At 70.7% G+C, this 113,306-nt stretch carries 110 protein-coding genes and 1 tRNA gene (1 of these 111 running past the window's edge); 49 read left to right on the top strand and 62 right to left on the bottom strand.

The annotated features are described in order from the left end of the window. On the bottom strand, window positions 1-882 hold the 5' portion of the coding sequence (locus HJG52_RS02710) for an LLM class F420-dependent oxidoreductase (RefSeq protein WP_171242013.1). The gene continues 180 nt to the left of window position 1, outside the view; 882 of the gene's 1,062 nt are visible here — the first part of the coding sequence; its start codon is at window positions 880-882; its stop codon lies off the left edge, out of view. 64 nt (window positions 883-946) lie between these two features. Here HJG52_RS02710 and HJG52_RS02705 point away from each other — a divergent pair, with 64 nt between their 5' ends. Then, window positions 947-1,885 (top strand): aldo/keto reductase, encoded by a 939-nt coding sequence (locus tag HJG52_RS02705; RefSeq protein WP_171242012.1) that lies wholly within the window; start codon window positions 947-949, stop codon window positions 1,883-1,885. Window positions 1,886-1,903: 18 nt separating this feature from the next. Here the strand turns inward: HJG52_RS02705 and HJG52_RS02700 are convergent, their stop codons facing one another. Further along, the gene (locus tag HJG52_RS02700) at window positions 1,904-2,233 is read right to left on the bottom strand and encodes a primosomal protein (protein ID WP_171242011.1); all 330 of its coding nucleotides are present in this window, start codon (window positions 2,231-2,233) and stop codon (window positions 1,904-1,906) included. Window positions 2,234-2,272: 39 nt separating this feature from the next. On the opposite strand from HJG52_RS02700, the gene HJG52_RS02695 reads away from it, so the two are divergent. Beyond that, window positions 2,273-2,461, top strand: a complete 189-nt coding sequence (locus tag HJG52_RS02695) for a DUF5703 family protein (RefSeq protein ID WP_171243019.1) — start codon at window positions 2,273-2,275, stop codon at window positions 2,459-2,461. 69 nt (window positions 2,462-2,530) lie between these two features. On the opposite strand, the gene HJG52_RS02690 is transcribed toward HJG52_RS02695, so the two are convergent. Next, window positions 2,531-3,475, bottom strand: a complete 945-nt coding sequence (locus HJG52_RS02690) for a hypothetical protein (protein ID WP_171242010.1) — start codon at window positions 3,473-3,475, stop codon at window positions 2,531-2,533. A 101-nt stretch (window positions 3,476-3,576) separates the two neighbouring features. Next, a complete protein-coding gene (locus HJG52_RS02685; protein ID WP_171242009.1) occupies window positions 3,577-4,908 on the bottom strand; it encodes a M20/M25/M40 family metallo-hydrolase in 1,332 nt (443 codons plus the stop codon). Between the two features lie 97 nt (window positions 4,909-5,005). On the opposite strand from HJG52_RS02685, the gene HJG52_RS02680 reads away from it, so the two are divergent. From HJG52_RS02680 to HJG52_RS02625, 12 genes are all read left to right on the top strand, one after another. After that, window positions 5,006-5,090, top strand: a tRNA-Leu gene (locus HJG52_RS02680). 238 nt (window positions 5,091-5,328) lie between these two features. Further along, window positions 5,329-5,505 carry a hypothetical protein gene (locus tag HJG52_RS02675; RefSeq protein ID WP_171242008.1) on the top strand — a complete coding sequence of 59 codons (177 nt, stop codon included), beginning with the start codon at window positions 5,329-5,331 and terminating at the stop codon, window positions 5,503-5,505. Between the two features lie 45 nt (window positions 5,506-5,550). After that, a complete protein-coding gene (ald, locus tag HJG52_RS02670; protein ID WP_171242007.1) occupies window positions 5,551-6,672 on the top strand; it encodes an alanine dehydrogenase in 1,122 nt (373 codons plus the stop codon). Window positions 6,673-6,675: 3 nt separating this feature from the next. Further along, the gene (locus HJG52_RS02665) at window positions 6,676-8,220 is read left to right on the top strand and encodes an ATP-dependent DNA ligase (protein ID WP_171242006.1); all 1,545 of its coding nucleotides are present in this window, start codon (window positions 6,676-6,678) and stop codon (window positions 8,218-8,220) included. Between the two features lie 82 nt (window positions 8,221-8,302). Then, window positions 8,303-8,470: a hypothetical protein gene (locus tag HJG52_RS02660; protein WP_171242005.1), complete on the top strand. Its 168-nt coding sequence runs from the start codon at window positions 8,303-8,305 to the stop codon at window positions 8,468-8,470. Between the two features lie 70 nt (window positions 8,471-8,540). Then, window positions 8,541-9,020, top strand: coding sequence for a MarR family winged helix-turn-helix transcriptional regulator (locus HJG52_RS02655; protein WP_171242004.1), 480 nt, complete (start codon window positions 8,541-8,543; stop codon window positions 9,018-9,020). 7 nt (window positions 9,021-9,027) lie between these two features. After that, entirely contained in the window at window positions 9,028-10,245 is a 1,218-nt protein-coding gene (locus HJG52_RS02650) for an MFS transporter (protein WP_171242003.1), read from the top strand. A gap of 35 nt (window positions 10,246-10,280) precedes the next feature. Continuing rightward, on the top strand, window positions 10,281-11,048 hold the full coding sequence (locus HJG52_RS02645; protein ID WP_171242002.1) for a HipA family kinase: 768 nt from the start codon (window positions 10,281-10,283) through the stop codon (window positions 11,046-11,048). Beyond that, window positions 11,045-11,443 carry a DUF3037 domain-containing protein gene (locus HJG52_RS02640; protein ID WP_171242001.1) on the top strand — a complete coding sequence of 133 codons (399 nt, stop codon included), beginning with the start codon at window positions 11,045-11,047 and terminating at the stop codon, window positions 11,441-11,443. Before HJG52_RS02645 ends, HJG52_RS02640 begins: the two co-directional genes overlap by 4 nt. Before the next feature lie 62 nt (window positions 11,444-11,505). Then, window positions 11,506-12,417 carry a carbohydrate ABC transporter permease gene (locus tag HJG52_RS02635; protein ID WP_171242000.1) on the top strand — a complete coding sequence of 304 codons (912 nt, stop codon included), beginning with the start codon at window positions 11,506-11,508 and terminating at the stop codon, window positions 12,415-12,417. After that, window positions 12,414-13,241 carry a carbohydrate ABC transporter permease gene (locus HJG52_RS02630; RefSeq protein WP_346767529.1) on the top strand — a complete coding sequence of 276 codons (828 nt, stop codon included), beginning with the start codon at window positions 12,414-12,416 and terminating at the stop codon, window positions 13,239-13,241. Before HJG52_RS02635 ends, HJG52_RS02630 begins: the two co-directional genes overlap by 4 nt. A gap of 16 nt (window positions 13,242-13,257) precedes the next feature. Further along, complete coding sequence (locus HJG52_RS02625; RefSeq protein WP_346767528.1) at window positions 13,258-14,667, top strand: ABC transporter substrate-binding protein; 1,410 nt, start codon at window positions 13,258-13,260, stop codon at window positions 14,665-14,667. A 1-nt stretch (window position 14,668) separates the two neighbouring features. On the opposite strand, the gene HJG52_RS02620 is transcribed toward HJG52_RS02625, so the two are convergent. The 5 genes from HJG52_RS02620 to HJG52_RS02600 all read right to left on the bottom strand — a co-directional run bounded on the left by HJG52_RS02620 (window position 14,669) and on the right by HJG52_RS02600 (window position 18,896). Further along, complete coding sequence (locus HJG52_RS02620) at window positions 14,669-15,493, bottom strand: TrmH family RNA methyltransferase (RefSeq protein ID WP_171241999.1); 825 nt, start codon at window positions 15,491-15,493, stop codon at window positions 14,669-14,671. A gap of 1 nt (window position 15,494) precedes the next feature. Continuing rightward, window positions 15,495-16,280, bottom strand: a complete 786-nt coding sequence (locus HJG52_RS02615; RefSeq protein ID WP_171241998.1) for a TSUP family transporter — start codon at window positions 16,278-16,280, stop codon at window positions 15,495-15,497. 105 nt (window positions 16,281-16,385) lie between these two features. Further along, window positions 16,386-17,552, bottom strand: coding sequence for an SPFH domain-containing protein (locus HJG52_RS02610; RefSeq protein WP_171241997.1), 1,167 nt, complete (start codon window positions 17,550-17,552; stop codon window positions 16,386-16,388). 3 nt (window positions 17,553-17,555) lie between these two features. Then, window positions 17,556-18,023: an NfeD family protein gene (locus HJG52_RS02605; protein ID WP_171241996.1), complete on the bottom strand. Its 468-nt coding sequence runs from the start codon at window positions 18,021-18,023 to the stop codon at window positions 17,556-17,558. A 42-nt stretch (window positions 18,024-18,065) separates the two neighbouring features. Then, window positions 18,066-18,896, bottom strand: a complete 831-nt coding sequence (locus HJG52_RS02600; protein ID WP_171241995.1) for an ABC transporter ATP-binding protein — start codon at window positions 18,894-18,896, stop codon at window positions 18,066-18,068. A gap of 61 nt (window positions 18,897-18,957) precedes the next feature. Here HJG52_RS02600 and HJG52_RS02595 point away from each other — a divergent pair, with 61 nt between their 5' ends. Further along, window positions 18,958-19,713, top strand: coding sequence for a hypothetical protein (locus HJG52_RS02595; protein ID WP_171241994.1), 756 nt, complete (start codon window positions 18,958-18,960; stop codon window positions 19,711-19,713). On the opposite strand, the gene HJG52_RS02590 is transcribed toward HJG52_RS02595, so the two are convergent. Together HJG52_RS02590 and glgA are read right to left on the bottom strand one after the other, a co-directional pair. Next, window positions 19,688-20,113: a phosphotransferase gene (locus tag HJG52_RS02590; protein ID WP_171241993.1), complete on the bottom strand. Its 426-nt coding sequence runs from the start codon at window positions 20,111-20,113 to the stop codon at window positions 19,688-19,690. The genes HJG52_RS02595 and HJG52_RS02590 overlap by 26 nt on opposite strands. Before the next feature lie 114 nt (window positions 20,114-20,227). Further along, window positions 20,228-21,454, bottom strand: a complete 1,227-nt coding sequence (gene glgA / locus HJG52_RS02585) for a glycogen synthase (RefSeq protein WP_171241992.1) — start codon at window positions 21,452-21,454, stop codon at window positions 20,228-20,230. A 62-nt stretch (window positions 21,455-21,516) separates the two neighbouring features. Here glgA and glgC point away from each other — a divergent pair, with 62 nt between their 5' ends. The 5 genes from glgC to cphA are packed head-to-tail and all read left to right on the top strand — an operon-like array spanning window position 21,517 to window position 28,637. Beyond that, window positions 21,517-22,770 carry a glucose-1-phosphate adenylyltransferase gene (glgC, locus tag HJG52_RS02580; RefSeq protein ID WP_171241991.1) on the top strand — a complete coding sequence of 418 codons (1,254 nt, stop codon included), beginning with the start codon at window positions 21,517-21,519 and terminating at the stop codon, window positions 22,768-22,770. Further along, the gene (locus HJG52_RS02575) at window positions 22,767-23,582 is read left to right on the top strand and encodes an LLM class F420-dependent oxidoreductase (RefSeq protein WP_171241990.1); all 816 of its coding nucleotides are present in this window, start codon (window positions 22,767-22,769) and stop codon (window positions 23,580-23,582) included. The genes glgC and HJG52_RS02575 overlap by 4 nt, the downstream gene beginning before the upstream one ends. A gap of 22 nt (window positions 23,583-23,604) precedes the next feature. Beyond that, window positions 23,605-24,852 carry a phosphoserine phosphatase SerB gene (gene serB, locus HJG52_RS02570; RefSeq protein WP_171241989.1) on the top strand — a complete coding sequence of 416 codons (1,248 nt, stop codon included), beginning with the start codon at window positions 23,605-23,607 and terminating at the stop codon, window positions 24,850-24,852. A 16-nt stretch (window positions 24,853-24,868) separates the two neighbouring features. After that, the gene (locus HJG52_RS02565) at window positions 24,869-25,729 is read left to right on the top strand and encodes a cyanophycinase (protein ID WP_171241988.1); all 861 of its coding nucleotides are present in this window, start codon (window positions 24,869-24,871) and stop codon (window positions 25,727-25,729) included. Between the two features lie 43 nt (window positions 25,730-25,772). Continuing rightward, window positions 25,773-28,637: a cyanophycin synthetase gene (cphA, locus tag HJG52_RS02560; protein WP_171241987.1), complete on the top strand. Its 2,865-nt coding sequence runs from the start codon at window positions 25,773-25,775 to the stop codon at window positions 28,635-28,637. A 9-nt stretch (window positions 28,638-28,646) separates the two neighbouring features. Here the strand turns inward: cphA and HJG52_RS02555 are convergent, their stop codons facing one another. Genes HJG52_RS02555 through HJG52_RS02545 form a run of 3 tightly spaced genes read right to left on the bottom strand, consistent with a single transcriptional unit; the run spans window position 28,647 to window position 32,363 of the window. After that, window positions 28,647-30,833 (bottom strand): tetratricopeptide repeat protein, encoded by a 2,187-nt coding sequence (locus HJG52_RS02555; protein ID WP_171241986.1) that lies wholly within the window; start codon window positions 30,831-30,833, stop codon window positions 28,647-28,649. An 18-nt stretch (window positions 30,834-30,851) separates the two neighbouring features. Further along, window positions 30,852-31,610 (bottom strand): enoyl-ACP reductase FabI, encoded by a 759-nt coding sequence (fabI, locus tag HJG52_RS02550; protein ID WP_171241985.1) that lies wholly within the window; start codon window positions 31,608-31,610, stop codon window positions 30,852-30,854. 42 nt (window positions 31,611-31,652) lie between these two features. Beyond that, a complete protein-coding gene (locus HJG52_RS02545) occupies window positions 31,653-32,363 on the bottom strand; it encodes a beta-ketoacyl-ACP reductase (protein WP_171241984.1) in 711 nt (236 codons plus the stop codon). Between the two features lie 99 nt (window positions 32,364-32,462). On the opposite strand from HJG52_RS02545, the gene HJG52_RS02540 reads away from it, so the two are divergent. Both HJG52_RS02540 and HJG52_RS02535 read left to right on the top strand, forming a co-directional pair. After that, window positions 32,463-32,825: a DUF3099 domain-containing protein gene (locus tag HJG52_RS02540; RefSeq protein WP_171241983.1), complete on the top strand. Its 363-nt coding sequence runs from the start codon at window positions 32,463-32,465 to the stop codon at window positions 32,823-32,825. Then, complete coding sequence (locus HJG52_RS02535) at window positions 32,815-33,027, top strand: hypothetical protein (RefSeq protein WP_171241982.1); 213 nt, start codon at window positions 32,815-32,817, stop codon at window positions 33,025-33,027. The genes HJG52_RS02540 and HJG52_RS02535 overlap by 11 nt, the downstream gene beginning before the upstream one ends. A gap of 45 nt (window positions 33,028-33,072) precedes the next feature. Here the strand turns inward: HJG52_RS02535 and moaA are convergent, their stop codons facing one another. Continuing rightward, complete coding sequence (gene moaA, locus HJG52_RS02530; RefSeq protein WP_171241981.1) at window positions 33,073-34,119, bottom strand: GTP 3',8-cyclase MoaA; 1,047 nt, start codon at window positions 34,117-34,119, stop codon at window positions 33,073-33,075. 32 nt (window positions 34,120-34,151) lie between these two features. Here moaA and HJG52_RS02525 point away from each other — a divergent pair, with 32 nt between their 5' ends. From HJG52_RS02525 to HJG52_RS02515, 3 genes are all read left to right on the top strand, one after another. Then, window positions 34,152-34,940 carry an SURF1 family cytochrome oxidase biogenesis protein gene (locus HJG52_RS02525; RefSeq protein WP_171241980.1) on the top strand — a complete coding sequence of 263 codons (789 nt, stop codon included), beginning with the start codon at window positions 34,152-34,154 and terminating at the stop codon, window positions 34,938-34,940. A gap of 90 nt (window positions 34,941-35,030) precedes the next feature. After that, a complete protein-coding gene (locus tag HJG52_RS02520) occupies window positions 35,031-35,930 on the top strand; it encodes a DMT family transporter (RefSeq protein ID WP_171241979.1) in 900 nt (299 codons plus the stop codon). Further along, window positions 35,927-36,667, top strand: a complete 741-nt coding sequence (locus tag HJG52_RS02515) for an ArsR/SmtB family transcription factor (RefSeq protein WP_171241978.1) — start codon at window positions 35,927-35,929, stop codon at window positions 36,665-36,667. Before HJG52_RS02520 ends, HJG52_RS02515 begins: the two co-directional genes overlap by 4 nt. Here the strand turns inward: HJG52_RS02515 and HJG52_RS02510 are convergent. From HJG52_RS02510 to HJG52_RS02470, 9 genes are all read right to left on the bottom strand, one after another. Further along, on the bottom strand, window positions 36,622-38,499 hold the full coding sequence (locus tag HJG52_RS02510; protein WP_171241977.1) for an ABC transporter ATP-binding protein: 1,878 nt from the start codon (window positions 38,497-38,499) through the stop codon (window positions 36,622-36,624). The two genes, HJG52_RS02515 and HJG52_RS02510, sit on opposite strands and share 46 nt — an antisense overlap. A gap of 109 nt (window positions 38,500-38,608) precedes the next feature. Continuing rightward, window positions 38,609-39,415 (bottom strand): enoyl-CoA hydratase/isomerase family protein, encoded by an 807-nt coding sequence (locus tag HJG52_RS02505; RefSeq protein WP_346767527.1) that lies wholly within the window; start codon window positions 39,413-39,415, stop codon window positions 38,609-38,611. Then, the gene (locus HJG52_RS02500) at window positions 39,412-40,113 is read right to left on the bottom strand and encodes a CbiX/SirB N-terminal domain-containing protein (protein ID WP_171241976.1); all 702 of its coding nucleotides are present in this window, start codon (window positions 40,111-40,113) and stop codon (window positions 39,412-39,414) included. Before HJG52_RS02500 ends, HJG52_RS02505 begins: the two co-directional genes overlap by 4 nt. Beyond that, on the bottom strand, window positions 40,110-41,381 hold the full coding sequence (gene cobA, locus HJG52_RS02495) for a uroporphyrinogen-III C-methyltransferase (RefSeq protein WP_171241975.1): 1,272 nt from the start codon (window positions 41,379-41,381) through the stop codon (window positions 40,110-40,112). Before cobA ends, HJG52_RS02500 begins: the two co-directional genes overlap by 4 nt. Continuing rightward, window positions 41,381-42,709 carry a sulfate adenylyltransferase subunit 1 gene (locus HJG52_RS02490; protein WP_171241974.1) on the bottom strand — a complete coding sequence of 443 codons (1,329 nt, stop codon included), beginning with the start codon at window positions 42,707-42,709 and terminating at the stop codon, window positions 41,381-41,383. The genes cobA and HJG52_RS02490 overlap by 1 nt, the downstream gene beginning before the upstream one ends. 2 nt (window positions 42,710-42,711) lie before the next feature. Further along, entirely contained in the window at window positions 42,712-43,653 is a 942-nt protein-coding gene (gene cysD / locus HJG52_RS02485; protein ID WP_171241973.1) for a sulfate adenylyltransferase subunit CysD, read from the bottom strand. Continuing rightward, window positions 43,650-44,372: a phosphoadenylyl-sulfate reductase gene (locus tag HJG52_RS02480; protein ID WP_171241972.1), complete on the bottom strand. Its 723-nt coding sequence runs from the start codon at window positions 44,370-44,372 to the stop codon at window positions 43,650-43,652. The genes cysD and HJG52_RS02480 overlap by 4 nt, the downstream gene beginning before the upstream one ends. Continuing rightward, entirely contained in the window at window positions 44,369-44,575 is a 207-nt protein-coding gene (locus tag HJG52_RS02475) for a hypothetical protein (RefSeq protein ID WP_171241547.1), read from the bottom strand. The genes HJG52_RS02480 and HJG52_RS02475 overlap by 4 nt, the downstream gene beginning before the upstream one ends. Continuing rightward, window positions 44,572-46,260 (bottom strand): nitrite/sulfite reductase, encoded by a 1,689-nt coding sequence (locus HJG52_RS02470; protein WP_171241971.1) that lies wholly within the window; start codon window positions 46,258-46,260, stop codon window positions 44,572-44,574. The genes HJG52_RS02475 and HJG52_RS02470 overlap by 4 nt, the downstream gene beginning before the upstream one ends. Before the next feature lie 137 nt (window positions 46,261-46,397). Here HJG52_RS02470 and HJG52_RS02465 point away from each other — a divergent pair, with 137 nt between their 5' ends. Beyond that, window positions 46,398-47,462 carry an LLM class flavin-dependent oxidoreductase gene (locus HJG52_RS02465; protein WP_171241970.1) on the top strand — a complete coding sequence of 355 codons (1,065 nt, stop codon included), beginning with the start codon at window positions 46,398-46,400 and terminating at the stop codon, window positions 47,460-47,462. Between the two features lie 4 nt (window positions 47,463-47,466). Here HJG52_RS02465 and HJG52_RS02460 read toward each other — a convergent pair whose 3' ends face one another. After that, window positions 47,467-49,068 carry an ATP-binding cassette domain-containing protein gene (locus HJG52_RS02460; RefSeq protein ID WP_171241969.1) on the bottom strand — a complete coding sequence of 534 codons (1,602 nt, stop codon included), beginning with the start codon at window positions 49,066-49,068 and terminating at the stop codon, window positions 47,467-47,469. 139 nt (window positions 49,069-49,207) lie between these two features. Here HJG52_RS02460 and ypfJ point away from each other — a divergent pair, with 139 nt between their 5' ends. Beyond that, on the top strand, window positions 49,208-50,131 hold the full coding sequence (ypfJ, locus tag HJG52_RS02455) for a KPN_02809 family neutral zinc metallopeptidase (RefSeq protein ID WP_171241968.1): 924 nt from the start codon (window positions 49,208-49,210) through the stop codon (window positions 50,129-50,131). Window positions 50,132-50,134: 3 nt separating this feature from the next. Here ypfJ and HJG52_RS02450 read toward each other — a convergent pair whose 3' ends face one another. The 13 genes from HJG52_RS02450 to HJG52_RS02390 form a co-directional block, all read right to left on the bottom strand. Continuing rightward, window positions 50,135-50,497 (bottom strand): hypothetical protein, encoded by a 363-nt coding sequence (locus tag HJG52_RS02450; protein WP_171241967.1) that lies wholly within the window; start codon window positions 50,495-50,497, stop codon window positions 50,135-50,137. A gap of 10 nt (window positions 50,498-50,507) precedes the next feature. Beyond that, complete coding sequence (locus tag HJG52_RS02445; protein ID WP_171241966.1) at window positions 50,508-51,074, bottom strand: acVLRF1 family peptidyl-tRNA hydrolase; 567 nt, start codon at window positions 51,072-51,074, stop codon at window positions 50,508-50,510. A 16-nt stretch (window positions 51,075-51,090) separates the two neighbouring features. Further along, a complete protein-coding gene (locus tag HJG52_RS02440) occupies window positions 51,091-51,417 on the bottom strand; it encodes a metal-sulfur cluster assembly factor (RefSeq protein ID WP_171241965.1) in 327 nt (108 codons plus the stop codon). Continuing rightward, entirely contained in the window at window positions 51,414-51,881 is a 468-nt protein-coding gene (sufU, locus tag HJG52_RS02435) for a Fe-S cluster assembly sulfur transfer protein SufU (protein ID WP_171241964.1), read from the bottom strand. The genes HJG52_RS02440 and sufU overlap by 4 nt, the downstream gene beginning before the upstream one ends. Further along, complete coding sequence (locus tag HJG52_RS02430) at window positions 51,881-53,176, bottom strand: cysteine desulfurase (RefSeq protein ID WP_171241963.1); 1,296 nt, start codon at window positions 53,174-53,176, stop codon at window positions 51,881-51,883. Before HJG52_RS02430 ends, sufU begins: the two co-directional genes overlap by 1 nt. A gap of 10 nt (window positions 53,177-53,186) precedes the next feature. After that, entirely contained in the window at window positions 53,187-53,945 is a 759-nt protein-coding gene (gene sufC / locus HJG52_RS02425; RefSeq protein WP_171241962.1) for a Fe-S cluster assembly ATPase SufC, read from the bottom strand. Between the two features lie 27 nt (window positions 53,946-53,972). Further along, window positions 53,973-54,329, bottom strand: coding sequence for a non-heme iron oxygenase ferredoxin subunit (locus HJG52_RS02420; RefSeq protein ID WP_346767526.1), 357 nt, complete (start codon window positions 54,327-54,329; stop codon window positions 53,973-53,975). Next, the gene (sufD, locus tag HJG52_RS02415) at window positions 54,326-55,495 is read right to left on the bottom strand and encodes a Fe-S cluster assembly protein SufD (RefSeq protein ID WP_171241961.1); all 1,170 of its coding nucleotides are present in this window, start codon (window positions 55,493-55,495) and stop codon (window positions 54,326-54,328) included. Before sufD ends, HJG52_RS02420 begins: the two co-directional genes overlap by 4 nt. Further along, a complete protein-coding gene (sufB, locus tag HJG52_RS02410; RefSeq protein ID WP_171241960.1) occupies window positions 55,496-56,914 on the bottom strand; it encodes a Fe-S cluster assembly protein SufB in 1,419 nt (472 codons plus the stop codon). Next, the gene (locus tag HJG52_RS02405) at window positions 56,911-57,651 is read right to left on the bottom strand and encodes a helix-turn-helix domain-containing protein (protein ID WP_171241959.1); all 741 of its coding nucleotides are present in this window, start codon (window positions 57,649-57,651) and stop codon (window positions 56,911-56,913) included. Before HJG52_RS02405 ends, sufB begins: the two co-directional genes overlap by 4 nt. Before the next feature lie 61 nt (window positions 57,652-57,712). Continuing rightward, on the bottom strand, window positions 57,713-60,658 hold the full coding sequence (locus HJG52_RS02400; protein ID WP_171241958.1) for an AAA family ATPase: 2,946 nt from the start codon (window positions 60,656-60,658) through the stop codon (window positions 57,713-57,715). 128 nt (window positions 60,659-60,786) lie between these two features. Beyond that, the gene (locus HJG52_RS02395; RefSeq protein WP_171241957.1) at window positions 60,787-60,972 is read right to left on the bottom strand and encodes a hypothetical protein; all 186 of its coding nucleotides are present in this window, start codon (window positions 60,970-60,972) and stop codon (window positions 60,787-60,789) included. A gap of 136 nt (window positions 60,973-61,108) precedes the next feature. Further along, complete coding sequence (locus HJG52_RS02390) at window positions 61,109-61,300, bottom strand: hypothetical protein (protein ID WP_171241956.1); 192 nt, start codon at window positions 61,298-61,300, stop codon at window positions 61,109-61,111. Between the two features lie 109 nt (window positions 61,301-61,409). On the opposite strand from HJG52_RS02390, the gene HJG52_RS02385 reads away from it, so the two are divergent. From HJG52_RS02385 to HJG52_RS02365, 5 genes are all read left to right on the top strand, one after another. Beyond that, window positions 61,410-62,120, top strand: coding sequence for an ATP-binding cassette domain-containing protein (locus HJG52_RS02385; protein WP_171241955.1), 711 nt, complete (start codon window positions 61,410-61,412; stop codon window positions 62,118-62,120). After that, window positions 62,117-62,839 (top strand): ABC transporter permease, encoded by a 723-nt coding sequence (locus HJG52_RS02380; RefSeq protein ID WP_171241954.1) that lies wholly within the window; start codon window positions 62,117-62,119, stop codon window positions 62,837-62,839. Before HJG52_RS02385 ends, HJG52_RS02380 begins: the two co-directional genes overlap by 4 nt. 249 nt (window positions 62,840-63,088) lie before the next feature. Further along, a complete protein-coding gene (locus HJG52_RS02375; RefSeq protein ID WP_240977384.1) occupies window positions 63,089-63,991 on the top strand; it encodes a COX15/CtaA family protein in 903 nt (300 codons plus the stop codon). A 65-nt stretch (window positions 63,992-64,056) separates the two neighbouring features. Next, complete coding sequence (locus HJG52_RS02370; RefSeq protein WP_171241953.1) at window positions 64,057-64,644, top strand: ArsR/SmtB family transcription factor; 588 nt, start codon at window positions 64,057-64,059, stop codon at window positions 64,642-64,644. After that, window positions 64,641-65,927: an MFS transporter gene (locus tag HJG52_RS02365; protein ID WP_171241952.1), complete on the top strand. Its 1,287-nt coding sequence runs from the start codon at window positions 64,641-64,643 to the stop codon at window positions 65,925-65,927. Before HJG52_RS02370 ends, HJG52_RS02365 begins: the two co-directional genes overlap by 4 nt. Here HJG52_RS02365 and HJG52_RS02360 read toward each other — a convergent pair. After that, a complete protein-coding gene (locus tag HJG52_RS02360; protein WP_346767631.1) occupies window positions 65,909-66,844 on the bottom strand; it encodes a heme o synthase in 936 nt (311 codons plus the stop codon). The two genes, HJG52_RS02365 and HJG52_RS02360, sit on opposite strands and share 19 nt — an antisense overlap. Window positions 66,845-67,043: 199 nt before the next feature. On the opposite strand from HJG52_RS02360, the gene tkt reads away from it, so the two are divergent. The 6 genes from tkt to pgl all read left to right on the top strand — a co-directional run bounded on the left by tkt (window position 67,044) and on the right by pgl (window position 75,599). Continuing rightward, complete coding sequence (gene tkt / locus HJG52_RS02355) at window positions 67,044-69,326, top strand: transketolase (protein ID WP_346767525.1); 2,283 nt, start codon at window positions 67,044-67,046, stop codon at window positions 69,324-69,326. A gap of 5 nt (window positions 69,327-69,331) precedes the next feature. Further along, complete coding sequence (gene tal / locus HJG52_RS02350) at window positions 69,332-70,474, top strand: transaldolase (RefSeq protein WP_171243013.1); 1,143 nt, start codon at window positions 69,332-69,334, stop codon at window positions 70,472-70,474. Beyond that, on the top strand, window positions 70,471-72,126 hold the full coding sequence (locus tag HJG52_RS02345; protein ID WP_171241950.1) for a glucose-6-phosphate isomerase: 1,656 nt from the start codon (window positions 70,471-70,473) through the stop codon (window positions 72,124-72,126). The genes tal and HJG52_RS02345 overlap by 4 nt, the downstream gene beginning before the upstream one ends. Continuing rightward, complete coding sequence (zwf, locus tag HJG52_RS02340; protein WP_171241949.1) at window positions 72,123-73,667, top strand: glucose-6-phosphate dehydrogenase; 1,545 nt, start codon at window positions 72,123-72,125, stop codon at window positions 73,665-73,667. Before HJG52_RS02345 ends, zwf begins: the two co-directional genes overlap by 4 nt. A gap of 73 nt (window positions 73,668-73,740) precedes the next feature. Further along, window positions 73,741-74,877 carry a glucose-6-phosphate dehydrogenase assembly protein OpcA gene (opcA, locus tag HJG52_RS02335; protein WP_171241948.1) on the top strand — a complete coding sequence of 379 codons (1,137 nt, stop codon included), beginning with the start codon at window positions 73,741-73,743 and terminating at the stop codon, window positions 74,875-74,877. Further along, the gene (gene pgl / locus HJG52_RS02330; RefSeq protein ID WP_171241947.1) at window positions 74,874-75,599 is read left to right on the top strand and encodes a 6-phosphogluconolactonase; all 726 of its coding nucleotides are present in this window, start codon (window positions 74,874-74,876) and stop codon (window positions 75,597-75,599) included. The genes opcA and pgl overlap by 4 nt, the downstream gene beginning before the upstream one ends. 90 nt (window positions 75,600-75,689) lie before the next feature. On the opposite strand, the gene HJG52_RS02325 is transcribed toward pgl, so the two are convergent. From HJG52_RS02325 to HJG52_RS02275, 11 genes are all read right to left on the bottom strand, one after another. After that, the gene (locus tag HJG52_RS02325) at window positions 75,690-76,040 is read right to left on the bottom strand and encodes an RNA polymerase-binding protein RbpA (protein ID WP_091782702.1); all 351 of its coding nucleotides are present in this window, start codon (window positions 76,038-76,040) and stop codon (window positions 75,690-75,692) included. Window positions 76,041-76,062: 22 nt separating this feature from the next. Next, on the bottom strand, window positions 76,063-76,308 hold the full coding sequence (secG, locus tag HJG52_RS02320; RefSeq protein WP_171241946.1) for a preprotein translocase subunit SecG: 246 nt from the start codon (window positions 76,306-76,308) through the stop codon (window positions 76,063-76,065). Between the two features lie 76 nt (window positions 76,309-76,384). Beyond that, window positions 76,385-77,188: a triose-phosphate isomerase gene (tpiA, locus tag HJG52_RS02315; protein WP_171241945.1), complete on the bottom strand. Its 804-nt coding sequence runs from the start codon at window positions 77,186-77,188 to the stop codon at window positions 76,385-76,387. Then, window positions 77,189-78,394, bottom strand: a complete 1,206-nt coding sequence (locus HJG52_RS02310) for a phosphoglycerate kinase (protein ID WP_171241944.1) — start codon at window positions 78,392-78,394, stop codon at window positions 77,189-77,191. 16 nt (window positions 78,395-78,410) lie between these two features. After that, entirely contained in the window at window positions 78,411-79,415 is a 1,005-nt protein-coding gene (gene gap, locus HJG52_RS02305) for a type I glyceraldehyde-3-phosphate dehydrogenase (RefSeq protein WP_171241943.1), read from the bottom strand. Between the two features lie 209 nt (window positions 79,416-79,624). Then, window positions 79,625-80,800 carry a nucleotide sugar dehydrogenase gene (locus HJG52_RS02300; RefSeq protein ID WP_171241942.1) on the bottom strand — a complete coding sequence of 392 codons (1,176 nt, stop codon included), beginning with the start codon at window positions 80,798-80,800 and terminating at the stop codon, window positions 79,625-79,627. Next, entirely contained in the window at window positions 80,797-81,777 is a 981-nt protein-coding gene (whiA, locus tag HJG52_RS02295; RefSeq protein ID WP_171241941.1) for a DNA-binding protein WhiA, read from the bottom strand. The genes HJG52_RS02300 and whiA overlap by 4 nt, the downstream gene beginning before the upstream one ends. A gap of 21 nt (window positions 81,778-81,798) precedes the next feature. Continuing rightward, complete coding sequence (locus tag HJG52_RS02290; RefSeq protein ID WP_171241940.1) at window positions 81,799-82,764, bottom strand: gluconeogenesis factor YvcK family protein; 966 nt, start codon at window positions 82,762-82,764, stop codon at window positions 81,799-81,801. Then, window positions 82,761-83,648 carry an RNase adapter RapZ gene (gene rapZ, locus HJG52_RS02285; RefSeq protein ID WP_346767630.1) on the bottom strand — a complete coding sequence of 296 codons (888 nt, stop codon included), beginning with the start codon at window positions 83,646-83,648 and terminating at the stop codon, window positions 82,761-82,763. Before rapZ ends, HJG52_RS02290 begins: the two co-directional genes overlap by 4 nt. 41 nt (window positions 83,649-83,689) lie before the next feature. Continuing rightward, window positions 83,690-85,672: an excinuclease ABC subunit UvrC gene (gene uvrC / locus HJG52_RS02280; protein ID WP_171241938.1), complete on the bottom strand. Its 1,983-nt coding sequence runs from the start codon at window positions 85,670-85,672 to the stop codon at window positions 83,690-83,692. A gap of 105 nt (window positions 85,673-85,777) precedes the next feature. Continuing rightward, window positions 85,778-86,248, bottom strand: a complete 471-nt coding sequence (locus HJG52_RS02275) for a Rieske (2Fe-2S) protein (protein ID WP_171241937.1) — start codon at window positions 86,246-86,248, stop codon at window positions 85,778-85,780. Window positions 86,249-86,500: 252 nt separating this feature from the next. Here HJG52_RS02275 and HJG52_RS02270 point away from each other — a divergent pair, with 252 nt between their 5' ends. The 5 genes from HJG52_RS02270 to HJG52_RS02250 all read left to right on the top strand — a co-directional run bounded on the left by HJG52_RS02270 (window position 86,501) and on the right by HJG52_RS02250 (window position 91,544). Then, window positions 86,501-87,652 carry a branched-chain amino acid ABC transporter substrate-binding protein gene (locus tag HJG52_RS02270; RefSeq protein WP_240977155.1) on the top strand — a complete coding sequence of 384 codons (1,152 nt, stop codon included), beginning with the start codon at window positions 86,501-86,503 and terminating at the stop codon, window positions 87,650-87,652. A gap of 126 nt (window positions 87,653-87,778) precedes the next feature. After that, window positions 87,779-88,771 (top strand): branched-chain amino acid ABC transporter permease, encoded by a 993-nt coding sequence (locus tag HJG52_RS02265; protein WP_171241935.1) that lies wholly within the window; start codon window positions 87,779-87,781, stop codon window positions 88,769-88,771. Further along, window positions 88,768-89,904 (top strand): branched-chain amino acid ABC transporter permease, encoded by a 1,137-nt coding sequence (locus HJG52_RS02260; protein ID WP_171241934.1) that lies wholly within the window; start codon window positions 88,768-88,770, stop codon window positions 89,902-89,904. The genes HJG52_RS02265 and HJG52_RS02260 overlap by 4 nt, the downstream gene beginning before the upstream one ends. Further along, window positions 89,897-90,835, top strand: coding sequence for an ABC transporter ATP-binding protein (locus tag HJG52_RS02255; RefSeq protein ID WP_430413318.1), 939 nt, complete (start codon window positions 89,897-89,899; stop codon window positions 90,833-90,835). The genes HJG52_RS02260 and HJG52_RS02255 overlap by 8 nt, the downstream gene beginning before the upstream one ends. After that, complete coding sequence (locus HJG52_RS02250) at window positions 90,825-91,544, top strand: ABC transporter ATP-binding protein (protein ID WP_171243010.1); 720 nt, start codon at window positions 90,825-90,827, stop codon at window positions 91,542-91,544. Before HJG52_RS02255 ends, HJG52_RS02250 begins: the two co-directional genes overlap by 11 nt. Before the next feature lie 63 nt (window positions 91,545-91,607). Here HJG52_RS02250 and uvrA read toward each other — a convergent pair whose 3' ends face one another. After that, the gene (uvrA, locus tag HJG52_RS02245) at window positions 91,608-94,685 is read right to left on the bottom strand and encodes an excinuclease ABC subunit UvrA (RefSeq protein ID WP_240977154.1); all 3,078 of its coding nucleotides are present in this window, start codon (window positions 94,683-94,685) and stop codon (window positions 91,608-91,610) included. A gap of 86 nt (window positions 94,686-94,771) precedes the next feature. Between uvrA and HJG52_RS02240 the strand changes: the two genes are divergently transcribed. Beyond that, window positions 94,772-96,622, top strand: coding sequence for a glycoside hydrolase family 15 protein (locus HJG52_RS02240; RefSeq protein ID WP_171241933.1), 1,851 nt, complete (start codon window positions 94,772-94,774; stop codon window positions 96,620-96,622). Window positions 96,623-96,653: 31 nt separating this feature from the next. Here HJG52_RS02240 and HJG52_RS02235 read toward each other — a convergent pair whose 3' ends face one another. The 3 genes from HJG52_RS02235 to HJG52_RS02225 form a co-directional block, all read right to left on the bottom strand. Further along, window positions 96,654-97,340, bottom strand: coding sequence for a response regulator transcription factor (locus HJG52_RS02235; RefSeq protein WP_171241932.1), 687 nt, complete (start codon window positions 97,338-97,340; stop codon window positions 96,654-96,656). A gap of 89 nt (window positions 97,341-97,429) precedes the next feature. Next, window positions 97,430-98,083 (bottom strand): response regulator, encoded by a 654-nt coding sequence (locus HJG52_RS02230; protein WP_171241931.1) that lies wholly within the window; start codon window positions 98,081-98,083, stop codon window positions 97,430-97,432. After that, window positions 98,080-98,712: a sensor histidine kinase gene (locus tag HJG52_RS02225; RefSeq protein ID WP_171241930.1), complete on the bottom strand. Its 633-nt coding sequence runs from the start codon at window positions 98,710-98,712 to the stop codon at window positions 98,080-98,082. Before HJG52_RS02225 ends, HJG52_RS02230 begins: the two co-directional genes overlap by 4 nt. A 245-nt stretch (window positions 98,713-98,957) precedes the next feature. On the opposite strand from HJG52_RS02225, the gene HJG52_RS02220 reads away from it, so the two are divergent. Together HJG52_RS02220 and HJG52_RS02215 are read left to right on the top strand one after the other, a co-directional pair. Then, window positions 98,958-99,554, top strand: coding sequence for an MBL fold metallo-hydrolase (locus HJG52_RS02220; protein WP_346767629.1), 597 nt, complete (start codon window positions 98,958-98,960; stop codon window positions 99,552-99,554). 29 nt (window positions 99,555-99,583) lie between these two features. Beyond that, entirely contained in the window at window positions 99,584-100,456 is an 873-nt protein-coding gene (locus HJG52_RS02215; RefSeq protein WP_171241928.1) for an EamA family transporter, read from the top strand. Here HJG52_RS02215 and HJG52_RS02210 read toward each other — a convergent pair. Together HJG52_RS02210 and uvrB are read right to left on the bottom strand one after the other, a co-directional pair. Further along, window positions 100,445-101,449, bottom strand: a complete 1,005-nt coding sequence (locus HJG52_RS02210) for a TerC family protein (protein WP_171243008.1) — start codon at window positions 101,447-101,449, stop codon at window positions 100,445-100,447. The genes HJG52_RS02215 and HJG52_RS02210 overlap by 12 nt on opposite strands. A gap of 257 nt (window positions 101,450-101,706) precedes the next feature. Continuing rightward, on the bottom strand, window positions 101,707-103,815 hold the full coding sequence (gene uvrB / locus HJG52_RS02205; RefSeq protein WP_171241927.1) for an excinuclease ABC subunit UvrB: 2,109 nt from the start codon (window positions 103,813-103,815) through the stop codon (window positions 101,707-101,709). A 125-nt stretch (window positions 103,816-103,940) separates the two neighbouring features. Between uvrB and HJG52_RS02200 the strand changes: the two genes are divergently transcribed. Further along, entirely contained in the window at window positions 103,941-105,137 is a 1,197-nt protein-coding gene (locus HJG52_RS02200; RefSeq protein ID WP_346767524.1) for an MFS transporter, read from the top strand. Here the strand turns inward: HJG52_RS02200 and HJG52_RS02195 are convergent. From HJG52_RS02195 to rpsA, 6 genes are all read right to left on the bottom strand, one after another. Next, window positions 105,118-105,441 (bottom strand): DUF202 domain-containing protein, encoded by a 324-nt coding sequence (locus HJG52_RS02195; protein WP_171241926.1) that lies wholly within the window; start codon window positions 105,439-105,441, stop codon window positions 105,118-105,120. The two genes, HJG52_RS02200 and HJG52_RS02195, sit on opposite strands and share 20 nt — an antisense overlap. Next, complete coding sequence (locus HJG52_RS20540; RefSeq protein WP_346767523.1) at window positions 105,438-105,845, bottom strand: YidH family protein; 408 nt, start codon at window positions 105,843-105,845, stop codon at window positions 105,438-105,440. The genes HJG52_RS02195 and HJG52_RS20540 overlap by 4 nt, the downstream gene beginning before the upstream one ends. Next, window positions 105,838-107,028, bottom strand: coding sequence for a dephospho-CoA kinase (coaE, locus tag HJG52_RS02185; RefSeq protein ID WP_171241924.1), 1,191 nt, complete (start codon window positions 107,026-107,028; stop codon window positions 105,838-105,840). Before coaE ends, HJG52_RS20540 begins: the two co-directional genes overlap by 8 nt. 61 nt (window positions 107,029-107,089) lie before the next feature. Further along, entirely contained in the window at window positions 107,090-107,554 is a 465-nt protein-coding gene (locus tag HJG52_RS02180; protein WP_171241923.1) for a PPOX class F420-dependent oxidoreductase, read from the bottom strand. A gap of 10 nt (window positions 107,555-107,564) precedes the next feature. Beyond that, a complete protein-coding gene (locus tag HJG52_RS02175; protein ID WP_171241922.1) occupies window positions 107,565-108,344 on the bottom strand; it encodes a DUF4184 family protein in 780 nt (259 codons plus the stop codon). Between the two features lie 105 nt (window positions 108,345-108,449). Then, the gene (gene rpsA / locus HJG52_RS02170; protein WP_171241921.1) at window positions 108,450-109,946 is read right to left on the bottom strand and encodes a 30S ribosomal protein S1; all 1,497 of its coding nucleotides are present in this window, start codon (window positions 109,944-109,946) and stop codon (window positions 108,450-108,452) included. A 136-nt stretch (window positions 109,947-110,082) separates the two neighbouring features. Between rpsA and HJG52_RS02165 the strand changes: the two genes are divergently transcribed. Both HJG52_RS02165 and HJG52_RS02160 read left to right on the top strand, forming a co-directional pair. After that, the gene (locus HJG52_RS02165) at window positions 110,083-110,892 is read left to right on the top strand and encodes a class I SAM-dependent methyltransferase (RefSeq protein ID WP_346767522.1); all 810 of its coding nucleotides are present in this window, start codon (window positions 110,083-110,085) and stop codon (window positions 110,890-110,892) included. A 149-nt stretch (window positions 110,893-111,041) separates the two neighbouring features. Continuing rightward, the coding region (locus tag HJG52_RS02160) for an Ig-like domain-containing protein (RefSeq protein ID WP_240977153.1) at window positions 111,042-113,306 on the top strand (2,265 nt) is incomplete at its 3' end.

Here is a 113,306-nt window from a genome sequence, read left to right as displayed (position 1 = left end):
GAACGGCACCGCTGCGGCCGCATCCCGGTGTGCCTTGGCGAGGTAGAGGTCCTGGATCTGCGCGGCCTCCTTCTCGAACCCCATGCGCACGGCGAGCCGGTTGTAGAAGTTCTGCTCCCGTGACCCCATCCCGCCCACGTACAGCGCGGCGTACGGGCGGATCGCGTCGGCTGCCGCCTCGACGTCCTCGCTGATCACCACCGGCACCGACGGGGCGATGTCGAAGCCCTCCAACGGGTTTGCGGTCGTCCCCTTGCCGGCCCGGCGGCGACCGACCCGTACCGACTCGACGAGGTCGCCGGAGTGCTCGGGCGAGAAGAAGATCGCGTGCCAGCCGTCCGCGATCTCGCCAGCCAGCTCGAGGTTCTTCGGGCCGACGGCCGCGAGGTAGATCGGGATGTCGGGTCGTGGCGGGCGGATCGTCAGCTTGAGCGGCTTGCCGGGGCCGTCGGGCAGCGGCAGCGTGTAGTGACCCCCCTCGTAGGCGACCGTGTCGCGGCGCATCGCCATCCGCACGATGTCGACGTACTCACGCGTGCGACCGAGCGGCTTCCCGAACGGTACCCCGTGCCACCCCTCGCTGACCTGGGGCCCGCTGACACCGAGGCCGAGCCGAAAACGTCCGCCGGACAACGTGTCCAGCGTCGCAGCGGTCATCGCCGTCATCGCCGGCGACCGCCCGGGGATCTGCATGACCGCGGCCCCGAGTCCGATCTGCTCGGTCTGCGCCCCGATCCAGGCGAGCACCGTCGGCACGTCCGAGCCGTACGCCTCCGCCGCCCACGCCACGGCATACCCGAGCCGGTCCGCCTCCTTGGCCACCGCGACGTTGTCGCCGTCCACACCCATGCCGAAGTAGCCGAGGTTCACACCGAGTTCCATGGTCGTGAGGCTAGCGGCGGGGCGCTCCCTCGCGGCTGTGGCATCGACCACTAGCGTGGCCACCATGCGTCAGCGACGGATGGGCACCTCGGGACTGCGGGTGTCGCGTCTCGCCCTCGGCACCATGACCTGGGGCCGCACGACCGACGAGGAGGGCGCGCACGAGCAGCTGCGCACGTTCCTCGATGCCGGCGGCAACCTCGTCGACACCGCCCACGGGTATGCCGACGGCGCGTCCGAGGAGATCATCGGTCGCCTCATCGACGACGTCGTCGCCCGCGACGAGCTCGTCATCTGCACCAAGTCCGGCATCTCGAGGCGCTCCGGGCAGCGGGTGGTCGACACCTCGCGCCACAGCCTGCTCGACCAGCTCGACACGTCGCTGGAGCGGCTCGGCACCGACCACGTAGACCTCTGGCTCGTCCACACCTGGTCCGACGACGTGCCGTTGTCCGAGACGTTGTCCGCCCTCGAGTGGGCGGTCAGCACCGGGCGCGCCCGCTACGTCGGCGTCTCCAACTTCAGCGGCTGGCAGGTCGCCCGCGCGATGTCCCTGCTGGAGCAGGCGCGAGTTCCGTTGGTGGCCAACGAGATCGAGTACTCCCTCGTCAACCGCACGCCAGAACCCGACCTCCTGGCGGCGGCGCAGTCGCTCGGTTTCGGCCTCATGCCCTGGTCCCCGCTGGGACGTGGCGTGCTCACCGGGAAGTACCGACACGGCATACCGGCCGACTCACGCGCAGCCTCGCGCGACTTCCCCCGGTTCACCGCGCGCTACCTCGACGACCACGCCGCCCAGGTGGTCGAGGCACTGGCCATCGCGGCCAAGGGACTGGACGTCTCACTCGCGGAGGTCGCACTCGCGTGGGTGCGGGACCGACCGGGCGTCGCGAGCCCGGTCATCGGCGCGCGCACGACGGCGCAGCTGCGCACGTCCCTGGCGAGCGAGGAGCTCGAGCTGCCGGACGAGCTGGTCGTCGCGCTCGACGACGTCTCCGCCTAGCGCCCCGGACCACGCGGGTCAGACGCGCGCGCGGTCGTCCTCGTCCTCGTCGTCATCCTCGTCGTAGTCACCGTCGTCGAGGCCCGAGTAGACGCTCGCGTCGCCATCCTCGTCCGAGTGGTCGTCGAGCTCGTCGTCCTCGTCGTCACCGTCGTAGACCTCGAGCGGCGTCATCTCGCCGTAGGCCTGCAGCAGGGCGTCGTCGTACTCGGCAAACGCATCCGCCAGGTCGTCATAGGCCGCGATGACGGTGGGGTCCTCCTCGCCGCGCTTGGACGAGGACGCCTCCAGGTGGCGTTCGAACGCGGTCACGAGCGAGGCTAGCGCACCACGCGGGTCAGCGGTCATGACCCGACGGTATCGGTTTCTGGTGAACAATGGTGGGTGATGGTCGAGTACGAGTACCGCGTGCTGAGCTTCACGCGCAAGGACACCCGGGCGGAGATCCGGCGCACCCTTTCGGAGGCCGCCGAGTACGGGCACTGGGAGCTGCACCGCACGCGCATCTACCTTGGCGGCATCCAACGGACCTGGTTGCGCCGCAGGATCATCCGGGCTCCCCGCCGCGCCGGCTGAGTGCGCAGCGGGGAGTGCTGGGGAGACCGCGGGACCTGACGTCCCGTTCGGTATGCCGGGTCGCTCGGCTCAGTGCCGGCGCTGACCGCCGGTGACGCGGGCGACGACGCTGGAGGCTCGCATCGACATCCCGCCGAGGACGAGCAGGGCCAGACCGGCAGCGGTCATCGGGAGGATGTCGGCACCGGTGTAGGCCAGCCGCGGTGCTGCCGAGTTGGCCCGGACCGAGGCTGCTGCCGACACCGGACCGGCGGAGCCGGGCTGCTGCGGGGACCCGGCTCCCGGGGCCGCGGGAGCCGCTCCGGCCGGGCACGGGACGACCAGCTGCTGCAGCGGCAGACCGGCATCGGTCAGGGTCTTGATGAGCTCGGTGTCGAGGACGACGAGGCTGGTCTGCAGCGGCGCGACCTCCTTGGTGATGCGCACGCAGGCGCCCAGCAGTCCGTCGACGTTGACGTTGATCGCGCCGAGGTAGTCACCGACCGGGATGGCATCGGCCGGGCACGGCTGGGCCGCCTGCGGGAACTGTTCGATCAGTGGACCGGCAAGGTCCTGGCCCAGGAGGTCGCCGGCGACCTCGAAGGCGGGCGAGCCGGCCTTCGGGATGATGCAGAACGACCCGATGGGTGAGGACCCGGCTGCGGTGGCCCCTGGCGCGGAGGTGGGCGCCGCTCCCTGCCGGGGCGCCGACGCCGATGACCCCTTCGGGGCGCTCGAGGCGTTGGCCTTCGGCTGGTTGGCAGGGGCGGTGGCGGTGGACCCGGGGGTCTGGGTGCCAGACGTGCCCGGCAGCCCGGTGGGCAGACCGGTGGGGATACCCGTGGGGAGCCCGCCCGTGGGGAGGTCGGTGGGCACCGCTCCGGTGGGCACCGTGAGCACCGAGCCGACCTGGCCGACCAGGTCCCCCACGGGGTCGTCGGCGGCCTGGCCGCTACCGGCCCCCGCGACGACGAACGCTCCGGCGACCGCCACCACAGCGGCAGCACGGGTGGCAACGGACAGGCGACGGGTCATGACGGGCTCCTTTGCGCGCGCGCGTGTGACCTGTCAACGAGCGGCCGAGCCGTAAGTTACGCCCCGGTATCCCTGCCGTCCGGAGGCGTCGTCGCCTGCTGTCAGCAGGTGGCGACGAACCGCGCCAGCACTCGCGTCCCGAACTCGAGCGCGCTCACGGGGACGCGCTCGTCGATGCCGTGGAACATCGGCGCGAAGTCCAGGTCAGCGGGTAGCTGGAGCGGCGCGAAGCCGTAACCGGTGATGCCCAGGGTGGACAGCGCCTTGTTGTCGGTGCCTCCGGACAGGCAGTACGGCAGCACCTCGGCGCCGGGGTCCTCGGCCAGCAGCGCGGCCTTCATGGCGTCCACGAGCGGCCCCTCGAACGGCGCGTCGAGGGCGATGTCGCGGTGCACGACCTCCACGTCGACGAACTCGCCGGCCAGCTCACGGACCGTCGCGAGCAGGTCCTCGTCGTGGCCGGGCAGGAACCGGCAGTCCAGCGAGGCGGCGGCGCTCTGCGGGATGACGTTGTGCTTGTAGCCGGCGTCAGCCATCGTGAAGTTTGCGGTGTCCTGCAACGTTCCGCGCACAAAGCCCTGCGCGCCGCCGAGGTGGTCGAGCAGCTCGTCGAGGTCCTCGTCGGACCAGCCGGTGCCGGTCAGTTCAGAGAGCCCGTCGAGCAGTTCACGCACCGACGCGATGTACTCGCGCGGCCACTTGTGCGTCGCGATCCGGGTGATGGCCTCGGCCAGCCTGACGACGGCGTTCTCGGGGTTGGGCACGGAGCCGTGCCCGGCGCGGCCGCGAGCCACGAGCCGCAGCCAGAGGATGCCCTTCTCGGCAGTCTGCACGAGGTAGGCCCGGGTGTCCTCGCCGCCCTTCGTCGGCACGGTGACGCTGTAGCCACCCACCTCACTCACGGCCTCGCTGACGCCCTCGAACAGCTCCGGGTGGTGGTCGACGACGTAGTGGCTGCCCTTCGTGCCCCCGGCCTCCTCGTCGGCGAAGAACGCGATGACCAGGTCCCGAGGGGGCTTGACCCCACGCCGGGCGAGGTCACGGACGACGGCGAGGATCATCGCGTCCATGTCCTTCATGTCGACAGCGCCGCGACCCCAGATGCAGTCGTCGCGCAGCTCGGCCGAGAAGGGGTCGACCTGCCAGTCGGCGGCGTTGGCGGGCACGACGTCGAGGTGGCCGTGGATGCACAGTCCGGGTCGGCTGCGGTCCTCGCCCTCGAGCCGCACGACCACACTGGTGCGGCCGGGGTCGGACTCGACGACGATGGGCTCCAGACCCACCTCGCGCAGCTGCGCGACGACGTAGTCGGCCGCCTCCTTCTCCCCCGGGCCGCTGCCGTCGCCGAAGTTGGTCGAGTCGATGCGGATGAGGTCGCGGCAGATGCGCACCACCTCGTCCTCGGGCCGGGTCACGTCGGCGGCTGCAGTCATGCGTCCAGCCTAGGACCGGATTGGGTATGCCGCGGGGCTGGGTGCTATCGTTCCGGGTCGCGGCAGGCGCTCCCCAAAGTGCTTGCACGACACCCTTGTCCGGGTGGCGGAATGGCAGACGCGCTAGCTTGAGGTGCTAGTGCCCTTTATCGGGCGTGGGGGTTCAAGTCCCCCTCCGGACACTCACGCGAAGACGACCCCGACACGCTTTTCGTCGGGGTCGTCTTTCGCGTCGGCTCCTCCCTCGGGCTTGGGAGGAGCTCGTGAGGAACGAGCGAGCGACGGCTCCCCCTCCGGACCTCGCGGGTCCACAGCACGCCCGAGGTCAACTCGTCCGTTCGGGCCAACCTGCTCCTGCGGTCGGCCCACCTGCGGCGGGTCTCAGCACCTGCTCAGCGCACGCGGCATACCGTCGAAGACGTGAGCACGAGAGCCCTGCACCGCACCCACCACCCGCGCGTTCTGCGCGGCGCCAACGGCTGGCTGTGGGTGTGCGACTGCGGCAGCGCGTCGTGCCGCACGCCGAACCGGACTCCTCTCCCCTGGCGCAACGCGCTCATCGGCGCCTTGCTCCACTCGGGATCCGTCACCGCCTGAGAGGGCATATCGTTCGAGAACCACTCCCGAACATGGAGGTTCTCGATGAAGGTCGGCATCCCGCGCGAGGTCAAGAACAACGAGTTCCGGGTGGCCATCACGCCGTCCGGTGTGCACGAGCTGGTGGTGCACGGGCACGAGGTGTTCGTCGAGAAGGACGCGGGTGTGGGGTCATCGATCCTGGACGAGGACTTCAAGGCGGCGGGCGCGACGATCCTCGACTCGGCCGACGACGTGTGGGCGACGGGCGACCTCATCCTCAAGGTCAAGGAGCCGGTGGCCGAGGAGTACGACCGGATGCGCGAGGGCCAGACGCTCTTCACCTACCTGCACCTTGCCGCGGACCGGCCGCTCACCGAGGAGCTGACGAAGCGCAAGGTGACCGGTATCGCCTACGAGACGGTGGAGCTGCCCGACCGCACGTTGCCGTTGCTGGCCCCGATGTCGGAGGTCGCCGGTCGCCTCGCCCCGCAGGTGGGTGCGCACACCCTGATGCGGGCGCAGGGCGGGCGTGGGGTCCTCATGGGTGGCGTGAGCGGTGTGTATGCCGCGAAGGTCGTCGTCATCGGGGCGGGTGTGAGCGGCATGAACGCGGCGGCGATCGCCCTGGGCATGCAGGCTGAGGTGCTGCTGCTCGACCGTGACATCGCCAAGCTGCGGCACGCCGACTTCGTCTACCAGGGCCACTGCCAGACCGTGGCGTCCAACGCCTACGAGATCGACCGTGCCATCAGCGACGCGGACCTCGTCATCGGCGCGGTGCTGGTGCCGGGTGCGAAGGCGCCCAAGCTCGTCTCGAACGAGCAGGTGTCGCGGATGAAGCCGGGGTCGGTGCTCGTCGACATCGCGATCGACCAGGGCGGCTGCTTCGAGGACTCGCGACCGACGACCCACGCTGATCCGACCTACCAGGTCCACAACTCGATGTTCTACTGCGTCGCCAACATGCCGGGCGCCGTTCCCCACACCAGCACCTATGCGCTGACGAACGTGACCATCCCGTATGCCGTGGCGCTGGCCGACAAGGGCTGGCGCGCCGCGCTCGACGCCGACCCCGCACTTGCGTTGGGGCTCAACACCTTTGACGGTTCGGTGACCAACGGGCGGGTCGCGGAGGCGCACGGGATGGAGCACGCCGAGCTCGAGACGATCCTCGGGAAGGCCTGAGGATTGCTGTTCGCCGACGTCGTGGCCGCCTCGCGGGCGGCCACCGCCACCCGGTCGCGGCTGGCCAAGAGCGCAGCCGTGGCCGACGCGCTGAGGGCTGCCGGCGAAGGTGACGCCACCGAGGCAGGCACGGTCGCGGCATACCTGTCAGGGGCGCTCCCCCAGCGCCGCGTCGGGGTCAGCTGGCGCGGGCTTCGTTCTCTCCCAACACCTTCCGATGACGCAACGGTGACGGTTGGCGAGGTCGACGCCGCACTCACCGAGCTGGCCGGCATCTCCGGATCGGGTTCGACGGCAGCGCGCAAGGCCGTCGTCGACCGTCTCTTCGGGCGGCTGACGGCCGACGAGCAGGAGTACCTGCGCAACCTCATCACCGGACAGGTGCGCCAGGGCGCGCTCGACGGCGTGATGCAGGCAGCGATCGCCGCGGCGGCCGACGTCCCCGAGACGGCGGTGCGGCGCGCGACCATGCTCGCCGGGTATGCCGCGCCGGTCGCCGTCGCGGCGCTGTCCGGAGGCGTTCCCGCGCTGGAGGAGATCGGGCTCGAGGTCGGGCGACCCCTACGGCCGATGCTCGCGGCGTCGGCACCTGATGTGTCGGCGGCGTGGGAGCAGGTTGCGGGCGGGGCCGGCGAGGCGTTCGTCGACGGCAAGCTCGACGGCATACGCCTCCAGGCGCACAAGTCCGGTGACGAGGTGCGGCTGTTCACCCGCTCGCTCGACGACATCACGGACCGGCTGCCGGAGGTGGTCGAGGTCGTCCAGGCGCTGCCCGTGGAGCGAGCCGTGCTCGACGGTGAAGCCATCGCGTTGGACGCCTCCGGGCGGCCGAAACCGTTCCAGCAGACGGCTGCTCGCACGATGAGCCGCACCAGCACCGACGTGCTGCGCGAGCAGGTGCCGGTGAGCACCTACTTCTTCGACCTGCTCCACGTCGATGACGAGGACCTGCTGGACGAGCCGGCCGACCAGCGCTTCGAGCGACTGGCCGAGCTGGTGCCGGCCGAGACGATCGTTCCTCGCATCCGGGCGACCTCCATGACGCAGGCGCAGGAGTTCTTCGACCGGCTCGTCGCGGACGGCCACGAGGGTGTCGTGGTCAAGTCCACCGACACCCCGTATGCCGCCGGCCGCCGCGGCGCCGGCTGGGTCAAGGTGAAGCCCCGCCACACCCTGGACCTCGTGGTCCTCGCCGTCGAGTGGGGCAGCGGGCGACGACAGGGGCTCCTCTCGAACATCCACCTGGGTGCGCGCGACTCGGAGAACGGCGGCTTCGTGATGCTCGGCAAGACCTTCAAGGGCATGACCGACGAGATGCTCGCGTGGCAGACCCAGCGGTTCACCGAGCTCGCGACCGACGGCACCGACGGATGGGTCGTCGAGCTGCGCCCCGAGCAGGTCGTCGAGATCGCGTTCGACGGCATCCAGACGTCGTCGCGCTACCCCGGCGGCATGGCACTGCGGTTCGCCCGGGTGCTGCGCTACCGCGACGACAAGACCGCGGACGAGGCCGACACGATCGAGACCGTCCGCGCGCTCAAGGGCTGACGTCCTCCGGCAGGTATCACCGGCCCGGTGCCGGCCCTCATCTGGTGTGGGGACTGGAGGGGAAGCCATGAACGGTCATCGGGTGCATCGCGACATTGCGCACCACCACCCGCGGGTGCTGCGTCGCTGGGGCGAGTGGGTCTGGGTGTGCGAGTGCGGTGGCGCCTCGCACCGGGTGGGCACCACCCACGTCGGGTGGAGGGCTGCCGTCGTCGGAGCCCTCGCCCACTCCGCGAGCCTGGCCGCGTGACTCCGGCCACGCGGCATACCTGCTCGACCTTGGTTGCTTTGCATAGCCTCTCTATGTAATATTGGTTGCGATGAGCAACCAGACCCCGCGCCGCACCGACCCGGCCAACGACCTGCTGCGGGCCACCACCCGGCTCAACCGGTGGGCGTCGCGGCACGCGTCGTTCGACCTGCCGGTCGCCCAGGCACGGCTGCTCTCCCTCATCGACGACCTCGGGCCCACCCGGATCAGCACCCTGGCCGAGGCCGACCACAGCTCGCAGCCGACGATCACCGCCGGCGTGCAGCGACTCGAGGCGCAGGGCTGGGCCGGTCGCGAGCCCGACCCCACCGACGCCCGGGCGACGCTCGTCTCTCTCACCAAGGAGGGCCGGATCGCCCTCGCCGCCGCGCGCAAGGCCCGGGCCGCGGTCCTGGCCCCCGTCATCGACGCACTCGACGCCGGGGAACGGGCCCGTCTCGACGAGGCCATCACCGTCTTCGAGGAAGTTCTTGACCGGGCCAGCCTCGCCGTCCCCAATCTCCAAGCACAGCACCGAAAGGAAGCCTGACCCCAGTATGTGGCGCCAACCCAAGACCGTCTGGTCCGTCGCCTTTGCCTGCGTCATCGCGTTCATGGGCATCGGTCTCGTCGACCCCATCCTCAAGCCCATCGCCGATGACCTCGGCGCCAGTGCCTCGCAGGTGTCCCTGCTGTTCACCAGCTACATGGCCGTGATGGGCGTCGCCATGCTGGGCACCGGATGGGTCTCCAGCCGCGCCGGCGCCAAGCGCACCCTCCTGCTGGGCCTGTTCATCATCATCCTCGGCGCCGGGCTCGCCGGGACCCAGGACGGCGTCACCGGCATCGTCGCCTTCCGCGCCCTGTGGGGTCTGGGCAACGCCCTGTTCATCGCCACCGCCCTGGCCACCATCGTCAACGCGGCGCGTGGCTCGGTGGGACAGGCGATCATCCTCTACGAGGCCGCACTGGGAGTCGGCATCGCCACCGGTCCGCTGCTCGGCGGCTGGCTGGGCGCCCACTCATGGCGCTACCCGTTCTTCGGTGTCTCCGCCCTCATGGTCATCGCCTTCGTCGCGGTCATCGCCACCCTCCCTGCCACTCCCCCGACCGGCCAGCACACCAGCATCACAGCACCGTTCAAGGCGCTGTCCCACCGTGGCCTGCTCACGGTTGGGATCACCGCACTGCTCTACAACTTCGGCTTCTTCACGTTGCTCGCGTTCACGCCCTTCCCGCTGGCGCTCGGCGCCCACGAGGTGGGCCTGATCTTCTTCGGCTGGGGCCTGTTGCTCGCCTTCACCTCGGTCGTCGTCGCCCCGCGGCTGCAGCGCCGGTTCGGCACGCTGCCGGGCATGGTCGGCGCCCTGCTCGGCTTCGCGGTCATCCTGGCCGTCATGGCGGTCGGCACCGACAGCAAGGCCGTCCTCGCGACCTGCGTCATCCTCGCCGGTGGGTTCCTCGGCGTGAACAACACGCTCATCACCGAGACGGTCATGAAGGTGGCCCCGGTCGAACGGGGCGTGGCCTCCGCGGCCTACAGCTTCGTCCGGTTCGGCGGCGGTGCCATCGCACCGTGGCTCGCCGGAAAGCTCGGTGAGCGCTCCGTGCACCTCCCGTTCTGGGTCGGCGCCGGTGCCGTCGTCCTGTCGGTCGCCGTCCTGCTGACGGCCCGCAGCCTCATCGACGCCACCGACGAGACCCTCGCCGAGGCGCACTCCTCCGTCGAGGAGGAGGAGCTCGAGGCCGAGGCCATGACGGTCGGCGACGCCTGACGGCTGGCCGGCCGCCCGGCCAATAGGCTGGCGCCGTGCTCGAGTCCATCACGGCGACCCGCTACGTCACTCCCCTCAAGGAGGGCGGCTCGCTGCCGGGCATCGTCGAGGCGGACGACCTCGGCACCTACGTGCTGAAGTTCCGCGGCGCCGGCCAGGGTCTCAAGGTCCTCGTGGCCGAGGTCCTGGTCGGCGAGCTCGCGCGCGGCCTCAGGCTCGACGTCCCCCGCATGGCGGTGGTCGACCTCCAGGCACCCATCGCCAAGTACGAGGCCGACGAGGAGGTCCAGGACCTGCTCACGGCCAGCCTCGGGAGCAACCTCGGCATCGACTTCCTGCCGGGCTCGTTCGGCTACGACGGCAGCCGTCCGCCGGACCCGGACACCGCCGCCGACATCCTCTGGCTCGACGCCTTCACCGCCAACGTCGATCGCACGTGGAGCAACCCCAATCTCCTTGTGTGGCACGGGAAGCCGTGGCTGATCGACCACGGTGCCGCGCTCTACTTCCACCACTCGTGGCCGGGCAAGGGCCCCAACCCCCAGCGGTTCGCGGCCCAGCCGTTCGACGCGTCCACCCACGTGCTGCGCGACGTCGCCTCCGACCCTGCGGCCGCCCACGAGCGCCTCGCCCCGAAGATCACCCGCGAGCTGCTCACCACCGTCACCGATGCGGTCCCCGACGAGTGGCTCGAGCCGGCACCCGGGCTCGATGGCCCGGAAGCCAGCCGCGCGGCATACCGTGAGCACTTCCTCGCCCGTCTCGAGACGCCACAGATCTGGCTGCCGGGAGGTGCGCGGTGAGCACCGTCCCCTACCAGTACGTCGTCCTGCGCTGCGTCCCCCGCGTCGAGCGCGAGGAGTTCGTCAACGTCGGCGTCGTGCTCTACAGCCATTCGGCCGACTTCCTCGACGCCGACTGGCGGATCGACGAGCCGCGCCTGCGCGCATTCGCCCCCGGCCTCGACCTTGACGCCGTGGGCGCCGCGCTCGACACGGTCTGCCGGGTATGCCGCGGGGAGACCGGCGGGGGCCTGCCCACCCTGGGGAGCATGGGGCGCCGGTTCGGCTGGCTGAGCGCGCCCCGGAGCACCGTGGTGCAGCCCGGCCCCGTGCACGGCGGCCTCACGGCCGACCCTGCCACTGAGCTCGGCGCCCTGCTCGACCGGTTGGTCACCGGAGGGTCACAAACCGCCTGACCTGCCGCGACACGGAACTTTTCGTCGCACACGAGGGCGAAAGTGGGGTTATCGTCCACACCATGTCCGTCGCCCCCACGGCGGACGCGGGGAGGAGCCGCCGCACCGGCTCGCTGCTCGCGTTCGCCTACCTGCTCCCGGCGCTGGTCGTCTTCGGGATCTTCATCTTCTGGCCGCTGGTCAAGTCGGTGATGCTGTCGGTGCAGGGCACCGACATCCTGGGCAACCCCAGCGGCTTCGTCGGTTTCGTCAACTACAGCAAGCTGTTCACCGATGACGGGTTCCTCCAGGTGCTCTGGGTGACCTTCGCCTTCACGGTGCTGACGGTGCTGCCCAGCATCGCGATCGCGCTCTTCCTCGCGCTGCTGCTGCAGAGCCGCATCCGCGGGGTCAAGTTCTTCCGCACGGCGTTCGCGCTGCCGTTCGCGTTCTCGGTGGCGACGGCGTCGGTCATCTTCGGGGTGCTCTTCAACCCCGCCAGCGGTGTCCTCAACGGCCTGCTGTCCTACATCGGTGTCGGCAAGGTCAACTGGCTCACGAACCCTGACCTCGCGCTGTGGTCGGTGTCCGGGGCGACGGTGTGGATGCAGATCGGCTACAACCTGCTGGTCATCTCCGCCGGGCTCGGGGCCCTTCCGGACGACGTGCTCGAGGCCGCCCGGTTGGACGGCGCGTCCGGGTTCCGGCTCCAGCGCTCGATCGTCATGCCGCTCATCACGCCGCAGCTGTTCTTCCTCGTGGTGGTCGGCACCATCCACTCGCTGCAGAGCTTCGGCCAGATCAAGATCCTCACCGTCGGCGGCCCCGAGGGCCGCACCACGACCCTCGTCTACTCGATCTACGAGCAGGCGTTCGCCAACAACAACTCCAACTACGGCTACGCGTCGGCGCAGGCGATGGTGCTGCTGCTCATCGTCCTGGTCATCACGGCGCTGCAGTTCGGCGTCCTCGAGCGGAGGGTGTTCTACCGGTGAGGTCCTCATCCCGCGTCGGCACCGCGCTGACGTACGTCGCCCTCGCGGTGATGTTCGTCATCGTGCTGTTCCCCGTCTACTACGGCCTCGTCGGCTCGTTCATGGGTGAGCGCGACACCAACAGCTTCCCGCCCGCCCTGTGGCCGGTGCACGGCGTGTTCCCCGAGAACTACTCCAACGCCCTGGGCATCATCCCGCTCGGGAACCAGTACCTCACGAGCGTGCTGCAGACCCTGGTGATCACGATCGGCCAGCTCGTCACCAGCGTGCTCGCGGCCTACGCGTTCGTGTTCCTGCCGCTTCGCTGGCGTGGGTTCTGGTTCGCGGTGTTCCTGTCGACGATGATGATTCCCTACGAGTCGATCATCATCCCGAACTACCTGCTCATCTCCGAGCTGGGCCTCAAGGACACGATCGCCGGACTCACCCTGCCCTTCCTGGCAACGGGATTCGGCACCTTCCTCATGCGGCAGTCGTTCCTGTCGTTCCCGACGGAGCTGCGCGACGCGGCCCGCGTCGACGGTGCCGGACACCTGCGGTTCCTCGTCTCGATCCTCGTCCCGTTGAGCCGCCCGTCCCTTGCGGCACTGGGCATCTGGTCGGCGCTGTCCGCATGGAACATGTATTTCTGGCCGCTGCTCGCGACCGAGGACCCGAGGCACCAGACCATCCAGATCGGCATCAGCCAGCTGAAGACCTCCGACGGCGACAGCCCCGGCATGGTCCTCGCCGGCGTGATGCTCGCGCTCTTCCCCACGCTGTTGCTCGTCATCTTCGGGCAGCGCTTCATCGTCCGCGGGCTCACCGCGGGTGCCGTCAAGTGATCGAAGGAGACCCACCGTGTTGACCCGCACCAGCAGGACCGGCCGATCCCGGTTCCGGTATGCCGTGCCCGCAGCCGTCGCGGCCACGTCACTCGTCCTCGCCGCCTGCGGGGGCGGGGACGGTTCGTCCGACGGCTCCGGCGCCCCCAAGGCCGATGCGCTCAAGGACGCCAAGGGCGTCACCACCGTGTCGTTCTGGCACGCCATGGACGGCAAGAACGCCCAGGTGTTGACCCAGCTCGTGAACGAGTTCAACGCCGCGAACAAGGGCAAGATCGAGGTCAAGCCCACCTACGCCGGCAAGTATGACGACGCCATCACCAAGTACAAGGCCGCGATCCAGAGCAAGTCGACGCCCGACGTCATCCAGATCTACGACATCGGCACCCAGTTCATGATCGACGCCAAGCAGGCGGTGCCGATGCAGGAGTTCATCGACCGCGACAAGATGGACGTCTCGGACCTCCAGCCGAACATCACCGGCTACTACAGCGTCGACAAGAAGCTGTACTCGATGCCGTTCAACACCTCGATGCCGTTGCTGTACATCAACAAGACCCTCTTCAAGAAGGCCGGACTCGACCCCGAGAAGCCCCCGACCAACCTGGACGAGATTCGCACCGCGGCCGAGAAGCTGTCCAAGAAGAACGGCGGCCCGGCGGACTACGGCTTCGGCGCCGCGATCTACGGCTGGCTCCTCGAGCAGTTCATGGCCACGTCCGGGCAGGAGTACTGCAACCAGGGCAACGGCCGCACCGGTCGCGCGACCGAGGTCAACTTCGCCCAGGACACCAACGTCGCCGTCACGACGTGGTGGCAGAAGATGGTCAAGGACGGCCTCGCAGCCAACACCGGACGCGACACCAAGGCCGCGCAGGCGGCATTCAAGTCCGGTCAGCTCGCCATGAACCTCGAGTCCACCGGTCAGCTCGGTGGCTACAGCGAGGCGGCCAAGCAGGGCGGCTGGGAGCTCGGCGCGGTCAACTACCCGCACGTCAAGGCGGGTGAGACCGGTGGCCCGATCATCGGTGGTGCGTCGCTGTGGATCAACGGCGCCAACCACAAGGACGCCAACAAGGAAGCCGCCTGGCAGTTCGTGAAGTTCATGGTCGACCCCAAGAGCCAGGCCACCTGGCACACCGGGACCGGCTACTTCCCCAACTCCAAGGGCGCGCTCAACCAGCCGGTGGACGTCGAGTACCGCAAGAACAACCCGCTGTTCGACGTCGCCGTGAAGCAGCTCGAGGGCACCCAGCTCAACACGGCCACCCAGGGCTGCCTCCTCGGCGTCATGCCGCAGTCGCGCAAGGCCTCCGAGGACGCGCTGGAGAAGGCACTCAACGGGGCCGACCCGAAGCAGGCCATGACCGACGCGGCGACCTCGGTCGCCAGCCAGGCCAAGACCTACAACGACTCGGTCAAGTAGGTCAGGAACGATCCCGCTGCGGCGGGCGCAGGGCCCACGCGGCCACGGCGCCCGCCGCAGCCACGTTCAGGGAGTCCACTCCCCCGGCCATCGGGATCGTGACCGTGAGGTCGGCGGCGGCGACGGTGTGGCGGGACAGCCCGTCACCCTCGGTGCCGAGCACCAGCACGAGCCGGTCCGGCGGGTCGGCGGCCAGGTCGTCGAGCGACACGGCGTCGTCGGCCAGTGCCAGCGTGGCGACGGTGAACCCGGCCTGCTGGAGGTCCGCGATGCCACCCGGCCATGGGTCGATGCGCGTCCACGGCACCTGGAAGACGGTGCCCATGGAGACGCGGATCGATCTGCGGTACAACGGATCCGCACATCTGGGCGTCACGAGCACGGCATCGACACCAAGGGCCGCCGCCGACCGGAACACCGCCCCCACGTTGGTGTGGTCGACGATGTCCTCGAGCACGAGCACCCGTTGAGCGTCCGCGACCAGGTCGGTGACGTCCGGCAGCTCGGGCCGCTGCATCGACGCCAGGGCGCCCCGGTGCAGGTGGAAGCCGGTCAGCTGCTCGATCACGTCGTGCTCACCGACGAACACGGGAACGCCGTCCGCCTCGGCATTCGCGACGAGGTCGGCCAGGTCGTCGAGCCAGCGCCTGGCCATGAGGTAGCTGCGCGGCCGGTGCCCGGCGGCCAGCGCGCGCCGGATCACCTTCTCGGACTCGGCGATGTAGAGACCGCGCTCGGGCTCGGTGCGCCGGCGCAGCGCGACATCAGTGAGCCGCACGTAGTCGGCGAGCCGGTCGTCGTCGGCGGTGGTGATGGTGACGGGCACGTCAGCTGAACCAGACGATCTTGACGATGCCGATCACGCCGATGACGACGATGAGCCCCCGCAGCGCCAGGGGTGGCAGCCTGCGCCCGACGGTCGACCCGATCACACCGCCCAGCAGCGACCCGACCGCGATGAGTGCGACGACCCACCAGTCGATGAGGTCGTGCCCGATGATGACGAACACGATCGCGGCCACCGCGTTGACCACGAGCGCGAGGACGTTCTTGTAGCCGTTGAGCCGTTGCAGTGGCTCGCTGCTCAGGACGCTGAGGACCCCCATGAGGATCACGCCCTGGGCGGCGCCGAAGTAGCCGCCGTAGACACCGGCTAGGTAGACGGCAGCCATGAGCAGGAACGTCGTCGGGCCGCCGCGGTGGGCCGGGTGCACGTCGTCCTCGCCGTGCTTGGCGGCCGCGCGGCGCTGCAGCGCCGGCCCGAAGACGACGAGCAGCACGCCGATGGCGATGAGGACCGGGACGATGGCGGTGAAGGCGCCCTCGGGCAGGATCCGCAGCAGCAGCGCCCCGCTGATGCCGCCCAGGAGCGACATGGGTACCAGCTTGCGGATCGCGGGACCGGCGCCGACGAGCTCCTTGCGGTAGCCCCACGACCCGGTGACGCCGCCACCGACCAGGCCGATGTTGTTCGACATGTTCGCGGTCAGCGGCGGGAAGCCGAAGAACAGCAGGGTCGGGAAGGTGATCAGCGTGCCCGAGCCCACGACCGTGTTGATGGTGCCGGCCGCCGTGCCCGCGAGGAAGATCCCGAGGGCTTCGGTGACGGACACCCGGTCACCCTAGCGACCGTCTCGTTTCGCCCAGGGACCAGTCCAGACAGCGGTATGCCGCCCGCTCACGGCGAGCGGGCTGCATACCTCGTGCGTCTGCTGGGGTCAGGGGCGCGGCGGCTCGGTGCCCTCGGGGCCCTCGACCGGGGGCGCGGGCGGGACGATCGGCGTCTCCGGCTGGTACTCCGGAACCGCGTCGGCCGGCGGCTGCACGGGCGGCTGGACCCGCTGCACCGGCTGGGCGTGCTCGGTCGCCTCCTGGCTGGCGCGACCGGCCTGGCCGCGCGCCTCGGCCAGGGCCTGGGCCGGGTCCTCCAGCGCGGTCTCCTGGAAGACGTCGGCCGGGTCGCCCGGGTCGACCCACTGCTCGTCGTCGGAGCCGTCCGGACCGCCCGGCTCGGTCTTGCCCAGCGCACCACCGATCCCGCGCAGGGCGTCGGTCAGCTCACTCGGAATGATCCACATCTTGTTGGAGTCACCACGCGCGATCTGCGGCAGCACCTGGAGGTACTGGTAGGCCAGCAACTTCTGGGTCGGCTTGCCGCGGTGGATCGCGTCGAACACCTGCTGGATCGCACGGGCCTGGCCCTGAGCCTCGAGGATGCGGGCCTGCGCGGAACCCTCGGCGCGCAGGATCTGGCTCTGCTTCTCACCCTCGGCCGTCAGGATGTTGGACTGCTTGACACCCTCGGCGTTGAGGATGGCGGCGCGGCGGTCACGCTCAGCCTTCATCTGCTTCTCCATCGACTCCTGCACCGAGATCGGCGGGTCGATGGCCTTGAGCTCGACGCGGTTGACGCGGATGCCCCACTTGCCGGTGGCCTCGTCGAGGACCCCACGCAGCTGGGCGTTGATCTGGTCGCGGCTGGTCAGCGTCTGCTCGAGGTCGAGCGAGCCGATGACGTTGCGCAGCGTGGTGACGGTGAGCTGCTCGATGCCCTGGATGAAGTTGGCGATCTCGTAGACGGCCGACTTGGCGTCGATCACGGAGTAGTAGATGACGGTGTCGATGTTGACGACGAGGTTGTCGGAGGTGATCACCGGCTGCGGCGGGAACGACACCACCTGCTCGCGCAGGTCGATGTTCGCGCGCACCTTGTCGACGAACGGCACGAGGAAGTGGATGCCACCCTCGAGGGTGCGCGAGTAGCGCCCCAGCCGTTCGATGATCAGCGCGGTCTGCTGCGGCACGATGCGGACCGTGCGGAACAGCACGACCAGCGCAAACGCGACCAGCAGGATCAGGACGATGAAACCTGCACCGAAGTCCACGGTCTACTCAGCTTTCTGACCCGCCGTGACGCCAGAGACGATCACGGTGGCCCCCTCGATGGATACAACCCGGACCTCCTGGCCGGGTTGGCACACTGCGCCGTCCTCAGACGTGCGCGCCGACCAGGTCTCACCGGCGAGCTTGACCCGCCCGTCGTTGCTGGTCACGGTCTGGATCACCTTGGCGTTGCGGCCCACCAGGCTTCGGGCACCGATGCCGTGGCTGGACCCGGTGTCCATGAAGCGCCGCTTGACGATCGGCCGGACCACCAGCAGGAGCAGCACCGACACGACGACGGCCACCACGACCTGCACGGGGAACGACGCCCCCGCACCGGCCGCGACCGACGCGGCGGCAGCGCCACCGGCGATCATGATGAACACGAAGTCGACCGTCGCCGCCTCGATGGCGGCGAGGATCAGCGCGAGGCCCAGCCAGGCCAGCCACGGGTTGTCTGCCAACCAGTCCATAGCCCCTCCTTCTCCCGGGCACACCCGGTCGTAGCGGTAACTCTAGGACGTCGGCGACGGGTCGTGGGAAGGGGTTGGTGATGTCGTGTCGTGGCGCAGGCGCGCGGTCCACCGGTCGCCGCGCTGCTCGAGCTCGAGCGGCATACCGAACGTCTCGGAGAGGTTCTGCTCGGTGAGGGTGATCTCGACCGGGCCCTGCGCGACGATCCGGCCATCGCGCAGCAGCAGGACGTCGGTGAAGTTCGGTGGGATCTCCTCGACATGGTGGGTCACGAGGATGAGGGCCGGTGCCTCGACGTCGCCGGCCAGCTCGCCCAGACGGCGCACGAGGTCCTCCCGGCCGCCGAGGTCGAGCCCGGCTGCGGGCTCGTCGAGCAGCATGAGCTCGGGGTCGGTCATGAGCGCGCGGGCGATCTGCACCCGCTTGCGCTCCCCCTCCGAGAGCGTGCCGAAGGTGCGGTCGGCGAGGTGGTCGGCTCCCAGGGCCTGCAGCAGCTCGGCTGCGCGCACGTGGTCGAGGGTGTCGTAGTCCTCACGCCACCGGCCGACGACCCCGTAGGACGCGGTCACGACGACGTTGTGCACGGCCTCGTCGCGCGGGATGCGCTCGGCGAGCGAGGCCGACGCGAGTCCGATGCGGGGCCGGAGCTCGAAGACGTCGACGGCGCCCAGCACCTCACCGAGGACCCCGGCCACGCCGGTGCTCGGGTGCATGCGCCCGGCCGCGAGCTGCAAGAGGGTCGTCTTCCCTGCGCCGTTGGGGCCGAGGACCACCCAGCGCTGGCCCTCCTCGACCTCCCAGGTGATGTCGTCGAGCAAGGTCGTCTTGCCCCGCACGACGCTGACGCCGGCGAACTCGAGGACATCGCTCATGGCACCCGACCCTATCGGCCGGGCCCGCGTCGGGCAGAGCGGGCACGCCTAGCATTGCCGCGTGCCTGAACTACCTGCCTCCGTGCGTGTTTCGCTGTGGGTGACCCACGCGTGGGCGTCGGGGTCACCGCTCGAGGACGCCCTCGTCCGAGCCATGCCCGACGTCGACCACGTCGACGGCGACCTGGCCCGGCTGGCGACATGGCACGGGTTCGGTGAGCGGGCGTTGCTCGTCGCGCTGCCCGCCCCAGGCGACCTCCTGGGTATGCCGGGTGCTTCCGGAGAGGCGCGCGGCGCGGCTGCCGCGGCCGGCGAGTGTGTGTACGTGCCGGGCATCGGGGGCATGCTGGTGCCGACCATCTCGACGTACGGTTCGGGGACGCTCGTGGGCACCCGGGTGGACTGGACGGCATACGACGCCGACCCAGTGCCCCGGCACCGTGTCGAGGCGCTCGAGGCGTCCCAGCTCGAACGTCACCTGCGCGAGCAGCTCATGGTGGCGACCGAGGCGATCGACTCTGCCGGTGGGCAACCCTTCGGTGGCACGGCTGCCCGCGAGCTGGCGGACGCCGCGCTCGGCGGTCAGTGGGGCCTGCCGTCGGGCCTGCCCGGGCGCGCCGCGCGGGTGATCGCGCTCGCCGGGACGGTCGGGCGCATCGCCGACGTGGCCCTCACCGCCCCCGACGGGGCGCTGACCGCGAGCGAGTCCGGCCGCCGGACCGCCCTGCTGCGCGGCCTCCAGCGCAACGCTGACCACGCACTGGCCGACGCCACCAACGCCGCCTGTGCCGTCATCGCGGGCTGGCGCCCGGCGTAGCCGCATCCCGCAGGGCCTCGACGAGCCCGATGTCGGCGCGGTAGAGCTCGGCGTGGCCGTGCAAATCCGGGTTGGCGAGCTCGACGGCCTTCTCGTCGGAGAACTCGGCGAGGTGCTCGAGTCGCGCGACCACCATCGCGAGCACGTCCTCGCGTGCGTAGCTACCGCCATACGCTGCGACGACCCGGTCGAGCCGTGCCAGGCGTTCGTCGTCGCGGAACCCGTCCGCGCGGTCGGTCGTGAGGGGTGCGAGCCGGTAGACGAGGTAGGCGAGGTCCCACAGCCGCGACCCCGGCGAGGCGAAGTCGAAGTCGATCACCCCGAGGGCCAGACCATCTCGGTAGACCAGGTTGTAGGGCGCAAAGTCGTTGTGGCACAACACTTCCAGCGGTTCGCGCACCGGTGAACGCCACGGGCCGGTGCACTGCGGGTGTCCACTCCCCCGCCGAACGCAGCACCGTGTCCCCTCGCCGGTGGACCGGACCCATGTTCCCGCCGGCGAGCTCCTCCTCGATCACTGCGTGCCCGGCTCCATCGACGCGAGCTGCCGGCGGCGCAGGACGTCCAGGTAGACCTGGTTGGTCTGCTCCCCGATCGCGTTCCAGGAGAACGACTCCACGGCACGCTTGCGCCCGGCCAGGCCCATCCGGTCGGCGCGCGGCACATCGCTCACGGCGTCGTTGAGGGCCGCGGCGAGATCGGCCACGAACCGGTCGGGGTCGAGGGGGATGCCGCTGCCGTCCTGCTTCTGCTCGATCGGCACCAGCCAGCCGGTCTCGCCGTCGACCACGACCTCGGGGATGCCCCCGGTCGCCGTGGCCACCACGGGCAGCTCGCAGGCCATCGCCTCGAGGTTGACGATGCCGAGCGGCTCGTAGATCGAGGGGCAGGCGAACACGGTCGCCGCCGACAGCAGCGCAACCACGTCGGCCCGCGGCAGCATCTCGGGGATCCACACGACGCCCTCGCGCGTGGCCTTCAGCTCCTGCATCAGGCCCTCCACCTCGGCCATGATCTCCGGGGTGTCGGGCGAACCGGCACACAGCACCAGCTGCACGTCCGGCGGCAGCGACGCGGCAGCCCGCAGTAGGTAGGGCAGGCCCTTCTGCCGGGTGATGCGGCCGACGAAGATGACCGACTTCCCGTCGGGGTCGACGCCGAGTCGACGCACCGTGTCAGGGTCCCGATGCCGTTGCCACAGCTGGGAGTCGATGCCGTTGTGGACCACCTTCACCTTGTCCGGGTCGACCGTGGGGTAGGCGCGCAGGACGTCCTGGCGCATGCCCTCGCTCACCGCGACGACGGCGTCCGCGGCCTCGTATGCCGTCCGCTCGGCGAAGGACGAGACGCGATAGCCACCACCCAGCTGCTCGGCCTTCCACGGGCGCATCGGCTCGAGCGAGTGCGCGGTGACGACGTGCGGCATACCGCCGAGCAGTGAGGCCAGGTGCCCCGCGAAGTTCGCGTACCACGTGTGGGAGTGGACGATGTCCGCACCGACGCAGTCGCCGGCCATCGCCAGGTCCACGCCGAGGGTCTTGATGGCGGCGTTGGCGTCCGCGAGGTCCGGCAGGTCGGCATACCCGGTCGTGCCCTCCTCGGCCACGGGCTCGCCGAACGCATGCACCCGCACGTCGAGGTCGCCCCGGCTGCGCAGGGCTCGCACCAGCTCGCTCACGTGGACGCCCGCGCCCCCGTAGATGTTGGGCGGGTACTCCTTGGTCAGGATGTCCACTCTCACGCTGGTGAGATTAGTGCCGGACATGGGTCGCCGCGAGGGCGTGGAGTCCCTAGGGTCGAGCCATGGCGTACCGATCCGGTGGACCGAAGGTGCTGGCGATCGTCCTGGCGGGTGGTGAGGGCAAGCGCCTCATGCCCCTGACGGCGGACCGCGCGAAACCGGCCGTGCCGTTCGGCGGCATCTACCGGCTCATCGACTTCGCCCTGTCGAACGTCGTCAACTCCGGTTACCTCAAGGTCGTCGTGCTGACGCAGTACAAGTCGCACAGCCTCGACCGGCACGTCACGACGACCTGGCGCATGTCCACGATGCTCGGCAACTACGTTGCCCCCGTGCCGGCACAGCAGAGGGTCGACAAGAACTGGTACCTCGGCTCGGCCAACGCGATCTTCCAGTCCCTCAACCTGATCCAGGACGAGAAGCCCGACATCGTCGTGGTCGTCGGCGCCGACCACGTCTACCGGATGGACTTCTCGCAGATGGTCGCCCAGCACATCGAGACCGGGGCCGGTGTCACCGTCGCCGCGATCCGCCAGCCCATCGCCCTCGCCGACCAGTTCGGAGTCATCGAGGTCGACGACGCCGACCCGCGCCGCATCGGCGCCTTCCGGGAGAAGCCCAAGGACGCCAAGGGTCTGCCCGACAACCCCGAGGAGGTCCTCGCTTCCATGGGCAACTACGTGTTCAACGCCGACGTCCTCGTCGACGCCGTCACGCGCGACAACGAACGTGAGGGCAGCAAGCACGACATGGGCGGCGACATCGTGCCGGCCTTCGTCGACGAGGGCAGCGCCTACGTCTACGACTTCAAGGACAACGACATCCCCGGGTCGACCGACCGTGACCGGGCCTACTGGCGCGACGTGGGGACGCTCGACTCCTACTGGGAGGCGCACATGGACCTCGTGTCGGTCCACCCCATCTTCAACCTCTACAACTACGACTGGCCGATCTACACCGACTACGGCCCCGAGCCGCCGGCCAAGCTGGTCCACGGCGCCGCCGGCAAGTTCGGTGAGGCCCACAACTCGGCCGTCTCCCCCGGCGTCGTCATCTCCGGCGCCACCGTCACCAACTCGGTGCTGTCGCCGCGGTGCCACATCCACTCGGGCACGACCATCGACGACAGCGTGCTGCTCGACGGCGTCGAGGTCGGCCGTGGCTGCACGATCAGTCGAGCCATCATCGACAAGGGCGTCAAGGTGCCGGACAACACCGTCATCGGTGGCGACCCGGAGCGCGACATGGCACGCGGCTTCACCGTCACCGAGACCGGTCTGACCGTGGTCGCCAAGGGCCAGGAGGTGCCCGCGTGATCAGGATCGGCGTCCAGCTCCAGCCCCAGCACGCGGAGTATGCCGCGATCCGCCGGGCGGCGGCGCAGGCGGAGGAGATCGGCGCGGACATCATCTTCAACTGGGACCACTTCTTCCCACTCAACGGCGACCCCGACGGCAAGCACTTCGAGTGCTGGACCATGCTCGCGGCGTGGGCCGAGGCGACCGAGCGCGTCGAGATCGGCGCGCTGGTGACCTGCAACAGCTACCGCAACCCCAACCTGCTGGCCGACATGGCCCGTACCGTCGACCACATCAGCGCCCGGGACGGCAAACCCGGCCGGATCGTCCTCGGCATCGGCTCGGGATGGTTCGAGCGTGACTACGACGCGTACGGCTACGAGTTCGGCACCGCCGGTGGTCGCCTCGACGCCCTCGCGCGTGACCTCCCGCTCATCCGCGACCGCTGGGCCGAGCTGAACCCGCCGCCCACGCGCGACATCCCGGTCCTCATCGGTGGTGGCGGCGAACGCAAGACGCTGCGCATCGTGGCCGAGCAGGCCGACATCTGGCACGGCTTCGGTGATGCGGAGACGATCGCCCACAAGCACGAGGTGCTCGACCAGTGGTGCGCGCGGATCGGCCGCGACCCGCAGGAGATCGAACGGTCGGCCGGTGTCTCGCCGCGGCCCGGCCGGTTCCCCGAGGACGTGTCCGACTACGCGGCCGGGGCCGAGACCCTCTACGAGGTCGGCACCAGGCTGTTCACCGTGGGCATCAGCGGACCCGACTACGACCTCGGCCCGCTGCGCGACCTGGTCGCATGGCGAGACTCGCGGCAGGGGTCCTGACCCGCGCGGATATCGTGACGGCGTGAGCGAGCCCGGCACCACCGACCAACCGGCTGCCGAACGGCATACCCTCCTCGTCACCATCAGCGGCGAGGACCGGCCGGGCGTCACGAGCACCTTCTTCGACGCCATCGCCGACGTGGGCGCCGAGGTGCTCGACCTCGAGCAGGTCGTCGTCCGTGGGCAGCTGACGCTCGCGATGCTCCTCGACCCGGGCGACGCCCACGACCGGCTCAAGGACGTGCTCAGCGCCGTCGGACGTGACCTCGAGCTCAAGGTGAAGCTGCGTTCCGGCACCGGCGACAGCCGCCGTGACAGGCGTGGCCGCGCCGCCGTGGTCGTCCTCGGTACGCCGTTGCGGGCCAGCGGCGTCGCGGCCGTCACGGCGCGAATCGCCAGTCATGGAGCCAACATCGACCGCATCCGGCGGCTCGCGCGCTACCCCATCACCACGGTCGAGTTCGACGTCTCCGGCGCCGACGTGGAGCGATTGCGGGCCGAGCTCGCGCTCGAGTCGAGTGTGCACGGCATCGACATCGCTGTGGCTGCCGGTGGACTCGCTCGCCGCGGGCGCCGCCTCGTCGTCATGGACGTCGACTCAACCCTCATCCAGGACGAGGTCATCGAGCTCCTCGCCAGGTATGCCGGTCGGGAGGCCGAGGTGGCGGCCGTCACCGAGGCGGCCATGCGCGGTGAGCTCGACTTCGCCGAGAGCCTGCGGGAGCGGGTGGCCGCGCTCGAGGGGCTGCCGGTGAGCGTGCTCGACGACGCGCGCGGTGCCGTGCGGTTCACGCCGGGCGCACGCACGCTGGTGCGCACCATGAAGCGCCTCGGGTTCACCGTGGCCGTCGTCTCGGGTGGCTTCATCGAGATCGTCGAGGACCTGGCAGCCGAGCTCGGCATCGACCACGCCCACGCGAACCGGCTCGAGGTCAGGGACGGCAAGCTCACCGGCAAGGTCGTCGGCGAGATCGTCGACCGCGCCGGCAAGGCCAGGGCGCTGCGGCGCTTCGCCGACGAGGCGGGCCTGCCGTTGACGCGCACCGTCGCGATCGGGGACGGGGCCAACGACCTCGACATGCTCCAGACCGCCGGGCTCGGAATCGCCTTCAACGCCAAGCCCGTCGTGCGCGAACAGGCCGACACGGCGGTGACCGTCCCCTACCTGGACGCGGTCCTCTACCTCCTGGGGATCACGCGCGAGGAGATCGAGGAGGCCGACGCCGCCGACGGCACGCCGACCCCCGCTCCGCCGCTGCCGACCCCCTGACTCCTAGGCTGAACCAATGGCTGGTGCACGCGCGAAGGGCCGACCGACCCTCCTCATCATCGGCGGCGCCGAGGACCGCGTCGGCAAGGCGACCGTCCTGCGCCGCTTCGTGCGCCTCGCCGGTGGCCGCAAGGCACGCATCGTCGTGATCCCCACGGCGTCCTCGTTCCCGGACGAGGTCGCCGCGGCATACACCGACGTCTTCACCAGGCTCGGCGCGCCCGAGCCCACCATCGTCAACCCACGCGACCGGCAGGCGGCGGAGGACCCGGCGCTCGTCGCGCAGCTCGACGACGCCACCGGCATCTTCATGAGCGGCGGCAGCCAGCTCAAGCTCAGCCAGCGCTTCCCCGGCACGCCGCTCGGTGACGCCCTGCACCGCGCCCACGCCCGAGGTGCCGTCGTCGGCGGCACCTCGGCGGGCGCGTCGATCATGAGCCAGTTCATGATCTCGATGGGCGACGAGGGCATCACGCCGCGGCAGCGGCACAGCCAGCTCAGCGCCGGGCTGGGGCTGCTCGAGGGTGTGATCATCGACCAGCACTTCGCGCAGCGGTCGCGCTACGGGCGACTCATGTCGATGGTTGCGGCGTCCCCCAGCCTGATCGGCATCGGCATCGACGAGGACACCGCGATCGAGGTCCGCGACTCACGCTTCTTCACCGTCCACGGGGCGGGTGCGGTGTTCGTCCTCGACTGCCGGGCAGCCAGCTCCGACGCCCCCGACGCCCGCCGGGGTGCCCCGCTCATGGTGTCCGGAGCAGTGGTGCACTCCCTGCCCGCAGGCAGTACGTTCGACCTCGCCGAGGTGAAGCTCGTCGACTTCGTCGAGAAGCACCCGGACACCGCGGTGGCCCTGGCCACGGCCAAGGCCTGACGTCCCCGCATCCCTGTCCCCGCAGCCCCCTCCAGGAGACACCGTGGCAGAGCGCCCCACCCCGACCGGTCCCGCAGCGCCGGAGCTCACCATCGCCGAGGCACGCGTCTACCGCGGCGGCAACGTGTGGTCCTACAACCCTGCGATCCACCTCGTCGTCGACCTCGGCGTGCTGGAGGGCTACCCCACGGACACGCTGCCGGGCTTCACCGACCGGTTGGTCGAGCTGCTGCCGGGCCTGGAGAACCACACCTGCTCGCGCGGGGTGAAGGGCGGCTTCATCGAGCGGATGCGCGAGGGGACCTGGCTCGGCCACGTCGCCGAGCACGTTGCGCTCCAGCTGCAGCAGGAGGCGGGACACGACCTGCGCCGCGGCAAGACCCGGGCCGTCAAGGGGCAGCCGGGGCGCTACAACGTCATCTACGACTACAACGACGAGACCGTCGGGCTCGCGGCCGGGCGGCTCGCGGTGCGCCTCGTCAACCACCTGGTCCAGCCCGAGGACGGCTTCGACTTCGCCGAGGAGCTCGACGGCTTCCTGCGCAGGGCCCAGCGGACTGCGTTCGGGCCCTCCACCGGCGCCATCCTCGAAGAGGCGATCTCGCGCGACATCCCCTACATCCGACTCAACAGCGCCTCGCTGGTGCAGCTCGGGCAGGGCGTCCACGCGCAGCGCATCCGGGCCACCATGACATCCAAGACCGGTGCGCTGGCCGTGGACATCGCCTCCGACAAGGACATGACGACCCGGCTCCTCGGGTCGGCAGGCCTGCCCGTGCCCAAGCAGGAGACCGTGCGCAGCGCCGACGCGGCGGTCACGGCGGCCCGCCAGATCGGCTACCCCGTCGTCGTGAAACCGCTCGACGGCAACCACGGCCGGGGTGTGTGCCTGGACCTGCAGGACGAGGACGAGGTGCGGGCGGCGTTCGACGTGGCCGAGGCCGAGTCGCGACGCGGCTACGTCATCGTCGAGTCGTTCATCACCGGTCGCGACTACCGCTGCCTCATCGTCGGCGGTCGCATGCAGGCCATCGCCGAGCGCGTCCCGGCCCACGTCACCGGGGACGGGAAGCACACCGTCGCCGAGCTGGTCGAGATCACCAACGCCGACCCGCGCCGTGGTGTCGGCCACGAGAAGGTGCTGACCCGGATCAAGGTCGACGACGCCGCCGTCGAGCTGGTCCGCGAGCAGGGCTACGGCATGGACGACGTCCCGCCGGAGGGGCAGATGGTCAAGCTCGCCCTCACCGGCAACATGTCCACGGGCGGCATCTCGGTGGACCGCACGTTCGAGGCGCACCCCGACAACGTCGAGATCGCCGAGGAGGCGGCCCGCATGATCGGGCTCGACGTGGCGGGCATCGACTTCATCTGTCCCGACATCGCCTCACCCGTCCGCGAGACCGGCGGGGCCATCTGCGAGGTCAACGCGGCGCCCGGCTTCCGGATGCACACCCACCCGACCATCGGTGAGCCGCAGTACATCGCCAAGCCGGTCGTCGACCTGCTCTTCCCGCCCGGCTCCCCCTCGCGGGTGCCGATCGTCGCGGTCACCGGCACCAACGGCAAGACGACGACCTCGCGCATGATCGCCCACATCTTCAAGGGAATCGGGCGCAAGGTCGGCATGACCTCCACCGACGGCATCGTCATCGACGAGCGCCTCGTCTACAAGGCGGACGCCTCCGGGCCACGGTCGGCGCGGATGGTGCTGCAGAACCCGCGCGTCGACTTCGCCGTCATGGAGGTCGCCCGCGGCGGCATCCTGCGCGAAGGGCTGGGCTACGACCGCAACGACGTCGCCGTGGTCACCAACGTCGCCCCCGACCACCTCGGCATGAAGGGGATCGACACCCTCGAGCAGCTCGCCGACGTCAAGGCCGTCGTCGTGGAAGCCGTGCCCCGCAACGGTTTTGCCGTCCTCAACGCCGACGACGACCTGGTGCGCAAGATGCGCCGGCGCTGTTCGGGCAGCATCGTGTGGTTCTCGCTCCAGCCTCCGGGCAGCAGGGTGCGGGAGTTCATCGACGACCACTGCCGTCGTGGCGGTCGCGCCGTCGTCCTCGAGCCGACCGACCGTGGCGACATGATCGTCATCAAGCACGGCCGCCGCTCGATGCAGCTGGCGTGGACCCACCTGCTGCCGTCGACCTTCGGTGGCACGGCCAAGTTCAACGTCGCCAACGCGATGGCGGCCGCGGGAGCGGCGTTCGCCGCCGACGCCGGCCTCCACGAGATCCGGCAGGGCCTGCGCACCTTCACGACGAACTACTACCTCTCCCCCGGCCGCATGAACCTCGTCAACGTGCGCGGCATCGACGTGTTCGTCGACTACTGCCACAACGCGCCGGCCATGCGTGTGCTGGGCGAGTTCGTCGACGGGTATGCCGACCAGAAGGCCGCGCAGACCGACCTCGCCAGGGTCTCGCGCATCGGCATGGTGTCGACGGCCGGCGACCGGCGCGACGACGACATGCGCGAGCTGGGAGCCGTTGCGGCACACCACTTCGACGTCATGGTCATCCGCGAGGACGCACGGCTTCGTGGACGCAAGGCAGGCGTCACCGCCGAGCTCATTGCCGAGGGCGCGCGCGAGGAGATGGCCAAGGGTGACGTCCGCTGCCGTCAGGTCGAGGTCGTCCTCCAGGAGGTCGACGCGGTGCGGCACTGCATCGCCCGCGCCAACCCCGGTGACGTCGTCGTGCTCTGCGTCGACCAGCACGCCGAGGTGCTGCACGAGCTCGAGACCATGACGAAGTCGGCGCAGGCCGGTGCCCGCAGCAACGCCGACGGGGTCAGCGACCCGGACCTCGACCCGGTAGAGCTGCAGACCGAGGCTCAGAGCTCCGGCGACGAGGCTGCCGCCGAGAGCCAGGAGGCCGCAGACGCGGTGCCGGCCACGACGTGAGGTGGGGGGTCAGCGCTCCCGCAGCTGCGCGGCATACCGGCTGAGGGCCCCGCTGTAGGCCTGCGTGTCCTCGTCGCCTGCGTGCTGCAGCAGCAGGTCGACGAGGTCCGCGATGGCGCCGTCGGCACGGCCCGTGTCGGCGGCGGCGAGGGCCCGAAAGGCTTGCACCGCAACGTTTCCCGGTCGTTCGTCGGCGAGCTCACCCAGGAGGTCGTATGCCGTGTCGGCCTGGCCGGTGACACGCAGGCTCGAGGCGAGCTGGATGCGTGCGCGGTGCCGGTGCGGTTCGCGCAGGCCCGCCGCCAGGGCAGCCCGGTATGCCTCGATCGCTTCGCTCTCCTGCCCGGCCGCGTCGAGGGCCGAGGCGTGCTCGAACGCCAGGCGGGGGTCACGGGGCCGCTCGGCGAGCCAGCGCTGCGTGACGGCGATGCGTTCAGCGTCGTCGTCGAGGGCCCACACCTCGGCGATCTGCTGCTCGAGCTCGTGTTCACCGCGGGCGGCGACCACCTTGCGGCGGATGCCGTCCGGTCCGTCCGCCGTGGCACCCTGCTCGGCCAGCCAAGCGGCCACCTGGGCGCGCTCCGAGTGGCACATGAGGGCAACGACGTCACCGTCGGTCGCGCCCGGCACCAGCGCCTTGAGCCCGTCGAGCTCGGTCTCGTAGGACTCGATCTCGGCGACGCCGGCGCGCGCCAGACCAGCCCGCAGGTGGCTCTCGAGCTCCTCCATCGTCCGGCCGCGCAGGTAGTGCTCCTTGTGGGCGGCCACGACCCGGTCCGCGCGCAGGCCGGCGATCTCACCCATGGACTCGAGCAGGTCGTCGGTGCGGTCGCCGGCGAGGCCCAGACCGAGGTGCACTTGCGCGCCCGGCTGCTTGAGCCCGTGCGCCACGTCCATCAGCGCCTCGAGCCCGGCCTCGTTGTGGGCCAGGTCGACGATCACGGTGATGGCCGAGCCGTCCTCGCGGCGCAACGTGTACGTGTTCATGCGGCCCGGGTTGAGGCGGTCGTCGGGCACGAACGTGCGCAGTCCCTCGACGACGGCCTCGCGCGGCAGCCCGAGCCCGAGCGCGGCAGCCGCTCCGGCGAGCACGTTGGCGATGTTGTGCACCGACAGGCCGGACAGTGTGGCCGGGACGTCGAGGATGCTCACGAGCCGGTCCGGGTCGGCGCCGGGGCGCAGCACCGTCACGTCGCCGTCGAGGACGGTGATGGCACGGCCGCCGACATCGAGCGACTGCCGGATCGCGGGGGCATCGGGGTCGAGGGCGAACACCCACGGCCTGGCCTTGATGGTCGTGCGCATCGCCCAGACGCGCGGATCCTCGCCGTTGAGGACGACCCAGCCGGTGGCCTTGGTGACCTTGGTGATGATCGCCTTGACCTCGGCGAGCTGGTCGACGGTGTCGATGCCCTGCATGCCGAGGTGGTCGGCTGACACGTTGGTGACGACGCTGACGTCGTTGCGGCTGACCCCCATGCCGCGCAACAACATCCCGCCGCGCGCGGTCTCGAGGATGCCCAGCTCGATGCCCGGCGCCGACAGCACGCCCCGCGCGCCGGCGGGGCCCGAGTAGTCGCCGCCCTCGACGAGCTCGCCCTGCACCACGATGCCGTCGGTCGACGACCAGCCGGTGCGCAGCCCGGCGGTGATGCCGATGTGGCCCAGCAGGCGGGTCGTGGTGGTCTTGCCGTTGGTGCCGGTCACCGAGGCGACGGGCACCTGCGGCTTGAGCACGCTCGGCCGGTCGCCCGGCTCGGTGCGGCTGACCTCACGCCCCTGCTCGTCGACGACGTCACCGCCCTCGAGCCACGCCTGCAGCACCGGTCCCAGAGCGTGCCCGAGCGCGCGCCCACGGGTGCGGCGGCGCCAGACGAACGCGGCAACCACCTGCTCGGGACTGGAGCCGGGCCGCACGCGCACCCCCAGCCGGGTCGTGCCGCTCGCGGCCGCGGTCAGGCGCACTGCCCGCTCGACCAGCCGCATGGTGAACCGTTGGCGCGCCTGGGTGCCGGGGGCACCCGGGCGAGCACCCGGCATACCGAGCCGTCGCGTCAACGACAGCAGGTCGGCCTCGTCGGCGCCCAGGTAACCGGGCAGGTCGAGGGTGACCTTGATGGCTGGCTTGGTGAAGTACAGGTTGGGTCCCTCGAGGACCCGTACCTCCGTCACGGACACGGCGGAGTCGGACGTCATGGACCGAAACGCTACTGGCTACTGCCCCATCGCGTGGAAGCCGCCGTCGACGTGGACGATCTCGCCCGTCGTCGCCGGGAACCAGTCGGACAGCAGCGCCGCGCAGGCCTTGGCCGCCGGCACCGCGTCGTTGACGTCCCAGCCGAGCGGGGCCCGGGTGTCCCACGAGTTCTCGAACGCCTCGAAGCCGGGGATCGACTTCGCTGCGGTCGTGCGGATCGGCCCCGCAGACACGAGGTTGCAACGAATTCCCTTGGGGCCCAAGTCCCTTGCGAGGTAACGGTTGGTCGCCTCGAACGCCGCCTTGGCGACACCCATCCAGTCGTAGACCGGCCACGCGAACTGCGCGTCGAAGGTCAGGCCCACGATGCTGCCGCCCTCACCCATGAGCGGCAGGGCCGCTGCGCCGAGCGACTTCAGCGAGTAGGCCGACGCGTGCATCGCGGTCGACACGTCCTCGAAGGTGCCCTCCATGAAGTTGAAGGCCCCCTGCGGCGCGAACCCGATGGAGTGCAGCACGCCGTCGAGCCGGTCGACGTGCTCACCGAGGCGCTCCGCGAGGGAGTCGAGGTGCCCTTGGTCGGTGACGTCCAGCTCGATCACCGGCGGCGTCGTCGGCAGCCGCTTGGCGATGGTCTGGGTGATCTTGAAGGTGCGGCCGAACGACGTCAGCACGACCTCGGCGCCCTGTTCCTGCGCGATCTTGGCGACGTGGAAGGCGATCGAGGAGTCCATGAGGACGCCGGTCACCAGGAGCTTCTTGCCCTCGAGCAGCATGTGATGCCTTTCGTGTGGTCGGTGCAGGTCGTCGTGGTGCGGTCAGTGACCCATGCCGAGGCCGCCGTCGACCGGGATGACAGCGCCGGTGATGTATGCCGCGTCGTCGCCGGCGAGGAAGCGCACCGTCGCGGCGACCTCGTCGGCCTGCCCGAAGCGGCCCGCAGGGATGGTGGCCAGGTAGGTCTGCTTGCGGTCGTCCGGCAGGGCCGCCGTCATGTCGGTCTCGATGAACCCCGGGGCGACGACGTTGGCGGTGATCCCGCGGCCACCGAGCTCGCGGCTGATCGAGCGCGCCAGCCCGACGAGGCCGGACTTGCTGGAGGCGTAGTTGGTCTGGCCGGGCGAGCCGTAGAGGCCGACCACGCTGGAGATGAAGATGATCCGGCCGTGGCGGGCGCGGATCATGCCCTTGACGGCGCGCCGGGCGCAGCGGAACGCGCCAGCGAGGTTGGTGTCGAGGACGGAGTCGAAATCCTCGTCGCTCATCCGCATCAGGAGGGTGTCCTTGGTGATGCCGGCGTTGGCCACGAGCACCTCGACCGGGCCGCCGAGGATCTCCTCGGCGGCGGCGAACGCCTGGTCGACGCTCGCGGTGTCGGTGACCTCGCACTGCACGGCGCGCAGCCCCTCCGGGGCCTCACCTGAGCGGTTGGTCACGACCACGTCGTGGCCCGCCTCGACGAGGGCGCGGGCGATGCTCAGCCCGATCCCGCGGTTGCCCCCGGTGACGAGGATCTTGCGGCCAGCCATCGATGTCCCACCGTGCCTTTCGGTGCTCCCGTTCGGTCAGTGGGACCCTACCGACTACCTGTCGGTACGCCGCATCGGCGACCGGCCTATGGTTGAGGTGTGCTCAGGGTTCACCGCCACCACAAGGACGAGCAGACGCCCGTCCAGTCGGTGACGTCCGCCCCCGAGTCGCTCGAGCAGGAGCAGGCGCACCGCATCAAGCGCTACCTCGTCACGATGGCTATCCGCACCGCCTGCTTCCTCGGGGCCGTGTTCACCGGCACCAACGGGGCACCGTGGTGGGTGTGGGGCAGCCTGGCGGTTGCGGCCGTCCTGCTCCCCTACGTCGCGGTGGTGCTGGCCAACGCGGTCCGTCCACGCGCGCCGGGCAGCTCGATGCCGGTGATGCCCAGCACGGACGTCCCCCGCCAGATCGAGCGGGACCACCCGGACGCCGCGGACGACGACCGTCGTGAGCGCTGACCTCGTCTGCAGCGCCAAGGGCTGTCGGCAGGCAGCGACGTGGGCGCTGCTGTGGAACAACCCGGAGCTGCACACGCCCGACCGCCGCAAGGTGTGGCTCGCCTGCGACACCCACCGCGAGACCCTCGGCGACTTCCTGTCCGTGCGCGGATTCCTCAAGGACACCGTGCCCAGCGACGAAATCCCTCGCGATTCGAGGTAATAGCGCATCGGAATCCCCGGCGTTTTTACCTCGAATGCGCTGCTGCTAGCCGCCGATCGCGGACATCGGACGATCGGGCTGCACGAAGTCGGCGGTGCCGATGCCGTGACCCTTGGCCTTGCGCCACATCTCACCCCGGATGAGGTCGGCCAGCTCCTCGTCGCTGGCACCGGCCCGCAGGGGCTCACGCAGGTCGGTCTCGGCCTGCGAGAAGAGGCAGTTGCGCACCTGGCCATCAGCCGTCAGGCGGGTGCGGTCGCAGGCGGCGCAGAACGGCGCCGTGACGCTGGCGATGATGCCGACCGTCTGCGGACCCCCGTCGACGAGGAAGCGCTCCGCCGGGGCGCTGCCCCGGTCGGCGGCCGGCAGCGGCGTCAGGTGGAACCGGTCGCCGAGCCGCTCCTGGATCTCGCCGGCGCTGATCATCGTCGAGGCGTCCCAGCCGTGCTGGGCATCGAGCGGCATCTGCTCGATGAACCGCAGCTCGTACCCGCGGTCAAGGCACCACTGGAGCAGGTCGGCCACCGTGTCGTCGTTGATGCCGCGCATGGCCACGGCATTGACCTTCACGGGCGCGAGGCCCGCGGCCGCCGCCGCCTTGAGCCCCGCCTCGACGTCGTGCAGCCGGTCGCGGCGGGTCAGGCTCGCGAACTCCTTGGGGTCGATCGTGTCGAGGCTGACGTTGACTCGGTCGAGGCCTGCATCGGCCAGCGGCTGGGCCAGCCGGTCGAGCCCGATCCCGTTGGTGGTCATGGCGATCCGTGGCCGCGGCTCGAGCGCGGCAATGCGCCGCACCACGTCCACGAGCGAACGCCGCAGCAGCGGCTCACCACCCGTCAGCCGGATCTGCGTGACCCCCAGGCCGACGAACACCCCCACGACCCGGACCAGCTCGTCGTCGCTGAGCATCTCGGGCTTGGCCAGCCACGGAAGGCCCTCGGCCGGCATGCAGTACCGGCACCGCAGGTTGCACCGGTCGGTCACCGAGACGCGCAGGTCACGCGCGAACCGCCCGAAGCGGTCCGGCATACCCGGCGCGTCCGCAGGCGGGCGCGACAGATCGCGCACACGGGGGAACGGGAGGCCGGTCATGGCACCAAGCCTAAGCCGGGTACCGTGATCCGGTGCTGAGGACGCTCACATCGCGGCGATGGCTGGGCGCCCTCGCGGTCGCTGCGGCCTTCGCGGTGGCGGCGTACTTCCTCGGGCAGTGGCAGTGGGGACGCTACGAGGACAAGAAGGCCCGCGCCGACCGGGTCAACTCGCACTACACCGCCGCGCCGCGACCGTTGTCCGAGGTCCTCGACGCCTCTCCCCTGCCCCGCGCGGAGGAGTGGACGCGCGTCACCGCCCGGGGCACGTATGCCGCGGACGACACGCTGCTGGTGCGCAACCGGCCCAACGACGGGGTCTACGGCTACGAGGTGCTGGTCCCGTTCCGCACCGACGGCGGGCAGGTCGTGCTGGTCGACCGTGGCTGGGTGCGCAATGCCGAGGCCGCCGACGAGCTACCGAAGGTCGTGCCCCCGCCGGGTGGGACCGTCACGATGACCGGCTGGGTGCGCCCGTCGGAGAAGAACCTCGAGCGCCGTATGCCGGCCGGTCAGCTCGCGAGCATCAATCTCGCCCAGGCGTCGGCCCAGCTGGGTGAGCCGCTGGTGGGCGGCTACGTGATCATGGAGGTCGAGCGGACGGCCGACGGGCAGAGCCCGCCACGACCGGACCGGTTGGAGCCGCCGGACACCGACCTGGGGCCGCACCAGGCGTACGCCTTCCAGTGGTGGCTCGCGATGGTGGCCGGTTTCGTGCTCGTCGTGTGGGGTGCCCGCCGCGAGCACCTGGAGGGCCTCGACTCCCCCGAGACCGCCCCTCGACCGAAGAAGGTCCGCATCTGGGACGAGGAAGACGAGTAGGACGCAGTTGCCAGCACGCTGGCAGGTTTCCTGCGGACCTTGGCGATTGTTCGCTCTTCACCGAACAGTCCGGCTCCTACCCTCAAATGCATGGACTCACGCACCCGCTCCCTGACCCTCGGCGCCATCGCCGTGACGCTGCTGCTGTGGGCCTCGGCGTTCGTGGCGATCCGGCACCTGGGTGGCTCGGTCTCCCCCGGCGCCCTGTCCCTCGGTCGGCTCCTCGTGGCCAGCCTGGTCCTCGGCGTCATGGTGTGGCGGCGGCCGCGGCGCTGGCCCACCCGGCGCGACCTGCCCCTCCTGCTGGCCTGCGGCGTGCTGTGGTTCGGGGTCTACAACGTCGCCCTCAACGCCGCCGAACAGCGCATCGACGCCGGCACCGCGGCGATGCTCGTGCAGATCGGCCCGATCATCGTGGCGGTCCTCGCCGCGGTGTTCCTGGGTGAGCCGCTCACCCGTTGGCTGGTCGTCGGCGCGGTCGTGGGCTTCGCGGGAGTCGTGGTCATCGGGCTGGGCAGCTCCGGTCACGCGACCGGCGACCTGGGCGGGGTGGCCCTCGCAGTGCTCGCCGCGGTCACGTACGGCGCCGGGGTCGTCACACAAAAGCCCCTGCTGTCACGGCTCCCCACCCTCGAGGTCACCTTCCTCGCCTGCGTCATCGGTGCCGTCGTGTGCCTGCCGTGGACCGGCGACCTCGTGTCGACGGTCCGGACGGCGACGCCGCAGACGCTCCTGCTGGTCGCCTACCTGGGGGTGTTCCCCACGGCGATCGCGTTCTCCACGTGGGGCTGGGCCCTGGCCCGCAGCAACGCCGGAAGCCTCGCGCTCACGACGTTCCTCGTGCCGGTCATCGCCACGGTGATGGGCTGGCTCTTCCTCGGGGAGCTGCCACCGGCCGCGGCCTACCTCGGCGGTGTGCTGTGCGTGGTCGGCGTGCTGCTCACCCGGCGCAAGCCGCGGGTCAGGGATCGCGAGAAGGTGCCGGCATGAGCGCCGCCGTGACGCCGGAGTCCGCCGCGCTGGCCCGGTTCGGCCGCGCGCTGGGCGACCCCACACGGGCCACGATGGCGATCGCGCTGCTCGACGGTCGCCGGTGGAAGGTGGGCGAGCTCGCCGACCTGGCCGGAGTGGGTGCCCCGACGGCCAGCGACCACGTCTCCTGCCTGAGCGACGCCGGGGTCGTGGTCGTGACCCGCGAGGGCCGCTGCACCCACGTCGAGCTGGCCTGCGCCCGGGTCGCCGAGACGATCGAGCTGATGACCGCGGGGGCGACCGACGTCGTGGCACCCGCCAGCTCCTACCGCCAGGTGTCGGAGCGCCGACGACTGGCGCAGGCGCGCACCTGCTACGACCACCTCGCCGGCAGCCTCGGGGTGGCCCTGCACGACGCAGCCGCCTCGTCCGGGGCGATCACGACCAGCGGCTCCCCGGCCGTCCCCCGAGGCGGCCGGAGCTGGTGGGCTGACCTCGGGGTCGACCTCGACGGGGTGTATGCCGCCAAGCGCGTCGCCGTCCGCGAGTGCACCGACTGGACGGAGCGGCGTCCGCACGTGGCGGGCGCACTCGGAGCGGCCTTGTGCACCAAGGCTTTCGACGCCGGCTGGGTGCGCCGTGCCGACGCCACCCGACGGGTGATCGTCACCGCCGCAGGCCGCGACGTGTTCGCCGGCCTCGGGATCGGCTACGCCGGGACGTCGGACCGCTGGGTGGCGAACTGCGTCTCGTAGAGCGACCGGTAGAGGCCACCCCGGGCCATCAGCTCAGCATGCGTGCCGCGCTCGACGATCCGCCCGTCGTCGACGACGAGGATGAGGTCGGCCCCGCGGACGGTCGACAACCGGTGTGCGATGACGAGGGCGGACCGCTCACTCAGGGCGGTGTCAAGTGCCCGCTGGACGGCCGCCTCGGACTCGCTGTCGAGGTGGGCCGTCGCCTCGTCGAGGACGATGAGCCCGGGTGACTTGAGCAGCAGGCGGGCCAGCGCCAGCCGCTGCTTCTCGCCACCTGAAAGCCGGTGTCCACGGTCACCCACCACGGTGTCGAGGCCCGCGGGCAGGGCGTGCACGAGCGGGGCGACCTGGGCCGCCTCGAGCGCTGACCACATCTGCGCCTCGGTGGCGCCGGGCGCGGCATACGCCAGGTTGGCGCGGATCGTGTCGTGGAACAGGTGCGCCTCCTGGCTCACCACGCCCACCAGGCGGTGGACGGAGGACAAGGTGGCGTCGCGCAGGTCGACCCCGTTGAGGCGCACAGCTCCGCTGGTCGGGTCGTAGAGGCGGGCCACCAGGTTGGTGATCGTCGTCTTGCCGGCACCACTGGGTCCGACCAGGGCGACCAGCTGCCCCGGCTCGACCGTGAAGTCGATGTCGCGCAACACCACGCCGGAGCCCTTGCGGTCACCGGTCGCCGTGCTCTCCAGCGACGCCAGCGACACCTCGTCGGCCGAGGGGTAGGCGAACCCGACCGAGTCGAGCTCGACCCGCACCGGGCGGGTCGGCACGTCGACAGCATCGGGCTTCTCGGCCACCAACGGCGGCAGGTCGAGGACCTCGAAGACCCGCTCGAACGACACCAGCGCCGTCATGATGTCGACGCGGACGTTCGACAACGCGGTCAGGGGGCCGTAGAGCCGGGCCAGCAGCGCGGTGAGGGCGAGCAGCGTCCCGACGGTCAGCGAGCCCCCGACGGCCATCAGCCCACCGAACCCGTAGACCATCGCCGTCGCCAGCGACGCCACGAGGGTGAGGGCCACGAAGAACACGCTGCGGTTGAGGGCGATCTTGACTCCCATGTCGCGCACACCCGCGGCCCGCGCGGCATACTCCTCGTCCTCGCGGGCGGGGTCACCGAACAGCTTGACCAGCAACGCCCCGGCGACGTTGAAGCGCTCGGTCATCCGCGTGCCCATGTCGGCGTTGAGGCCCATCTGGGCGTGACTGAGCCCCGCGAGCCGGCGCCCCATCCAGCGGGCGGGCAGCAGGAAGAACGGCACCAGCGCGAGCGACGCCAGCGTCAGCTGCCACGACAGGGTCGCCATCGTGCCCACGATGAGCACGAGCGACACCGCGTTGCTCACGACGCTCGACAGCACCGACGTGAACGCCTGCTGGGCGCCGATGACGTCGGAGTTGAGCCGGGTGACCAGCGCACCGGTCTGCGCCCGCGTGAAGAACGCGATCGGCTGGCGCAGCACGTGGGCGAACACCTCGGTGCGCAGGTTGTAGATCAGCCCCTCACCGATCCGCGCGGAGTACCACCGCTGGACCAGCGTGAGCGCGCCGTCGGCGACGGCGAGGGCGGCCACCAGCAGCGCCAGCCGGATCACCAGCCCGCGGTCGCGCGGGATGATGCCGTGGTCGACGAGGTCCTTGAGCAGCAGCGGCGTCGCGACGACCAGTGCCGCGCTGACGACCACGAGCGCGAGGAAGAACACGATCTCGCGGCGGAATGGGCGCGCATACCGCAGCACCCGCCGCGCCGTCCCCGGTTTCAGTTTCGTGTCCTTGACCGAGTCGTCGCGGGTCAGCGAACGCATCGCCGTCCAGCCTGACATGCTCATCTACTCACCTCTGTGCCATTCACTGCCCGGGGAAACAGCACATGGGCCGTCGTCCATTCCCCACCCTGCCGCCAGGGTGTGACAGGCAGGGGTATGCCGCGTGGTCGCCTCAGCGGCCGACGGCCCGGGCGAGGCCGTTCAGCAGGCGCCCCTGGGCCTCCCGCTCGGCCCGCAGCTGGTCCCCGGGCGCGACGGTGGCCGCAGACGCCAGCAGTGGCTTCAGCTCGCGCAGCGCGGCGTCGGGCGCGTCCACCAGGGCACCCACGAGGTCCGCCGTCGTGGCGTCGAGCTCGGCCAACGGGACGGCGACGTTCGCCAGCCCCCGCGCCACCGCCTCCTGCGCCCCCATGAAGCGTCCGGTGGCGCACAGCTCGAGCGCGACGGCATACCCGACCGCCCGCACGAGCGGCCCGGTGCCGCCGAGGTCGGGCACCAGCCCGAGCGAGGTCTCGCGCATCGCGAACTGCACGTCGTCGGCGACCACGCGCAGGTCAGCCGCCAGGGCGAGCTGGAAGCCGGCCCCGATCGCGTGCCCCTGGACGGAGGCGACCACCACCGCGGGCACCGACGCCCACGCGGCGAACCCGCGCTGGAAGTCCTCGATCCGCTCGGCAGTGCGCTCCGGCCCGTCGACGGCGATCCCGAGCAGCTCCGGCTCGCCCTCCACGCCGCCGGGGGCGAGCATCCCGCGGTCCAGCCCGGCCGAGAACGACGGCCCGTTGCCCCGCAGCACCACCACACGCACGCCGGGGTCCAGCCCCTCGGCCAGGTCGGCGAGGGCCGCCCACAGGCTCGGCACCTGCGAGTTGCGGCGGCTCGGGTTGTCGAGCGTGATGGTCAGGACCGCACCGTCGCGGGTGACGACCAGGTGCGGGTGCGGTTGCTGGGGCTCGGTCTGCGCTTCGGTGTCGGTCACGCGGGAAGGCTATCGGCGCGCTCGAGCACCAGCTGCGCCACCGCGTCGGTCTGGGCCAGGGCCCCCGGCACCATCGTGACGCCCTGCCGTCCGCACTCCTGGGCCATCCGGTCGCGCAACACTCCTTCGGCCACCATGAACGACACGGCGTACGTGCGGTCGACCTCGTCGGGCAGCCGCCGGAGCACCTGCTCCAGCGTTGCCCCGCCGTCGAGGGCGGCGACGTCCCACTGGCCCCACCCAGGGCGCGGGTTCTCGTGGACGACGGTGGTCAGGGTGGCGACGGCCTCGGTGTCACTGGACCCGGCGGCATACAGCAGCACGGCGGTGCGCGGGTCGGGACGCACGCCGGCCGCCCGGAGCAGCTCCTCGGCCGCGTCGAGCAGCCGCGGGTGCGGGCCGAGCGGGGCGGCCAGCCCCACCTCGCCGGAGGAGGCGGCGGCCATGGTCGCCACGGCAGCGGGGACGTCGACCCGCGCGTGGTAGGCCGGTGTCAGCAGCACCGGCACCACCACCGCGTGGCCGTCGAGCGCGGCCGCGGCGTCCTGCGGGGTCGGCGCGTGGTGGTCGAGGTAGGCCGTGTGGATGCGACGCGTCGGTGCGAGCGACTGGACGTGCCCGGCGAGGGCCTCGACGCCGTGCGCGTGCCGCGGGTCCGGGGATCCGTGGGCGAGCAGCACGATGTCGGGGTCGGTCACGGGGTGAGGCTACCTCCGGCGAGGTCACCTAGCGCGTCGTGCAGCCGCACCACGTCGCCGACCACGACGATCGCGGGCGGGCGGACCCCGGCTGCCTCGGCGTCGCGGGCGGCGTGCTCGAGGGTAGTCACGGTGGTGCGCTGCCGCTCGGTCCAGCCGCTCTCGATGAGGGCGACAGGGGTGGTCGGCAAACGACCGGCCGCGATGAGCCCGGCGGCGGTCTGCGCGAGACGACTCACGCCCATGAGGAGCACGAGCGTGGCGTCGGGCGCCGCGTCCTGGGCGGCCTCCAGGACGTGCTCGGGGCCCTCGTGGGCGGACGCGACGACGAAGGACGCCGTGATGCCCCGGTGCGTCACCGGGATACCGGCCGCCGCGGGGACACTCACCGCGGACGTGACCCCGGGGACGACCTCGACGGGTATGCCGTGCGCGGCGCAGTGCAGCGCCTCCTCGCCTCCGCGGCCCAGGACGAACGGGTCGCCGCCCTTGAGCCGCACCACGCGCTTGCCGAGCTGGGCGTGGTGGACGAGCAGCTCGTTGATGCGGTCCTGGGTCACCGGGTGGTTGCCCGGCGTCTTGCCGACGTCGACGACCTCCACGTCGCTGCCGAGGGTGTGCAGCAGGCCGCGGGGTCCGAGACGGTCCGTGACGACGACGTCTGCGGCGGCGAGGAGGGCCCGGCCACGCACCGTGATGAGGTCGTCGGCGCCGGGTCCACCACCGACCAGTGCCACCGAGCCGACCCGCACCTCACGCTCGGTGTGCCTGGTGCGACGCACGGGGAGTATGCCGCTGTCGAGGGCGGCGAGGACCGCGTCGCGGACCGCGACCGCTCGCCGCGGGTCTCCCCCGGCGTTGACCGAGACGGTGACTCCTTCGGCGGGTGAGCCGGCCCGGCCGCGTGCCACCGCCGGGGTCCACGCACTCGACGCGGAGGCGTCGTCGGCGCGGACGCACCAAATGCGGGCGGCCTCGGCCTCGCGAGCCACCTGGTCGTCGGTGGATCGGTCGCCCGTGGCGGTGTGCACGAGCCAGGCCGGCTCGGGCGTCTGCAGGTCACCGCTCACGAAATCCCGCTCGTGCCAGGTGATCTCGCCGGCTGCCCACAGTTCGGTTATGTCCTCGGTGACCCATGGGGCGATGACCTCGACGGCCGCGCCGGACTCGCGCAGCCCGGTGACCCGACGCGTCGCGACCGGCCCGCCACCGACGACGACGACCCGGCGCCCGGTGACGTCCAGGGTCAGCGGGTAGTCAGCGCCCATCAGATGCCCTCTCCGACGGCGCGGTCCGGCGCATCCGCCATGCCCGCGGCCAAGGTCGAACCGTCGGCCTCGTCGATGAGCAGGAACGCCCCGGTGCGGCGCAGTCGCCGGTAGTCGTCAACGGGCACGTCCTCGGCGAGCCGGATCCGCACTCGCCCAATCGCGTTGAGCGACAAGCCATCCGGAGCAGCGCGATGCTCCATCGTCTCGATGTCGAGCTGGTCGACGACGTCGTCGACGAGGGCGCGCACGGTGCGGGTGCCGACCCGCAGGAGCACGCGGTCACGCTGGCGCACTGGGCGCTCGGAGAGGACGGCGACAGTGCCGGCGAGCGACCGGGTCAGCAGGCCGGTGTCGTCGGCGGCTGCGATGACGTCACCACGGGAAAGGTCGATGTCGTCCTCGAGCCGCAGGGTGACCGACTGCGGGGCGAAGGCGACTGCGAGCTCCTCGAGCGAACCGTCCGACCGCGCCCGGTCGATACCTGCCACGCGGGTCGTCCGACCCGACGGCAGCACGACGACGTCGTCCCCGGGGCGCACGACCCCTGAGGTGATGCGACCGGCATACCCCCGGTAGTCGCGGTGCTCCCCGCTCTGCGGACGGATGACGAACTGCACCGGCAGTCGCAGCGGCTGCGCGGCGGGGTCCTCGCCCACCGGCACCGCCTCGAGGTGCTCGAGGAGGGTCGGCCCGGCATACCACGGCGCGCGGTCGGAACGGTCGACGACGTTGTCCCCGAAGAGGGCCGACACGGGAACGGCGACCACGTCGGTGATGCCGAATCGCGTTGCGTGGCGCCGGAACTCGGCGACGATCTCGTCGAAGCGCTCCTGCGACCAGTCGACGAGGTCCATCTTGTTGACGGCGACCGCGACGTGCCGCACGCCGAGCAGCCCGGTCACGGCGAGGTGCCGCCGGGTCTGCTCCACGACACCGTGCCGGGCATCGATGAGGATGAGCGCGAGCTCGGCCGTCGAGGCGCCGGTGACCATGTTGCGGGTGTACTGCACGTGCCCGGGGGTGTCGGCCAGGACGTAGGAGCGAGTCGCCGTCGAGAAGTAGCGGTAGGCGACGTCTATGGTGATGCCCTGCTCGCGCTCGGCGCGCAGGCCGTCGGTGAGCAGCGCGAGGTCGGTGGCGTCGAGGCCGCGTTCACGACTCACCCGCTCGACCGCGTCGAGCTGGTCGGTCAGCACCGACTTGGTGTCGTAGAGCAGGCGGCCGACGAGGGTGGACTTGCCGTCGTCGACCGAGCCGGCGGTGGCGAGCCGCAGCAGGTCGTGCCGAGCGGGTGCCGCAGTCAGATCGGGAGTGGTCGTCGTCATGTCTAGAAGTACCCCTGCTTCTTGCGGTCCTCCATGGCGGCCTCGGAAAGCCGGTCGTCGGCGCGGGTCGCGCCGCGCTCGGTGAGCCGCGACGCGGCGACCTCGAGGATCACCGAGCCGACGTCGGTGGCGTCGGAGTCGACGGCTCCGGTGCAGCTCATGTCACCCACTGTCCGGTAGCGAACGAGCCTGCGCTGCAACGACTCCGACTCCTTCGGGCCACCCCACTCACCGGGGGTCAGCCACATGCCGTCGCGCTGGAACACCTCGCGCTCGTGGGCGTAGTAGATCTCCGGCAGGGCGATGCCCTCGCGCTCGATGTAGCGCCACACGTCGAGCTCGGTCCAGTTAGACAGGGGGAAGACCCGCACGTGCTCACCGGGCGCGTGCCGCCCGTTGTAGAGGTCCCAGAGCTCGGGCCGCTGGCGGCGTGGGTCCCACGCGCCGAAGGCGTCGCGCAGGCTGAAGACGCGCTCCTTGGCGCGGGCCTTCTCCTCGTCGCGTCGCCCGCCGCCGAAGACGGCGTCGAACTTCCCGGCCTCGATGGTGTCGAGGAGCGGGACGGTCTGCAGCGGGTTGCGGGTGCCGTCGGGACGCTCGCGCAGCCGACCGTCGTCGAGGTAGTCCTGCACCTTGGCGACGGTGAGCCGCACGCCGAGCCGTTCGACGGTGGCGTCGCGGTAGTCGAGCACCTCGGGGAAGTTGTGCCCGGTGTCGACGTGCAGCAGCCCGAACGGCAGCTTCGCCGGAGCGAACGCCTTGAGCGCCAGGTGCACCATGACGACGGAGTCCTTGCCGCCGGAGAAGAGGATCACCGGCCGCTCGAACTCCCCCGCGACCTCGCGGAAGATGTGGATCGCCTCGGACTCCAGGTGGTCGAGGTGGTCCAGGGTCAGGGGCCCCTGCGTCGCCGTGGCGGTGGGGCTCGGTGCCGTCGTCGTCATGTGTGCAACCCGCATTCGGTCTTGGTCTTCCCGGCCCACCGGCCGGCTCGTGGGTCCTCGCCCTCAGCCACTGGCCGCGTGCACGGCGCGCAGCCGATCGACGCGTAGCCCTCCTGCCGGAGCGGGTTGAGGAACACGCCGTTCTCCTCGACGTACCGGTCGATGTCCGAATCAGTCCATGCCGCAAGGGGATTCAGCTTCACCAGGCCGCGCTTCTCGTCCCAGCCGACCAGCTCGATGTCGGTCCGCGTCGGTGCGTCGACGCGCCGCATCCCGGTCACCCACGCGGCATACCCCTCGATCGCCCGGTTGAGGGGCTCCACCTTGCGCATCGCGCAGCAGGCGTCCGGGTCGCGGTCGTGCAGCTTGGCGCCGTGCTTCGCGTCCTGCTCGGCCACGGTGAGCAGCGGCAGGATGGTGCGGATCTTGAGCGGCAGCATTGCCTGGTACGCATCGCGGGTCCCCAGCGTCTCGACGAAGTGGTAGCCGGTGTCGAGGAAGAACACGTCGGCGTCGGTCAGGGTGGTGCCGACGAGGTGCACCAGCGCCTCGTCACCCATCGACGACGCGATGGTGAGTCGGTCGCCATAGGTGTCGTGCGCCCAGCGCAGCACCTCGCGGGTGAGCTGGACCTTGTCCCCGTATGCCGCGTGGCTGGCTTCCAGCGCAGCGAACCGTCGCGTCGCCTCGGCAACCGCGACGTCGGTGGTCGTGGTCATGACTGGGATCCCTTCTCCAGCAACGCTTCCTCGGCCACGCGGCCGGGGATCGACGCGGTGTCGACCCGGGCGAGCTGCACGGTGAAGACGCGGGCGCACGCGCGGCACTCCCAAGCGCTGCGGGGCTCCTCGACCGGCCAGAGGTCCTCCTCGGCGCAGAACGGGCAGTAGTAGGGCGTCGACGCGCGGGGGCTGTCGCTCATCGCAGGTCGTCCTCGTCGGCCCGGTGTGCCCAGGTGGCGAAAGCCTCGTCGCCGTCCCGCTGCTCGAGGAACCGGGTGGCGAGCCGCTCGATGTAGTCGGGCAGCTCTTCGGCCGGCACCTTCAGCGCGCGGGTCTTGCGGGCGAGCTGGGGGTGGGTGCCGAGGCCGCCGCCGAGGTGCACCTGGAAGACCTCGACGAGGTTGCCTTCGTCGTCCTTGCTGACCATGCCCTTGAGCCCGACGTCGGCGACCTGGGTGCGCGCGCAGGCGTTGGGGCACCCGTTGACGTGGATCGTGAAGGGGACGTCGAAGTCGGGCAGCCGCCGCTCCATCTCGGCGATGACGGTGCGGGCACGCGCCTTGGTCTCGACCAGTGCGAGCTTGCAGAACTCGATGCCCGTGCAGGCGAGCACCCCGCGACGCCACTCGCTCGGAGCGACGGGCAGGTCGATCGCGTCGAGCCCTGCGGTCAGCCCGGCGACCTCCTGCTGGGGCACGTCGAGCACCAGGATCTTCTGGTGAGGGGTGAGGCGCACCCGACCCGACCCGTGCCGGGCAGCCAGCTCCGCGACGGCATACAACGTCGTCCCGCTGACCCGCCCCGCCACGGGGGCGACACCGACCCAGAACCGGCCGTCCTGCTGCGGGTGGACGCCGACGTGGTCGCGGCGCTGGTCGCTCGGGGCGACCGGTGCGGGGCCGTCGACGAGGCGCCGGCCGAGGTAGTCCTGCTCGAGCACCTCGCGGAACCGCTCGGCGCCCCAGTCGGCCATGAGGAACTTCAGCCGCGCCCGGTTGCGCAGCCGCCGGTAGCCGTGGTCGCGGAAGATCGAGACGACGCCCTTCCAGACCTCCGGCACGTCCTCCAGCGGCACCCACCCGCCGAGCCGCTGGGCGAACATCGGGTTGGTCGACAGGCCACCGCCGACCCACACGTCGAACCCGGGCCCGTGCTCGGGGTGCACGACGCCGACGAACGACACGTCGTTGACCTCGTGGGCGACGTCGAGGCTGGGGCTGCCCGAGACCGCGGTCTTGAACTTGCGCGGCAGGTTGGAGAACTCGGGGCTGCCGATGTAGCGCTCGAGGATCTCGCGGACGGCCGGCGTCCCATCCAGCACCTCGTCGGCGGCGATCCCGGCGACCGGTGAGCCGAGGATGACGCGCGGGGTGTCGCCGCACGCCTCGGCCGTGGTGAGACCGACCGCCTCGAGCCGCGACCAGATCTCCGGGACGTCCTCGATGCGGATCCAGTGCAGCTGGATGTTCTGCCGGTCGGTGACGTCGGCCGTGTCGCGCGCGAACTCGGTGGAGATGCCGGCGATGGTGCGCAGCTGGTCGGCGGACAATGCGCCGCCGTCCGAGCGCACCCGCAGCATGAAGTACTCGTCGTCGAGCTCGGCGGGGTCGAGCGTGGCCGTCTGGCCGCCGTCGATGCCCGGCTTGCGCTGCGTGTAGAGCCCCCACCAGCGCATGCGGCCGCGCAGGTCGTCGCCGGGGATGCTCGCGAAGCCCTCCTTGGCGTAGACCTCCTCGATCCGGGCGCGCACGTTGAGGCCGTCGTCGGCCGCCTTGAACTCCTCGTTGTGGTTGAGGGGCGTCGCGTCACCGTCGGCCCAGGCGCCGGTGGCCTGGGTGCGTGTGGGGCGGGTATGCCGCGTGGTCCGCTCGGGGGCTTGGGTCACCCTCCCATTCTGCCGTGTCCCTTATGGATTGCATAACCGTCCATTATTCGACCGTAACTCCCCCCAAACCGCTGGGACTTGCAACCTGAGCGCCCCATGGGTGGTTCACAGCGCAGTGGATGCGGCAGGCTGCGCCCATGAAGGCTTTCGGCTTCCTCTCCTTCGGCCACTACGGCGCCGTGCGCGGCTCCCACACCCAGAACGCGCGCGACGCGCTCACCCAGGCCGTCGCCATCGGGGTCGGCGCGGACGAGCTCGGCGTCAACGGCGCCTACTTCCGCGTGCACCACTTCGCCCAGCAGGCCGCCGCCCCGATCCCGCTGCTGACCGCCATCGCGGCCAAGACCCAGCGGATCGAGGTCGGCACCGGCGTCATCGACCTGCGCTACGAGAACCCGCTCTACCTGGCCGAGGAGGCTGCGGCGCTGGACCTGCTGGCCGACGGCCGCGTCGCGCTCGGCGTGAGCCGCGGGTCACCCGAGTCGGTCATCCGTGGCTACGAGGAGTTCGGCTACACCGGCTCGACCGACCCGCGCGGCGCGGACATCGCGCGCGAGAAGATCACCAAGTTCCTCGCCGCGATCGAAGGCCAACCGATGGCCGACGCCGACCCGAACGGCTACATGTCGACGCACACCACGGCTCGCGTCCCCATCGAGCCGCAGTCCCCCACCCTGCGCCAGCACGTGTGGTGGGGGTCGGGCAACCGCGACAGCGCCGAGTGGGCCGGCACGGTCGGCCTCAACCTCATGTCCTCGACCCTGCTCACCGAGGCCAACGGTGAGGAGTTCCACCGGTTGCAGCGCGACCAGATCGACCGGTTCCGCGCCGCGTGGAAGGAAGCCGGCCACCCGGGAAACCCGCGGGTCTCGGTGTCGCGCAGCATCTTCCCGCTCATGACCGATGTCGACCGCGCCTACTTCGGCCCGCGTGGCGGTGAGGACGGCGACCAGATCGGCATCATCGACGGGATGCGTTCGACCTTCGGCAAGAGCTATGCCGCCGAGCCCGACGTGCTCATCGAGCAGCTCAAGGCCGACACGGCGATCGAGGCCGCCGACACGCTCATGCTGACGATCCCCAACCAGCTCGGCGTCGACTACAACCTGCACGTGCTGGAGTCGTTCGCCACGCACGTCGCCCCGGCGCTCGGGTGGCAGCCGAACACCGACGGACCCGTCACCGGTTACCCGATCGACTGAGCTGTCAGGCCAAGGCGATGAGGTCGCGGTAGTCGGCGTTCCAGAGGTCCTCGACCCCGTCGGGCAGCAGCAACACCCGCTCGGGCTCGAGCGCGTCGACCGCGCCCTCGTCGTGGGTGACGAGGACGACGGCGCCCTTGTAGGTGTGCAGCGCCCCGAGGATCTCCTCGCGCGAGGCCGGGTCGAGGTTGTTGGTGGGCTCGTCGAGCAGCAGCACGTTGGCGCTGGAGACCACGAGCATCGCCAGGGACAGCCGCGTCTTCTCACCACCGGAGAGCACCCCGGCGGGCTTGTCGACGTCGTCACCGCTGAAGAGGAACGAGCCGAGGACCTTGCGGACGTCGGTCTCACCGAAGCTGGCCGGCGCGGCCGACTTCATGTTCTCCAGCACCGAGCGTGAGACGTCGAGGTTCTCGTGCTCCTGCGCGTAGTAGCCGATCTTGAGCCCGTGGCCGGGCTCGACCTGCCCGGTGTCCGGCTCGTCCACGCCGGCGAGCATCCGCAGCAGCGTGGTCTTGCCGGCACCGTTGAGGCCGAGCACGACGACGCGAGAACCGCGGTCGATGGCCAGGTCGACGTCGGTGAAGACCTCCTGCGACCCGTAGGACCGGGACAACCCGCTGGCGCGCAACGGGGTCCGGCCCGACGGTGAGGGGTCGGGGAAGCGCAGCTTGGCGACCTTGTCGGTGACCCGCTCCCCCTCGACGCCGGCGAGCATCCGCTCCGCGCGCTTGATCATGTTCTGCGCCGCCACGGCCTTGGTCGCCTTGGCGCGCATCTTCTCGGCCTGCTCCATCAGCGCCGCGGCCTTCTTCGTCGCGTTGGCGTACTCGCGCTTGCGCCGCCGCTCGTCGGTCTCGCGCTGCTGGAGGTAGGCCTTCCAGCCCACGTTGTAGAGGTCGAGCTCGGACCGGTTCGCGTCGAGGTGGAACACCCGGTTGACCACGGCGTCGAGCAGCTCGACGTCGTGGCTGATCACCACCAGTCCGCCGCTGTAGCCCTTGAGGTAGTCGCGCAGCCATGCGATCGAGTCGGCATCGAGGTGGTTGGTGGGCTCGTCGAGCAGCAGGGTCTCCGCACCGGAGAACAGGATGCGGGACAGCTCGACCCGACGCCGCTGCCCACCGGACAGGGTCGCGAGCGGCTGCCCCAGCACCCGCTCGTCCAGGCCCAGCGCACTGGCGATCGACGCGGCCTCGGACTCCGCGGCATACCCACCGCGCGTGGTGAACTCACCCTCGAGGCGGGCGTAACGACGCATCGCCTTCTCCCGGGTCTCGTCGTCGGCCGAGGCCATGGCGCCCTCGGCCGCACGCATGTCGCGCACGATCCGGTCGAGCCCGCGTGCGGACAGGATGCGGTCGCGGGCGAGGACGTCGAGGTCGCCGGTGCGCGGGTCCTGCGGCAGGTAGCCCACCTCACCGCTGGAGGTGACCGACCCGGCGGCGGGCTGCCCCTGACCGGCCAGCACCTTGGTCAGCGTGGTCTTGCCGGCGCCGTTGCGCCCGACCAGCCCGACCCGGTCACCGGCCGCGATCCGGAACGTCGCGCCGTCGAGCAGCAGGCGCGACCCAGCACGCAGCTCGACTCCACTTGCGGCGATCACGAAAGGCTCCTTGGCTGGGTCTGGTGCAGGACACGGACGCACCGAGACGTTTGCGATGGCGCCGAAGCTGGACTGCTGTCACTAGTCTAACGAGCGTGTTCGACACCCCGACGCACAGCCCAGCGACCGTGGAGGCCCGATGAGCTTCAACGACAACGCCCGGATCGACACCAGCCAGGTCGGCTCCGGCGGCGGTGGCGGCGGCGCCCCCGGCGGCATGGTGGTCGGGGGTGGCATCGGCGGCATCATCCTGCTGGTCATCATGCTCATCTTCGGGATCAACCCCGGCCAGCTGCCCACGGACCCCGGGACTGGCGGCGGCTCGGTCGACCAGGGCCAGGTGGAGCCGGCGGGCACCGAGAACGGCAACGCCTTCTCCCAGTGCAAGACGGGCGCGGACGCCAACCGGGACGACACCTGCCGGGTCATCCTGACCGTGAACTCGGTCAACGACTACTGGAGCAAGGAGCTGCCCCGCTACGGGCGCAAGTACACGCCGGCCAAGACGATCCTCTACAACGGCTCCACCCAGTCGGCCTGCGGCACCGCCTCCAACCAGGTCGGACCCTTCTACTGCCCGCTCGACAAGCAGGTCTACATCGACGCGAGCTTCTTCCAGATCCTGACGACCCAGTTCGGCTCCAGCGGCGGCCCGCTTGCGCAGGAGTACGTCGTCGCGCACGAGTACGGCCACCACATCGAGGACACCCTCGGTCTCCTCGACCGCGCCCAGGACGGCGGCACCGGCCCGAACAGCGGCGGTGTCCGGATCGAGCTGATGGCCGACTGCCTCGCCGGCGTGTGGGCCAAGAACGCGACGGAGACCACCGACTCGGCCGGCACCAAGCTGCTCAAGCCGCTCACCGACAAGGACATCAAGGACGCCCTGTCCGCGGCGGCGTCCGTCGGTGACGACCGGATCCAGCAGAAGACCCAGGGCCGGGTCAGCCCGGAGAGCTGGACGCACGGGTCGGCCGAGGCGCGGCAGAAGTGGTTCACCACCGGCTACCAGTCCGGTGACCTCAACCAGTGCGACACGTTCACGCCAAGCACCGTCGAGTAGACCTCAGTCGTCGGTGATGCCGGCGGTCTCGTCGAGCAGCTGGAGCAGCTCGTGCGCCGCCAGCTCCACCTTCTTGTGCCGCCACTCCGCCGCCCGGTAGACGCTGGCGATCAGCCCCGACCGGTGCACCCGGCGGAAGTCGCCGACGACGAAGGCATAGCGCGCCTTGGTGTCGTCGTTGGCGCCGACGGTCAACCCGAGGTGCCAGCGGGCGTAGTCGGGCCACGAGTGGTTCTCGAGGTAGGCGTTCTGGGCCGCGGCGTCCGGTTGCACGTCGCCCCAGTCGCTGTCGAGGACGTACTGCTTGCGCTCGATGAGCCCGCGCAGGAACTCCACGGCCTCGTCGTTGACGGTGTACTTCGCCATGCGGCCATCGTCACCCCGCCGCCGGGCCACCGCCATCCGGATGGTCCTCGACGGTGACGCGGACGGCGCGACCGCGGCGGACGGCGTCGTCGAGGACGGCGCGCTTCGGGTCGGGCAGGTCGTAGAGCTCGCGCCGCGGCAGCTCGCCGAGGAAGGCCAGTCGAGGGTCGTCGAGGACCGCGCGCACCAGCGCCTTGTCGCCACCCACAACGAGACCGCGAGGTATGCCGCGTGGCAGCAGCCGGTGCGCGTGCTCGCCCACGGCCCGCACCAGCTCGTCGGCCTGGTTGCCGCGGCGCCGGGCGAACCGCTGCTGCGACCAGCCACCGGCGGCGGTGCGTGACTGCACATGACGCGTGCCGACCTTCGACGCGCTCAGGTGACCGGCGTCGTCGGCCAGCCCCACGGCATACCCGCCGCGACGCACGAGCACGACCGCCAGTGGCGCGAAGTCGAAGCGCTCGACCGACGAGATCCGTTGCGGCGCAGACGATCCCGCGCCCTCGGCATTGTTGGCCTCGAACCGCTCCAGCCACCCGTCGAGGCGCTCGGGCGCCACCTCGACGACGCGGCTCACGTGGTTGGTGGGCGGCTCAGATGTTGAAGCCGAGGGCGCGCAGCTGCTCGCGGCCGTCCTCGGTGATCTTGTCCGGCCCCCACGGCGGCATCCAGACCCAGTTGATGCGGTGGCTCGCGACCAGGCCCTCGAGCGCCTGCGACGTCTGGTCCTCGATGACGTCGGTCAGCGGGCAGGCCGCTGACGTGAGCGTCATGTCGAGCACCGCGTGGTTCTGCGGGTCGACCGTGATGCCGTAGACGAGGCCCAGGTCGACGACGTTGATGCCGAGCTCGGGGTCGACGACGTCGCGCATGGCCTCTTCGACATCGGCCACGTTGGGCTGGGTGGTGGTCTCGGTCATCGTGCTGCCTCTTCCTTCGAAACGCTGGTCACGCCTGCCTGGTGCAACGCGTCGGTGAACGCCATCCATCCCAGCAGAGCACACTTCACGCGGGCGGGGTACTTCGAGACGCCCGCGAAGGCCACACCGTCGCCGATGACGTCCTCGTCGCCGGGGTCCGCGCCCTTGGATGTCAGCATGGCGCGCATCGCCTCGTGCGTCGTCAGGGCCTCGGCCACCGTGTGCCCGATGACCTCGTCGGCGAGGACGCTGGCCGACGCCATCGAGATCGAGCAGCCGAGCGCGTCGTAGGACACGTCGCGGATCACCGCGTCGTCGCCTTCGCCGTCGACGTGGACCCGGAGGGTCACCTCGTCGCCGCAGGTCGGGTTGACGTGGTGCACCTCGGCGTCGAAGCCATCGCGCAGCCCGGCGTGGTGTGGGCGCTTGGAGTGCTCGAGGATCAGCTCCTGGTAGAGGTCCATCAGACCGCCACCCCGAAGATGTCGGGCACGCGGTCGAGCGCGCTCAGCATCGCGTCGACCTCCTGGGGCGTGTTGTATGCCGCGAGGCTGGCTCGCGTGGTCGCCGTCACGCCGAAACGGCGGTGCAGCGGCCACGCGCAGTGGTGGCCCACCCGCACGGCGACACCCTGGTCGTCGAGCACCTGGCCCACGTCGTGGGCGTGGACGCCCTCGACGTCGAAGGCCACCGCGCCGACGCGGTCGACGGCCTCCGCGGGTCCCACGACGCGCACCCACGGGCGCTCGGCGAGACCGGCGAGCAGCTGCTCGGTGAGCGCGTGCTCGTGCGCGGTCACGCGGTCGAGACCGAGCTCGCCCAGCCAGTCGACGGCGGCACCGAGACCGACGGCCTGGGCCGCATTCGGCGAGCCAGCCTCGAAACGCTGCGGCGGCGCGGCATACGTCGTGGCCTCCATCCGCACCGTCTCGATCATCGAGCCGCCGGTGATGAAGGGCGGCATCGCCGCGAGCAGCTCACCACGGCCCCAGAGGACGCCGACCCCGGTGGGGCCGTACATCTTGTGGCCGGAGAACGCGGCGAAGTCCACGCCGAGGTCGGCCACGTCGAGCGGAAGGTGCGGCGCCGACTGGCAGGCGTCGAGCACGGTGAGCGCGCCCACCGCACGCGCCGCCTCGGCGAGCTCCCGCACCGGGTTGACCGTGCCGAGGACGTTGCTGACGTGGGTGAACGCGAAGACCTTGGTGCGCTCGGTGAGCAGGTCGGCCAGGCCCGGGCCGTGCTGGCCGGCCAGGTCGAGGCGACCCTCGTCGGTGACGCCGATCCAGCGCAGGGTGGCACCGGTGCGACGTGCCAGCTCCTGCCACGGCACGAGGTTGGCGTGGTGCTCCATCTCGGTGATGAGGATCTCGTCGCCCTCACCGAGGGTCAGGCGCGGGTCCTTCGCCTGTCCCGCAACGGAGTTCGAGAAGGCGTAGGCGACCAGGTTGAGGGACTCGGTGGCGTTCTTGGTGAAGACGACCTCGTCCTCCGCGCCACCGACGAAACCCGCGACCTTGGCCCGGGCGCCCTCGTAGGCATCCGTGGCCTCCTCGCTCAGCTGGTGGGCGCCACGGTGCACCGCCGCGTTGACCTCCTCGTCGAACGCCCGCATCGTCGCCAGCGCACCGGCATGCCGCTGCGACGTCGCGCCAGAGTCGAGGTAGACGAGCGGCTTCCCGTCCCGCACGGTGCGGGACAGGATCGGGAAGCCGGCCCGGATGCGGGCCAGCTCCTGCGGCTCGAACGCGGTGGTCATGGCTGCTCGCTCAGGCCTTGGCGGTGACGAAGCGGTCGTAGCCCTCGGACTCGAGGCGGTCGGCCAGCTCGGGGCCGCCCTCCTCGACGACCTTGCCGTCGACGAAGACGTGCACGTAGTCGGGCTTGATGTAGCGCAGGATGCGCGTGTAGTGCGTGATGAGCAGGACGCCGAGGTCGGTGCCCTCCTTGGCCCGGTTGACGCCCTCGGAGACGATGCGCAGGGCGTCGACGTCGAGACCGGAGTCGGTCTCGTCGAGGACGGCGATGCGCGGCTTCAGGAGCTCGAGCTGGAGGATCTCGTGGCGCTTCTTCTCGCCACCGGAGAAGCCCTCGTTGACGTTGCGCTCGGCGAACGAGTCGTCCATGCGCAGGTCGGCCATGGCGCCCTTGACGTCCTTGACCCAGGTGCGCAGCTTGGGGGCCTCGCCGTCGACCGCGGTCTTGGCGGTGCGCAGGAAGTTGCTGACCGTCACTCCCGGCACCTCGACGGGGTACTGCATGGCCAGGAACAGGCCGGCCCGCGCGCGCTCGTCGACGCTCATGGCGAGGACGTCCTCGCCGTCGAGGGTGATCGTGCCCTCGGTGACGGTGTACTTGGGGTGACCGGCGATGGCGTAGGCGAGGGTCGACTTGCCCGAGCCGTTGGGGCCCATGATCGCGTGCGTCTCACCGGACTTCACGGTGAGGTCGACACCGCGCAGGATCTCCTTGGTGCCGTTCTCGGTCTCCACGGTGACGTGGAGGTTGCGGATCTCAAGCGTGGACATGGATGGGGTTCCTCGTTCTTTTGCGGATCAGTGGTTCAGGGGGGTCGTGCCGACGAAGACCTCGTCGCCTGCGACCTTGACCGGGTAGACGTTCACGGGCACCGTCGCCGGCGGGCCGGACGGGTCACCGGTGCGGATGTCGAAGCGCGACCCGTGGAGCCAGCACTCGAGGGTGTGGCCCTCGAGCTCGCCCTCGGACAGCGAGACGTTCGCGTGGCTGCAGGTGTCGTCGAGGGCGTAGATCTCGCCCTCCTGGGTGCGGACGATGGCCATGACCTGGCCGTAGACGTCGGCGGCAGCAGCCCCCACCGACGGCAGCTCGTCAACCCGGCAGACGCGCACGAAGTCGTCGTCGCCGTCCACGGGTGCGGCCTCGGCGGTCACCGGCTGCCCTCGAGCTCGGCATCGATGGCGGCCATGAGGTGCTCGCTCACCTCGGGCACCCCGATCCGGGCCACGATGGCGGCGAAGAAGCCGCGCACCACGAGGCGGCGGGCGACGTCCTCGGGGATGCCGCGGGCCTGGAGGTAGAACAGCTGCTCGTCGTCGAACCGGCCGGTCGCCGATGCGTGACCTGCGCCGACGATCTCGCCGGTCTCGATCTCGAGGTTCGGCACCGAGTCGGCGCGTGCGCCCTCGGTGAGGACGAGGTTGCGGTTGAGCTCGTAGGTGTCGGTGCCCTCGGCCGCGGCGCGGATGAGGACATCACCCACCCAGACGGTGTGGGCGGTCTCGCCCTGGAGCGCACCCTTGTACTCGACGTTGGAGTGGCAGTGCGGCGCCTCGTGGTCCACGAAGAGGCGGTGCTCCTGGTGCTGACCGGCGTCCGCGAAGTACACACCCAGGCCCTCGAACGAGCCTCCCGGCCCGGCATACCGGGCGTTGGTGGAGATGCGCACGAGCTCGCCGCCCAAGGTGACGACGATGTGGCGGACGCGGGCGTCTCGGCCGACGAGCACGTCGTTCTGGGCGACGTGGAGCGTGTCGTCGTCCCACTCCTGCACGGTGACGAAGGTGAGGTCGGCGCCGTCGCCGGCCTTGACCTCGACGACCGCGCCGCACTCGGCGGAGCCACGGTGTGTGAGCACCACGGTCGCCTTCGAGTGGTGACCCGCCTCGATCACGAGGTGGCCGTTGAGGCGCGCCTTGTCACGGGCCTCGACCGTGATGTGCACCGGCTCGGCCAGCTCGGCCTCGGCCGGGATGGCGATGCGGGTGGCCTTGGACTCCCCCGCCCACGCGACGGCGGCCGCGCGGTCGGCCGGGACGAGGACGCCCGCGGCGGTCGGGTCGACGCGCTCGGTCGTCACGCCCTCGGGGCCGTCCACCGTGAGGGTCAGCTTGTCGACCTCGGTGGCGCCGGGCTGGAACAACCCGGAGAGCCGGTCGACGGGCGTGAACCGCCAGTCCTCCTCCCGGCCACCGGGCACGGCGAAGTCGTCCACGGCATACGAGGTCTTGCGCTCGGCACGCGACTGGTCGGGGACGAACGCCGCCGCCGAGTCCTCGTGGGCGCCGGCGGCCGGGTTCTTCTGGGCCAAAAGGCTCACTTAGCCCACGGCTCCTTCCATCTGCAGCTCGATGAGGCGGTTCAGCTCGAGGGCGTACTCCATGGGCAGCTCGCGCGCGATGGGCTCGACGAACCCGCGCACGATCATGGCCATGGCCTCCTCCTCGGTGAGGCCTCGGGACATGAGGTAGAACAGCTGGTCCTCGGACACCTTGGAGACGGTGGCCTCGTGGCCCATCGTCACGTCGTCCTCGCGGATGTCGACGTAGGGGTAGGTGTCGGAGCGGCTGATGGTGTCGACGAGGAGCGCGTCGCAGACGACGGACGACTTCGAGCCGTGGGCGCCGTCCATGACCTGCACGAGGCCGCGGTAGGACGTGCGGCCACCGCCGCGGGCCACCGACTTCGACACGATGGTCGAGGAGGTGTGCGGGGCGGCGTGCACCATCTTGGCGCCGGCGTCCTGGTGCTGGCCCTCGCCCGCGAAGGCGATCGACAGGGTCTCGCCCTTGGCGTGCTCGCCGAGCAGGAAGACGGCGGGGTACTTCATCGTCACCTTGGAGCCGATGTTGCCGTCGATCCACTCCATCGTCGCGCCCTCGGCCGCGGTCGCCCGCTTGGTGACGAGGTTGTAGACGTTGTTGGACCAGTTCTGGATGGTCGTGTAGCGCACGCGGGCGTTCTTCTTCACGACGATCTCGACGACCGCGGAGTGCAGCGAGTCGGACTTGTAGATCGGCGCGGTGCAGCCCTCGACGTAGTGCACGTACGAGCCCTCGTCGGCGATGATCAGGGTGCGCTCGAACTGGCCCATGTTCTCGGTGTTGATCCGGAAGTAGGCCTGCAGCGGGATGTCGACGTGGACGCCCGGCGGGACGTAGATGAACGAGCCACCCGACCACACGGCGGTGTTGAGCGCGGCGAACTTGTTGTCACCGGCGGGGATCACGGACGCGAAGTACTCGCGGAACAGGTCCTCGTGCTCGCGCAGGCCGGTGTCGGTGTCGACGAAGATGACGCCCTTCTCCTCCAGGTCCTCACGGATCTGGTGGTAGACGACCTCCGACTCGTACTGCGCCGCGACACCGGCGATGAGGCGCTGCTTCTCCGCCTCCGGGATGCCGAGTTTGTCGTAGGTGTTCTTGATGTCCTCGGGCAGCTCGTCCCAGGTGGTCGCCTGCTTCTCCGTCGACTTCACGAAGTACTTGATGTTCTGGAAGTCGATGCCGGACAGGTCGCTGCCCCAGTTGGGCATGGGCTTCTTGTCGAAGAGCCGCAGCGACTTCAGCCGCAGGTCGGTCATCCACTGCGGCTCGTTCTTGCGCGCAGAGATGTCGCGCACGACCTCCTCGTTCAGGCCACGGCGCGCGGTCTCGCCGGCGGTGTCGCTGTCGGCCCAGCCGTACTCGTAACGCCCGAGGTCCTTCAGACCCGGGTTCAGCTCCTCGATGGTGCTCATCGTGAAGACCTTTCTGTTGCACCGTCAGGCTTGGTGGGGGTGGGAACGAACGTCGTGCAGACGTGGTCGCCGTGGGCGAGCGTCGCGAGCCGCTGGACGTGGACGCCGAGCAGCCGGGAGAACGCATCAGTTTCAGCGTCACAGAACGCGGGAAATTCCCGGGCGGCGTGCTGGACCGGGCAGTGACCCTGGCACAGCTGTATGCCGGCCAGCGGGCTTCCCGAGGCCGCGTCGCCCACGGGGCGGGCCGAAGCCGCGAACCCGTCGCGGCTGAGCGCCCCGACGAGCGCGTCGACCCGCGCACCGGTGTCGTCGCCCGCGTCGGCGAGCTCCGCGGCATACCGCTGCTCGAGCGAGGCGACCCGCGACTCGGCGAACCGGCGGACGGCGTCCTCCCCCGCCTCGGCTGCGAGGAAGCGCAGTGCCTCGGTCGACAGGTGGTCGTAGTCGGACTCGAGTGCCTGGTGACCGGCGTCGCTGACGACGTAGGACCGGGCGGGGCGGCCGCGGCCACGGACCGTGGCGGCGGGCTCGCGCTCGGTGATGAGCCCGGCGTCGGCGAGGTTCTCGAGGTGGCGGCGGACCGCCGGGGCGGTGAGCCCGAGGTCGTCGGCGAGGGTCGCGGCGGTGATGGGTCCACGCTCGCTGATGGCCTGGAGGACCCGCTCGCGGGTGCTCGACTCGAGCACCGCCGAACCCGCGACCACAGGGGCCTCGGGGCTCGCCGGGATATTCACAACATCGATGTTACGTAAATACCCACGGGCTCGAAAGCAAGGTGACCCTTACCTCGTCCCCCTAGTCTAGCAGCCCGCGATCCCGCGCCACCGCCACGGCCTCGCCCCGGCTGGTCACCCCGAGCTTGGCGATGATGTTGGAGACGTGGACGCTGGCGGTCTTGTTGCTGATGAACAGCTGCGTGCCGATCTGGCGGTTGCTGCGCCCGAGCGCCACGAGGGCGAGGATCTCCCGCTCGCGGGGGGTGAGGTCCTCGCCGGCCCGGTCGGCGGGGCGCTTCGGTGGGCGGGCTCCCCCGCTCGCCCGGACCTCGGCGAGCAGCGGCTCGGCCCGAAGGCGCCGCGCCGTCTCCAGGGCGGCCCGCACCTCGAGCGCGCCGGCGGGGTTGCCCATGGCCTGCAGGACCGTGCCCAGCCGGACCTGGGAGCGCGCCGTCTCGTAGGGGTGGCCGTACTCCTCGAACGATGCCACCGCCGCCCGCCAGCCCTCGACGAGCAGCTCCGGCGGGACCTCCTCGCCGGCCAGCCAGCGCAGCCGCAAGGACTCGGCCCGCATCCGCGCGAGCCAGGCCAGCGACTCCGGACCGGTGTGTCCCTCCTGGGACTGCAGCGCCCACACCGCCTCGGCCTCGTCGGCCACCGCCGCGCCCTTGGCCACGAGCGTGGCCCGCTGCGCGGTCGGCACCTTCTGGACGTGCGACGCGAGCTGGCCGAGCAGCAGGGCCGCAAACCTCAGCTGGGCCTGGAACCGCGGGTGCCACAGCCGCGCCAGCACCTCGACCACGTCGTCGTAGGCCGCGACCGCCGCCTCGATGTCACCGGCGTTGCCGTGCAGGTCGATCGCCGCTCCGCCGGCGAACACGGCCACGAGGCCGTCGACCTCCCACCAGGCCCGCGCCTGCGCGAGCGGCACCTCCCAGCCGGTCTCGCCGCGGGCCGCCGTGAGCAGCAGCCGGGCGCCGGCGAACATCGAGGCCGCCGGCTGGGGCGGGTGGTCGCGGCGCGTGTCGAGGAACCGTGCGCTGTCGTCCCAGAGGCCTGCCTCGTATGCCGCGAGGCCGGCGAGGAGCCGGTTCTCCAGGGCATAGGGGGCCCACATCTGCCCCGACTGGCGGGCCCGGGCCGCACCCTCGCCGTAGACGCGGACGGCCTCCTCGAGCCGGCCGGACCGGTGGTGCAGGGACGCCAGGTGGTGGCGCGCCCGCATCGCGGCAGGGTCACCGGGCGAGGTCTCCCGCGCGATGAGCTCCTCGAGCGTCTCGCGCGAGGCGTCGGGGTCGACGACGCGCTCGATGATGCGCGCGCGCACGACCCGGACCTCCGCGGCGACCTCCGGCAGGCCCGCGTCGATGGCCGCCTCGACGGCGAGGTCGGCCGTCGTGGTCGCCTGGTCGTCGCGCCCGCGGTCGGCCAACGCCTGCACGTGCGCGGCAAGGAGCCGGGCCCGGACCTGGGGGCGCCGGGACTCGCTGTCGTCCTCGCGCAGCCCCTCGAGCAGGACGAGTCCTTCCTTGGTGGCGGCGAGGGTGTCGGTGGGGCCGTCGATGACCCGGGCCGTCGTCGCCAGGGCGGCGAGCAGCTCGACGCGACCGAGCACGGGCGCGGTGTCGGGGCGCCGCGACAGGCGTTCATGCAGCAGGGCCACGGCGCGCACGGCCCCGCCCACCGCCGTCGACGCCGCAGCCGCCTTGAGCGTGATCGCATCGGTGCGCTCGTCGCCGGTCGACATGAGGCCCAGGGCGCGTTCGTAGTGGTCGAACGCCTCCCGCGGACCACCCACCGACATGGCGAGGTCGCCGGCCTTCACGTGGGCGTCGAGCGCGGTCTCGCGGTCACCGGCGGCGGCCGCGTGCCGGGCCAGGTCGGCCCACGGACCGAGCCCGCGACGCTCGGCCAGCACCGCGGCATACCGCTCGTGGGCGCGCACGCGCTCACCCGGCAGGAGGTCGTCGTAGACCGTCTCGGCCAGCAGTGCGTGGCGGAACGCGTAGCCGCCGGAGTCGGTGGCGACGAGGACGTTGCGCTCGACGGCCTCGCGGACGCCCTCGTCGAATGCCGCGGGCTCGAGATCGGCGACGGCCTCGAGGACGGCGTGCGAGACGGTGCCCCCGGCGGCCGAGGCGAGGCGGACGACGCGTTGGCCGTTCGGGCCCAGCTGGTCGAACCGCACCAGCAGGAGCCGGGAGAGGTCCTCCGCCACCCCGTGGTGGCCGAGCGCGCTGGCGGCGACGAGCTCCTCGGTGAAGAAGGCGTTGCCCTCGGCACGCTGGACGACCGCGTCGACCTGCTCCGCGCTGAGGGCGCCCGGTCGCAGCGCGTCGACGAGCTCACGCACGGCGTCGTCGGGCAGGGAGCCGAGGTCGACCCGGCGCAGGTCGGGCAGCCGCGACCAGTGCGCGAGGGTCGTGCGCAGGGGGTGGCGTCGGTGCAGGTCGTCGCTGCGGTAGGACGCGACGATCGAGACGGGGCCGCGGAACCCGCGGGTGAACAGCAGGGTGAGCAGGTCGCGGGACGACTCGTCGGCCCAGTGCACGTCCTCGATCACGAGGAGCACGGGTCCGAGCCGGGACAGGTCCTCGAGGGCGCCGTGGACGGCCTCGACGAGGTCGGAGCGGTCGATGGCGTCGGAGCCGTCGTCGTGCCCGGCGCGGATCTCCCCCACGCGGCGCCGGCCGGGCGTGAGGTTCTCCAGCTGGGGGTGGTCCTTGACCAACTGGGCCGCGATCTCGGGGTCGGACTGCTCGACCCGCGCGACGATCTCGCTGAACGGCAGGTAGGGCAGGGTGCGGCCGGCCTCCCCGAGGCAGTGCCCGACGAGGACCCGCCAGCCCTGCTCGCGGGCGTTCTCGACCAGGTCGGACAGGACCCTGGTCTTCCCGATGCCGGCATCACCCGACAGCAGGACCGAACCGTGGCCCCCACCCGTGAGACCGACCAGTCGGCGCAGACGCTCGGCCTCCTCGGCACGGCCCACGAACACTCCGCCAGCCGCCGCCTCCGTCGCCACGTCGCACAGTATGTCCGAGAGGCCGGACAGCTCCGGACCAATTTCCTGCGGCACGACAAAGGGCCCCGACCCCGGTGCGGGGATCGAAGCCCTGATGTCGTCGTCGGTGGCCTGCACCACCGTGCTCGTCAGGCCTGGCCGAACGAGTGGTGGCGGTGCAGGTGACGCTGGCCGGCGAAGGCGCGGGACACGGCGGCGCGGAGCCGGTGGTGCCGGGCCGGGAGGGCGGGCGTCTGGCCGATGCGGTGGCCGAGCATGGACTCGGTGCGCCACTCGACCTCTGCGGCGACGAAGAGCGGGTCGGCGATGATCATGGATGGTTCTCCTTCGGTGTCGGACTGCGCGGTGCGGTTCGTGGTGAAACCACGATGTGCGTCTAAGGCCCCCTCATGCATGGGGCTTATGCCTTATCTCTGGGTGTGGCCCCGCCACCCAGAGACCGGCGGGGCCTCAGACGGGCCGGGCCGTGTGCCGGGGCGCGTGGGCCGCGACCTTGCGCGAGTGGCGGGGTCGCCGGGCCCACGGCACCAGCCGGAACAGCTGGATGGGGCGACGGCTCCCGGCCAGGTTCGCTGCGCCGAGCGACTCGCGCCGCCAGGCGTTTTCGGCGGCAACGGTGTACGGGTCTGCGTGCACGCTCATGGTGATCTCCTTGGGTCCGCCCAACCCGGTGGCTGGGGCGATGACTCCACGGTTCGCGTCTGAGGCCCCCTGCCACATGCGGCATCCGCCCAGTTCCTAGACTCGGCCCGTGCCAGCCGCCGTGTCCGTCGAGTCCGTAGGAAAGACCTACGGCTCCGTGACGGCCCTTGACGGTGCGACCTTTGCCGCAGACGCCGGTCAGGTCACCGCGGTCCTCGGCCCGAACGGCGCCGGCAAGACGACCATGGTCGAGTGCTGCGAGGGCCTGCGGCGGCCGGACCGTGGGAGCGTCCGTGTCCTCGGCACCGACCCGTGGCGGGCCGGCCCCGACCACCGGGCCCGGGTGGGGGTGATGCTCCAGGACGGCGGGCTCCCCGCGTCGGTGAAACCCCTGCGCCTGCTCACCCACCTCGCCAGCATGTATGCCGCGCCGGTGCCGGTCGCAGACCTCGCCGGCCGCCTCGGCATCGACTCCTTCGCGGGGACGTCGGTGCGGCGTCTGTCGGGCGGGCAGCGCCAACGCGTGGCGCTGGCCGCGGCCCTGGTCGGTCGTCCCGAGGTCGTGTTCCTCGACGAGCCCAGCGCCGGGCTCGACCCGCACGCACGCCTCGACGTCTGGGAGCTGGTGCGCTCGGTCGCGACCGACGGTGCCGCCGTGGTCCTCACCACCCACTCCTTCGAGGAGGCCGAACGGCTGGCTGATCGGGTCGTGATCGTCGCCGCGGGACGGACCGTCGCCGACGGCACGCCCGCCGAGGTCGCGGCCGGCGGCACGCTGGAGGACCGCTACTTCGCACTCACTCGGGAGGCCCGGCTGTGAGCGCCGCGACACCCGCGCGGCAGCGGGTCCTCGCGCAGGCGCGCTACGAGACGGTCACCCTGCTGCGCAACGGCGAACAGCTGCTCGTCGCACTGGTCCTGCCGGTGGCGGTTCTCATCGGGGTCGTCCACGCGACGTTCCTCGACCTCGGTCCGGGCCGGCGCGTCGACGTGGCCGTGCCAGGGGTTCTCGCGCTGTGCGTGCTGTCGTCCGCGTTCACGGGGCAGGCCATCTCGACCGCGTTCGACCGGCGTTACGGGGTGTTGCGCCTGCTCGGTGCCACGCCGCTTGGTCGCGGAGGACTACTTGCCGCCAAGGCGGTGGCGGTGCTGGCCGTCGTGGCGCTGCAGGTGGTCGTCGTCGGCGCGGTCGGTCTGGCGATGGGCTGGGAGCCGAGCCTGCGCGGCATACCCGCCGCTCTGCTCTCCCTCGTCCTCGGGTCCGCGACCTTCGCCGCCCTGGCGCTCCTGCTCGGCGGCACGGTGCGCGCCGAGGGAGTCCTGGCGCTGGCCAACCTGCTCTGGGTCGCCATGCTCACCCTGGGCGGTGTCGTCATCGCGGCGACCGGGGTCTGGTTCCTCCCGTCGGCCGCCCTGGGCGACGCGCTGCGCGCATCCCTGGTCGACGGCGGCGTCGACTGGCGCGCGTGGGCGGTGCTCGCCGCGTGGGGGGCCGTCGCCGCCCTCCTCGCGCGCCGCTGGTTCCGCTGGGACGACTGACGCCCGACCGCCCGCCCGGTCACCGACGTGGCCACCGCCAGCCCGACGACCACCCACGCGGGACGACCCGTCACGACCGCCGCCGCCAGCAACACGGCATACCCCACGACCACACCCACCCGCCACACGCTCCCGGTCATGGGACCAGTCAGCCAGCGCCCCTGCCGCGCCACCATGAGGAACGTCCCCCATCGCTCCCCCACCGCCGTCGGGGAAACCCCTGACCCGTACCCTTCTGCGGTGACCTGGATGAGGCGACTGCTCCTGCTGAACGTCGTCGTCGAGGTCCTCATCGTCGTCACCGGCGGGCTCGTGCGGCTCACCGGCAGCGGACTCGGCTGCCCCACCTGGCCGCAGTGCGTGCCCGGGTCGTACACGCCGGTCGCGCACCAGGCCGAGGGCTACCACCGCTACATCGAGTTCGGTAACCGCACCCTGACCGGTCTCGTCGGGTGGGTCGCCCTGGCGGCGTTGTACGCCGTGTGGCGCTGGAGCGGGCCGCAGCGAGAGCAGTGGTATGCCGTGTGGCGCGGCTGGGGTTCGGCGCGTCGCGACCTCGTCGTGCCGGCCGTCGTGGTGCTTGCTGGCGTCGTCGCGCAGGCCGTCATCGGCGGGATCACGGTGCTGACCGGACTCAACCCGCTCATCGTGTCGGCCCATTTCCTCGTGTCGATGGTCCTCGTCGCCAGTGCGTCGCTCGCCTACTACCGGTCGCAGCTGCCGGCCGGCCCCGCGCCGCTGGCCGTGCACCCGCTCGTCCATCGGCTCGGGCTGGTGACCTGCGTCGTGGCGGGTGTGGTGCTGGCGCTCGGCACTGTCGTCACCGGGAGCGGCCCGCACTCCGGCGATGCCGAGACCCCCGCGCGCTACGGCTTCGACCCGCGCACCATCTCCTGGCTGCACGCCGACGCGGTCATGCTGTTCGTGGGCCTCGTCGTCGCGGTCTGGCTGGCTGCCCGGCTCACCGCTCCCACCTCGCTGCCCGCGCGGGGCTGGGCGGCCGTGTTCGGCGTGACCCTGCTGCAGGGTGCCGTCGGTTACACCCAGTACTTCACCGGGCTTCCCTGGGTCGTGGTGCTCGGACACATGCTGCTGGCGAGCCTGCTCGTGGTCGCGCTGGTACGGGCGATGGTGGCGTTGCGGCGGGTCTGATCCCGAGCGGCTCAGTTGTACAAGACCTCTTGTGCAACTATGGTTGTGCAACTACTCTTGTGCACATGCCAGCCAAGAAGCACGACCGCACGGGCATCCGCACGGTCACCGACGCCAAGGCCCTGTCGGCCATGGCCAACCCGTTCCGAGCCCGGATGATGGACGCCCTCAAGGTCGACGGCCCGTCGACCGCCTCGCACCTCGCGGGGCGGACCGGGCAGGCCGTCGGCAGCGCCTCCCACCACCTCAAGGTCCTCGCCGAGGCCGGGCTCGTGGAGGAGGCCCCCGACCTGGCCAAGGACAAGCGCGAGCGCTGGTGGAAGCTCGTCGACGCCGGCACCCGCTGGTCGCGCGCGGACTTCGCCGACGACACGGCGGCGGTCACGGCCGCGTATGCCGCGGAGTCGCTCGCGCTGCAGCGCCAGTTCGAGCGGGTCAAGGAGTGGAACGCCAACGCCGACAGCCTGCCCGACTGGGACGACGCGGCGTTCGCGACGCAGAACTGGCTGCGCCTCACCCCCGACGAGCTGCGCGAGGTGGCCGAGGAGGTCCTCGACGTGCTGCTCAGGTGGTCCCGGCGCGACCTGCCCGACGACGGCCAGGAACGCGAGGCCGTCTACGTCTTCGCCCGAGGGTTCCCGGCCCAGCCATGACGACCACGACCACACCGGTTGCCCAGCCCACTCCCCTGGCCCGCAACCGGAACTTCCGCCTGCTCTGGTTCGGGGAGGGCGTCAGCGTCCTGGGCTCGATGACGACGACCGTCGTCTTCCCGCTCATCGCGGTCACCCAGTTCCATGCCGGGCCGTTCCCGATGGGGTTGCTCGCCGGTGCCGTCTGGTTCCCGTGGCTGGTCCTCGGGCTGCCGGTCGGTGCCATCGTCGACCGCAGCGACCCGCGCCGGGTGATGATGACCGCCGACCTGGTCGGCGCCGTCGCCGTGGCGTCCGTGCCCGTCGCCTGGGCCGTGCACCTGCTGACCCTCCCCCACCTCATGGTGATCGCGCTGGCCCTCGGCAGCTGCACCGTCTTCTTCCGCACGGCATACACCGCGCTCGTCCCCCGGGTCGTGCACCGCGACGACCTCGAGGCGGCCAACTCGCGCATCTACGGCACCGAGTCGGCGATGCAGATCGCCGGCCCCGGGCTCGGCGGCCTGCTGGTGCAGGCGTTCTCCGCGGCCGGCGCCGTCGTGGTGGACACGCTCTCGTTCCTGGTGTCCTGGGTCTGCCTGTGGCGCATGCGTCCCGACCAGCTGGGACCCGCACCCGAGCGACCCGAGCGCGAACCCATGGGGCGCCAGGTGCGCGAGGGTGTCCGGGTCGTCGTGCACGACCGGTTCCTGCGGTTCTTCGCGATCCAGGGTGGGCTCGGCAACTTCGCGCTCACCGGCTATGGCGCGCTCATGGTGCTGTTCCTCGTGCGCGACCTGGGGCTCGAGCCGTCGTTCGTCGGCACCGTCATCGCGATCGGTGCCTGCGGGGGGCTGCTCGGCGCCACGGTCGCGACCCGCACCGTCCGCTGGCTCGGGGACGCGGGCGCCCTGCGCTGGCTCCAGGTGCTCGGCGGCCCCACGGCCATCCTCGTCGGCCTGGCGCAGCCCGGCGTGGGCGTCGCCCTCGTGCCGCTGGGCTCGTTCCTCGTCGGGGTCGGCGTCGTCGGCGCCAACGTCGTGCGCGCGTCGTTCCGCGTGCGTTACACCCCGGCCGCGCTCATCGGCCGCACCACGGCCACGATGGCGGTGCTGAACTTCGGCACCATGCCGCTCGCCGGGCTCGTCGCCGGCGCCCTCGGTGAGGCCATCGGTGTCCGGGAGACCATCCTGGCCATGGCCGGGCTCAACGCGGTCGGCTGCCTCTCGGTGTTCGTCGGGCCGTTCCGGAGGGGACGTGAGCTACCGCGCGAGCCGATGCCGGCTCAGCCGATCGGCAGGTAGAGCAGCGGGTCGAGCGCGACGCCGAGGAAGAGGATGCCGACGTAGGTGATCGAGAAGTGGAACAGGCGCATCGGCTTGAGCACCTTCGGCCCCGCACCGACCTTCGCGGCCCGCAGCAGCCGGTGCGCCTCGGCCACGAACATGCCGCCGCACAGCACGGCGGTCACGAGGTAGAGCCACCCCATCGGGTTGACCCACACCAGCGCGAGCGACGCCGCCACCATGAGCCAGGAGTAGACGACGACCTGCCGCGCCACGACGACGAAGTCGCGCACGACCGGCGCCATCGGCACCCCGGCGGCCGCGTAGTCGTCCTTGAACCGCATCGACAGCGGCCAGTAGTGCGGCGGTGTCCAGAAGAAGATGACGAGGAACAGCACGACCGCCGACCACGACACCGAGTTGGTGACGGCCGACCAGCCGATCAGCACGGGCATGCACCCGGCCGCCCCACCCCAGACGATGTTCTGCGACGTGCGGCGCTTGAGCAGCATCGTGTAGCCCACGGCATACATGACGATCGCGCCCAGGCTGAGGGCCGCGGACAGGACGTTGACGAACACCGCCAGCCACGCCGTCGACACCACGGTCAGCACGAGGCCGAAGACGACGCCCTCGCGCGGTGTGATCTCGCCCGTCACCATCGGCCGGTTGCTCGTGCGGTGCATCTCGGCGTCGATGTCGCGGTCGTAGACGCAGTTGAACGTGTTGGCCGCGCCGGCGCTGAGCGAGCCGCCGACGAGCGTGGCGACGATGAGCCACAGCGAAGGAATTCCCTTGTGGGCCAAGAACATCACTGGCACCGTCGTGACGAGCAGCAGCTCGATGATGCGGGGCTTGGTGAGGGCGAGGTATGCCGCGGCCTTGCTGCGCTTCGCCGGTGCCGGGGACGTGGAGGTCCGGGCGGTCGGGTCGATAGCGGTCACGGCGTCCTTCGAGGGAGTCACGAGGGTCTCTGGGCGAGCCCGAACGGGCGTCGCCAGTCTAGCCCCGGCGCGCGGGTGCCCGGCCCTCGGTCCTGGATGCGACGCGCATCACCCCCGGGACTAGTCTCGGTGGTGTCGTCGTTCCCATCCGTGCACGTCACCCGAGCACCCAGCGTGAGGAGACCTCTCAGTGCCCACGAAAGCCCGTCAGACCAAGGCCCAGCGCAGGACAGGGCTGAAGAAGCCGGTCGCGCGAAAGGCAGGCTGGAACGACCTGGACGTGCGGGCGGTCGACACCGTCCGGGTCCTCGCCGCCGACGCCGTGCAGAAGGTCGGCAACGGCCACCCGGGCACGGCCATGAGCCTCGCCCCCGCGGCATACCTCCTCTTCCAGCAGGTGATGGCGCACGACCCGAACGACCCGACCTGGCTGGGACGTGACCGGTTCGTCCTGTCGGCCGGCCACTCGAGCCTCACCCAGTACATCCAGCTCTACCTGTCCGGTTACGGACTCGAGCTGACCGACCTCAAGGCGCTGCGCACGTGGGGCTCGCTCACGCCGGGCCACCCCGAGGTCCACCACACCACCGGCGTCGAGATCACGACCGGGCCGCTGGGCTCCGGCTTCGCCTCCGCCGTGGGCATGGCGATGGCGCAGCGCCGCCAGCGCGGGCTGTTCGACCCCGACGCCAAGCCCGGCGAGAGCCCGTTCGACCACCACATCTGGGTGATCGCCTCCGACGGCGACCTCATGGAGGGCGTGTCGTCCGAGGCCAGCTCGCTCGCGGGCCACCAGGAGCTCGGCAACCTCACCGCGATCTACGACGCCAACCAGATCTCGATCGAGGACGACACCGACATCTCCTTCTCCGAGGACGTCGCCGCGCGCTACCGCGCCTACGGCTGGGACGTGGTCGAGGTCGACTGGCGCAAGAACGGCGACGGCTCCGAGTACGTCGAGGACGTCGACTCCCTCTACACCGCGCTCGAGAAGTCGAAGAAGTCCAAGAAGCCGACGCTCGTCGTGCTGCACACGATCATCGCGTGGCCCGCCCCCACCAAGCAGGACACCGGCAAGTCGCACGGCTCCGCACTCGGCGAGGAGGAGGTGGCCGCGACCAAGGAGGTCCTGGGCTTCGACCCGAAGAAGACCTTCCAGGTCGACCGCGACGTGCTCACCCACGCGCGCAAGGTCAAGGCGCGCGGCAAGGCCGCCCACAAGGCGTGGGACAAGCGGTATGCCGCGTGGCGCAAGGCCAACCCCGAAGGCGCCAAGCTCCTCGACCGTGTCGTCACCGGTGAGCCGCCGGCCGACCTCGACGCCGCGCTGCCGGTCTTCCCCACGGACACCGAGAAGGGCATGGCGACCCGCGCTGCATCCGGCAAGGTGCTGACCGCGCTGGCTCCCGTGATGCCCGAGCTGTGGGGTGGCTCTGCCGACCTCGCCGAGTCGAACAACACGACGATGGAGGGCGAGCCGTCCTTCATCCCCAGGAGCAAGCAGACCCGCGAGTGGAAGGGCGGCCCCTACGGCCGGACCCTGCACTTCGGCATCCGTGAGAACGGCATGGGCATGATCCTCAACGGGATCGCCCTCGAGGGGCTCACCCGCCCGTACGGCGGCACGTTCCTCGTGTTCTCCGACTACATGCGACCGGCCGTGCGGCTCGCCGCGATCCAGCAGCTGCCCGTCACCTACGTCTGGACGCACGACTCGATCGGCCTCGGCGAGGACGGCCCGACCCACCAGCCGGTCGAGCACCTCGCTGCGCTGCGCGCCATCCCCGGCCTCGACGTGGTCCGTCCCGCCGACGCCAACGAGACCTCCGCCGCGTGGGGCCACATCCTGCACAACGAGCGCACCGCGGCCCTTGCGCTGACTCGCCAGGCGCTGCCGGTCATCGACCGCAAGAAGTACGCCAGCACGGCGGGCGTCGCCAAGGGTGCCTACGTCCTCATCGACGGCGGCCCCACCGGCAAGGCCAAGCCCGATGTCATCCTCGTCGCCACCGGCTCCGAGGTCGCCATCGCGCTCGACGCCCGCGAGACCCTCGAGAAGCAGGGCATCAAGACCCGCGTGGTCTCGATGCCGTGCCGCGAGTGGTTCGAGGACCAGACGACGGCATACCAGAACCGCGTCCTGCCCCCGGACGTGCGCGCCCGCGTCAGCGTCGAGGCGGCCGTCTCCCTCGGCTGGCACGACATCGTCGGTGACGCCGGCCGCAGCATCAGCCTCGAGCACTACGGCGCGTCCGCCGACTACAAGACGCTCTACCGCGAGTTCGGCATCACCCCCGAGGCCGTCGTCAAGGCAGCCAAGGACTCGATCAAGGACGCCAAGGGCGGCACCCGGCGAGCAGCAACCGTCACCCAGACCCGGCCCCGCGCCGCCGAGGCACGACGCGGCGTGACCGACACGACCACCAAGAAGAGCGCCGCGACGAAGGCCGCGGCCAGCACGAAGAGGAAGTGACCCTCGTGGCCCAGAACAAGAACATCCAGGCCCTGTCCGACCAGGGCGTGTCCGTGTGGCTCGACGACCTGTCGCGCGAGCGCATCGAGACCGGCAACCTGCAGGAGCTCATCGACACGATGGGCGTCGTCGGCGTGACGACGAACCCGTCGATCTTCCAGGCCGCGCTGGCCAAGGGTGACCGCTACGACGAGGACCTGCGCCAGTGCGCCCGCGAGGGCAAGGACGTGTGGGAGACGGTCCGCAAGCTCACCACCGACGACGTCCGCGCGGCCTGCGACATCATGATGCCGGTCTTCGAGGCGACGAACGGCCTCGACGGACGGGTGTCGATCGAGGTCGACCCGCGCCTCGCCCACGACACCGCCGGCACCGTGCAGCAGGCCAAGGAGCTGGCCGAGGTCGTCGACCGGCCGAACGTGTTCATCAAGATCCCGGCGACCGTCGAGGGCCTCCCCGCGATCTCGCAGGTGCTGGCCGAGGGCATCAGCGTCAACGTCACGCTGATCTTCTCGCTCGACCGGTACCGCGGTGTCATGAACGCCTTCCTCACCGGCCTGGAGCAGGCCCGTGAGGCGGGCAAGGACCTGTCGAAGATCTACTCGGTCGCGTCCTTCTTCGTCTCCCGCGTCGACACCGAGATCGACAAGCGGCTCGACGCCATCGAGGGCGACAAGGCCCAGGAGGCCAAGGAGCTCAAGGGCAAGGCCGGTGTGGCCAACGCCCAGCTCGCCTACCAGGCCTACGAAGAGGTCTTCGGCACGCCCCGGTGGCAGAACCTCGCCGACGACGGCGCCAACGCCCAGCGTCCGCTGTGGGCCTCGACCGGCGTGAAGAACCCGGACTACAAGGACACCCTGTACGTCACCGAGCTGGTCGCGCCCAACACCGTCAACACCATGCCGGAAAAGACGCTCGACGCCGTGGCCGACCACGGCGAGGTCACCGGCGACACGGTCACCGGCAGCTACGCCGCAGCCGGCGAGGTGCTGGACCAGGTGGAGGCGCTCGGCATCTCCTACTCGGACGTCACCGACGTGCTCGAGAAGGAGGGTCTGGAGAAGTTCGACCAGGCCTGGGCGGAGCTCGCGGACGAGGTGCAGAAGGACCTCGACCTGGCCCGGTCCGACGTCGAGGGCGAGAAGTGAGCTCACTGGGGGTCGTCGCCTCAGGAGCCGCCGCCGACGCCATCGCGGCGAAGGTGCCCGAGCTGGTCGAGGCCGGTTTCGCCGGCAAGCTCTTCGCGCAGGACGCCACCCTGTGGGGTCCGGACGCGGAGTCCGAGTCCGCCATCCGGCTGTCCTGGGTGGGGCTGCCGCGCTCGTCGCGGCCCCTGATCGGTGAGATCGCCGCGCTGCGCGACCAGCTCAAGGCCGAGGGCGTCGACCGGGTCGTGCTCTGCGGCATGGGCGGGTCGTCCTTGGCGCCAGAGGTGATCTGTGCGACCGACGACGTGCCGCTCGTGGTGCTCGACTCCTCCCAGCCGGACATGGTGCGCGACGCCATCACCGACCTCGACCGCACCGTCGTGGTGGTGTCGAGCAAGTCGGGGTCGACCGTCGAGACCGACTCACAGCGGCGTGCCTTCCAGGCCGCCTTCAGCGAGGCCGGCATCGACCCCACCGCGCGCATCGTCGTCGTGACCGACCCGGGCAGCCCGCTGGACGAGCAGTCCCGCAAGGACGGCTACCGCGTCATCAACGCCGACCCCAACGTCGGTGGCCGCTACTCCGCGCTCACCGCGTTCGGTCTCGTGCCGTCCGGCCTCGCCGGTGCCGACATCGAGGCCCTGCTCGACGACGCCGAGGCGGTCTCCGACGTGCTCAGCGCCGACGACGACGCCAACCCCGGCCTGCGGCTGGGCGCGGCCATGGCGGGCACCGACCCGCTGCGCGACAAGCTCGTCATCGTCGACGACGGTTCCGGCATCGTCGGCTTCGCCGACTGGGCTGAGCAGCTCATCGCCGAGTCCACGGGCAAGCAGGGCACCGGCATCCTGCCGGTCGTCGTCGGCACCGACGACGACCCCGAGGTCGCCCAGCCCGCCGCAGATGTGACCGTGGTGCACCTCGTGGCCGACTCCGACGACGACGAGCCCGCGGACGAGCCCGTCCACGCGGACCAGTCGACGGTCGACGTGAGCGGGCCGCTCGGCGCGCAGCTGCTCCTGTGGGAGGTCGCGGTCGCTGCGGCCGGCCGCCTGCTCGGCATCAACCCCTTCGACCAGCCCGACGTCGAGAGTGCCAAGAAGGCCGCTCGGGCGTTGCTGGACAAGGGAATCGGCGCCACCGACGAGCCGGCCGCCACCGACGGTGCCGTGGAGATCCGCGCCCTGGGCGGTGACTGGCTCGGCGACGCCAAGACCGTCCCCGCAGCCATCGACGCGCTCCTGGCCCAGCTCGACCCCAAGACCGGCTACGTCGCGATCATGGCCTACCTCGACCGCCTCGCCGACGCCGACCTGGCGCAGACGCGCCCGGTCGTGGCACGGCATACCGGACGTCCCACGACGTTCGGCTGGGGGCCGCGCTTCCTGCACTCCACCGGGCAGTTCCACAAGGGCGGCCCGGCCACAGGTGTCTACCTCCAGGTGACGACCCAGCCGCGCGAGGACCTCGCCATCCCGGGCCGCGAGTTCACCTTCGGTGACTTCATCGCCTCGCAGGCCGCCGGTGACGCGCAGGTGCTGGCCGAGCACAACCGGCCGGTCCTCCAGCTGCACCTCACCGACCACGACGCCGGACTGGCGCAGGTGCGCGACGCCCTCGAGGCCCTCGCACCCGCGGAAGCAGCCACATGAGCCCGACCCGCGTGACGCAGGCGAGCAACCCGCTGCGCGACCCACGGGACAAGCGACTCCCCCGCATCGCCGGACCATGCTGCATGGTGCTGTTCGGCGTGACCGGCGACCTGGCGCGCAAGAAGCTGCTGCCCGCGATCTACGACCTCGCCAACCGGGGCCTGCTGCCGCCGGGCTTCTCGCTCGTCGGCTTCGCGCGCCGCGACTGGGCCGACCAGGACTTCGGCAAGATCGTCTACGACGCCGTGAAGCAGCACGCGCGGACTCCCTTTCGCGAGAGCGTCTGGCGCAACCTCGCCGAAGGGTTCCGGTTCGTCCCGGGCACGTTCGACGACCCCAACGCCTTCGACCTGCTCGCCGAGACGGTCAAGTCGCTGGAAACCGAGCGCGGCACCGGCGGCAACGTCGCGTTCTACCTGTCGATCCCACCCGGCTCGTTCTCGGTGGTCTGCGAGCAGCTCGAACGCTCCGGCCTCAGCCGCCCCGAAGGCGACTCGTGGCGCCGCGTCGTCATCGAGAAGCCGTTCGGGCATGACCTGAAGTCCGCACGCGAGCTCAACGAGATCGTCGAGAGCGTCTTCCCACCCGACTCGGTCTTCCGCATCGACCACTACCTCGGCAAGGAGACGGTGCAGAACCTGTTGGCGCTGCGCTTCGCCAACCAGATGTTCGAGCCGGTGTGGAATGCCAACTACGTCGACCACGTGCAGATCACCATGGCCGAGGACATCGGCATCGGTGGCCGCGCCGGCTACTACGACGGCATCGGCGCCGCCCGCGACGTCATCCAGAACCACCTGCTCCAGCTCCTCGCGCTCACCGCGATGGAGGAGCCGGTGTCGTTCGCGGCCGAGCACCTGCGCGCCGAGAAGGAGAAGGTCCTCTCCGCCGTGCGTCACCCGGGTGACCTCGGCAAGTCCACGGCGCGCGGTCAGTATGCCGCGGGGTGGCAGGGCGGCGAGCACGTCATCGGCTACCTCGAGGAGGACGGCGTCGCCAAGGGCTCCCACACGGAGACGTATGCCGCGATGAAGGTCGAGATCGACTCGCGCCGCTGGGCGGGCGTCCCGTTCTACCTGCGCACCGGCAAACGCCTCGGCAAGCGGGTCACCGAGATCGCCGTCGTCTTCAAGAAGGCGCCACATCTGCCGTTCGAGCACACCGCCACCGAGGAGCTCGGGCAGAACGCCATCGTCATCCGCGTCCAGCCCGACGAGGGCATCACCATGCGCTTCGGCGCCAAGGTGCCCGGTGCGCAGATGGAGGTCCGCGACGTCACCATGGACTTCGGATATGGCCGCTCGTTCACCGAGTCCAGCCCCGAGGCCTACGAACGGCTCATCCTCGACGTGCTGCTCGGCGACCCGCCGCTGTTCCCCCGGCACGAGGAGGTCGAGCTCTCCTGGGAGATCCTCGACCCCGTCGAGCGCTACTGGTCCAAGCAGAAGGGCCGGGTCGAGCCCTACAAGGCCGGCGGCTGGGGACCGGAGAGCGCCGACGAGATGATGCGTCGTGACGGCCGGGTTTGGAGGATGCCATGAACACCCCACGAAGTTCTCCACTCGTCCCACGCTCCGATACTTCGCGGGGACCCCGAAAAGCCAGGACAGCATCGTGATCATCGACCTGCCCAGCACCACCACGGTCGCCATCAGCAAGAAGCTCGTGGCCCTGCGCCAGGACACCGGCGCGATGGCCCTGGGGCGCGTCCTCACCCTGCTCATCGTGGTCGACGAGGCCGACGCCGAGCAGGCCATCGAGGACGCCAACGACGCCTCCCGCCAGCATCCGTGCCGCATCATCGCGGTGGTGCTCGGCAACAAGCGTGGCCAGTCACGCATCGACGCCCAGATCCGGGTCGGTGGGGACGCCGGCGCCAGCGAGGTCATCGTGCTGCGCCTCTACGGAGAGCTGGTGAACCACGGTGCCGCCGTGGTGATCCCGCTCCTGCTCCCCGACTCCCCCGTCGTCGCCTGGTGGCCCACGGACGCACCGACCGACGTGGCCCGAGACGCGATCGGCTCGATGGCCCAGCGGCGCATCACCGACGCCGCCACCGCCAAGTCGCCGCGCACGGCGCTCAAGACCCGCGCGCGCACCTACGCCTCGGGTGACACCGACCTCGCGTGGACGCGGATCACGTTGTGGCGTGGGCTCCTCGCGGCCGCCCTCGACCAGCCACCGTACGAGCCGGTGCTCGAGGCGACCGTCACTGGCGCCTCGGACTCGCCGTCGACCGACCTGCTGGCTGCCTGGCTCGCCGAGACGCTGCGCTGCCCCGTCCGGCGTGCGCGCACCCGCGCGGGCACGGGCATGGTGAGCGTGCGGCTCGAGCGGGCGAGCGGACCGATCGACCTGGTTCGCCCCGACGGCAGCATCGCCACGCTGACCCAGCCGGGCCAGCCCGTGCGCCGCATCTCCCTGGCCCGCCGCGGCACCGCCGAGTGCCTCGCCGACGAGCTGCGCCGCCTCGACCCGGACGACATCTACGAGGAGACGATCCGCAAGGGCCTCGCCCGCGTCGGCCCTCGCTCGGTCACCGCGACCGAGGCCGTCCGCGAGGGCGAGGCACCCTCGGTCAAGGAGGCCGAGCGGGAGTCCCGCCGGATCGCCCGCGCCAACTCCAAGACCGGCAGCGCCCAGATGGTCGAGGCCCCCGAGCCGCCGAAGGCCTCCGACACCAAGGCCGTCAAGAAGGCCGCTGCGCGCAAGCTCGCCAAGGCCAAGGACGAGAAGGCAGGCAGGTCATGACCGATCCGCAGATCGACGTCAGCGCCGACAAGGACGGCGTGGCGCATGCCGCGGCCGAGCGGCTGCTCGCCACCCTCGCCGAGGTGCTGGCCACCAAGGACGAGGCCCACCTCGGTCTGACCGGGGGTTCGCTCGGCTCCGCGATCTGGGCGGCCGTGGCCGCTTCACCGGCGAAGGACTCGGTCGACTGGTCGAAGGTGCGCGTCTGGTGGGGTGACGAGCGCTATCTGCCCGCCGGCGATGCCGACCGCAACGACGTGCAGAACGACGAGGCCGGGCTCGCCTCGCTGCGCCTCGACCCGGAGAAGGTCCACCGCGTCGACGGACCCGACCGGAGCCCGGACGCCGAGGAAAGCGCCGCGGCATACGCCGCGACCGTGCGCGAGCACGGGCACGGGGCCTTTGACGTCATGCTGCTCGGCGTCGGACCCGACGGCCACGTGGCGTCACTCTTCCCGGGCCACCCGGCCCAGCTGACGAGCGACGCCATCACCGTGGCCGTGCACGAGTCCCCCAAGCCGCCGCCGGACCGCGTGTCCCTCACCTTCGAGGCGCTGAACCGTTCCGACCGGGTGTGGTTCATCGTGGCCGGCGCCGACAAGGCACGCGCCGTGGCCGACGGGATCGCGGGCGCGCCGGCCGAGCAGTCGTCGGCTGCGCAGGTCCGCGGGTCGACCGAGACCGTGTGGTTCGTCGACGAGGCAGCCGCCACCGACCTCTGACTCGTTGCCGGGTACTCGGCATCCGGACGCGATCTGCCGCCGCGGTGCCGAGTCACCGGCAACCAGTGCAAGCGCCGGCGACTGCCGCCTCTACTGGATGAGCTTGCGTTCGCGCAGGGTGGCAAGTGCCTCGTCGAGGATGGCCTTGCCGTCAGCGTCGGAGCGACGCTCCTTCACGTAGGCCAGGTGGGTCTTGTAGGGCTCGACCTTCGGCGGTGCGGGCGGGTTGGCCTCGTCCTGCCCGGCGGGGAAACCGCACCGCGGGCAGTCCCACGTCTCGGGGACCGCGAGGCCGGGCTCCTCGGCGAAGCTGGGCCGGGTCTGGTGCCCGTTGGCACACCAGTAGGACACGAAGACGCGAGGAGCGGCCTCGCCGCGCTCGGCCTCGCCCATGGGTCCGGCGCCGACACGGCTGCCGCGGATTGCGTTGCCACCTGCCATCGTTGCGGGGTTTCCTTTCGCCTCAGGCGGAGAATCGCTCGATCAGACCGAGCCCGACGATGCACGCGAACCAGATCAGGCCCACCGCGATGGTGAACCGGTCGAGGTTGCGCTCGGCGACCGAGGACGAGCCCAGCGACGTGGACATGCCACCGCCGAACATGTCGGACAGACCGCCGCCCTTGCCCTTGTGCAGCAGGATCAGCAGGGTCAGGAACAGTCCACCGATGACCAGCAGAACCTGCAGGCCGATCTTCACGGCTTCCACGGAACACCCATCTGTCGTCAGTCTCGAGGTCGTGCCACCGCAATCGGCAGCAAGGGTCAGGATACCTGCTCGTGCGTCAGCTGGTCGCCAGGTGGTCGCGGTAGCGGCAGATCGAGGCGAACTCGACCGGGTCCAGGGACGCACCGCCGACGAGGGCGCCGTCGACGTCCTCCTGCGCCATGATCGCGGCGACGTTGTTCGCCTTGACCGAGCCGCCGTAGAGGATGCGCACACCGTCGGCGAGGTCGCCGGAGTACAGCTCGGCGAGCTTGGTGCGGATCGCGGCGCACACCTCCTGCGCGTCCTCGGGCGTGGCCACCTCACCGGTGCCGATCGCCCAGATCGGCTCGTAGGCGACGACGATGCTCTTGGCCTGCTCCGCAGGCAGCCCGGCCAGTCCGGCCTCGACCTGCGCCAGCACGAACTCGACCTGCTCGCCGGCCTGCCGCACCTCGAGCCCCTCGCCCACGCAGAAGATGGGCGTGAGCGAGTGACGGTATGCCGCCTTGAGCTTGGCGTTGACCGCCTCGTCGCCCTCGTGGAGGTACTCGCGGCACTCGCTGTGCCCGACGATGACGTAGGTGCAGCCCAGCTTGGCGAGGAAGGCGCCCGACACCTGGCCGGTGTAGGCCCCGCTGTCGTGCTCGGACAGCGTCTGGCCGCCGTGCTTGAGCTCGAGCCGGTCCCCGTCGATGAGCGTCTGCACCGAGCGGATGTCGGTGAACGGCGGGAGCACCGCCACCTCGACCGCACCGAAGTCGTGCTTGCCGTCACGCAGCGTCCAGTCCAGCTTCTGCACCAGGTGCGTGGCCTGGAGGTGGTCGAGGTTCATCTTCCAGTTGCCCGCCATCAGGGGCGTGCGACCAGACGTGCCAGCCATCTACTTCTCCTCGTCGAGCACGGTCAGGCCGGGCAGCTGCTTGCCTTCGAGGTACTCCAGGCTCGCCCCACCTCCGGTGGAGATGTGGCCGAACTGGTCGTCCTCGAAGCCCAGCTGGCGCACGGCGGCAGCGGAGTCGCCACCACCGACCACGGTGAGCGCACCCTTCTCGGTGAGCTCGACCAGGGCCTTGGCCACGGCAGCCGTGCCCGCGGCATACGGCTCCATCTCGAACGCACCCATGGGGCCGTTCCAGAAGACGGTGCGGCACCCGTCGAGCTTCTCGGCGAAGAGCACGCCCGACTCGGGGCCGATGTCCAGCCCCATCCGGTCGGCGGGGATGGCCCCGGCCGGCACGACCTCGTGGTCGGCGTCCGCCGAGAACTCCGTCGCGGCCACAATGTCGACCGGCAGGACGATCTCGACGCCGCGCTCACGCGCCTGCTCGAGGTAGCCCTTGACGGTCTCGACCTGGTCGGCCTCCAGCAGGGACCTGCCGACCTCGTAGTCCTGCGCGGCGAGGAAGGTGAACACCATGCCGCCTCCGATGAGCAGCCGGTCCGCGGTCTGGATGAGGTTGTCGATCACCGCGAGCTTGTCGGACACCTTCGCGCCACCGAGCACCACGGCATACGGCCGGTCGGGGTCCTCGGTGAGGCGCCGCAGCACACCCACCTCGGTCTCGACGAGGCCACCCACGGCGGCTGGCAGCAGCCGCGCCACGTCGTAGACCGATGCCTGCTTGCGGTGCACGACGCCGAACCCGTCAGAGACGTAGGCGTCGGCCAGCGCCGCCAGCTCGCCCGCGAAGGCGCCCCGCTCGGCCTCGTCCTTGCTCGTCTCGCCGGGGTTGAACCGCAGGTTCTCGAGCAGCACGACGTCGCCGTCGCCGGCCGCGTCGACCGCAGCCTTGGCGCTCTCCCCCACCGTGTCGGTGGCGAAGGTGACGTCGCGGCCGAGCAGCTCACCGAGCCGCGCGGCGACGGGCCGCAGCGAGTACTTGTCCTCCGGGGCGCCCTTGGGGCGACCGAGGTGGGCGCACACGACGACCCGGGCACCCGCGTCGGACAGCTGCTTGATCGTCGGCACGGACGCACGGATCCGCCCGTCGTCGGTGATCGTGGTGCCGTCCAACGGCACGTTGAGGTCGGAGCGGACGAGCACGCGCTTGCCGCGCAGGTCGCCCAGCTCGGCGATCGACTTCATCGGTGGCGAGCCCCGCTCAGAGCTTGGAGCCGACGAGGCTGACCAGGTCGGCGAGGCGGTTGGAGTAGCCCCACTCGTTGTCGTACCAGCCGACGACCTTGACCTGGTTGCCGATCACCTTGGTGAGGCCGGCGTCGAAGATGCACGAAGCCGGGTCGGTCTCGATGTCCTTGGACACGATCTCGTCCTCGGTGTAGACGAGGATGCCCTTGAGCGGGCCCTCGGCGGCAGCCTTGACCGCGGCGTTGACCTCCTCGACCGTGGTCTCCTTGCCGGCCTCGAAGGTGAGGTCGGTGGCGGAGCCGGTCGGGGTCGGGACACGCAGCGCGTAGCCGTCAAGCTTGCCCTTGAGCTCGGGCATGACCAGGCCGATCGCCTTGGCGGCACCGGTCGAGGTCGGCACGATGTTGAGGGCCGCGGCGCGGGCGCGACGCAGATCCTTGTGCGGGCCGTCCTGGAGGTTCTGGTCCTGGGTGTAGGCGTGGATCGTCGTCATGAGGCCCTTGACGATGCCGACGGAGTCGTTGAGCGCCTTGGCCATCGGGCCGAGGCAGTTCGTGGTGCACGACGCGTTGGAGATGATCGTGTGCTTGTCGTTGTCGTACTGGTCGTCGTTGACGCCCATGACGATGGTGATGTCCTCGTTCTTCGCGGGCGCGGAGATGATGACCTTCTTGGCACCGTTGTCGATGTGCACCTTGGCCTTCTCGGCGTCGGTGAAGATGCCGGTCGACTCAACCACCACGTCGACCCCGAGGTCGCCCCACTTGAGGTTGTTCGGGTCGCGCTCGGCGAACGCCTTGAACGTCTTGCCGTCGGCGGTGATGTCCTCGTCGGTCGAGGTCACCTCGCCCGGGAAGCGCCCGAGGATCGAGTCGTACTTGAGCAGGTGGGCGAGGGTGGCGTTGTCGGTGAGGTCGTTGACGGCGACCACCTCGATGTCGGCGCCGGACGCCTGGACGGCGCGGTAGAAGTTGCGGCCGATGCGGCCAAAGCCGTTGATGCCAACGCGAACGGTCACGGTTCAGTGCCCTTCCGGGAGGGGGTGGTATGCCGCGTCGTCGCGGCAATCGTGCTCGGCACCGACCCTATCGGCTGGCGCCGGTGCCACGGCAGCCCGGTCCGGTGTACGGGCCGGTAACTGGCCCGCCTCGCGTTGCGTCTGCGTCAGTGGTGGCCATGGCAACCGTTGACGCAGACGCTGCGCACACGGCATACCCCGACGCCGCCTCAGCTGTCGCCGCCGAAGAGGTCGCGCGTGTAGACCTTCTCGGCCACGGGCTCCAGCTCGGGCACCATCCGGTTGGCGACGATGACGTCGGCGACGCCGAGGAACTCGTCGAGGTCGCGGACCACCCGCGAGCCGAAGAAGGTGTCGTCGGCCAGGCCGGGCTCGTAGACGACGACCTCGACGCCCTTGGCCTTGATGCGCTTCATGATTCCCTGCACGCTGCTGGCCCGGAAGTTGTCGGAGCCGGCCTTCATGATGAGCCGGTGGATGCCGACCACCTTCGGGCGGCGCGCGAGGATGTCGGTGGCGATGAAGTCCTTGCGGGTGGTGTTGGCGTTGACGATCGCCTCGATGAGGCTCTGCGGGACGTCGCGGTAGTTGGCGAGCAGCTGCTTGGTGTCCTTGGGCAGGCAGTAGCCGCCGTAGCCGAACGACGGGTTGTTGTAGCCGGGGCCGATGCGCGGGTCGAGGCCGACGCCGTCGATGATCTGCCGGGTGTCGAGGCCGTGGGTGATGGCGAAGGTGTCCAGCTCGTTGAAGAACGCGACCCGCATCGCCAGGTAGGTGTTGGCGAACAGCTTGATCGCCTCGGCCTCGGTGCTGTCGGTGAGCAGCACCGGCACGTCCGGCTCCTCGGAGGCCTCCCGCAGCAGCTCGGCGAACCGCTTGGCCGCCTCGGTGCGCTCCCCCACGACGATGCGCGACGGGTGCAGGCTGTCCCACAGTGCCTTGCCCTCGCGTAGGAACTCCGGGCTGAACACCACGTTGTCGGAGCCGACCTGCCCCCGCAGCTCGCGCGTGAAACCCACTGGCACCGTTGACTTCAAGACAACAGTCGCGTCCGGCGCGCGGGTCACGGCGTCCTTGGTGACCTGCGCGACGCTGGAGGTGTCGAAGTAGTTGGTGACCGGGTCGTAGTTCGTCGGTGTGGCGACGACGACGAACTCGGCACCGTCGTACGCCTCGGCGGGGTTCGTCGTCACCCGCAGGTGGAGGTCGCCGGCGGCGAGGAAGCGCTCGATCTCGGGGTCCTGGATCGGGCTGCGGCCCTCGCGCAGGAGGGCGACCCGGGACTCGTCGATGTCGAGGGCGACGACGTCGTGGTGCCGGGCGAGCAGCACGGCCATCGAGAGCCCGACGTACCCGGTGCCGACGACGGCGATGCGGGTGCTCACGCCTCGAGCATCTCGGGGGTGAGGTTGGCCTCGGTGCCGGGGATACCCAGGTCCTGGGCCCGCTTGTCGGCCATGGCGAGCAGCCGTCGGATGCGGCCGGCCACGGCGTCCTTGGTCATCGGCGGCTGGGCCAGCTGGCCGAGCTCCTCCAGCGACGCCTGCTTGTGCTCGAGTCGCAGCTGGCCGGCCTCGCGCAGGTGGTCGGGGATCTCCTCGCCGAGGATCTCCATGGCGCGCTGGACCCGGGCCCCGGCGGCCACGGCCGCGCGTGCGGAGCGGCGCAGGTTGGCGTCGTCGAAGTTGGCCAGCCGGTTGGCGGTGGCGCGGACCTCCCGGCGCATCCGCCGCTCCTCCCAGGCGAGGACGGCCTCGTGGGCGCCCAGGCGGGTGAGCATCGCGCCGATCGCGTCGCCGTCGCGGATGACGACCCGGTCCACGCCGCGCACCTCGCGGGCCTTGGCGGAGATGCCGAGCCGGCGGGCGGCGCCGACGAGCGCGAGGGCGGCTTCCGGCCCCGGGCAGGTGACCTCGAGGGCCGACGAGCGGCCGGGCTCGGTCAACGATCCGTGCGCAAGGAAGGCGCCCCGCCAGGCGGCCTCGGCGTCGCAGGCGGAGGCGCTGACGACCTTGGGGGGCAGCCCGCGGACGGGGCGCCCGCGTGAGTCGATGAGCCCGGTCTGGCGGGCGAGTGCCTCGCCGTCCTGCACGACGCGGACGACGTAGCGGCTGCCCTTGCGCAGCCCGCCGGCGGCGAGCACGAGGACCTCGGAGGGGTGGCCGTAGAGGTCGCCGATGCTCTTGCGGAGCCGCCGCGCGGCATTCGCGGTGTCGAGCTCGGCCTCGACGACGATGCGACCGCCGACGATGTGCAGGCCCCCGGCGAAGCGCAGCGTGGCCGCGACCTCGGACTTCCGGCAACAGGGCTTCGTGACGTCGAGCCTGCTCAGCTCGTCCTTGACGCGCGCCGTCATCGCCATCCGCTCATCCTGCCATTTCGCTCATCGTTGTCCCCCGGGCCCGAAGACGTCACGATACGCCGCCGCGAGCCGCAGGAGGTCATGGTGCCCCGGCGCTCCTCGTTGCGCGACCTGCACGAGGACGACCTCGGCGCCCATCCGCGCGGCCGCGGCTCGCAGCGTCTCCTCGTCGTCAACCGCGGACGGGTCGGCGAGGACCACGTCGAGCTTGAGCCGCGGGGCGTGGTCGGCGAGCACCGCAACCTGGGTTGCCGCGGAGAACCCCGCGGTCTCCCCGGAGTGCTCGAGGTTGAGAGTCAGGACGCGTCGAGCGGTGGTGTCGTGCAACGCATCCCGCAGACCCGGCACCATGAGGTGGGGCATCACGGAGGTGAACCACGACCCTGGTCCGAGGATCACCCAGTCGGCGTCCCGGACCGCCGCCACGGTGGCGGGTGCGGACGGCGGGTCGGCGGGCTCGAGGGCGATGCTGCGCACCTTGCCCTTGGTCGTCGCCACGGCCACCTGCCCGCGGACGGTCGTCTCGGCGTCGGGGTCGTCCGGGTCCAGCCCGACCACCTTGGCGGTGATCTCCAGCGGCACGGCCGCCATCGGCAGCACCCGGCCGCGGGCGTTGAGGAGCCGCCCGACCAGGTCCAGACCGGTGACGGGGTCCTCGTGCAGGTCCCACAGGGTGGCGATGAGCAGGTTGCCGAGCGCGTGGCCGCCGAGCGGGCCGTCGCCCTGGAACCGGTGCTGGAGGACGTCGCGCCAGATGTGGCCCCACTCGGTGTCGTCGCACAGCGCCGACACCGCCATCCGCAGGTCACCGGGTGGCAGCACCCCGAACTCCTCACGCAACCGACCCGACGAACCGCCGTTGTCGGCCACCGTGACGACCGCAGTGATGTCGTCGGTGACGAGCTTGAGGGCCTCCAGCGACGCGGCGAGCCCGTGCCCGCCCCCGAGCGCGACGACCGCCGGGCCGCTCCCTCCCGCGGCCCTCATTCCTGCCCCAGGTCGCGGTGCACGACGAAGGTGGCGACCTCGTCACTGGCCAGCCGGGTGCGCAGCGCCTCGGCGACGGCCACCGACCGGTGCTTGCCGCCAGTGCAGCCGACCGCGACGGTGACGTACCGCCGCCCCTCGCGCAGGTATCCCTCGATGACCGGGTCGAGCATGGCCACGACCCGCTCGACGAACTCCGAGGCGCCCTCCTGGCGGAGCACGAAGTCGGCGACCTCCTCGTCGCGTCCGGTGAGCGGGCGCAGCTCGGGGATCCAGAACGGGTTGGGCAGGAACCGCATGTCGAGCACGAAGTCCGCGTCGAGCGGCACGCCGTACTTGAACCCGAACGACATCAGCGCGATCCGCACGCGCGGGCCGGCCGTGTCGTGGAAGATCGGGTGCACCTTCTTGGCGAGCTGGTGCACGTTGAGCCCCGAGGTGTCGATGACGACGTCCGAGGTCGAGCGCAGGTCCGCCAGCATCTCGCGCTCGCGGGAGATGCCGTCGAGCAGCCGGCCGTCGCCCTGCAGCGGGTGCGGGCGGCGGACCGACTCGAACCGGCGCACCAGCGTCTCGTCGGTCGCGTCGAGGAAGACCAGGGTCGGGCGCCAGCCACCCTGGCGCAGCTCGTCGAGCGCGGTCTGCAGGTGGGCGAAGAAGCCACGGGCACGCACGTCCACGACAGCGGCGAGGCGCGGCAGCTCGCTCGGTTGCGGTGCGGTCCGGGCCAGCTCCACCAAGGGCACCAGCAGGTGTGGCGGCAGGTTGTCGATGACGTACCAGCCCGAGTCCTCGAGCACGTTGGCCGCCGTCGACCGACCCGCCCCGGACATGCCGGTCAGGATGACCAGCTGAGCGTCCCGCGGCGCCTCGACCGCGTCCACCGCGTCCGCCGCGTCGACCGCAGCGCCCTCGTCCCCGCCGTTCACGACCCGTTCCCTTCGTCGTCGAGGATCTCGCCCGTCATGAGGTTCACCGCGGGTGCCGGCGCGGCCTCGGTGGCCAACTCTGCCGCAATCGAGGCCGCGAGCGCAGGTCCGATGCCGGAGACGGACTGCAGCTCCTCGACGCTGGCGGCGCGGATCTTCTTGACCGACCCGAACTGGCGCAGCAACGCCTTGCGTCGCGCCTCCCCCAGACCGGGTATGCCGTCGAGTGCGCTCGCCGTCATGGCCTTGCTCCGGCGTTGGCGGTGGAACGTGATGGCGAACCGGTGCGCCTCGTCGCGCACCCGCTGCAACAAGTACAGCCCCTCGCTGGTCCGCGGCAGGATCACGGGGTAGTCCTGACCCGGCAGCCACACCTCTTCGAGCCGCTTGGCCAGGCCGACCACCGCGATGTCGTCGATACCCATGCGGTCCAGCGCCGCCTGGGCCGCGTTCACCTGTGGCAGGCCGCCGTCGACGACGACGAGGTTGGGCGGGTAGGCGAACTTCTTCGGCCTGCCCGTGTCGGGGTCGATCCGCTCGGGACCACCGTCGAGGTCCGGGCCGAGCTCGACGTCCGAGGACTGGTCGCGCTCCTCGAGGTAACGCTGGAAGCGGCGCGTGAGCACCTCGTCCATGGCGGCGGTGTCGTCGACCTGCTCCCCCCTGATGACGAACCGGCGGTACTCGGACTTGCGCACCAGGCCGTCCTCGAACACCACCATCGACCCGACGACCTGCGACCCCTGGATGTGGCTGATGTCGTAGCACTCGATCCGCAGCGGCGCGTCCGCCAGGTCCAGCGACTCCTGGAGCTCCTGGAGGGCCTGGCTGCGCGCGGTGAGGTCGCCGGCGCGGGCGAGCTTGTGCCGGTTGAGCGACTGCTCGGCGTTGCGGTGCACCGTCTCGAGCAGGGTGCGCTTGTCCCCGCGCTGGGGCACGCGCAGCTGCACCGACGACCCCCGCAGCGACCCGAGCCAGCTCGCGACGGCCTCCGGCTCGTCGGGCAGCACGGGCACGAGCACCTCGCGCGGCACGCCGTCCCCGGTCTCGCCGCCGTAGACCTGCTGCAGCAGGTGCCCGACCACCTCGGGCACCGACTCGGCGTCCATCTCGGCCACCCAGCCCCGCTGACCGCGGACGCGACCCCCGCGGACGTGGAACACCTGCACCGCCACCTCGAGCCCGTCCTCGGCGAGGGCGAAGACGTCCGCGTCGGTGCCGTCACCCAGCACGATGGCCGACTTCTCCAGCGCCTTGCCGAGGGCGACCAGGTCGTCGCGCAGCCGGGCGGCCTGCTCGAACTCCAGGGCCTGCGACGCCGTCGCCATCTCGCGCTCGAGACGCTTGACGAACCGGGTCGTGTCACCGGCCATGAAGTCGCAGAAGTCCTCCGCGATCTGCCGGTGCTCCTGCGGCGTCACGCGCCCGACGCAGGGGGCGGAGCACTTGTCGATGTACCCCAGCAGGCACGGCCGCCCCACCTGGTTCGCCCGCCGGAACACCCCGGACGAGCAGGTGCGGATCGGGAAGACCCGCAGCAGCAGGTCGAGCGTCTCGCGGATCGCCCAGGCGTGCGCGTACGGCCCGAAGTAGCGGGTCCCCTTGCGCTTGGCCCCGCGCATCACCTGCGCGCGCGGGAACTCCTCGCCCATCGTCACGGCCAGGTAGGGATAGGACTTGTCGTCGCGGTACTTGACGTTGAACCGCGGGTCGAACTCCTTGATCCACGAGTACTCGAGCTGGAGCGCCTCGACCTCGGTCGTGACGACGGTCCACTCGACGCTGGCCGCCGTGGTCACCATGGTGCGCGTGCGCGGGTGGAGCGCGCTGATGTCCTGGAAGTACGACGACAGCCGTGGCCGCAGCGACTTGGCCTTGCCGACGTAGATGACCCGCCCGTTCTTGTCACGGAACCGGTAGACGCCCGGGTCGACCGGGATCTCCCCCGGCTTGGGGCGATAGGTCACGGGGTCAGCCACGACACCACTCTATGAACCGCGCCTGACGTCGCGGCGGGCGAGGTGACGGTATGCCGCGGGGCCGGCCCCGCGGCATACCCTCGCCTTGCGCTCGGTGAGGGCCGGTCAGCTGACGGTGATCCCGTCGGTGCCCACGGTGACCTTCTTCTCCGGGAGCGGCTCCTTGGCCGGGCCGGCCTTGACCGCGCCAGTGGTGATGTCGAACTTGCTGCCGTGGCAGCCGCAGTTGATGGTGCCGTTCGCGACGTCGCTGACGACGCAGCCCTGGTGGGTGCAGACCGCGGTGAACGCCTTGAACTCGCCGGCGGTCGGCTGCGTGACGACGACCTTCTGGTCGGGGAACACCTTGCCGCCGCCCTCGGGGATGGTGGCCTTGGAGACGGCGTCCTTCAGGGCGCCCGTGGCCGCGTCGCTGGCGGACGACGCGGCACTGTTCGCCGCGTCCTGTGCGGCACCACAGGCACCCAGGGCCATGACCCCGGCGCCGGCGAGCCCGGCCGTGCACAGCACGGTCCGGCGGGAGGGAGCGGCGGCAGCCTGCTGCTGGGCCTTCGTCGACAGGTCCTCGGTCGTCATGGTTCACCTTTCCCAGTGCTGCGCACGTCGTGGTCGCGGACGGTAGGACCGCAGTCTGCACGGCCCTCATGGACGATTACGCACGGGACGCCCGAGTCGTTCACATCTCGTCTCATCCCTTGGTAACGACACGGTCACGGCACGTCCGCGACAGTCCCGTCCGTACGCAGGAGGGGGCATATTCTTCGCAGACCCCGAACCCGGGGCGTCCGCGGGCCCGCCCGCGTGCACCACATGACTTCAGGAGGAGTCTTGCGTTCTGTCTTCAAGATCGGCGTCCCGATGGTGGCCGCCGCGCTCGCCCTGAGTGCCTGCGGCGGTACGAGCGGTGGCGACAACAACGCCGGCGGCTCCGGCAGCGGCGGCAAGGCCTGTGACCTCAAGATCGGTTTCTTCGGTGCCCTCACCGGTGACGCCGCCAACCTCGGCATCAACATCAAGAACGGCGCCGAGCTCGCCGTGAACCAGTACAACGAGAAGAACGCGAACTGCAAGGTCACGCTCACCTCGTTCGACTCACAGGGTGACCCGGCCATCGCGCCCGGCCTGGCGCAGAAGGCCGTCACCGACAAGAAGCTCATCGGCATCGTCGGCCCCGCGTTCTCCGGTGAGTCCAAGGCTGCGGACCCCATCTTCGACAGCGCGGGCCTCAACACGATCTCCGCCTCGGCCACCAACCCGGCGCTCGCCGACAACGGCTGGAAGACCTTCCACCGCGTCCTCGGCAACGACGCCACCCAGGGCCCGGCTGCGGCGAAGTACATCAAGGACGTCCTCAAGGCGCAGAAGGTGTTCGTCTCCGACGACACCTCCGAGTACGGCAAGGGCCTGTCCGACATCGTCAAGAAGGACCTCGGCTCGCTCGTGGCCGGCACCGACCAGACCGCGGCCGACGGCAAGCAGGACGACTTCTCCGCCACCGTGACCAAGGCCAAGGCCTCGGGCGCGACGGTGTTCTTCTACGGCGGCTACTACTCCAACGCCGGCAAGCTCGTGAAGCAGCTCAAGGACGGTGGCTTCACCGGCACGTTCGTGGCGGCTGACGGCGTCAAGGACGACGGCTTCATCAAGGGCGCCGGCGCGGCCTCCGAGGGCTCGATCCTCACCTGCCCGTGCCTGCCCCCGGACAAGGCTCCGGAGTTCGCCGAGGCCTACAAGAAGGCGTACAACACCGACCCGGCCACCTACTCGGCCGAGGCGTACGACGCCGCCAACGTCTTCCTCGACGCGATCGCCGCGGGCAAGACGGACTGGAAGGACGTCACGGAGTTCATCAAGACGTACGACAAGCAGGGCGTCACCAAGAAGATCAAGTTCGACGACAAGGGTGAGCCTGCCGAGGTCTCGGTCTGGGCCTACAAGGTCCAGGACGGCAAGATCGTCCCCGACCAGGAAATCAAGTAGCACACGCCTAGCGGCCAGGGCCCTCGTCCAGCAGGGTCCTGGCCGCTAGCGTGTTCCCACCCGGACGCGGGAACGGCCTGGCAGATCCCCCACCACGCCGTGCGTTCCCCTTCACACGGAGGTCCGATGGACTTCAGCCTTCTCTTCTCTCACTTCCCGGAGCTCACCATCACCGGGTTGGCGTACGGCGCCATCTACGCCCTCATCGCCCTCGGCTACACGCTCGTCTACGGCGTGCTGCGGCTGATCAACTTCGCCCACTCCGAGGTCTTCATGTACGGCGCGTTCGCCGCCGTCTGGGTCCTCATGGCCCTCGGCGGTGGCAAGGCGAGCGGCCTTGGCATCGCGGGCTACCTGCTCATCGCGTTCCTGTCCGCCATGACGGTGTCGGCGCTCATCGCGCTCCTGCTCGAGCGCGTCGCCTACCGGCCGCTGCGCAAGCGGAACTCACCCCCACTGATCGCGCTCATCTCCGCGATCGGTGCGTCCTTCGCCCTGTCCGAGGCCATGGGCCTGCGCGACAAGCCGTTCAAGTGGTTCGGGCAGGAGAACGCGTTCCAGGACTATGTCGGTCGCCCGCGTGAGGCGTCCCCGTTCCCACTCAAGATCGACGTCGTGCGGCTCTTCAGCATCGGGAACTACCAGGTCTCCAACATCGACCTCATCGTCCTCGGTGCGGCCATCGTGATGATGATCGTGCTCGACCAGTTCGTGAACCGCTCGCGGCTGGGACGCGGCATCCGGGCCGTTGCCCAGGACCCGGAGGCCGCCGCCCTCATGGGTGTCAACCGCGACCGGGTCATCCGCCTGACGTTCGTCCTCGGCGGCGCCATGGCCGGTGCCGCCGCGGTGATGTACCTGCTCAAGGTCGGCCAGGTCCGCTACAACTCCGGCTTCCTGCTTGGTGTGAAGGCCTTCACCGCGGCCGTCCTCGGCGGCATCGGCAACCTGCGTGGTGCCCTGCTCGGTGGGTTCATCCTCGGCGTCGCGGAGAACTACGGACAGGCCGTCTTCGGTGGTGAGTGGCGCGACGTGGTCGCGTTCACCCTCCTCGTCGTGATCCTGCTGTTCCGCCCGACCGGCCTGCTCGGTGAGTCCCTCGGAAAGGCACGCGCATGAACCAGGTACGCAGCTTCCTCGGCGGGGTCGCCGACCGGTTCCGGGCCCTTCCGCGGTGGGCGAAGATCGTGTTCGCGGTGGCGCTCACCGTCTTCGTCTACCTCCTGCCGATCATCAACCCGCCCTTCATCACCACGCAGGACTCGGACTTCGGTGCCGTGCTCTTCCTGTGTGCGCTCTACGCGCTCGTGGCGATCGGGCTCAACATCGTCATCGGGTATGCGGGGTTGCTCGACCTCGGGTACATCGGCTTCTTCGCGATCGGCGCCTACACCGTGGGCGTCCTGGGGTCGCAGCACGCCAAGCTCCCGCTGCTGCTGTGCATCCCGCTGGCGATGGTCGTCACCCTCATCTCGGGTGTCATCCTCGGTGCGCCCACGCTGCGCGTGCGCGGCGACTACCTCGCCATCGTGACGCTCGGCTTCGGTGAGATCGTCCGGCTGATCCTCGTCAACGCCGACGGGCTCACCAACGGCAGCCGCGGCATCTCGAGCATCCCGTCGCCGCCGAGCGTCGAGCTGTTCAGCATCCCGAAGCTCGAGTGGAACGGCCTGGTCGCGACGCTCAACCTCGACAACACGAGCACGGCGTTCAAGTTCAGCGTCACCGACTCGGTGCCGTACTACTGGCTGGCCCTGACCTTCGTCCTCATCGTGCTGTTCCTCGACTGGCGGATGCAGAACTCGCGGGTCGGTCGCGCGTGGGAGGCGACCCGTGAGGACGAGGACGCCGCCGAGCTGATGGGTGTGCCGACGTTCCGGTTCAAGCTGCTGGCGTTCGCCACCGGCGCCGCGATCGGTGGCCTCTCGGGTGCGTTGTTCGCGACCAAGCAGCAGTTCATCAACCCGGACAACTTCACCATCCTGTACTCGGTGCTGTTCGTCGCGATGGTCGTCGTCGGCGGCCAGGGCAACCGCTGGGGTGTCATCGTCGCCGCCGCGCTGCTGACCTGGGCGCCGGAGAAGTTCCGCTTCCTCGCCGACGCGCGCTTCCTGCTGTTCGGCATCCTGCTCATGGTCCTGGCGATCTTCCGGCCGCAGGGGCTCATCCCGCCGAGACGCACGGTGCGCGCCAAGCACGCCGACGAACAGGCCCCAGACACCATCGACGCGGAAGGAGTGGCCCGTGCCTGACACGACCCGCGACGCCAGCAGCCCCGACCCCACCACGTCGGACCCCGAGCTCCACAAGGGCACCCGGGTCGACGACGACACCGTCCTGGGCCCTGACGACGAGGCCACGCCCGACCCGTCGGTCGACATCTCCGTCGAGGAGGTCGCCGACCTGCCCAAGGGCAAGATGCTCGAGGTCGACGACGTGACGCTGCGCTTCGGCGGTGTCACCGCTCTCGACGGGGTCTCGTTCCACATCAACACCGGCGAGATCCTCGGCCTCATCGGCCCCAACGGTGCCGGCAAGACGACCTGCTTCAACGTCATGACGGGCGTCTACCAGCCGACCTCCGGCGGGGTCCGGTTCATGGGTGAGCCGCTGGGCAAGCGCAAGAAGTTCCAGATCACCAAGCTGGGCATCGCGCGCACGTTCCAGAACATCCGGCTCTTCCACAACATGACCGCGCTCGAGAACGTCCTCGTCGGCGCCGACGCCCACCACTCCACCGGCATGGGCACTGCCCTGCTGCGGCTGCCGAAGTTCAAGGCCGAGGAGTCCGAGGGCATGGACCGCGCCTACGAGCTGCTCAAGTTCATGGGCCTGGAGAAGCGGGCCGACGAGCTGGCGCGCAACCTGCCCTACGGTGACCAGCGGCGTCTGGAGATCGCCCGCGCCCTCGCGACGAACCCGAAGCTGCTGTGCCTCGACGAGCCGGCCGCCGGCTTCAACCCGGCGGAGAAGGTGAAGCTCATGGAGCTGATCCAGTCGATCCGCGAGCAGGGCTACACCGTGCTGCTCATCGAGCACGACATGAAGCTCGTCATGGGCGTGACCGACCGGATCGTGGTGCTGGAGTTCGGCAAGAAGATCGCCGAGGGCCTGCCCGCAGACATCCAGAACGACCCGGCGGTCATCGCCGCCTACCTGGGAGTGGATGAGAATGCTTCTTGAGGTCGAGGACCTCAGCGTCAACTACGGGCGCATCGAGGCCATCCGCGGCGTCTCCTTCACCGTCGACGAGGGTGAGGTCGTCACCCTCATCGGTGCCAACGGCGCGGGCAAGACGACGACGATGAAGACCGTGTCCGGGCTGCGACCGGTGCGCACGGGCACGATCCGCTTCGAGGGCCAGGACATCACCACGATGCCCGCCCACGAGCGGCCGGTCCTCGGCATCGCGCAGTCCCCCGAGGGCCGCGGCTGCTTCGTCGGCATGACCGTGATCGAGAACCTCGACATGGGCGCCTACGCGCGCAAGGACCGCAAGTCACCGGCGGTGAAGGAGGACCTCGAGCGGGTCTTCGGGCTGTTCCCGCGGCTCGCGGAACGCCGCACCCAGGTGGCGGGCACCATGTCCGGTGGTGAGCAGCAGATGCTCGCGATCGGCCGAGCCCTCATGGCCTCGCCCAAGCTGCTGCTGCTGGACGAGCCGTCGATGGGCCTGGCACCCAAGCTGATCCAGCAGATCTTCGACATCATCACCGAGATCAACAAGCAGGGCACCACGGTGCTGCTCGTGGAGCAGAACGCGGCCCAGGCGCTCAAGCGCGCCAACCGCGCCTACATCCTCGAGACCGGTGAGATCATCCGCGAGGGCACGGGCGAGGAGCTCGCCAACGACCCGGCCGTCAAGGCCGCCTACCTCGGCGGCGACGTCTAGGGGCGTCCCACCGACGTGATGTGCGGGGTATGCCGGGTGGCCGGCATACCCCGCACGCGCGTCTCAGGCCTTGCGAGCCGAGCGCTTCGTCGCGGTCGTCTTCGTGGCGCCAGCCTTCTTCGCCGCAGTCTTCTTGGTCGCGGTCTTCTTGGTCGCCGCCTTGGTGGCGGTGCGTTTCGTCGCTGCCGTGGCGGCCGCGGTGCGCTTGGTCGCGCCCTTGCCGGTGGGCCGGCTGGTGGTGCGCGCGCTGCGCTCCAGGATCGGTCCGAGAAACCGCCCGGTGTGGCTGTCGGCGACCTGCGCGACCTCCTCCGGCGTGCCCTCGGCGATGACCTGACCGCCGCCGCTGCCACCCTCGGGACCCATGTCGACGATCCAGTCGGCGTTCTTGATGACGTCGAGGTTGTGCTCGATGACGATGACGGTGTTGCCCTTGTCGACCAGGCCCTGCAGGACGAGCAGCAGCTTGCGGATGTCCTCGAAGTGCAGGCCCGTGGTGGGCTCGTCGAGGACGTAGATGGTGCGGCCGGTGGAGCGCTTCTGCAGTTCGGAGGCGAGCTTGACACGCTGCGCCTCACCACCGGACAGCGTCGGCGCCGGCTGGCCGAGCCGGACGTAGCCCAAGCCCACGTCGTTGAGGGTCTTCATGTGTCGCGCGATGGCGGGCACCGCGGCGAAGAACTCGGCCGCCTCCTCGATCGGCATGTCGAGGACGTCGGCGATCGTCTTGCCCTTGAAGTGCACCTCGAGCGTCTCGCGGTTGTAGCGCGCGCCGTGGCACACCTCGCACGGGACGTAGACGTCCGGCAGGAAGTTCATCTCGATCTTGATGGTGCCGTCGCCCGAGCAGGCGTCGCAGCGGCCGCCCTTGACGTTGAACGAGAACCGGCCCGGCTGGTAGCCGCGGATCTTGGCCTCGGTGGTCTGCGCGAACAGCTTGCGGATGTTGTCGAACACGCCCGTGTAGGTGGCGGGGTTGGACCGCGGGGTCCGGCCGATCGGGCTCTGGTCGACGTGCACGACCTTGTCGAGGTTGTCCAGCCCGGTGACGGTCTTGTGCCGGCCGGGGACGTGGCGGGCGCCGTTGAGCTTGTTGGCGAGGACGTTGTAGAGGATGTCGTTGACCAGCGTGGACTTGCCCGACCCGGACACCCCGGTCACGGCGACGAGGTTGCCCAGCGGGAAGGACACCGAGACGTCCTGGAGGTTGTGCTCGCGGGCACCGACGACCGTGACCTCGCGACCCTTCTCCTGCGGACGCCGCACCTCCGGGGTGGGGATGTCGAGCCGGCCGGAGAGGTACTTGCCGGTGATCGACCGGTCGTGCTCGAGCAGGCCCTTGACCGGACCGGACCAGACGACCTCTCCCCCGTGCTCGCCGGCGCCCGGGCCGATGTCGACAACCCAGTCGGCGGTGGCAATGGTGTCCTCGTCGTGCTCGACGACGATGAGGGTGTTGCCGAGGTCGCGCAGCCGGGTCAGCGTCTCGATGAGCCGGTGGTTGTCGCGCTGGTGCAGACCGATGCTGGGCTCGTCGAGGACGTAGAGGACGCCGACGAGGCCGGAGCCGATCTGGGTCGCGAGCCGGATGCGCTGGGCCTCCCCACCGGACAGCGTGCCCGCGGGCCGGTCCAGCGAGAGGTAGTCGAGGCCGACGTCGAGAAGGAAGCCGAGGCGTGCCTCGATCTCCTTGATGACGCGCTCGGCGATCTGCCGCTCCCGCGGCGTGAGGTCGACCTCGCGCAGGAACGCCGCCGTGTCGTCGATCGAGAGGGCACACACCGCGGAGATCGACTTGCCACCGATGAGGACGGCCAGCGACTCGGGCTTGAGCCGGGCACCGTTGCAGGCGGGGCACGGCACCTCGCGCATGTAGCCCTCGTACCGCTCCCGGCTCCACTCGGAGTCGGTCTCGGCGTGCCGCCGCTTGACGAACGGCACCACGCCCTCGAAACCGGTCGTGTAGGACCGTTCGCGGCCGTACCGGTTGCGGTAGCGGACGTGGACCTTGTAGTTCTGCCCGTGCAGCAGGGCCTCCCTGGCCCGCTTGGGCAGGGCCTTCCACGGGGTGTCCATCGAGAACTTGAGGTCGTCGGACAGGGCGGTCATGACCCGCTGGAAGTACTCCGCCGACCCGCTGCCCTGCGCCCATGGCGCGATGGCGCCCTCGGCCAGGGTGAGGTCCTCGTCGGGGACGAGCAGCTCCGGGTCCACCTCGAGCTCGGTGCCGAGGCCACTACAGGTCGGGCACGCGCCGAACGGGCTGTTGAACGAGAAGGAGCGCGGCTCGACCTCGTCCATGGTGATGGGGTGGTCGTTGGGGCAGGCCATCTTCTCGGAGAAGCGCCGCTCGCGCTCCGGATCATCGGCCTCGCGGTCGACGAACTCGACCACGACCACGCCCCCGGCCAGCCCCAGCGCGGTCTCGACCGAGTCGGTCAGCCGGCGCTTGGCCCCCGCGTCGTCACCCTTGGCCACGAGCCGGTCGACGACCACGTCGATGGTGTGCTTGATCTGCTTCTCGAGCTTGGGTGGGTCGGCCAGCGAGACCACCTCACCGTCGACCCGGGCGCGGGAGAAGCCCTTGGTCTGGAGCTCGGCGAACAGGTCGACGTACTCGCCCTTGCGGGCGCGCACCACGGGAGCGAGCACCTGGAACCGGGTGCGCTCGGGCAGCTCGAGCAGCCGGTCGACGATCTGCTGCGGGCTCTGCCGGGTGATGGGGGCGCCACAGATCGGGCAGTGCGGACGACCCGCCCGCGCGAACAGCAGGCGCAGGTAGTCGTAGACCTCGGTGATGGTGCCGACCGTCGAGCGCGGGTTGCGGTTGGTCGACTTCTGGTCGATCGACACCGCCGGCGACAGGCCCTCGATGAAGTCGACGTCCGGCTTGTCCATCTGGCCGAGGAACTGGCGGGCGTAGGCGGAGAGGGACTCGACGTAGCGCCGCTGCCCCTCGGCGAAGATCGTGTCGAACGCCAGCGACGACTTGCCCGACCCCGAGAGCCCGGTGAACACGATCATCGAGTCCCGGGGGAGCTCGACGGAGATGTCACGGAGGTTGTGCTCGCGCGCACCACGGACGATCAGCTGGTCGTGCATGGGACGGCGTGCGGGCAGGGCGGAAGTCACGGTTTCCATCGTAGGTGGCGCCACCGACAGCGCATGCCACGCGGTGCCCCCGCGCCTGCGTGCGGGAGGCAACCACGCGGCATACGCTCCCCAGCATGGCGGACCCGACGACGACCCCCATCGAGGACTATGCCCTGCTCGGGGACACCGAGACCGCGGCCCTGGTGAGCCGGGCTGGCTCGATCGACTGGCTGTGCCTGCCCTACTTCGACTCCCCCGCGTGCTTCGCCGCGCTGCTCGGCACCCCGGACAACGGCCGCTGGCTGCTCGGGCCGGCCGGTGAGGCCCGCACCACGCGGCGCTACGTCGACAACTCGTTCGTCCTCGAGACCACCCACGAGACCGACGACGGCGCGGTCGTGGTCACCGACGTCATGCCGACCGGCGACGGGCGAGCCGACATCGTGCGCAGCGTGCGCGGCATACGGGGGCGGTTGCGGATGCGGCACGAGTGGGTGGTGCGGTTCGACTACGGCCAGGTCCGCCCATGGGTGTCCCACGACCCGGGCCACCGCGTCGACAGCGACGTCATCGTGGCCGTGGCGGGTCCGGACATGCTCGTGCTGCGCGGCACCCGGCTGCCGCACCCCGAGGACGGGCACCACGTCGACGAGTTCGACGTCGCGGCCGGCGACGTGCTCACCTTCTCGATGACGTGGTCGCCCTCCTACGAGCCGGTGCCGCCGCCGCTGGACATCGACTCGCGCATCAAGGAGACGATCCGCTACGAGAACACCTGGACCGAGGGCTGCACCTACGAGGGCCCGTACCGCGACCTCGTGGTCCGGTCGCTGCTGACGCTGCGGGCGATGACCCACAGCCGGTTCGGCGGCATCGTGGCCGCGCCGACGACCAGCCTGCCCGAGGACTTCGGCGGCGAGCGCAACTGGGACTACCGCTACTGCTGGCTGCGCGACGCCTCCCTCACCTTGGAGGCGTTGCTCCAGTCCGGCTACATCGACGAGGCCCGCGGCTGGCGCAACTGGCTGATCCGCGCGGTCGCCGGTGACCCGCAGGACCTGCAGATCATGTACACCATCAACGGGTCCCGGCGGCTGCCCGAGATCACGCTGGACCACCTGCCCGGCTATGCCGACTCCCGCCCCGTCCGCATCGGCAACGGCGCCGTCGACCAGCGCCAGTCCGACGTGCTGGGCGAGGTGATGGTGGCGATGGACATCGCCCGCCGGCGCGGGCTCGAGGTGTCCTACCGGGGGTGGGCGGTGCAGCGCGCCCTCGTCGACGACCTGGCCCGGCACTGGGACCAGCCCGACAACGGCCTCTGGGAGATCCGCGGGCCGCTGCGGCACTTCACCCACTCCCGGGTCATGGTGTGGGCGGCGTTCGACCGGGCGGTCAAGGGTGTCGAGGAGTTCGGGCTGGAAGGGCCGGTGGACAAGTGGCGTGACCTGCGCGACCGGGTGCGGGCCGAGATCCTCGAGAAGGGCTTCAACACCGAGCGGAACAGCTTCACCCAGCACTACGAGACCACCGAGGTCGACGCGTCGCTGCTCGTCATCCCGTCCGTGGGTTTTCTGCCCGGCGACGACCCGAAGGTGCTCGGCACGATCGCGGCGATCGAGCAGGACCTCATGCGCGACGGGTTCCTGCTGCGCTACCGCACCGAGACGGGCGTCGACGGGCTGTCGGGCGCCGAGCACCCGTTCCTCGCCTGTTCGTGGTGGCTCGTCAGTGCGTATGCCGCGAGCGGCCAGGTCGACAAGGCCACCGAGCTGATGGAGCGGTTGGTGGCGCTGTTCAACGACGTGGGGCTCATCTCCGAGGAGTACGACCCGGTCGGCAAGCGGATGGTCGGCAACTACCCGCAGGCGTTCTCACACCTCGCGTTCATCGGCGCCGCGCACGCCCTGGCCCAGGCCACCCGCTCGGCGTCGGGCGAGAGCGGCACCCCCGAGCACGAGGAGACGCGCGACGTCATCGCGTGACCCCGTGGGCAAGCGGGCTGGCCGGGGGTGGTCAGACCGAGGTGCTGGTGAGGCTGGCCGACCCCGTCACCCCGGCCCGGCGGGCCACCGCAACGGCGGCGAGGGCCGAGTGCACCTTGAGCTTGTGCAGGATGCTCTGGACGTGGGTGCGCACGGTGTTCGGTGACACGTGCAGCAGCTCACCGATCGCGGCCCGGCTCATGCCGTCGACCAGGCAGCCGAGGACCTCGAGCTCACGGCTGGTCAGCTCGTCGATGCCCTCCAGGTGCTCGGCGGCGGCATGCGGCCGCTGCGACAGCGACATGAGGACGCCGGTCAGCAGCTGCGCCGGGATGTGCGTCTCGCCGCGGGCGACCCCCCGGATGGCCTCGAGCAGGTCGCTGGCCGTGACGGTCTTGGTCATCCAGCCGCGCACTCCCAGCTGGACCGCCTCGACGATCCGCTGGTCCGACCCGTCGGAACCGGTGGTCACGAGGACCGCCACCTCCGGGTGGCGCGACAGGGCTTGGCGGGCCACGAGGAGCCCGTCCTCACCGGCCAGGTCGAGGTCGAGCAACAGGACGTCGAAGGCGGTGTCCTCGACCACGCGCAGCGCAGCACGGACACTGGTCGCGGTGGCGACCACGTCGATGTCCGGCTGTTCACGCAGGCACAGCGCGAGTGCATCGAGGAACACCTCGTGGTCGTCCACGACGACCACGCGAATGTGCGGGGGCATGTGGCTACCCTCCCCGGCGGCGGACGAAACGGACACCGCCCGCCGCTGGAGAGTTTCCTACGTCAAAGGGGTGACCTTGCGGCCCCCCGTCAGCGCAGGTGGGCCGGCCAGGTCTCGGGCGTGCCGTGGGCCGAGATGAGCGCGGCGGCCTGCAGCCGCGAGTGCACGCCCAGCTTGGTCAGCAGGTTCTGCACGTGCGTGCGGGCGGTGCTGCGCTGGACGCCCAGGGTGGACGCCATCTCCTCGGTCGTCTGCCCGTCCATGATGCAGCGCATCACCTGCCACTCGCGGTCGGTGAGGAACTGCAGCGACCACAGCGGGTCGTCCGTGGCTGACTTCTGCGGGCGCAGCGCGCGCTGGAGCAGCGACGGCTCGACCGCGAGCTGGCCGCGCACCGCGCGGTCGAGCATCTCGACGATCTCGACGATCGGCTTCTCCTTGCCGACGTAGCCGGCGGCACCCTCGGCGATGGACCGGCCGACGATGCCGTGGTCCGCCTCGGCCGAGAGCATCACGACCTTGGTCTGCGGAGACGCCTCCCGGATCTGGTGGATCGCGGAGATCGAGGTGCCGTCCGGGAAGTTCACGTCGAGCAGGCACACGTCCGGGTGGTGCTCGGCCACGGCCGCGACACCCTCCTCGGGCGTGCTCGCCAGACCCACGACCTCGTGTCCCTTGGAGCTCAGCGCGAGCCCGAGGGCCTCGAGCAGGAGCAGGTGGTCATCACACACGACGATCTTCACGAGGCCACCGCCTCGAGGCCGACGGTGCCGAGGCAGATGTCCGCCACTGCACCACCCTCACGGCCGTCGCGGATGTCGAAGGTGCCCTGGCAGGCAGCCACCATCGCGCGAGTCGTGGTGAGCCCCAACGAGGTTCGCGACGCGATGCGCCCGAACCCGGGGCCCGAGTCGCAGACCCGCACGTGCGTGCCCAACGAGTCCTCGACGACGCTCACGGTGACGCGGCCGGACTCGCCGGCAGCGCGCACGGCGTTGTCGAGGACGCACGCCAGGGCGCGGCTCAGGGCCACCGGCCGGGCCCACGCCCGGCGCACGCCGACGATGTCGACGCGCAGGTGGCAAGCGGTCGTCGCGGCGGCCCGGTCGACGGCGTCGCGCACGATGCGCTCCACGTCGGTGGGGACGACCTCGTCGGTCGCGGCCTCGCTCAGGCTCGTCTCGACCACTTCGGACAGCCACTGGGCCTGTCCCGCGATCACGTCGAGCTTTCGACGGTCGTCGCCACCCTCGGCTCCGGCCATCAACAGAATTGCCGCCAAAGGCTGACGCAGGTCGTGCAACAGCGCGCGGACGGTGTCAATCTCACGTCCAGCGATACGTCGCTGGACGTCGTCAATTGCAGCAGACATCTATTCAACTCTTCCCTCACAACAGCGAAGGCCCGCCCGCACCCCCTGTGCGGCCCCGTCAGGCTTTTCGCGTCTGGACAAAGGTAGGACGTCAAATGCCGGAGCAGCAATAGTTCATCGGGACTAGGCGATTTCACCGATATCCCCCGGTTGCGTGCCCTGAGGACAGAATGGTGTCCATGAGCGCGTCTTCCGACCCGAATTCCGTTGCCCAGGTCACTCCGGACCACTGGAAGCTTCTCAGCATGTGGAGGGTGTCCGTCTCAGAAATGGACAACAACGCCTACCTGCTGCGCAACCGGGCCACCGGTGAGCTGCTCCTGGTCGATGCGGCAGCCGAGCCCGAACGCCTGCTGGCCCTCGTGGACGCCGCAGGCGGTCCGCTGCGGACCGTGGTCACCACCCACCAGCACTGGGACCACCACCGCGCCCTCGAGGACGTGGTCGCCGCGACGGGTGCCGTCACCGTCTGCGGCACGGACGACGCCGAGGGTATGCCGGTGCGTCCGAACCGCACGGTCGGCCACGGCGATGTCGTCACCGTCGGTGACGTGCCGCTGGAGGTGATCCACCTGCGCGGGCACACACCCGGTTCGATCGCGCTCGCCTACCGCGACCCGGACGGCCCGGTGCAGCTGTTCACCGGCGACTCGCTCTTCCCCGGCGGGGTGGGCAACACCAAGAACCCGGGCCAGTCGTTCGACTCCCTCATCGAGGACGTCAGCACCCGCGTCTTCGATGTGTTCGACGACGACACCGTCGTGTGGCCCGGGCACGGCGCACCGACCACGCTGGGCGCCGAGCGGCCGCACCTGCAGGAGTGGCGAGACCGAGGCTGGTGAGGTCCGGCCGGGTCATTAGAGTCCGGCACGTGACCGAGGGACGACCGCGCGTGCCGCCGCTGGTGCTGGTCCTGACCGCGATCGTGTCGGTGCAGTTCGGCGGGGCCCTCGCGGCCACACTGGTCCCCCACATCGGCGCCGGTGGGTCGGTGCTCCTGCGGCTGGCGTTCGCGACGGCCATCCTGCTGGTGGTCGCGCGCCCGCGGTTGCGCGGGCGGTCCCGCCGCGCGTGGCTGGCCGTGCTCGCGTTCGGTGTCGCGCTGGGCCTGATGAACCTCGCGTTCTACGCCTCGCTGGCGCGCCTACCCATCGGAGTGGCCGTCACGATCGAGTTCCTCGGCCCGCTCACCCTGGCCACGGCGCTGTCGCGCCGACTGCGCGACCTTGCCGCCGTCGCGGCTGCCGCCGTCGGGGTCGTGCTCATCTCCGAGGCACTCGGAACACCCGTGGCCGACCTCGAGTGGACCGGGCTGGGACTGGCCGCGGTCGCGGGCGCCTGCTGGGCGGCATACATCCTCGCCAGCCGTCAGGTCGGACGGGAGTTCGCCAGCCTCGACGGCCTCGCCCTCGCCATGGTGGTCGCCCTCGTGCTGGTGCTGCCGTTCGGGCTCGGCTCGGCGCCGCAGTGGGAAGCGGGGGACGTCGCGAAGGGGCTCGGCATCGCCGTGCTCTCCTCAGTGCTCCCCTACTCCCTCGAGCTCGCGGCACTGCGTCACCTCAACCCGCGGGTCTTCGGCATCCTGCTGAGCCTCGAGCCCGTCGCCGCCGCCCTCGCCGGGCTGCTGATCCTCGGGCAACGCCTGCACCTCACCCAGCTCCTCGGCATGGGACTGGTCGTGCTGGCCAGCGCCCTGGTCATGGGCGCTGGCCAGCGACGGGACCCGGCCGAGTCAGGGGGCTGAGCCGACCTGCTTGGAGTCGCGGGAGGACTTGATAAGGCTCGCGACCGTGGTCACGCCGAGGATCAGGACGATGGCCGAGAGCGACATCCAGATCGGGATGTCCGGCGCCCAGCTGATCTTCTCGCCTCCGTTGATGAACGGCAGCTCGTTCTCGTGCATGGCGTGCAGGATCAGCTTCACGCCGATGAAGGCCAGCAGGACGGCCAGACCGATGCTGAGGTAGACGAGCCGCTTGAGCAGGCCGCCGATGAGGAAGTAGAGCTGGCGCAGGCCCATGAGCGCGAACAGGTTGGCCGTGAGGACGAGGTAGGGCTCGCGGGTGAGGCCGTAGATCGCCGGGATCGAGTCGAGCGCGAAGAGCAGGTCGGTCGTGCCCAGGGCCATGATGACGATGAACATGGGCGTGGCGAGCCGCTTGCCGTTCTCGCGGGTGAAGAGCTTGGCCCCGTCGTAGTTCTTGGTGGCCGGGAAGCGGCGCTCGACGAACCGCATGAAGCGGTTCTCCTCGTACTCGTCGTCGTCGCTCTGGCCCTCACGGACCAGCTGGATCGCGGTGTAGACGAGGAACGCGCCGAACAGGTAGAAGACCCACGAGAAGCGGTTGATCGCCGCCGCGCCCACCGCGATGAAGATGCCGCGCAGGACGATGGCGATGATGATGCCGATGAGCAGCGCCGACTGCTGGAGCTTCGCCGGCACGTTGAACCGGGCCATGATCAGCAGGAAGATGAACAGGTTGTCGATCGACAGCGAGTACTCCGTCAACCAGCCCGCGTAGTACTCGGCCATGAACTTGGCGCCGGCCTGCTCGTGGGTGAAGTACCAGACGCCCAGCCCGAACAGCAGCGCTGCACCGATGTAGCCGATCAGGGCGACCGTGACCTCCTTGGTGGAGGGTACGTGCGGCCGCCGGGCGATGATGAAGACGTCGAACAGCAGCACCGCCGCCATGAGGCCGATGGTGAGGTACCAGACCCACGGCGCGACTTCCATCTTGGTGGCGGTGGTGGCTACGAGCGAGTTCAAGACGTGGTCCTCCGGTCACGACGAGGTGGCCGGAGGTCTCTCCCGCCCAGGACTTGGCGGACCGGCTCCCCGGGCCCGCACGGACCCGCGGAATCTGCTGCGGGGGTGGACGAGCCGTGATGACGAGGACACCGCGTGGGGATACTCCCCTCCGATGAACTTGCAAATACTCCCAAACACCGGGTCACCGCTCAAATCGAGCGGGTATGCCGTGAGACGGGTGCCTACTGCGTGGCTGCGGACATCTGCCGCAGCTCCTTCTTGAGGTCGCCGATCTCGTCGCGCAACCGCGCAGCCAGCTCGAAGTGCAGCTCGGACGCGGCCTGGTGCATCTGGGTCGACAGCTCCTGGATGAGGTTGGCCAGGTCGTTGGCCGGCATCTCCTTGAGCCGGTCGCTGGCGACCCCTGCATCGGCCTGGACGCTGCCCCGGCCACCGCGCTGGGCACCCTTGCCGCGGGACTGTGCCCGGCCGGAGCCGATGAGCGCCTCGGTGTCGGCGTCCTCGCGCTGGATGAGGTCGGTGATGTCGGCGATCTTCTTGCGCAGCGGCTGCGGGTCGACGCCCGCCTCCTTGTTGTAGGCGATCTGCTTCTCGCGCCGACGCTGCGTCTCGTCGATGGCCTCGCGCATCGACGGGGTGACCTCGTCGGCATACATGTGCACCTGGCCCGACACGTTGCGGGCCGCGCGGCCGATGGTCTGGATGAGCGATCGCGCCGAGCGCAGGAAGCCCTCCTTGTCGGCGTCGAGGATGCTCACGAGCGACACCTCGGGCAGGTCGAGGCCCTCGCGCAGCAGGTTGATGCCGACGAGCACGTCGTACTCACCCATCCGCAGCTCGCGCAGCAGCTCGACGCGGCGCAGCGTGTCGACCTCGCTGTGCAGGTAACGGACGCGCACGCCCTTGTCGAGCAGGTAGTCGGTGAGGTCCTCGGCCATCTTCTTGGTGAGGGTGGTGACGAGGACGCGCTCGTTCTTCTTGGTGCGCTCGCCGATCTCGTGGAGCAGGTCGTCGATCTGGCCCTTGGTGGGCTTGAGCACGACCTCGGGATCGATGAGGCCCGTGGGCCGGATGATCTGCTCGACGACACCGTCGCTCTGCGCCAGCTCGTAGGGACCGGGTGTCGCCGACAGGTAGACGGTCTGCCCGATGCGGTCGAGGAACTCCTCCCACTTCAGCGGGCGGTTGTCCATGGCGGACGGCAGCCGGAACCCGTGGTCGACGAGCATCCGCTTGCGGGACATGTCGCCCTCGTACATCGCGCCGATCTGGGGGACGGTCACGTGCGACTCGTCGATGACGAGCAGGAAGTCCTCGGGAAAGTAGTCGAGCAGCGTGTTCGGCGCGGTGCCGCGACCGCGGCCGTCGATGTGCATCGAGTAGTTCTCGATGCCCGAGCACGACCCGACCTGGCGCATCATCTCGATGTCATAGGTGGTGCGCATCCGCAGCCGCTGCGCCTCGAGCAGCTTGTTCTGCTTCTCCAGCTCGGACAGCCGGTCGGCGAGCTCGAGCTCGATCCCCCGGATCGCCCGTTCCATCCGCTCCGGCCCGGCGACGTAGTGGGTGGCCGGGAAGACGTACATCTCCGTCTCCTCGTGGATCACCTCACCACTGATCGGGTGGAGGGTGTAGATGCGCTCGATCTCGTCACCGAAGAACTCGATGCGCACGGCGAGCTCCTCGTAGACCGGGATGATCTCGACCGTGTCTCCGCGGACCCGGAACGTGCCGCGCGTGAACGCCAGGTCGTTGCGGGTGTACTGCATCTGCACGAACCGGCGCAGCAGCTCGTCGCGGTCGACGACGTCGCCCACCCTGAGCCGCGCCATCCGGTCGACGTACTCCTGCGGTGTGCCGAGGCCGTAGATGCACGACACCGACGCGACCACGACGACGTCCCGCCGGGTCAACAGCGAGTTGGTGGCGCTGTGGCGCAGCCGTTCGACCTCGTCGTTGATCGAGGAGTCCTTCTCGATGTAGGTGTCCGTCTGCGGGATGTACGCCTCGGGCTGGTAGTAGTCGTAGTAGCTGACGAAGTACTCGACGGCGTTGTTGGGCAGCAGCTCGCGGAACTCGTTGGCGAGCTGAGCGGCAAGTGTCTTGTTCGGTGCCATGACCAGGGTGGGCCGCTGCACCTGCTCGATCAGCCAGGCGGTCGTCGCGGACTTGCCGGTGCCGGTGGCGCCGAGCAGGACGGTGTTCTTCTCCCCCGCCTGGATACGCTGGGTCAGCTCGGCGATGGCGGTCGGCTGGTCGCCGGCGGGTGAGTACTCGGAGACGACCTCGAACGGGGCCACCGTGCGCTGCAGGTCGGTCGTGGGACGCATGCTCCTACGGTATGCCGCGGCACCGACACCGCGCCCACGGGCGCCTTCCCAGCCCCGCGGGCGGGTGGGCCGCCACGACCTGAGACATCGCGGCATACCCCACCCGTGCGGGCTTGACTGGCCGGGTGACCGGCACGACGACGCCCGCGGTGGGCACGACCCGTCGATGGCTGATGCTCGCGGTGAGCACCGCCGCTCAGGCCGCGTCGGCGGTCGTCGTGCACGGCCCGGCCTTCCTCATCCCGGTGCTGCACCGGCGCGAGGGCCTGTCGCTCCCCCTCGCGGGGCTCGTGGCCGCGGCGCCCATGATCGGTGTCCTGCTCACCCTGGTGGTGTGGGGTGTCGTCGTCGACCGGCGCGGCGAGCGTTTCGCCCTCCTCACCGGCCTGACCGGCACCACCGCGGCCGCAGCCGTGGCCGCAGCGGGTGACTCCCCCCTGTGGTGGTTCGTCTGGCTGCTGGTCGCCGGGGCGTTCGCGGCCTCGACGAACGCCGCCAGCGGCCGGGTCGTCGTCGGCTGGTTCCCCGCGCACCGGCGCGGCACGGCGATGGGCATACGGCAGATGGCGCAGCCGCTCGGGGTCGGGATCGCCGCGGTCTCGCTCGCGGTCACGGCCGATCGGGCCGGCGTGCGTGCCGCGCTGGCCGTCCCCGCCGTGGTCGCCGCGCTCGCACTGGCCGCAACCCTCGCCGTCGTCGTCGACCCGCCGAGACCCGCGCGCTCTGCCGCCCACGCCGCCAACCCCTATGCCGCGGACCGGTTCCTCGCGCGGGTGCACCTGGTCTCGGTACTCCTCGTCGTGCCGCAGTTCGTCGTGTGGACCTACGCCCTGGCCTGGCTGGTGAGCGACCGTGGCTGGAGTGCCGGAGCGGCAGGCACCCTCGTCGCCCTCGCCCAGCTGATGGGCGCCGCCGGACGGATCGCCGCCGGGGCGCTGTCCGACCGGGTCGGCAGCCGGATGCGGCCCCTGCGGTGGGTCGCCGTGACCGTCGTCGTGACGATGCTCGCGCTGGGCGCCGCTGCCGGCGCGGGCTGGCCCGTGGCCGTCGTGCTGCTCGTCGTCGCGACCGGGCTCACCGTGGCGGACAACGGGCTCGCGTTCACCGCCGTCGCCGAGCGGGCCGGTGCCTACTGGTCCGGGCGTGCGCTCGGCATCCAGAACACCGGCCAGTTCCTCGCCGCGGCCTGCGTGCCGCCCGTTGCGGGAGTGCTCGTCGCTCGTCGCGGGTATGCCGTGACGTTCGCCTCCGCGGCCGTGTTCGCCGCCGCGGCCGTGCCCTTGGTTCCCCGCGACCGCGACCTCAGCGCGACGCGACCGTGACCGCCAGGATGCCGCCGACGAGCGCGGCACCCCCCGTCGCCACGGCCACGTCGACCATGTGGCGGTGCGGCGAGTAGCCGCGCTCGTCGTCGCGCAGCTCCACGAACCTCTGGCGCACGCCCGCCACGGTGACGCTGGTGACCCCCGCGATGATCGCACCGAGGATCGCCACGACCGACTGTCCGAGGCGTAGCGCAAGCACGACCCCTCCGACCTGGATCACCAACGAGGTCAACGCTGTTCGTTGCCAGGCGAGGGCGGTGCGCTCGGGCTGGAGCCCGGCCCTGTCGGGGAAGGTGCTCACGACGAGCCGCCGGACAGCAGCTCCAGGACGGCGAGCAGGACGGCGACGGCGGCGAAGACCACGACCCCACCGGCGAGCGATGCCAGGGCCCGCGGCGACGGCAGTGGTTCACGCAGCCGGAGCGCCCGCTCGACCCGCGCCCACGACGTGACGGCACGCACCGCGAGAAGAGCCCCGCCGAGGCAGGCCGCACCCCCGACCAGCGCCGACCAGTGCGGCAGGCCCTGCAGTGCCGACACCGACACGATGGCCACGCCACCGGCCACCAGCGCCAGCGCCGTGCGCATCCAGGCCAAGGCAGTGCGTTCGTTGGCGAGCGAGAACCGCGGGTCGGGCTCGTCACCCACCCCGTAGACACTTTCGGGCTTGCGGACCTCGGGCTGCTCCTCGCTCCCGTCAGCCACGGTGGGGCTCCCATCCGGTCTCGGCGGCCCACGCCTCGGCGCGCGCGCTGACTGCGTCGAACCACGGTTCCTTCGCGTCGGCATACTCGCTCGTCGTCATCCCGGTGGCTGCCAGCGCACGCTTCTGCGCGGCATACTCCTCGCGCGCCTGCGGCACGGCGCGCATCCAGTCGCGGAACAGCAGCGCCCAACGCCAGCCGGGGCTCCCCACCTCGCGCACGTGCAGGTGCGTGACCCGCCCCGGGTCACTCGAGCCGAAGAAGACCTTGGGCCAGTGCGTGCCGTCCTTGGAGTTGTCGTGGTGGGCCCCCGTGCCTCGGGGAAACCCCTTGTCCCGCAACGCCTGCAGCACCGCGGGGTTGTCGACGTCGGACAGCGCGTGGACACCGATCTGGAGGTCGATCACGTCCTTGGCCACCAGGCCGGGGACGGAGGTGCTGCCGATGTGGTCGGCCGTGACCGCGGCGTCGCCGAGCACCAGCCGGATGCGGTCGAGCAGGCGGGCCGCCTGCACCGGCCACGTGGGGTCGGGCTCGACCAGCACGAGGTCCTCCGGATGACGGGCGCGTATACCGTCTCGCACGTTCGCCTCGAACGGCACCAGCCGTTCGCGCCACAGGGCGTCGACGGCGGTCCGCAGGTCGTCGACCGAGCCGTCGTTGTCGAACCACACGTCCGCAGCCGCGCGGCGCTCGTCGTCGGTGGCCTGCGCGGCGATGCGTGACCGGGCATCGGCCTCGGCCATGCCCCGGGTCTGGACGAGCCGCTCCAGCCGAACCTCCTCACCGGCCCCCACGACGACCACCAGGTGGTACTGCGGCATGTAGTGCTTCTCGACGAGGAGCGGCACGTCGTGAACCACGATCGCGTCCTCGGGGGCGGCTGCGACCAGCTCCGCGGTGCGGCGGGCGATGAGCGGGTGCGTGATGCCCTCGAGGTCGCGGCGCGCGTCCGGGTCGGCGAAGACGAGCGCACCCAACGCGGCCCGGTCCAGCGAGCCGTCCGGGGCCAGCACCGTCTCGCCGAAACGCGTTGCCACGGCGGCCAGTCCGTCGCTGCCCGGTGCCACCACCTCACGCGCCAGCTGGTCGGCGTCGACGACGACCGCCCCGAGCTCGGCGAGCCGGCGCGCGACGGTCGACTTCCCCGACCCGATGCCTCCCGTGAGGCCGACGCGCAGCATGTCGCAAACCCTAGCGGCGCGGGAATCGCCTACCGCCGCACAGGGAGATGGCCTCGACCCCTCAGTCGGCGAGCCGTGCCGGGAAGCCGCCGGTTGCCACCGGGCCCCAGCGGGTAGGCGTGATGCGCAGCAGCGACTTGTCCTGCGTGACCATCGCCGTGCGGTACTCGTCCCAGTCGGGGTGCTCCCCCGCGATGTTGCGGTAGTACTCGACGAACGGCTCCACGTCGTCGCGGGCGTCGACCACGTCGGCGTCGCCGTCGACCTGCACCCAGGCATCGCCGAAGTCGTCGGACAGCACCAGCACCGAGGCGTGGGGGCGGGCGCGCAGGTTCGCCGTCTTGGCGCGCTCGCGGTAGCTCGAGACGACGATGCGGCCGCTGTCGTCGACCCCACCGGTCACCGGGGACGACTGCGGCCTGCCGTCGGCTCGCTCGGTGATGAGGACCATGTGGTGCCGCGGCCGCACGAAGTGCAGCAGCTCGTCGAGGTCGACCCGGGTGTTCGTCGCGATGGTCCGTGCCATGCCGCCATCCTCACACGCGGCTGGTGGACCGCGCCCGGGACCTGCTGGCGGCCCCGAGCCACCACCACAGGACCACGCCCAGGAGCAGACCTCCTCCCGCGCCGATCCCCCGCGTGACGGCCACGAACGCGGCCACCTCCGCAGGCGCGCCCGACCAGAGCTGCTGCGCCCAGGACCCCAGGGCGACGAGGGCCGGACCTGCGACCAGCACGACCCACACCGCTGCCCGCTCGGCAGGGCTCGATCGAGCCGGCTCGTCCCCGGTCACGGGTGCGCGACGCAGCTCCTTCGCCACCCACCAGAGCACGACCAGGACGCCGACCACGCCACTGGCGAACTGGGCCACCTTGTAGGTCGCCAGCGGCCCCAGGAGCGGCTCGCGCAAGACGGGGAGGTGCCGGACGACCCAGCCGTCCCAGTGGGTGAAGGCGTCCCACGCGACGTGGGTCAGGGCGCCCACCACGACGCAGACCGCGGCCCACCACCAGTCCCGTCCGCGCGGAACGGCCGGCGCGGGGAGGCGCTCGCGCACCGCAGTCGGAGCGAGGTCGCGCGCCGCGGGGGCGACGGCCAGCCGCCAGGCCGCGAACGCCAGCAGGCCGAGGACGAGGTCAAGGGTGACGACGCCGGTGAGGGAATGGGTGAAGCCACGGTCACCCCTGACGGGCACGAAGTACAACGCGTCGGGCACCATCGCCCCGATCACGAGCGCCGACGGCACCGCCCAGCGCGGGCGACGCCGACCCATGAACGGCAGCACAGCCGCGACGTGGGCTGGCGTGAACGGCATACCGCAGAACCTAACCCGGGCACGGCACGAGGCCCGGCCCCCACGAAGGGGAACCGGGCCTCGTGTCGTGGCCACACGGCATACCTCGTCGGTATGCCGGTGGGCTCAGTTGCCGGTGAGCTTTTCGCGCAGCGCGGCGAGGGCCTCGTCGGAGGCGAGGGTGCCCTCGTTCGCCGGGGCGGCCGGGCGGCTGGCACCCGCGTCGCCGTCGGACGACGAGCCCGAGTCGGACGAGTACGAGGTGGCGGTGCCGGCGTTGGCAGCCGCCTCCGCGTCGGCCTTGGTGGCCTCCTCGATCTGCGCCTTGTGGGCCTCCCAGCGGGCGTGGGCCTCGGCGTACTGCTTCTCCCACTTCTCGCGCTGCTCGTCGTAGCCCTCGAGCCACTCGTTGGTCTCCGGGTCGAAGCCCTCGGGGTACTTGTAGTTGCCCTGCTCGTCGTACTCCGCGGCCATGCCGTAGAGGGTCGGGTCGAACTCGGCGACGGGCGCGCTGTCGTCGTTGGCCTGCTTGAGGCTCAGCGAGATCCGGCGACGCTCGAGGTCGATGTCGATGACCTTGACGAAGATGTCCTGGCCGACCTGGACGACCTGCTCCGGCAGCTCCACGTGGCGCTCGGCCAGCTCGGAGATGTGGACCAGGCCCTCGATGCCGTCGTCGACACGGACGAACGCACCGAACGGGACGAGCTTGGTGACCTTGCCCGGGACGACCTGACCGATCGCGTGGGTCCGGGCGAAGTGCTGCCACGGGTCCTCCTGCGTCGCCTTGAGCGACAGGGAGACACGCTCGCGGTCCATGTCCACGTCGAGCACCTCGACGGTGACCTCCTGGCCCACCTCGACGACCTCGGACGGGTGGTCGATGTGCTTCCAGGACAGCTCGGAGACGTGGACGAGACCGTCGACACCGCCGAGGTCCACGAACGCACCGAAGTTGACGATCGAGGACACGACGCCGGAGCGGACCTGCCCCTTCTGGAGCTCCTTGAGGAACGTGGTGCGGACCTCGGACTGGGTCTGCTCGAGCCAGGCACGGCGCGACAGGACCACGTTGTTGCGGTTCTTGTCGAGCTCGATGATCTTGGCCTCGATCTCCTTGCCCACGTAGGGCTGGAGGTCGCGGACGCGACGCATCTCCACGAGGGAGGCGGGCAGGAAGCCGCGCAGGCCGATGTCGAGGATGAGGCCGCCCTTGACGACCTCGATGACGGTGCCGGTGACGACGCCGTCCTCCTCCTTGATCTTCTCGATCGTGCCCCAGGCGCGCTCGTACTGGGCGCGCTTCTTGGACAGGATCAGGCGGCCTTCCTTGTCCTCCTTCTGGAGGACGAGGGCCTCGACCTCGTCGCCGACGGTGACGACCTCGTTGGGGTCGACGTCGTGCTTGATGGACAGCTCACGCGAGGGGATGACGCCCTCGGTCTTGTAGCCGATGTCGAGCAGGACCTCGTCCCGGTCGACCTTGACGATGCGACCCTCGACGATGTCGCCGTCGTTGAAGTCCTTGATGGTCGCGTCGATCGCGGCAAGGAGGTCTTCCTCAGAGCCAATGTCGTTGATGGCAACCTGAGGGGCGGTCTTCTCGACCGTGCTGGCAGTCATGTAGTAGGAACTCCGATGGTGGACAGATTGAATAGAAGGTGTGCGTTGGTGGGCACGCGAGAACGCGCGCACACAAATGTGCGTGTCCACCTTACCGACCGTGTCTGCTGGGGGTCAAAACCGTGAGGTATGCCGGGTGAGCGAGTTTGCGCAGGTCAGCCGCCGGGTGGCGGGACCGGAGGAAACCGCTGTGGCGAACCGGTCCTGGTGGGACGCAGAGGCGGGTGAGTACTACGCCGAGCACGGCCGGTTCCTCGGGGACGACGACTTCGTCTGGGGTCCCGAGGGGTGGCACGAGTCGGAGCTCGGCCTGCTGGGCGACGTGGCCGGCCGCCGGGTGCTCGAGATCGGGGCGGGCGCGGCGCAGTGCTCCCGTTGGGTGGCAGGGCAGGGCGGCTCCGTCGTGGCCACCGACCTGTCGGCCGGGATGCTCCGCGAGGCGCGGCGGCTCAACGTCGGGGTCACTCCCCCGGCGCGCCCGGTGCCCCTTGCGCAGTGCGACGCCGTCGCACTGCCCTTCGGCGAGGCGGTCTTCGACGTCGTCTTCACGGCATACGGGGCGGTGCCGTTCGTGGCCGACAGCGGCGCCCTGATGCGAGAGGTGGCGCGGGTGCTGCGCCCCGGCGGGCGGTTCGTCTTCTCGACCACCCACCCGTTCCGGTGGGCGTTCCCGGACGACCCGGGCGAGAACGGGCTCACCGTGCGGCAGTCCTACTTCGACCGCACGCCGTACGTCGAGGCGGACAGCGACGGGGAGGCGACGTACGTCGAGCACCACCGCACGCTCGGCGACCGGGTCCGTGAGCTGGTCGCGGCCGGGCTGGTCCTGGTGGACCTCGTCGAGCCGGAGTGGCCCGAGCGCAACCACGAGACCTGGGGCGGGTGGTCCCCCCTGCGCGGCCGGCACTTCCCCGGGACCGCCATCTTCGTCTGTCGACGCGGCTGACCGGTCTCACAGAATTTTTTCAGGAAGGCGGGACAGGACTACGTCATTTGACGTATAAGAGATGTTGGGGTGCATGAGCCAGGGAGTCACATCTCATGGTGCAACTTCACAAGGTCCTGGGTCGCCGATGGGTACGTCGGTGGTTGGCGATGGCTGCCACGGCGGGACTCGCCGGGAGTGGTCTGGCCGTCGCGGCGCCGAGCGCGTCCGCCGCCCCCCTGCCCGCGGCATACTCCGCCACCGCGACCGGCGACGTCCTGACCGCGGCGAGCTCGATCGTCGGAGCGAACCTGCTGGCCACCGATCTCGTGCACTCCACCAGCGCGGTCGACAGCACCGACGCCACGGCCCCGTCGACGGCGACGTCCGCCAACCTCGGGGTGCTCCTCGGGCCGGTCGGGGTCAGGGCCGCGAACACCGAGACCGCCCCTCCTGACTCGGCCGACTCCGGCGGACTGGCCTCGGTGACGCTGCCCGGGGTGCTGTCCACGGGGGTTCTCACCTACACCGATGAGGCAACGTGGGCCGGCGCGAACGCCTGCGTCCCTGCCGGGCAGCCGATCTCGCGGGCCGTGACCACCACGACCGGCGCCTCGGTGGGAGCCTTGGGCGTCAACGTGCTCCAGACCGGTGTGTCATCGGTGACGACGACCACCTCGCTCACGGCGCAGTCGCCCACCCACGACACCCGTGGCGTGACCAGCACCGCCCGGGGAAACGTGGCCGGCCTGGCCCTCCTCGGCGGGGCGGTCCGCGTGTCCGCCCTCCAGCCCGAGCTGAGCACGACGGCGACCAGTGGCGCCGCCGGCAGCGCGAGCATCACCGGCTCCTCGGTCCAGGTCACCGGCCCGGGCATCGGCACGGTCACGCTCGTGGCAGGTGCCGACCTCACCGTCTCGGTGCCGCTGGTGGGGTCGGTGACGTTGCACCTCGCCAGCAACGCCGACATCGTCGCCGCCGGTGGCACCTTCTCCACGACCTACCTGACGGCGAGGGTCTCCCTTCTGGCCGGCACGGGAACGGTGACGCTCGGGATCCTGCCGCTGACCGTCGCCGCCACGGCGCCGGCAGGCGGGGTCGAGTGCGACACCACTGCCCCCGCAATCAACATCGTCGCCCCGGCCGACGGGTCGACCGTGCCCGACGCGACGCCCACCTTCAGCGGCACGTCCGGGGTGCTGTCGGGCTCGATCACCCTCGCCATCGACGGCGGCTCCCCGGTCACCGTCCCCACCGCGGCCGACGGGTCATGGTCCTACACCCCCACGACGCCCCTGTCCGAGACGACGCACACGGCCGTGGCAACGGCCACCGACACGGCCGGCAACTCGGCGACCGACTCGACGAGGTTCACCGTCGACGTGCCGCCAGCTGTCGCGATCACGGAGCCGGCTGACGGGTCTGCGACGAACGACGCCACCCCGGCGATCACCGGAACCTCGAATGTGCTCAGTGGGTCGGTCCGCCTCGCCATCGACGGCGGTGCGCCCGCCACCGTGCCCACCGCGGCGGACGGGTCGTGGTCGTACACGCCTGCGACTGCTCTGGGTGAGGGCCCGCACGTGGCCGTGGCAACGGCCACCGACCCGCAAGGCAACACCGCCACCGACAGCTCGACCTTCACCGTCGACACGACCGCGCCGGCCGTGACGATCACTGCACCGGCCGACGGTTCGGTGACGAACGACCCGACGCCCGCGATCACCGGAACCTCGGATGTGCTGAACGGGTCGATCAGTCTGACGATCGACGCTGGCACGCCGGTGAGTGTGCCCACGGGCGCGGACGGGTCGTGGACCTACACCCCGACCACTGACTTGGCGGACGGCTCGCACACCGCCGTGGCCAGGGCGACCGACGCGGCAGGCAACACGGCCTCGGACTCCTCCACGTTCACCATCGACACCACCGCTCCGGCCGTGGCAATCACTGCACCGGCCGACGGGTCCTCGACGAACGACGCCACACCGGCGCTCACGGGGACCTCGGATGTGCTGAACGGATCGATCAGTCTGACGATCGACGCTGGCACGCCGGTGAGTGTGCCCACGGGCGCGGACGGGTCGTGGACCTACACCCCAACCACTGACTTGGCGGACGGCTCGCACACCGCCGTGGCCAGGGCGACCGACGCGGCAGGCAACACGGCCTCCGACTCCTCCACGTTCACCATCGACACCACCGCTCCGGCCGTGGCAATCACTGCACCGGCCGACGGGTCCTCGACGAACGACGCCACACCGCCGATCACCGGGACCTCAGACGTCCTGAACGGATCGATCAGCTTGGCGATCGACGCTGGCACGCCGGTGAGTGTGCCCACGGGCGCGGACGGGTCGTGGACCTACACCCCAACCACTGACTTGGCGGACGGCTCGCACACCGCCGTGGCCAGGGCGACCGACGCGGCAGGC

It is taken from the genome of Knoellia koreensis (assembly GCF_013041615.1).
Taxonomy (GTDB): domain Bacteria; phylum Actinomycetota; class Actinomycetes; order Actinomycetales; family Dermatophilaceae; genus Pedococcus; species Pedococcus koreensis.
Note: the sequence above shows the minus strand (reverse complement) of the source record. Positions and strands in the feature narration are given on the sequence as shown.

What these genes read in the sequence shown, in the direction of transcription:
- HJG52_RS02655 (WP_171242004.1), top strand. Translation starts at nt 8,541, where the DNA reads ATGAGCAACCAGACCCCGCGCCGCACCGACCCGGCCAACGACCTGCTG.
- HJG52_RS02450 (WP_171241967.1), bottom strand. Translation starts at nt 50,497, where the DNA reads ATGGCGAAGTACACCGTCAACGACGAGGCCGTGGAGTTCCTGCGCGGG.
- HJG52_RS02545 (WP_171241984.1), bottom strand. Translation starts at nt 32,363, where the DNA reads ATGGCTGGCCGCAAGATCCTCGTCACCGGGGGCAACCGCGGGATCGGG.
- HJG52_RS02515 (WP_171241978.1), top strand. Translation starts at nt 35,927, where the DNA reads ATGAGCGCCGCCGTGACGCCGGAGTCCGCCGCGCTGGCCCGGTTCGGC.
- HJG52_RS02180 (WP_171241923.1), bottom strand. Translation starts at nt 107,554, where the DNA reads ATGGCACGGACCATCGCGACGAACACCCGGGTCGACCTCGACGAGCTG.
- HJG52_RS02650 (WP_171242003.1), top strand. Translation starts at nt 9,028, where the DNA reads ATGTGGCGCCAACCCAAGACCGTCTGGTCCGTCGCCTTTGCCTGCGTC.
- HJG52_RS02685 (WP_171242009.1), bottom strand. Translation starts at nt 4,908, where the DNA reads ATGACTGCAGCCGCCGACGTGACCCGGCCCGAGGACGAGGTGGTGCGC.
- HJG52_RS02600 (WP_171241995.1), bottom strand. Translation starts at nt 18,896, where the DNA reads ATGAGCGATGTCCTCGAGTTCGCCGGCGTCAGCGTCGTGCGGGGCAAG.
- HJG52_RS02475 (WP_171241547.1), bottom strand. Translation starts at nt 44,575, where the DNA reads ATGAGCGACAGCCCCCGCGCGTCGACGCCCTACTACTGCCCGTTCTGC.
- HJG52_RS02265 (WP_171241935.1), top strand. Translation starts at nt 87,779, where the DNA reads ATGGACTTCAGCCTTCTCTTCTCTCACTTCCCGGAGCTCACCATCACC.
- uvrA (WP_240977154.1), bottom strand. Translation starts at nt 94,685, where the DNA reads ATGGAAACCGTGACTTCCGCCCTGCCCGCACGCCGTCCCATGCACGAC.
- HJG52_RS02365 (WP_171241952.1), top strand. Translation starts at nt 64,641, where the DNA reads ATGACGACCACGACCACACCGGTTGCCCAGCCCACTCCCCTGGCCCGC.
- HJG52_RS02250 (WP_171243010.1), top strand. Translation starts at nt 90,825, where the DNA reads ATGCTTCTTGAGGTCGAGGACCTCAGCGTCAACTACGGGCGCATCGAG.
- coaE (WP_171241924.1), bottom strand. Translation starts at nt 107,028, where the DNA reads ATGCTGCGCGTCGGCCTCACGGGAGGCATCGGGTCGGGGAAGTCGACC.
- cysD (WP_171241973.1), bottom strand. Translation starts at nt 43,653, where the DNA reads ATGACGACGACGGCACCGAGCCCCACCGCCACGGCGACGCAGGGGCCC.
- HJG52_RS02390 (WP_171241956.1), bottom strand. Translation starts at nt 61,300, where the DNA reads ATGAGCGTGCACGCAGACCCGTACACCGTTGCCGCCGAAAACGCCTGG.
- sufC (WP_171241962.1), bottom strand. Translation starts at nt 53,945, where the DNA reads ATGTCCACGCTTGAGATCCGCAACCTCCACGTCACCGTGGAGACCGAG.
- HJG52_RS02430 (WP_171241963.1), bottom strand. Translation starts at nt 53,176, where the DNA reads ATGACCACCGCGTTCGAGCCGCAGGAGCTGGCCCGCATCCGGGCCGGC.
- HJG52_RS02290 (WP_171241940.1), bottom strand. Translation starts at nt 82,764, where the DNA reads ATGAGGGCCGCGGGAGGGAGCGGCCCGGCGGTCGTCGCGCTCGGGGGC.
- rpsA (WP_171241921.1), bottom strand. Translation starts at nt 109,946, where the DNA reads ATGACTGCCAGCACGGTCGAGAAGACCGCCCCTCAGGTTGCCATCAAC.
- HJG52_RS02440 (WP_171241965.1), bottom strand. Translation starts at nt 51,417, where the DNA reads ATGACCGAGACCACCACCCAGCCCAACGTGGCCGATGTCGAAGAGGCC.
- HJG52_RS02395 (WP_171241957.1), bottom strand. Translation starts at nt 60,972, where the DNA reads ATGATCATCGCCGACCCGCTCTTCGTCGCCGCAGAGGTCGAGTGGCGC.
- HJG52_RS02210 (WP_171243008.1), bottom strand. Translation starts at nt 101,449, where the DNA reads ATGGAAGTCGCGCCGTGGGTCTGGTACCTCACCATCGGCCTCATGGCG.
- HJG52_RS02520 (WP_171241979.1), top strand. Translation starts at nt 35,031, where the DNA reads ATGGACTCACGCACCCGCTCCCTGACCCTCGGCGCCATCGCCGTGACG.
- fabI (WP_171241985.1), bottom strand. Translation starts at nt 31,610, where the DNA reads ATGCTGCTCGAGGGCAAGAAGCTCCTGGTGACCGGCGTCCTCATGGAC.
- HJG52_RS02565 (WP_171241988.1), top strand. Translation starts at nt 24,869, where the DNA reads ATGGCTGGTGCACGCGCGAAGGGCCGACCGACCCTCCTCATCATCGGC.
- tpiA (WP_171241945.1), bottom strand. Translation starts at nt 77,188, where the DNA reads ATGGCTGGCACGTCTGGTCGCACGCCCCTGATGGCGGGCAACTGGAAG.
- HJG52_RS02175 (WP_171241922.1), bottom strand. Translation starts at nt 108,344, where the DNA reads ATGCCGTTCACGCCAGCCCACGTCGCGGCTGTGCTGCCGTTCATGGGT.
- HJG52_RS02705 (WP_171242012.1), top strand. Translation starts at nt 947, where the DNA reads ATGCGTCAGCGACGGATGGGCACCTCGGGACTGCGGGTGTCGCGTCTC.
- HJG52_RS02325 (WP_091782702.1), bottom strand. Translation starts at nt 76,040, where the DNA reads ATGGCAGGTGGCAACGCAATCCGCGGCAGCCGTGTCGGCGCCGGACCC.
- HJG52_RS02240 (WP_171241933.1), top strand. Translation starts at nt 94,772, where the DNA reads ATGGCGGACCCGACGACGACCCCCATCGAGGACTATGCCCTGCTCGGG.
- HJG52_RS02480 (WP_171241972.1), bottom strand. Translation starts at nt 44,372, where the DNA reads ATGACCACGACCACCGACGTCGCGGTTGCCGAGGCGACGCGACGGTTC.
- sufU (WP_171241964.1), bottom strand. Translation starts at nt 51,881, where the DNA reads ATGGACCTCTACCAGGAGCTGATCCTCGAGCACTCCAAGCGCCCACAC.
- HJG52_RS02225 (WP_171241930.1), bottom strand. Translation starts at nt 98,712, where the DNA reads ATGTCTGCTGCAATTGACGACGTCCAGCGACGTATCGCTGGACGTGAG.
- ald (WP_171242007.1), top strand. Translation starts at nt 5,551, where the DNA reads ATGAAGGTCGGCATCCCGCGCGAGGTCAAGAACAACGAGTTCCGGGTG.
- HJG52_RS02370 (WP_171241953.1), top strand. Translation starts at nt 64,057, where the DNA reads ATGCCAGCCAAGAAGCACGACCGCACGGGCATCCGCACGGTCACCGAC.
- HJG52_RS02635 (WP_171242000.1), top strand. Translation starts at nt 11,506, where the DNA reads ATGTCCGTCGCCCCCACGGCGGACGCGGGGAGGAGCCGCCGCACCGGC.
- pgl (WP_171241947.1), top strand. Translation starts at nt 74,874, where the DNA reads ATGACCGATCCGCAGATCGACGTCAGCGCCGACAAGGACGGCGTGGCG.
- HJG52_RS02310 (WP_171241944.1), bottom strand. Translation starts at nt 78,394, where the DNA reads ATGAAGTCGATCGCCGAGCTGGGCGACCTGCGCGGCAAGCGCGTGCTC.
- HJG52_RS02220 (WP_346767629.1), top strand. Translation starts at nt 98,958, where the DNA reads ATGTGGAGGGTGTCCGTCTCAGAAATGGACAACAACGCCTACCTGCTG.
- glgC (WP_171241991.1), top strand. Translation starts at nt 21,517, where the DNA reads ATGGCGTACCGATCCGGTGGACCGAAGGTGCTGGCGATCGTCCTGGCG.
- uvrB (WP_171241927.1), bottom strand. Translation starts at nt 103,815, where the DNA reads ATGCGTCCCACGACCGACCTGCAGCGCACGGTGGCCCCGTTCGAGGTC.
- sufB (WP_171241960.1), bottom strand. Translation starts at nt 56,914, where the DNA reads ATGAGCACCATCGAGGAGCTGAACCCGGGTCTGAAGGACCTCGGGCGT.
- cobA (WP_171241975.1), bottom strand. Translation starts at nt 41,381, where the DNA reads ATGGGCGCTGACTACCCGCTGACCCTGGACGTCACCGGGCGCCGGGTC.
- zwf (WP_171241949.1), top strand. Translation starts at nt 72,123, where the DNA reads ATGAGCCCGACCCGCGTGACGCAGGCGAGCAACCCGCTGCGCGACCCA.
- HJG52_RS02490 (WP_171241974.1), bottom strand. Translation starts at nt 42,709, where the DNA reads ATGACGACGACCACTCCCGATCTGACTGCGGCACCCGCTCGGCACGAC.
- HJG52_RS02695 (WP_171243019.1), top strand. Translation starts at nt 2,273, where the DNA reads ATGGTCGAGTACGAGTACCGCGTGCTGAGCTTCACGCGCAAGGACACC.
- moaA (WP_171241981.1), bottom strand. Translation starts at nt 34,119, where the DNA reads ATGACCGGCCTCCCGTTCCCCCGTGTGCGCGATCTGTCGCGCCCGCCT.
- ypfJ (WP_171241968.1), top strand. Translation starts at nt 49,208, where the DNA reads ATGAGCTTCAACGACAACGCCCGGATCGACACCAGCCAGGTCGGCTCC.
- HJG52_RS02555 (WP_171241986.1), bottom strand. Translation starts at nt 30,833, where the DNA reads ATGACGTCCGACTCCGCCGTGTCCGTGACGGAGGTACGGGTCCTCGAG.
- HJG52_RS02235 (WP_171241932.1), bottom strand. Translation starts at nt 97,340, where the DNA reads ATGCCCCCGCACATTCGCGTGGTCGTCGTGGACGACCACGAGGTGTTC.
- HJG52_RS02700 (WP_171242011.1), bottom strand. Translation starts at nt 2,233, where the DNA reads ATGACCGCTGACCCGCGTGGTGCGCTAGCCTCGCTCGTGACCGCGTTC.
- HJG52_RS02605 (WP_171241996.1), bottom strand. Translation starts at nt 18,023, where the DNA reads ATGGACTGGTTGGCAGACAACCCGTGGCTGGCCTGGCTGGGCCTCGCG.
- HJG52_RS02275 (WP_171241937.1), bottom strand. Translation starts at nt 86,248, where the DNA reads ATGACGACCGAGGACCTGTCGACGAAGGCCCAGCAGCAGGCTGCCGCC.
- HJG52_RS02465 (WP_171241970.1), top strand. Translation starts at nt 46,398, where the DNA reads ATGAAGGCTTTCGGCTTCCTCTCCTTCGGCCACTACGGCGCCGTGCGC.
- whiA (WP_171241941.1), bottom strand. Translation starts at nt 81,777, where the DNA reads ATGGCGATGACGGCGCGCGTCAAGGACGAGCTGAGCAGGCTCGACGTC.
- HJG52_RS02260 (WP_171241934.1), top strand. Translation starts at nt 88,768, where the DNA reads ATGAACCAGGTACGCAGCTTCCTCGGCGGGGTCGCCGACCGGTTCCGG.
- HJG52_RS02375 (WP_240977384.1), top strand. Translation starts at nt 63,089, where the DNA reads ATGAGGCGACTGCTCCTGCTGAACGTCGTCGTCGAGGTCCTCATCGTC.
- HJG52_RS02690 (WP_171242010.1), bottom strand. Translation starts at nt 3,475, where the DNA reads ATGACCCGTCGCCTGTCCGTTGCCACCCGTGCTGCCGCTGTGGTGGCG.
- HJG52_RS02510 (WP_171241977.1), bottom strand. Translation starts at nt 38,499, where the DNA reads ATGAGCATGTCAGGCTGGACGGCGATGCGTTCGCTGACCCGCGACGAC.